Raw genomic sequence first — 82416 nt, 5'->3', positions numbered from 1 at the left:
ACATTCAGCAATCGCCAATGCTAAAGGATTTCTCCAGAACAAAGGACTTCGTCGCCAGCAGCGCCGCCGCCCTCGTCAGTGACACGGCTTATAGAGGGACACAGAAGAACAAGTCAACACATCAATTCTGGAATTTCCGAGAAAAACGACATGCATTTGATTTACAATGATAATTTCCGCATTTCCTCGGAAAACCTGCTTCCCCGATGATATCGGAACCCGTTTCAAGGCCGGAAAACAACAGGCTTCCGCGCCGTGCCTCAAAACTGCCCCGACAAATTCACAATCTCATGGTTAGCAAAGCTCAAATGGGGATTCGAAGGGCGGATTCAAGGTTGCACGCGTTTGCAACCATGCCGATTTGACTCTCCAGGCTGAAACGGGCACATGTTTGGCCCAAGGTTCCACGGGCAGATTGAACCCTGCCCGCGGTTACAACGAGTATCAGGGGAACTGGCTTAGACTGGCATGATGACGGCCCGCAGCACGATCCGCTCGCTCGGCAACGAACCGCCGATCCTCGCCGACGGCCGTCGCGCTCCCGATCGCCGTGAGATTTCCCTCCGTTGGCTTTCCGGCACCTTTCTGACCGGCATCACGTCCTCGATCCTGATGGGTGTTGCGCTGTTTGCGGCGTTGGACGGACGCCAGCAGCTCGCCATCCCGGCCGAAGCTTCCGCCTCCATCCCGAACGATGATTCAGACACCGCATCGCGCGGCAAACGCCTGCTCGGCGGCAACATCGTCGCCATGCCGACGGACCGGAAGATCATGGAGGTTTCCACCGTCGTCAATGAAGGCAACAAGGAAGTCGTCCGCCGCAAACCTTTTGCGCATGTGAAGATGAACCTTGCCGCAAATCACGTGGCGCAGGAGGATTATCCGGCCTTCGACCCGCTGACGATCTTTTCGTCCAGCGAGGCGCTGCCCCCGCCGGCCGCGCGTGCCGGCACCATCTACGGTTCCAACGTGGAGTCGGAAGTCAGCCTGCAGACGATCCCTTTCCCCAGTAGCGGCAGCACCTATGCCTATGCGCCTGCCATGACGCTGGAGGAAGTGGAGGAGAACGTCCGTTCCAACGGTTCGGTACTGACAGACGGCGACAGCCAGCTTTCGGCTCTCTACTACGTCGATCCTCAGCGCTTCTCATCCAAGGACGACAACAGCGACCTCGACATCACCGCCGGCCTCTCGGCGCGCATCGTCGAAGAGAATATCTCGGTTTCGGCGCCGGAGCCGATCACCTCGCACACGCGCGAATATGCCGATGACATCATCCCGATCCGCAAGGCGGAGACCGTCGCCCAGGCCATGATGGAAGTCGGCTACCCGGAGGGCAAGGCGCGGGAGATTTCCGGTTATCTTCAATCACAGACCGGAGAAGCAGATCTTGGTCCTGGCGATGTGCTGCGCATCGGCGTGATCCAGGAAGGTGACATGGTTCTTGTCGTCCGCGCGAGCATCTACCGACGCGGTAAGCATGAGGTTACGGTTGCCATCGACGATCATGGCCGTTTCGTCGCTGGCGAAGAGCCGCCGATGCTGGATGCCGTCGCCTCCGCCTTCAGCGAAGAGCCGCCACAGATCGTCACAAGCCGCGAACTGCCGCGTGTCTATGATGGTATCTATCGTGCCGCTCTCTCTTACGGCATGAGCAAGGAAATGACGAGCCTGCTTGTGAAACTGCTCGCAAGCAATGCCGACCTCCAGGCCCAGTTGAAGCCGTCGGACAACATCGAAGCGTTCTTCTCGGTCACCGATGAAAAGGGCCAGGCGGACAAGAATTCCGAATTGCTCTATGTGAGCGCTCACTTCGGCGACACCACGACCCGCTTCTATCGTTTTCAGAATCCCGACGACGGCTCGATCGACTATTTCGACGAAAACGGCAAGAGCATCCGGCAGTTCCTGCTGCGCAACCCGGTTCCGAACGGCCGCATGACGTCGGGCTTCGGCATGCGCGGCCACCCGATCCTCGGGCGAGCCCTTATGCATACCGGCACCGACTGGGCCGCGCCGCGCGGCACCCCGATCATCGCGACCGGCAACGGCACCGTCGAAAAGGCCGGCTGGGATTCCGGCGGCTACGGCAACCAAACGATCATCCGCCATGCCAACGGTTACGAATCCTCCTACAATCACCAGAGCGCGATCGCTTCGGGAGTTCGCGAAGGCGCAAAGATAACGCAGGGCCAGGTGATCGGTTATGTCGGCTCGACCGGCCAGTCCACCGGTTCCCACCTTCACTATGAACTGATCGTCAACGGCACGAAGGTCGACCCGATGAAGGTGCGGCTGCCGGGCGGCAGTTCGCTCAAGGACAAGGCACTCGCCCGTTTCGAGGAAGAGCGCAAGCGCATCGACGCGTTGCTCGACATCCAGCCATCCGATGAACTCGCCAGCCGGTAAATTTGCTCAATAATCGACAGTAAGCGTGCGGGCATCAGCGTCCAGGACCGCCATGCCACCGATAGGAGTGGTCAGCGCTCCTTTACCGTGGCCGAACGGAAGCCCCCCTAATACGGGAATGCCGAGCGCGCGGATATGTTCGTCGACGATGGCGATGATCGCCTCGCCCTTCTCGCGGTTCGCCAGCGTGAATTGCCCGGCGGCTATGCCCGCAATTCCATCCAGGGCTCCCGATTTCATCAGCAGGGTCAACATACGATCCGTAAGCCCGGGCATGCAATCCACTGCTTCGATCAGCAGGATCGCGCCGTCGAACGAAGGAAGTCCCCAGCCGATCATCGTCGCCAATGTCTCGAGATTGCCACCCATCAACCGGCCCTGCGCCCGGCCTGACGTCGTCGTCTTCGCGCTGACTTCATCGTCGCGGGCCGTGAAAACGATCGTGCCTGCCTCCATCAGGAAGCGCATCAGGATATCGGTATTGGAGGGACCCGGCCCGCCGTCATCGCCATAAAGCGCGCCGTGCAGACCGATAAGACCGCATCGCCGCATCAGCATCATGTGGATGGCCGTGATATCGCTGAACCCCAGAATGGGCTTCGGGTCGCGCCGGACCGCATCGAAATCGAGATCACCTGCTATTCTGTAGGAACCGCGACCGCCACGCGTCGCGAAAATCGCCCGTACCTGCGGATCGGACAGAGCCAGATTGAGATCGGATAGACGATGCTCATGCGTGCCGGCATAAAAACCGTATTCGGCAAAGGCATAGGTGCCGAAATCGACATCGAAGCCCATGTCCCTCAGACGCTCTGCCCGCCTCAGGATGAGGTCGCGATCCGGCGTACTTGCCGGCGATACGAACCTGATCTTGTCGCCCGGTTTGATTTTCGATGGAAAAAGCGGCTCGGCCACGTCGCATCCCCCTATCCCCAAATGAAAAAGGCCGCCCCGAAGAGCGGCCTTGAGAAAGCGGTTACGCCGCCTCGCTGACCTCCCGCTTGACGCGGAAGAGCAGCCGGTCGGATCCGGAGCTGACCGCGACAGTCGAGCCGTCCGGGACTGAGCCGCCCAGGATCTGCTCGGCGAGCGGATCCTGCACGTATTTCTGGATCACCCGCTTCAGCGGCCGGGCGCCATACACAGGGTCGTAACCCTTGTCGGCCAGCCATTCGCGGGCATCCTCGCCGAGCTCGATCGTGATCTTGCGCTCCGCCAGAAGCGCGACGAGCCGCTTCATCTGGATGTCGACGATCGCCCCCATCTCGCTGCGCGCCAGGCGATGGAACAGGATGATCTCGTCGACGCGGTTCAGGAATTCCGGACGGAACGAGGCCTTGACCACATCCATCACCTGGTCACGGACCTGGTCCACATCCTCGCCTTCGCGGAGATTGGTAAGGTATTCCGCGCCGAGGTTCGAGGTCATGATGATGATCGTGTTCTTGAAGTCGACCGTGCGGCCCTGCCCGTCCGTCAGGCGCCCGTCGTCAAGCACCTGCAGGAGGACGTTGAACACGTCCGGATGCGCCTTCTCGATCTCGTCGAACAGCACCACCTGATAGGGTTTGCGGCGGACGGCCTCCGTCAGCGCGCCGCCTTCGTCATAGCCGACATAACCAGGAGGCGCACCGATCAGCCGGGCGACCGAGTGCTTCTCCATGTATTCCGACATGTCCATGCGGATCATCGCCGTCTCGTCGTCGAACAGAAAGCGGGCGAGTGACTTCGTCAGCTCCGTCTTGCCGACACCGGTCGGGCCTAAGAAGATGAACGAGCCGATCGGCCGATTCGGGTCCTGCAGGCCGGCGCGCGAACGGCGAACCGCACGCGAGACCGCCTGCACGGCATCGCCCTGACCGACGACGGACTTCGCCAGTTCGTCTTCCATCCTGAGCAATTTCTCGCGCTCGCCTTCCAGCATCTTGTCGACCGGAATGCCCGTCCAGCGGGAAACCACATGGGCGATTGCGTCCGGGGTGACGACTTCCTGCACCATGGCATTGGTCGAGCCGTCCTTAGCTTCGGCGTCCACGAGACGCTTTTCCAGATCGGGGATCACGCCGTAGGTCAGCTCTCCCGCACGCTGGTATTCCCCCTTGCGCTGGGCAGTCGCCAGTTCGTTGCGGGCCTCGTCGAGCTGCTTCTTGAGGTCGGCGGCAAGGCCGAGCTTCTGCTTTTCAGCCTGCCAGCGGGCCGTCAGCGCATCCGCCTGCTCCTCGAGCGAGGTGACTTCGCTTTCGAGACGCGACAACCGGTCTGCCGAGGCGCTGTCGGTTTCCTTCTTCAGGGCCTCGCGCTCGATCTTCAGCTGCATGATGCGCCGGTCGAGCTCATCGAGCTCCTCGGGCTTCGAATCCACCTGCATGCGAAGCCGCGAAGCGGCTTCGTCCATCAGGTCGATCGCCTTGTCCGGCAGGAACCTGTCGGTAATATAGCGGTTGGAAAGCGTCGCAGCCGCCACCAGGGCCGAATCCGAGATGCGGACCTTGTGATGCTGTTCGTATTTCTCCTTGAGACCGCGCAGGATCGAGATGGTGTCCTCAACCGTCGGCTCGTCGACCATGACCGGCTGGAAGCGACGGGCAAGTGCGGCGTCCTTTTCCACATGCTTGCGGTATTCGTCGAGCGTGGTCGCCCCGACGCAATGCAGCTCGCCGCGGGCAAGTGCCGGCTTCAAAAGGTTGGAGGCATCCATCGCGCCTTCGGACTTGCCGGCGCCGACCAGCGTGTGCATCTCGTCGATGAACAGGATGATCTCGCCGTTTTCCGATTGGACTTCGTTCAGCACGCTCTTCAGGCGTTCCTCGAATTCGCCGCGATATTTCGCGCCGGCGATGAGCGCGCCCATGTCTAGCGCCATCAGCTTCTTGTCCTTGAGGCTCTCCGGAACGTCGCCGTTGACGATCCTGAGCGCAAGGCCCTCCGCAATCGCCGTCTTGCCGACGCCGGGCTCGCCGATCAGCACCGGATTGTTCTTGGTGCGGCGGGAAAGGACCTGGATCGTGCGGCGGATCTCGTCGTCGCGGCCAATCACCGGATCAAGCCTGCCGTCGCGGGCTTCCGCGGTGAGATCGCGCGCATATTTCTTCAGCGCCTCGAACCCCTGTTCCGCATTGGCGCTATCGGCTGTGCGGCCCTTGCGGATATCATTGATGACCTGGTTAAGGCCTTGCGCGGTAACGCCTGCCTTCTTCAGGGTCGCGGACGTCGAAGCCGAGCTCTCGATGGCAAGCGCGAGCAGCAGGCGTTCGACGGTGACAAAACTGTCGCCGGCTTTCTTGGCAGCGTCTTCAGCCGTTGCAAAAACCTTGGCAAGGGGCTGGGAAAGATAGATTTCACCGCCGCCGCCGGAAACTTTCGGAAGCTTTGCAAGCGCGGCATCATTGGCGATGCGGGCTTCCTTGGCGCTGCCGCCGGCTCGCTCGATGAGTGAAGACGCCATGCCCTGGTCGTCGTCAAGCAAAACCTTCAACACGTGTTCGGGCGCGAACTGCTGATTACCGGCAGCAAGCGCCTGCGTCTGCGCCGACTGCAGGAAGCCGCGGACTCGCTCGGAATATTTTTCGATGTTCATTCTCTGACCTCCAGTGATCGACCTGCCCTACTTTAAGGCACAAGCCGATGATTGAGATTGAGCTCCCTCAAAGGCGAGCCCGGCCGGCAACAACCGGCTTCGGATTGAGATATGGTAAGCGATTTTGCGGATTTAAAGGACCTGCCGGGAGCTTTTGATCCGGCCTGAAGGCAACCCTGGAATGGCCGACGGCAGGTCCGGGCCAAAATGGAAAGCCCCTCGGAACGATCCGGCATTCCCGCCATTGATCCAGAGCAGCAGAGAGATGGCATTAATGGCAAGCAAGCTCGCGTGGGGAATATTTGGCGGTGCGGTGCTCGGAGCGGCCTTCGGTCAAATCGGCGGAAATACCGGCATTGGAATCGCGATCTGCATCGCAGCCGGCGCTGTTACAGCCGGAGTTTGACACTATCTTGAGACACGGAAAGAACATCGCAACCTTTAGCCCGTTTCTCGGGTGGAAGTTCCCTTCGCAGTCTCGCGTCTAGGGGAACGGACCGCCCCCTGAATAGCGCGGGCTTCTGGCCAGAAGGAGGGAAGATCGATGACGATCAGGAGCGTCCAGTTTCTCGCGATTATCATTTCAGCACTGGCACTTATTCCGTCGGGCGCGCATTTGGCCGCCTTGCCGAACAAGATCGCGCTGGCTCGAGCCGAATATTTTTCCATCCAGGGCATCTACGACGGATGGGCGTTTCTCGGAACGCTTTGGCCGGCTGCCATGATTGCAAACGCAGTGCTGGCCTTCATGGTCCGCTCGCAGCGACGGCCATTCTGGTTTGCGGTACTTGCTGCACTTTGTTTCGTGGCCATGCTGGCAATTTTCCTTCTTTGGACATTGCCGGCCAATCAGGCGACCGAGAACTGGACAACAGCGCCGGAAAATTGGCAGGTGCTGAGGCTGCAATGGGAGTATTCCCATGCGGTCAATGCGTTGATCGTGTTCGTGGCCCTCTGTCTCTCGTCTCTTTCGGTGGTTTCGTGGCGGCCGGACGCTTCATGGGACGTGCGATAGCCACTCCGGACGGCGGTGAACTGACCGCTGAACATGGCAAGCACTCCTTCCCCTCGCCTACTGAGCCCTCCAAAACGCAAAAAACTCCGGCTTGCGGCCGGAGTTTTTTGATAATGCGCAATTCTGCAGTCGAAGCTTACTCGCCGGCAGCTTCTGCAAGTGCCGGCTGGGTGTCGTCGTTGGCGGTTTCACCATCCTCGGCGCTCTTGCGCGGCTGGCGACGCGGGCGGCTCGCTGCCCGGCGGCGCGGAGCCCGTTCCGCCGGGGCTGCGGCATCTACCTGTTCGGCCTGTTCGACCACGACTTCCGCGGGAGTGCCTTCGATGACGGGTTGCGGACCGGAACCGTCGACGACGGTCGGTTGCGGCTCGGCCACTGCGGGCTGCTGCTCCCGACGTTCCTGCCGATCCTGCCGGCGATCGCGGCGCTGATCGCGGTCGCGCCGGTTCTCACGCGGCTGCTGGTCCTGGGCTTGGTCGCGCTGTTCGCGGCGCGGCTGCTGTTGCTGCGGTGCCGGAGCTTCGTCGACGACCAGCTGCTGGCTGAAACCGAGTTCATCCGTATCGCCGGCTTCCAGATCATCCTGATCCAGCATGCTGCCGTCACGGTCCTGATCGGCTCGATCGTCGCGATGAAAGCGATCCTGCATCTGCGCCTGGGCGGCGGCTATGATGCGGTTATAATGTTCTGCGTGCTGCAGGTAGTTCTCGGCCATGACCCGGTCGCCGGCGCTCTGCGCATCGCGGGCAAGCGCTGAATATTTCTCGGCGATATGCTGGGCGGTGCCGCGGATTTTCACGTCCGGGCCGGAACTGTCATAGCTCCTGCTGAGAGGATTGCCGCCCTTGTTACGGTTGAAATTGCCGCCGCCATTGTTACTGCCGCGCCCTCGACCGCGTTTGTTCTGCTGTCCTGGCCTCATCTATCGTTCACCAATTCTCTGTCTTCGCTGATAAGGGGCCACGCGGCCATACCGGACCATGCCGGAACAAGACTTCGCGTGCCGCGCACAGGGCGAACAAAGCGTCCTGCCGCTTGTGAAAGTTAAATTAACTGAATCACGCACCGGGAATTGCTCAACCTTCGCAACTCTTCGAAAAGAGCAGGATCAAGGGTTGACCTATAACCCGAACGAATCGCTGTTCATTCCCAGCCGTCCCAGTGCGTAGCTCGCAAGCTATCCCGCTTCCTCCGGAAATCCAAGCCTTTTCTTCACTATGCAAATCAGGCCTCTTTCACGGTGAATACGAGAACACGATCATTGTCACCGTAGTCACGTTTTGCCTGTGCCAGCTCGAAGCCGTCCGAGCGAAAAATCGCGGCCACGGTTTCCTTCTGATCGAACCCGATTTCGACGCCGATAACGCCGTCCTTTTCGAGAAAATTCCCAGCATCCGCGGCAATCGCGCGATAGGCAGCGAGCCCGTCCGGCCCTCCGTCCAACGCCGCCGAAGGATCGAAATCCCTTACTTCCGGTTCCAGTGCGGGGATAACGTCACTCCGTATATAGGGCGGATTTGACACGATTATGTCGAAACGCCCGGAAATGTTCTCGAACCAGTCGCTTCGGATTGCCTCAAATCTCTCCGACAATCCCAGTCGCGCTGCGTTTTCAGCCGCCGTTTTCAACGCATCTTCCGAAATATCGCTGCCGATTCCCTGCGTCTCCGGACTTTCCTTCAACAGCGCCAGAATAATCGCGCCTGTGCCGGTGCCGAGATCCAGGAGGCGTGCCTCGCCCTTGACTGCGACAATCTGCCTCATATAGGGAAGCACCGAATCCACCAGGATCTCAGTGTCCGGGCGTGGTTCCAGCGTTTCTTTCGAAATCAGCAGATCCATCCCGTGGAATTCCCGTGAACCTAATATGCGATGCACGGGCTCCCGTTTCAAGCGCCGTTCGACTGCATTTGATATCCGGGCGAGCTCATCCTCCGTCAGCACCCGCTCGCCGCCGGTGAAGACCTCTGTGCTCGTGAGCTTGAGCAGGCCGCCGATGAGAAGCCTTGCCTCGATCGCCGCGTCCGACAGGCCCGCTTCCGAAAACCGGTTTCTCGCCTCCGTGACCGCCGCGGACAGCGTCGTCATCCCTGTTGTTCCCCGATCTGTGCGAGCTGGCCGGCCTGGTAATCGGCGATCAGCGCATCGACCACTTCGTCGATCTCGCCCTCCATCATCCGGTCGAGCTTGTAGAGCGTCAGGTTGATGCGGTGGTCCGTCACCCGGCCCTGCGGAAAATTATAGGTGCGGATGCGCTCCGAACGGTCGCCGGACCCCACTTGGCTCTTGCGGTCGGCGGAGCGTTCGCTGTCGGCCTTTTGCCGCTCCATGTCATAAAGCCGGGAACGCAGCACCTGCATCGCTTTGGCGCGGTTCTGGTGCTGCGATTTTTCCGAGCTGGTGACGACGATGCCCGTCGGCAGATGCGTGATGCGCACTGCCGAATCCGTCGTGTTGACATGCTGGCCGCCAGCGCCCGATGAGCGCATCGTGTCGATGCGGATATCTTCCGCGCGGATTTCGACATCGATATCCTCCGCCTCCGGCAGAACCGCCACCGTCGCCGCAGACGTGTGGATGCGGCCGCTTGCCTCGGTGTCGGGCACACGCTGCACCCGGTGCACGCCGGATTCGAACTTCAGCTTGGAAAACACGCCGCGGCCGGTGATCGTCGCGATGATTTCCTTGTAGCCGCCGGCTTCGCCTTCACTGGCCGAAAGCACCTCGACCTTCCAGCCATGCGTACTGGCATAGCGCTCGTACATGCGGAAGAGGTCGCCGGCGAAAAGCGCGGCCTCGTTGCCGCCGGTGCCGGCCCGGATTTCCAGTATGGCGCTCTTTTCGTCTGCTGCGTCCTTTGGCAGAAGCAGGATTTGCATATCCTTTTCAAGCGCCTCTATCCGGGCTTCAGCATCCGGCAGTTCGATTTCCGCCAGCTCGCGCATCTCCCGGTCGGTCGCCTTGTCGGCCAGCATGGTTCGAAGATCGGCAACTTCCGCGACCGTCTTTTCATATTCGCGGATCTTGCGCACGACCGGCTGCAGTTCGGAATATTCCGACGCCAGCTTCACATAGACATCGGCAGCCGGACCTTCCGACATGCGCGCCTCGATCTCGCCGAAACGGCGCTCCAGTTCGCGCATCTTTTCAACAGGAAGCTTCGCCAATTGTAAAACTCCAACTATGCCGTTCATTATCCTCGTCCTCGGGTTTTATCCGAGGAGGTCCCGAGTGTCTGCTAACCTGTCGGCATGGATAGATCCTCGGGACATCCCGGGACTTGATCCGTGGACCGAGGATGACGGTGAGAGCACATAGCTCGACTAATATCCGTCATTCAATCGTCAAACCGGAATATTGTGAGCCTCGGCGAACCGGACAAGCAGTTCGCGGATCGGCTCCGACGATCTGGTGTCATCGAGCGCAGCGTTCAGCTCGGCCGCCAACTGATCTGCGTCGAGTGCCAGGAGCATGGCTTTGACAGGACCAATCGAGGTCGCCGCCATCGAGACAGAACGGTAACCGAGCCCGACCAGTGCCATCGCGGAAAGCGGCTTGCCCGCCATTTCGCCACACAACGTCACAGACGTCTGGTTGCGCTCACCGGCCCGCGCAATATCGCGAAGGATGCGCAAGAACGGCTTTCCAAGCAGATCGAACCGATCGGAAACCCTTGCATTGCCGCGGTCGGCCGCCATCGCGAACTGAAAGAGGTCGTTCGAGCCGACCGAAACGAAATCCACTTCCGCCATCAGTTCGTCGAGCTGCCACATCAGCGCCGGCACTTCGAGCATGGCGCCGAACTGCAGCTTTCGCGGCAGGCTGTAGCCGAATTTCGAAAGGTGCTGCACTTCCTTCTGCAGCAGATCACGCACCGCATGGAGCTCCGAGACTTCGGTCACCATCGGCACCATCATCCTGAGTTCGCCGCCGGTGGAAGCCCTGAGGAGCGCACGAAGCTGGGTGCGCAAAAGCCCCGGCCGGTCCAGGGCAAGGCGGATCGCCCGCCAGCCGAGCGCCGGATTTTCCTCTTCATGGCTGCGGAAATAGGAAACGACCTTGTCGCCGCCGATATCGAGCGTGCGGAAGGTAACGGGACGCCCGCCCGCCTGCCGCATCACGTTGCGATAGAAGTTTTCCTGCTCTTCGAGCTTCGGCATGGTGGAGGCGATCATGAACTGCAGCTCGGTACGGAAGAGGCCGATGCCGTCCGCCCCCGATTCCGCCAGCTGCGGCAGATCGACCATCAGGCCGGCATTCATCTGCAGGCTGATCCGCTTGCCGTCTTTGGTGAGCGGTTCGACCGCGCGCAAAGCCTTGAATTGCTCCTGCCGGCGGGCTCTCAGCCGTACCTTTTCCTCGTACGCCTTCTGCAGGTCCGACATCGGCCTGAGATGAATCTGGCCGTCGTCGCCGTCGATGATGATCGGATCGCCGTTTTCGGCAAGCGCCACGACGCCCGCCGCCTGCCCCACGACCGGAATGCCCATGGCGCGCGCCACGATCACCACATGGCTCGTCACCGCCCCGTCTTCGAGCACGAGGCCGCGCATCCGCTCGCGCGGGTAGTCCAGAAGCTCCGCGGCCCCCATGGCACGCGCCAGGATGATCGCGTCGACCGGAAAGCCTTCTTCGGTGAGACGACCGGAAAAGCCCGTCAACTGCCTGAGCAACCGGTTGGCGAGGTCGTCGAAATCGTGCATCCGCTCGCGCAGATAGGGATCGGTGAGGCGCATCATGCGCGCCTTGGTATCACTCTGCACCTTCTCGACGGCCGCTTCCGCCGTCAGTCCGTTGTGGATCGCCTCTTCCATCCGGCGGACCCAGCCCTGGTCATGGGCGAACATACGATAGGTTTCGAGCACCTCGCGATGCTCGCCCTCCTGCGCCACCTCACGGCGGGACAGCATGTCGTCGATCGAGATGCGCAGCGAGCCGAGCGCTTCCGCAAGCCGCTGGATTTCCTTGTCTGCGTCCTCGTTCAAGAGGTTGGTCACGACGATGCGCGGCTCATGCAGCACCACGTGGCCGAGCCCGATGCCTTCGTTGTAGCCGTCGGCTTCGATCGTCACGGCGCGTGTGAGGTCGAGTTCGAGCCCCGGCCGGGTGATCTTCTTCAGTTCTCCCGTCGCGATCATCTCGGCAATCACCATGGCGGTGGTTTCCATCGCTTCGACTTCGTCTTCGCGATAGTTTCGACTTGCCTTGTTCTGGACGACGAGAACGCCCAAAGTGCGACCGGCGCGCAGGATCGGCACGCCGAGGAAGGAATGGTAGATCTCCTCGCCCGTCTCAGGCAGGTACCGGAAGGCCGGATGCGACTGGGCATCGGAGAGGTTGAGCGGTTGGGCGGAGGCGGCGATGGTGCCGACCAGGCCCTGGCCCATCTTCAATTGCGAAAGGTGGACGGCCTCTTTCTTCAGGCCTTCGGTCGCGTAGAGTTCGAGCACGCCGTCGGAGCGGAGCACATAGACCGAGCACACCTCGGCGACCATGTTGCTGGCGATCTGCCGGACGATGCGGTCAAGGCGCTCCTGTGGATCGAGCGGCTCCGCCATTAATTCGCGCAGCCGCTTCAGAAGAACGCGCGGACCCGCCGACAGGTCTCTCATCGCATCAGTGCTCCCGAACCCAGTCATTAAATCCGGAAGACGTCGCGCCGAATTCTGGTCGGCGCGCCGAACCGGCTCACCATCAACTCTTATCGAGACCGTAGGCGGAATGCAAAGTCCGAACTGCGAGTTCGGAATAAGCACCGTCGATCAGGATGGAAATCTTGATTTCGGAGGTCGTAATGGCCTTGATGTTGATGCCTTTTTCGGCAAGTGCCTTGAAAGCGAGCGCGGCCACGCCCGCATGACTGCGCATGCCGATGCCGATGACCGATACCTTGGCGAGACCTGATTCGCTTTGGGCGACATCGAAGCCGATCGTCGCCTTGTTTTCATCGAGCACCTTCAGCGCCTTCTGCACGTCGCCGGAGGGCACGGTAAAGGTCATGTCGGTCTTCGAACCGTCTTCCGACGTGTTCTGCACGATCATGTCGACATTGATATGCGCTTCGGCGAGCGGACCGAAGATCGCGGCCGAGACACCCGGCCGGTCGGCGAGCCGCCGGAGCGAAATCTGCGCTTCATCCTTGGCATAGGCGATGCCGGTGACGACTTCCTGTTCCACGATTTCTTCCTCGTCGCAAATCAACGTGCCGGGCGGGTTCAGAAGGTCGCCCATGCCCGGCGCATCGGGATCCTCGAAACTGGAGCGCACGAAGGTGCGGACCTTGAACACCATGGCGAGTTCGACCGAACGCACCTGCAGGACCTTCGAGCCGAGGGAGGCCATTTCCAGCATTTCCTCGAAGGAGACCTTCTTCATGCGGCGCGCCTTCGGCTCGATGCGCGGGTCCGTCGTGTAGACGCCGTCGACATCCGTATAGATGTCGCAGCGGTCGGCCTTGACGGCGGCGGCTATCGCAACCGCGCTCGTGTCGGAACCGCCGCGGCCGAGCGTGGCGATCCGGTTGTCGGGCCCGAGTCCCTGGAAACCGGCGACGACGGCGACCTGCCCCTCGCCCATGCGCTTGATGATCTCGGAACCGTCGATCTCCAGGATGCGCGCCGCGCCATGGGCGTTATCGGTGCGGATCGGGATCTGCCAGCCCTGCCAGGAGCGGGCGTTGATGCCCATGGACTGCAGCGCGATCGCCAGGAGCCCGGAAGTCACCTGCTCACCTGAGGCGACAACCGCGTCATATTCACGGGCGTCGTAGAAGGGCGAGTTGGCGCCGGTCACTTTCGGCGCGTCCTGCACCCAGCCGACCAGTTCGTTTGTCTTGCCGGACATGGCCGAGACGACGACCGCCACCTCGTGGCCGGCTTCGACCTCCCGTTTCACATGGCGCGCGACGTTGTGAATGCGTTCGAGATTGGCGACGGAGGTGCCGCCGAACTTCATGACGATGCGAGCCATACGACCAAAACCACTGTCTCACCCGGGCCTTCAAGCGCCAGGGCGTCTGCTTTCGAACCATGTTGAAATCCCGTCTTCCATGACAGGATTGTCAAGTTGGGCGGTCTATTATCGAAAAGGGGGGAAAGGCGCAATGGGCAGGATATATATGGCCGTCAGTCGGAACGGCCGCCCGCAAATCAAAACCGCGCGGCCGTCGGTCGCGCGGTTTTGATAGCATCGCGGATCGTCAAGGCCTCAATTGGCAGCCGATACCGGATTGGTCGCACTTGCTGTTGGAACGCTCTCGTCTGTCACGATCACGGTCGCGGCTGGAATCGCGCTCAAAGCGTTCTCTGTCGCGCACTCGCTCGACCTGCTCGCGCTTTCGTTCCTGCTGGCGTTCAATGCGGGCCCGTTCTCTATCGCGATCGCGGTCCCTGTCGCGCCACTCTTCGCGCGCTCTGTCGCGATCCCAACTGGGCGGACGGATATCGCTCCTGTCCCGCTCCCAGCGGGGCGGCCTTGGCGGCGAAGGCGGATCCCAACGGTCGCGGTCGCGTTCCCAACGCGGCGGCGGGGGCGGAGGCGGATTGCGGCTCGGCTCCCACGTATAGCGCCGCCAGCGGTCGCGGTCGCGGTAGAAGTCGCGGTCGCGATAATAGCGGCCCCAATAGGTGTTGATGTCGAAGGTGATGATCGGAATGCCGAGCGGGCGGTAGTATTGCGGCCCGACATAGACCCGGTCGGAGCGGTAGCTGGCCTGCACATAATTGCCCGACACCCAGCCGCGCCCGCCATAGAAGGAGACGTCGCACCAGTTGACGCTGCTCATGCAGCCGTTGATGGTGACGGGCGTGCCGACCGGGATGACGGTAACTGCGGGATAGCCGGTGCTCGGCCCCGACCGCATGTTGACATTGGCCGTCGCGAAACCACGCACGGCCGCTTCCGCCAGCGATGGCGCCACGAACAGAGCGCAAAAGGCCGCAACGGACATCAGAATCTTCTTCACGGGGCTTCCTCCTGAGAAACCGTAATTGTCCGAACTGACATTATCGATCTGCCGTGCGATTGCATTGCGGCTTATCAATGTTCGAGACGCGCCCATTGTTCCAGTACACCTCTGAACGGCGCATGAATGTCCCGTTGGGCTGGCGTTAAGGCTTCCTCGCGGGGCCTGTCGATTGCCGTTCGGCAATGTGGCAGGCGAGTTCTATCCGCCGCGTCGGCGTGGCAAAGCCAGACAGGGCGTCGCGGAGCAGGTCGAGCGCCACCGCGCCGAGCTCGCGCATCGGGATATGCATCGTCGTCAGCGGCGGGTTGAGGAAGGCCGCCTGCGGTAGGTCGTCCATGCCCATGACGGAGACATCTCCCGGAACGGTGTGGCCCATCTGCTGCACGCCCATCATCGCGCCGACGGCTAGACTGTCACCTGCTGCCAGTACCGCCGTGAAATCGAGCCCCTTCCTGCGCAACCTCTCGCCAATCGCCTGGGCCGCCAGTTCCGGCAGCCAGTCGTCCACCAGCAGGACCAGATCGGCCGGACACGGCAGACCATGGTGGAGAAACGCGTCCTGCCATCCTTCGCGCCGCCGGTCGATGGTGCTTCGCCCGGGACGCATGAGGAAGAGGATGCGCTGATGGCCGAGCCGGATCAGATAATCCGCCGCAAGCCGCGCCGCCGAGCGGTTGCAGGGCGTCACGCTCGAAAGCCGCATGTAAGGATCGTCGCCGTTGATGAGGACAACCGGCTTGCCGAAGCCGCGGGTGGCGGCCAGCATGCCTTCGTCGTCGACGGTCAGGAACAAAAGCCCTGCCACATCCGGGTCGGCGCGCGCCTCTTCCAGCACGAGCTTCTCTTCCGTCTCGTCCGCGACGGCGCGCGTGACGATTTCGAGCCCCAGCGCCTGCGCCCGGTCCCTCAGGCCTTCGAGCACGTAGAGCGTGAACTGGTTGCGCACGTAGTCGATCATGGCCGCACTCGAGGCGGCCAGCACCACCTTCTTGCCGGCAACGGGTGTCGGCACGGTGTAGTTGATATCCTTCGCAGCCTCCAGGATGCGCTGGCGGATATCAGCGCGCACCCCCTTCTCGCCGGCGAGCGCCCGCGAGACCGTGCTCAACGAAACGCCGACCTTTTCCGCGATGTCTTCCAGCCGCACCCGCCGGCTCTTCTTGCCGCGTTTGCCCGGAGTGATTGAGGTTGCCATGCCATCCTCCCCGTAAATCGGATACCAGACTGCAAAAAATTTTCATATTGCGCAATCAATTTTCAGATGTTTTCATGATGCTACCGTTCGGGAGAGACGGATCGACAATCCTGCGCCCACATGGCTGCAGCGAAGGGAGGAATTGCATAATGGGCCTTTCAGCCCGGGATATCCGTGAAAAGCTTGACCGCCTGGTGGCCGGTATGACCGGCCTGCGCCACGATGGCCGCTTCCACGAACCCAATCTCGACGGCACCGCCGGCGACTATATCTCCTTCGATAGCTGGGAATGGCCGCAAGGCGTCGGCCTCTATGGCCTGATCCGCCTCTGGCTGTTCACCGGTCGCGACGATTTGAAAGCCCTCATCGAAAATTGGTATGCGACCCGCATAGAGGCCGGCCTCCCCTCGCTCAACGTCAACACCACCGCTCCCATGCTGGGCTTGTCGGTGCTCTGGCGCGAGACGCGTGATCCGCGCTGGCAGCCGGTTCTCGATGCCTGGGCGACCCACGTCATGGCCGGAATGGGCCGCACCGAGGAAGGCGCCTTCGAGCACCACGTTTCCGACAAGGTCAACGACGACGAACTCTGGGACGACACGCTTTATATGGTCGCCCTCTTCCTCGCCTCCTACGGCCAGGCGAGCGGCCGCACCGAACTGGTCGACGAAGCCGCGAGGCAGTTCCTCGTCCACACCCGCTATCTCGCCGACAGGAAGACCGGGCTCTGGTTTCACGGGTGGACGTTCCGGGGCCGGCACAATTTCGCCGAGGCCCGCTGGGCGCGCGGCAACGCCTGGATCACCGCCGGCATGCTCGATCTCTTCGACCTCGCGGAAATGCCGAAGCCGGTGAAGGAATACCTCCTTGGCGTGCTGGTGGCGCAGGTGAACGCGCTCCTGCCGCTGCAGACGGCCTCCGGCGCCTGGCGCACCCTCATCGACGATCCCTCCTCCTATGAGGAGATCTCCGCCACCGCCGGCTTCGGCTACGGCCTGCTGAAGGGCTACCGCCTCGGCCTCGGCACACATGAATGGCGCGCCGCGGGCCTGAAGGCCGTCGAGGCGGTGCTTGCTAATATCGATGAAACCGGCACCGTGCTGAATGTCTCCTACGGCACTCGCATGGGCCACGACCTGCAATTCTATCGGGACATTCCGATCCAGCCGACCGGCTACGGACAGGCGCTTTCCATTCTCTGCCTGTCCGAAGCGCTTCGGCATGTGGACGCGGGAGAAAAAACGGCATGACGATGAAAGTGCTTTACGGGGCAGGCCCCGACGACATCAAGGCCTATGACACGGCCAGGCTGCGTGCCGAGTTCCTGATGGAAGACCTGTTCCAGGCCGACAGGGTGACCTTCACCTATACCCATGTCGATCGCCTGATCCTCGGCGGAGCCGTCCCGGTTTCCACCATGCTGACTTTCGGCTCAGGCGAGGAGATCGGCACCCCCTTCCTGCTTTCCGCCCGCGAAATGGGCATCGCCAACCTCGGCGGCGCCGGAACCATCACCGTCGACGGTAAGAGCTTTACGCTGGAAAACCGCGACGTGCTCTATGTCGGCCGCGGCGTGCAGGAAATCTCGGCCGCCAGCGCATCTGCTGAAAAGCCCGCCCGCTTCTACATGAATTCCGTGCCGGCCGGCGCCGATTTCCCGCACCGTCTCATCAAGCGGTCGGAATCCAAGATGTTGACCTTCGGCGATCCCAAACGCGCCAATCTCCGGAACCTCCGGATGTACATTCATCCGGAAGTGGCGCCATCCTGCCTGCTTCTGCTCGGCATTACCGATCTCGCGGAAGGCAGCATCTGGAACACCATGCCGCCACACCTGCATGAGCGCCGCATGGAAGCCTATTGCTATTTCGACCTGCCCGAAGAGGAGCGGGTCATCCACTTGATGGGTCGCCCGGAAGAGACGCGCCATCTCGTCGTGAAGAACCTCGACGCCGTGCTCTCGCCAGCCTGGTCGATCCATATGGGGGCCGGCACGGCGCAATACGCCTTCGTCTGGGGCATGACTGGCGAAAACCAGGAATATAACGACGTGGCCCCCGTGGCCCTCAGCGAACTGAAATAAGTGCGGACCTGACATGAATCCTGAAGCAAACTGGATGCGGAAGACCTTGAAGCCGGGCGAAGCGGTCCGGTACTGGCAGCTCGGCCGCACGGCGCAGGAACGGTTCGACGTGCCGGACGCGCCGATGAAAGGCGAAATGGACCCGTTCTTCTTCTTGACCAAGGTGAAGAACTTCATCCCGCACGAATATCCCTGCCGAACGATCTTTGCCGAGACCTATCGGGGAAAAAGGCCCGACGTGCGCGGCGAGTTCGAGGCCGCCCGCTGGTGGCTGCCCTTCGGTTCGCCGCGTCTCGATCTTTCCGGCTTCTGGTTCCGCCCGACGCGGCTCGCCACCTGGGCCCGCACCTATATCGAGGCCGAGACCGCCGGCACGGCGAAAATCCGCCTCGGCACCTGCGGCGGCGCCGTGCTCTGGCTGAACGGCACCGAAATCGGCTGGATGGCGCCCTACAGCCGCAATCTTGAAGCCAAGCAGGAATTCGACCTGCCGCTGACGGCGGGCCTCAACGAGATCGTCCTCTTCTTCGACGATCTGGCCGAGCGCGACGCCCGCTATTTCTACCAGTTCGACTATCTCTCCGGCCCGGCCGCGAGTGTCGCCCTCCCCGTCCCGGTCGCGGGCCACGTCGCCGAAAGCCTCGAAACGGCGCTCGACGGCATGCATCTCGACCGCCAGCATTATTTCGGCGGCGATATCACCCTCCTTCTTGCAGAACCGCTGCCGGTCGAGGTGAAAGTCAACGTTGCGATCGAAGGCGACTTCATGTCCCGCGAGCGTTTCGATTTCGACTTCACGTTGCCGGCCGGTGCCAGGAGCCTCAATGTCGGCCCGTCGGAAAAGGCACCCGCCGATTTCCGACACCTGCGTGTGACACTAGATGCCGGCGGCTTCGTCGCTTCCCGCTCGGTCGGCGTCGAAATCTGCCATGCCGCCCGCCAAGGCGAGGCCCCCGCCTCCCTGTCTGATCGCATCATCGAAACGCTGGATGAAGTGTCCGAATATTCCGAGCGCGATACCGTCCGTGCCTTCGCCCGTCTCGCCAGCGGCCGCGCCGGCGCCGATACGGACGCGATGATCGAGGAGATATTGCCGTCGATCGAGGACTGCCACGACTGCGCCGATTTCTCGCTCGTGCCGCTCATCTGGTCGCGCATCGTCTGGGGCAAGGATATCAACGAGAAGACCCGTGCCCGCATCGATGGCGCGATTCTCAACTACCGCTACTGGATGGACGAGCCGGGCAACGACGTTCAGTGGTATTTTTCGGAAAACCACGCGCTTCTCTTCCACACCTCGGCCTATCTGGCCGGCCACCTCCTCCCGGAAGCCACCTTCGTCCGTTCCGGCCGTAAAGGCTCGGAGCAGGCGAAGGTTGGCGCGGAGCGCGTTCGAGCCTGGCTCGACCATTTCGAGAAATGGGAAATGGCGGAGTTCAACTCCGCTCCCTATTTCCCGATCGACCTGAAGGGCCTCACCGCGCTCGCCGCCCTCTCGCCGGACAGGGATATCGCCGACCGCGCCAAAGCCGGTATCGTCCGTCTGTGCGAAATCATCGCCCGCTCCGCCCATCACGGCATGGTCACGGCAGCGCAAGGGCGTTCCTACGAGCACACGCTCTGCGCCGGCCGGTCGCTGGAGCTTTCTGCCGTCGCCCGTCTTCTCTGGGGCAAGGGTTTTTACGGCCGCCGCGTCCATTGCCTGCCGCAGATGGCGGTGTGCCTGCGCGACCATGGTCTCGAAATCCCCGCCTCCTTTGCGGCAATCGCCGATCATCGCAACGCAAAACATCAGGAATGGCGCTTCGCCCAGGGCGAGAACTCCTTCGCCGCGCTTTATCACTATAAAGGCGAGCATTTCGCCATGGGTTCGACCGTCCATTACCGTTGGGACGAATGGGGCTACCAGGAAACCGTCCTGCATCTGCGCCTCGGCGACAAGCCGGAAGCGGCGATCTGGATCAACCATCCGGGCGAGACCATCCAGTTCGGCTACGGCCGGCCCTCCTATTGGGGCGGCTGCGGCACCATTCCGCGCGCGCAGCAATATCGCGGCCTCGCGATCCTCGAATTCACCACCTACGAGGAACAGCCGGATTTCACCCATGCCTGGTTCCCGAAGGCGGAATTCGACGAAACCCGCGTCTCCGGCAGCCTCGCGCTTGCCCGCTCCGGCAACGGTAGCGTCCTGCTACGCGCCGGCTCTGACCTCGTCCCCGCCACCGAAGGCCCGTCGGCCGGTGCGGAACTGCGGCAATATGGCCAGAAGACCCGCTGGATCGTCCGCGTCTGCGAGGCCGGCGATCTCGCTTCCGTCGAAAACCGTTTCGGCGGCCTTGCCGCGCAGCAGGAAGCCGATGGCGCATTCGTTGTCGAAGACCCGGAATATGGTACCGTCCGCTTCAAGGCCGACGGCGCGATAGAAGCCGAAGGCCGCGTAATCGCACGGGCGGATTACACCGCCAAAGGCGAAGCAAGGATGCTGAGCGCTTCCTGATCTAAAAACCGGACGGGAGGAGGCCCCGTCCATAAAAGTGGAGGAACTGAACATGAAAGTGAAATCGATCCTGGCGGGCACCGCGCTCGCCCTTCTCACCTCGACGGCGGCATTCGCCGGCGATGTCCGCATCATGTGGTATTCGGACGGCGTCGAAGGCGAGGTCATGAAGGACCTCGTCGGCCGCTTCATGAAGGAAAATCCGGGCATCAACGTCATCCTCGATAACGTCGCCTACAGCGTCATCAAGGAACAGCTCCCCGTCCAGCTCGAAGCCGGCAACGGCCCGGATATCGCCCGCGTCACTGCGATCAAGGATCTCTCCAGGCACTGGCTCGACCTGCGCCCGCTGGTCAAGGACGCCAAATACTGGGACGACAATTTCGGCGCCCAGGCGGACTGGATGCGTCCGGACGGCTCCAACCAGATTTCCGGCTTCATGACCCAGATCACGCTGACCGGGGGGTATGCCAACAAGACCCTGTTCGAGCAGGCCGGCGTCGAAATTCCTGGACCGAAAGCCACCTGGGATGACTGGGCAACCGCGGCCAGGAAGGTCAAGGAGAGCCAGCAGATCCCGTTCGCCATGGCGATCGACCGCTCCGGCCACCGCATCACCGCGCCGATGCTCTCCTACGGCGCAAACTACATCGGCAAGGACGGCAAGCCCGCCCCGCTCGACAAGGGTGCGAAGGACTTCCTGACCAAGTTCGTCAACTGGGTTGGTGACGGCTCCTTCTCCAAAGATGTCTGGGTTTCGGCCGCGGGTTCCACCTATCGCGCCGCCGCCGACGACTTCATCAACGGCCAGCTCGCTTTCTATTATTCCGGTTCCTGGCAGGTGGCGAACCTCGCCACCAAGATCGGCAACAACTTCGATTGGGTCGCGGTCGGAAGCCCCTGCGGCTCGGCAGCCTGCACCGGCATGCCCGGCGGCGCGGCACTCGTGGCGGTCAAATACACCAAGAACCCGAAGGAAGTCGCGGTCGTCATGGACTGGTTCGCTCAGGAGAAGATCGTCAAGGAATTTTCCGAGCGCACCCTGTTCCTGCCCGGTCACAAGGGCGTGGTCGACAAGGGCGGTCTCGACTTCAAGACCGACAATGCCCAGGCCAAGGCTGCCTTGACCAAGTTCGTCGAGGCGACCAAGACGACATCCGAAACCGCTCTGAAGCTGCCCGGCTGGCGCTGGTCCGACACGGTCTACGCCGCCGTCGTCACCCGCATCGGCCAGACGCTCGCCGGCGAACTGAAGCTCGACGACGCCTTCCAGCGCATCGACGCCGACATCGCCCAGAAGGTCAAGGACGCCGGTCAGTGATGGCAACTGCCACCACCCTCTCGCAATTCGCTTTCCCCCCGAGAGGGGGAGAGCTTCTCCTGGGAAGTGCCGGGGGAACGCATGCCATCGGCCCCGCCCTCCCTCTTCTCCCCCACGGGGAGAAGAGCCGAGCAAGGCGAGGCGATGAGGGGGGCCGCACAAGGCGCTCTCCTCACCGTCAATTTGGTTGCGCCCCCCTCATCCGGTCCTTCGGACCACCTTCTCCTCGCTGGGGAGAAGAGGGAGCGTGCCTATGACGTCACCTTCGCCCACTTCATCCTCGTCTTCCCGCCTCGGCGCCCTCCTCATGGCGCCCGTCAACGCTCTGATGCGCCTCATCGACGTGCCTTTGCGCGGCCTGCAGAAGTCGACCGGCATCGGCGGCATGGCGGCCTTTTTCCTGGCGCCGAACATGCTGATCTTCGGCATTTTCGTGCTCTTGCCGCTCGTCATCAACTTCGTCTATTCGATGACCGGCGGCACCGCCTTCTTCCTTGCCGAGCGCAATTTCGTCGGCGGCGAGCAATATGCCCGCCTCTTCACCTGCCAGAACTATCTCGATCCGATGTCCTGCCAGGAGGACGCCTTCTGGACGGCCGTCGGCAACACGTTCTGGTTCGTGATCCTGCAGGTCGCTCTGATGATCCTGACGGCACTCATCACGGCGCTGATCCTCAATCGCGATCTTGCTGCCCGCTCCTTCTGGCGTGCCGTCTTCTTCTTCCCCGTCCTGTTGTCGCCCGTCGTCGTCGGGTTGATCTGGAAATGGATCCTGCAGCGCCAGGGACTGTTGAACTTCATCCTCTTCCAGTTCGGCGACACCGAGCCCTATACCTGGCTCACCGACCGCACCTGGACCTTCGCCGCCACGATCGGCGTGTCGATTTGGGCACATATGGGCTTCTATGCGCTGATCCTGCTCGCCGGCCTGCAGGCGATCCCCAAGGATCTCTATGAAGCGGCCGAGATGGATGGCACAAAGCCTGCGCGTGTCTTCTGGCGCATCACCCTGCCGCTGCTCGCCCCCAATCTCCTGGTCGTCGTGGTGCTGGCATTGATCCGCGCCGTGCAGATCTTCGACGAGGTCTATGTGCTGACCGGCGGCGGTCCGGGCACCAGCACGCTCTACCTCACGCAGTATATCTATGAAACCGGCTTCGCCTCGGCGCTCCGCAATCCGGGCCTCGCCGCCGCCGCCTCGATCCTGATGGGCAGCGTGCTCGTGGTCCTCACGTTGATCCAGCTCGGCATCGGTCGGAAGAACGAGAACAAGGGGAAACGCTGATGGGTGCGGCTGCGCGTTTCATTCTGCGTCGCAAGGGCGGCAAAGGCTGGCACTGGACGGACATCGTCACCTGGGTCTGGTTGACCGGCGGGCTGATCATCATGTTCGGCCCGGCCGTCTGGCTTGGCTTTTCCTCTTTCAAGACTCCGGCAGCACTTGCCGAATTCCCGCCGTCGATCCTGCCCTATGTCACCAGCCAGGCGACGGTCGAGGGCTACGACAAGCCGCTGCAACTCTTTAATGCGAAGATGCCGGACGGCTCGACCCGCGTGCTGGCGGAAGTGCGCCGCATCGGCATTATGTCCCAGATGGTCGATCCGAAGGCGCCTGGCGAAATCGTCCGCATCAATATCAACGACCGCCAGCCAGTGCGCACCCTCTCCTTCGCGACGTCGAATTACACCGAACCCTTCGTGCATTTCGATTTCCTGCGCTACCTCTGGAATTCCGTCTTCGTCACGGTCACGGCGACGCTGATCACCCTCGTCGTCAACTCCATGGCCGCCTTCGCGCTGTCGAAATACGAATTCCGCGGCCGCTCCGCCGCCATGCTGATCATCCTCGCAACGCTCATGGTGCCGCTCTCGGTCATCATGGTGCCGCTCTATTCGATCATCTCGTCGCTCGGCCTGTTCAACAGCCTCTGGGGCGTCATCCTGCCGACCGTCGCCACACCGACCGGCGTCTTCATCCTGCGTCAGTACATGCTGACCATCCCGGACGAACTGATCGACGCGGCGCGCATGGACAAGGCCTCCGAATGGCAGATCTACTGGCGCATCGTGCTGCCGCTGACGGCACCGGCGCTCGCCGTGCTCGCGATCTTCTCGGTCGTCTGGCGCTGGAACGACTTCCTCTGGCCGCTGATCGTCTTGTCCCGCCGCGAGCTCTATACCCTGCAGGTGGGGCTCAGCATCTATTCCGGCGAACTGAACGTCCAGTGGCACTTCATCCTGGCCATGACCGTCGTGACGATGATCCCGGTCGTGCTGGTCTTCATCTTTTTACAGCGTTTCATCACCACCGGCATTGCCGGCACCGGGCTTAAATAAGGAACACCGATGGGCGAAATCAAACTCACCGATGTCAAGAAATCCTACGGCGCCGTCGACGTCCTGAAAGACATCAACCTGCATATCAACGATGGCGAGTTCGTCGTCTTTGTCGGCCCGTCCGGCTGCGGCAAGTCCACGCTCCTGCGCACCATTGCCGGTCTTGAAAAGGTCACCGGCGGCGAGATCGAGATCGACGGCAAGCGCGTCAATGAGGTCACCGCCGCCGATCGCGGCCTTGCTATGGTCTTCCAGTCCTATGCGCTCTACCCGCATATGAGCGTGCGCCAGAACCTCGCCTTCGGGCTGGAAAACTCCAACATGCCGAAGCCGGAGATCGCCGAGCGCATCCAGGAAGCCGCCCGCATGCTGGAGATCGAGCCCTATCTCGAGCGCCGTCCCGGCCAGCTTTCCGGCGGCCAGCGCCAGCGCGTCGCGATCGGCCGCGCCATCGTCCGCCGCCCGACCGCCTTCCTGCTAGACGAACCGCTGTCGAACCTCGACGCCGAACTGCGCGTCTCGACCCGCGCCGAACTCGCCGCGCTGCACGCCCGCATCGGCTCGACGATGATCTACGTTACCCACGATCAGGTGGAGGCGATGACGCTCGCCCATCGTATCGTCGTCATGCGCGCCGGCCGGATCGAGCAGGTCGGCACGCCGCTCGAACTCTACAACACGCCCGCCAACCGCTTCGTCGCCGGCTTCATCGGCGCGCCGCACATGAACTTCCTCTCGGGCGAAGTCCAGGAGGTGGAAACCGGCTCGGTCACGCTTGTCATCGGCGGCGGTCATCGCCTCACCGTGCCGCTTGCCGACCACAAGCTTCGTGGCCACAAGCTGAAGGCCGGCGAAAAACTGACGGTCGGCATCCGCCCGCAGCATATCACGCTGGAGAACAATCCCGGCAGCCTGCCGGTCAAGGTGCGGTTGGTGGAGGCCCTTGGCTCGGAAACCGTCATCCATGCGGATCTGAACGGCGAAAAGCTGCTCGCGGTCGTCCAGGGCCAGAAGCAGATCGTCCCGGGCGACGAGGTCCATTTCTCCCTCGCCGGCGCGCCATTGCATCTGTTCGATCAGAATGGATTGCGGGTCAAAGGGGCGTAAGTCCCACCCTTGGCCTTTTGGCCTCCCTTACTCCGGATGGACAACTGGTGGCCCCGCCGGCCCGTCTATAGATTCCCCGGAAACGAGCGGAAGGGAGGCCAGAATGTATCGCATGTCCATGATTGCCTTGTCTGTCGCGGCTCTGCTGAAGCCGCTCGCAGCCACTCCGGCTTATGCCCAGAGCAGGACGGTGACCACCCAACCGACACTTCAGACTTTGCCACCCGGACGAGCCGTTCTTTTCGACAACAAGAAATGTCCTGCAGGACAGATCGCACGTTACGCCAGGTCGAAAATGAAGGATCAGATTTCCATCAGATGCGTTCACATCACCGGCCTTGGCAAGTAGGGTGATATCAGGCCTCACAAATACCTCTTGAAGAACGCCAGCACGGCTCGCCGCATCGCCGGCGTCTCCTTGTGCCCGACGCCCGCCTCCGGCAAGAACACCAGCGCCCCCAGGGCCTCCGCTTCAAGATAGGCGGCTTCCGTCTCGGCAAAGGCCTTCTCCACCGCTTCCGGCGGCGTCAGTGGATCATCCCAACCCACACAGATGAGCTGTGCCCGCGGCGCCACCAGCCCGGCGATCTCGCCGATGGACGTTTCCTTCAAAAGCCCCGGCACGGTCAAATAATGCCCATGCCGGTTATGTGCGCCGGTTTCGACAAGCGTCGCGAAATCCGCATAACAACAGAGATGTGCGGTCGCCTTCACCCGGTCATCGACCGCCGCGAGAAAATAGGCAAGCGTCGCCCCCATCGACAGTCCGGTGACCCCGATCCGCTCGGGATCGACGTCTGGCCGCGCCGCCAGCCACGTCAGTGCCGCCGACTGTTCCGAGACCATCTGCCCGAACAGCGTCTTCCCGTGCCAGAGCGCCGCCTTTGCGGCCACATCCTCAGTGACGCCTGCCCGCTCGCCGAAGGTCGGCATGTCGATGCACAGCGTCACATAGCCCTCCCGCGCCAGCACGGGACCCGGCGCATCGAGAAGCGAGGCGCGGCCCTCGATCAGTTCCGAAGCGCCGATCTCGTATCGGCCGCCATGCGCATGGGCATAAAGGATCGCCGGCCCGCGATTGGCGGAAGCTTCGCGCGGCCGGGTCAGAAAGCCGCGCACCTTGCCGCCGTCCGGCAGACGAAACCGCAGCCGCTCCAGAACATATCCATCCCGGATCTCCGCTTCGCTGCCGATCAGCGTCAGCGAAACCTCCTCGAAGGCCAGCAACTCTTTGAGCCGCGCCACGGTGATCGCCATCGTCTCTCCTCCCTCTCTCGCGCATCCTCGCCTGCCCAAGCCTTCCTGACAAGCACCGCATGTAAACATGGAGCGGGGATATTTCCCGACGGAAGATCGTGGCACCCTTACCTCTCCTTTGGCGGGAGAGGTTACAAAATCAAGATCTTAGCCGGAGGCTAAGTCTTAGATTTTGTTAGGGGGGGTTCTATTGTCGCAAAATCTTCCCCGCCCTCCAAACCCATGCCTACAATCTCCGCGTCCCGTTTCGGCTACACCGGTTCAGGCATCGCCGGCGAGATGGGACCGGTGCCCTTTCGGTCTGCCGTTGATGCAGGCGGGTCGTCAGGGGCTGCGCAGAAAATGGTCCCCCTCTCGTCTGAAAATATGGCGGGGCGTGCCTGTGCGGCACACATGATTGGACCGGCGACTGGTTCTTGCCGAAAGGCACGAACCTTTCGGAGCGTCCGGCGGTTTCCGCCGCGAGCGCTGCCCTGGCTAAGGTGCCGGTATCCGCGCAGAGGGATCGAAGTTGCGCAGCACAAGAACACCGAACGGGACACGTCGCGTGTCACTATAAAAATCTAATTCGAGGCACCCGACGTGTCCCGGCCGAAACAAGAAATACCGAGATCGCCAAGGGCGGATTCCGTCCATATGAAGGAGTCGGCTCATGTCATCGGATCAACCATCACGGCTCGAAGTTTTGCGCACCCGTCATCACGAGGAATGCGCCCGCGCTACCGCGTGGTTCCTCCATCCGGTACAATTCCATTGTGCCTTGAGAAAATGTCGTCGCGACCGTTTCTGCTCCGGCCCGATGGTCGTCAGTGATCCCCAGGACGATCGCGTCAAAGTGCAGAAAATGCTGGGCCAGAGCGGCAGGGCTTGCGAGAGGCTGCCGCTCTGTATCGCCAATCACGATAAAGATGAATTCCAGCGGTATCGGCTTGCATTCGACGGACTTATCAAGTGGCTTTCCGAGGATCCGGACAACAGGATGCCGAAGCGCATCCGCGCATTGAAGGGACGACAATGGCCCGACCCTGCGGCAACCAGCCTCTTGACTTCCGCTCCTCATCATCCGACTTCAACCGGTGAAACGAAGGGATGAAGACCATGACCGAAGCCGCCCGCAGCACCATCGATCAGAGCGAAGTCGACCGGTTCTCCGCCATGGCGGCCGAATGGTGGGACCCGATGGGAAAATTCAGGCCGCTCCACAAGTTCAATCCCGTCCGGCTAACCTATCTGCGCGACCGCATCTGCGAAAATTTCGGCCGTGACCCGAAAAGCCACTTGCCGCTTTCCGGCCTTCGCATTCTCGATATCGGCTGCGGCGGCGGCCTGCTATCGGAACCGATCGCCCGGATGGGTGCCACCGTCGTCGGCGCCGACCCGTCGGAGAAGAACATCGGCATCGCCTCCACCCATGCGGCCGAGACCGGCACGTCGGTCGATTACCGCGCCGTCACCGCCGAACAGCTCGCCGAAGCCGGCGAGACCTTCGACGTCGTCTTGAACATGGAAGTGGTGGAGCACGTGGCGGATGTGGATTTCTTCATCACCACCTGCGCAAAAATGGTCCGCCCCGGCGGGCTGATGTTCGTCGCCACCATCAACCGCACCTTCAAGGCGGGTGCGCTGGCGATCTTCGCGGCGGAAAACGTCCTGCGCTGGCTGCCGAGGGGCACGCACCAATACGAAAAGCTGGTACGCCCGGAAGAGCTCGAAAAGCCGCTCCACGCTGCCGGCATGGAAATCATCCACCGCACTGGCGTCTTCTTCAACCCGCTGCAGGACCGCTGGAACCTCTCCTCCGATATGGACGTCAACTACATGCTGCTGGCGAAAAGGGCGGCGTGACCCGGCTTCCACGGCCCGTCGGTTCTATGATAATCTTCGCATCGTTCCGTCCTGGGAGAGACCGATGGCTGAAGCCGTGAAAGTCACAGGTTCGCGCTGATACCTTTGTCACGGAGCTGGAGAATAAGTGCCTTCAATTGGCGGAAATGCCGTTCGCCTTTTCCAGAGTCTTTCCTAAAACTAGCGGTCATCTCCCGTCGACCGCATGGGCAGTATCTCATTTTCTATGAAGTTCTCGGCAACGAGATATCCATTCTGAGAATTCTCCACGGCGCACAGGACTACAGGAGCATCCTCTTTCCCGAAGACTGATCATCCCCGCCCCTCATTGCCCTGCTACACTTCATCCCAACGAATATACGAAAGACCGGACGGATTTCACTCCATCCAGCCCTTCCGGTTCTTTGGAATGAAGTTTTGCGGAAACGAGGTCAGTTCGTGTCCTCGGGCAGCACCGGCATCGGCGCCACCTCGATGCCCTCTTCGAGAAGATCGCGCACCTCGCTAAGGCTCGCCTGGCCGATGATGCCGCGGGCATCCGCTTCCCCATAGTGGATCTTGCGGGCCTCCTCGGGAAATTTTTCGCCCACGTCCTCCGCATTGGCCTTGATCTCGGCGATCGCCTGCTTGAGCTTGGCCATCGCCTCCTGCCGGGCAAGGTCCATGACCATCGCCTGTTTCTCTTCCTTTTTGCGCGCCGTCGAAACGGAGGGCGCCATCAGCGTCTTGGAGATCGACGAGGAATTGCAGGCCGGACAGGTGAGAAAGCCGCTTTCGACCTGACGATCGAAATCGGCACTTTCGGAGAACCAGCCCTCGAACGTATGAGCATTTTCACAGGTCAGCGTATACTTGATCAAGCGGCAACACCTCCCGCCACATTGGACACAGTGTCCAGCGCGAATTCGCGGGCGTTCTTGAGATTGGGGATTTTGACGCGCGCGGCCTTCACCGCGGCGATGTCGATCTCGGCCAATACGACGGCCTCGCCGGTGCCGCCGGCGGACGCCAGCACCTTGCCCCAGGGATCGACGATCATCGAATGGCCGAAGGTCTCGCGACCGTCTTCATGAACCCCTGCCTGGGCGGCGGCAATCACAAAGGCGCCGTTTTCGATGGCGCGGGCGCGCAGCAGCACTTCCCAATGGGCCTCGCCCGTCTGGCGGGTGAAGGCGGCGGGCACGGTCAGGATCTCTGCACCGACAAGCGCCTCGGCGCGGAAAAGCTGCGGGAAACGCACGTCGTAGCAGATCGCGAAGCCGAGCTTGCCGAACGGCAGGTCGGCGACCCGCGCTGCGACGCCCGGCTCGTAGGCCGAGCTTTCGCGCCAGCTCTCGCCATTGTCGAGATCGACGTCGAACATGTGGATCTTGTCATAGGTCGCAACCAGCCGGCCGCCGGGAGCGAAGAGGAAGGCCCGGTTGGCGATCTTGCCGTCGTCCCTTGCGATCGCCGTCGAGCCGACATGTAGATGGATACCGAGTTCGCCGGCGAGGTCGCGTGCGGTCGAAACGATGATGTCATTCGTCTCGTCGCGCAGGATGTCGCGCATCGCCTTGCGGTCCCGCTGAAGAGCCCCGGTCATTTCTGGTGTCTGGATATAGGTCGCGCCATGCGCTGCTGCTTCCCGCACCAGCCGGATCATGTCGGCGGCGTTCTTCTGCGGATCAACGCCGGAGCACATCTGGATCGCTGCTGCCTTGAACGTCATCGCCCTGTCCTCACGCTGCCAGCATCGGGTCCAGCTTGCCGGCCCGGTCGAGCGCATGAAGGTCGTCGCAGCCGCCGACATGCGTTCCGTTGATGAAGATCTGCGGGAAGGTCGAACGGCCGTTGGCCTTCTGGATCATTTCCTCACGCAGCTCCGTGGAATAGGTTGCATCATGCTCGGTATACTTGATGCCCTTGGACTCGAGCAAAGCCTTCGCGCGGGCGCAATAGCCGCAATATTCGCGGGTATAGATGGTCACATCTGCCATGAACGTCTCCGGGCGCAGCCAGGTGGGAAAGAAGCCGGGAAAAGGCTGCGAGCAACTGTCATCTTCCGTCATATAGGCCCGGAAACGGCCATTGCAAAGGTCAAAACCGTGACCTCCGCAGCGCCTGCCTTCTTCAGCGCGCGGGTGGCGGAAGAAACGGTCGCCCCGGTCGTGAAGACGTCGTCGACCAGCACGAGCCGCTTGCCGAAGACGTCCGCCTCATGGCCTGGCGCGACCCGGAAAGCGGCGCGCACATTGTCCTCGCGGGCTCGGGCCGAAAGCCCCACCTGCCGGCTGGTGCGCTTGACGCGGACAAGAGTCGACGGCAGGAACGGCCGGCCGGACTTCTGCGCCAGGTGCCGCCCAAGCTCTGCCGCCTGGTTGAACTTCCTTGAAGCGAACCGCGAACGGTGCAGCGGAACCGGCAAGATGCCGTCCGAGTTCGCCACATGGCCTTCGGCGGCGCGCAGCATCATGCCGGCCATCATTGGTGCGAGATCGGTGCGATCCCTATATTTCAGCGAATGGACGAGTTCGCGCGCCGGCCCCTCGAAGATCGCGGCGGACCGCAGCCGGTCGAAGACGGGCGGATTGGCGATCGCCTCGGCCGACAGCATGCCCTGTCCCGGATCGTAGGAGAACGGCAGGCCGAGCACGTCGCAATAGGGTCGTTCGATGAAGCGGATTTCCCGCCAGCAGGCAGGGCAGAACCCGCCATGCGCCCCGGTGCTGACCCCGCAGCCGGGACAAACCGGCGGATAGACAAGGTCGGCGAGCCATCTCGTCCACCTTGCGGCAAACGATGCTACAAATCGAAGGGCATTGGCATTCGGCTCGGCGGACATGGGTTGACTTTAGCGAATGAAGAGAGCCTTTGCGACAGCAGGATACGGGTTTGGTACGATGGAAATTCTTTTCGATGAACGGCTGATCGAGGCAAGGCGCAAACGGGCCCTCGCCGGTGGGGATCACAAGGCCGCCTTCCTCCTGGAAATCGCCGGCCGCGAGTTGGCGGACCGCCTTGCCGTCGTCGAACGCCGGTTCGAGACCGCCGTCGAACTGCATGGCGGCACCGGCATCGCCGCCCGTGATGCACTGGCGACCGGCAAGATCGGCACCATGCGCCGTATCGAAACCAGCCAGGCCTTCGCTGGAGATGACGAGACGGTGACACCCGCTCCCTGGGAGGACGTGCCGCTGGAACCGGAATCCGTCAACCTGGTGCTGTCGCCGCTGTCGCTGCACCTCGTCAACGATACGCCCGGCACGCTGATCCGCGTCCGCCGTGCGCTGAAGCCGGACGGGCTTTTCCTGGCCGCCATCCCCGGCGCGGGAACCCTTGCCGAATTACGCGACGTCCTGTTGTCGGCTGAAGCGGAATTGCTGGGCGGCGCCAGCCCGCGCGTCATCCCCTTCGCCGATGTCCGGGATGTCGGAGGGCTTCTGCAGCGCGCCGGCTTCACGCTGCCGGTAGTCGATATCGAGACCTATACGGTGCGCTACGACTCGCTCTTCCCGCTGATGCGGGACCTGCGTGCCATGGGCATGACGAACCCGCTTGCCGGACGCAGCCGCGTGCCGGTGCCAAGGCGCTTCTTCGTGAGGGCTGCGGAGCTCTATGCCGAGCGCTATTCCGATCCGGACGGCCGCATCCGCGCGACCTTCTCGATCATCTACGCCTCAGGCTGGTCGCCGCACGAAAGCCAGCAGCAGCCCTTGAAACCCGGGTCCGCCAGGATGCGGCTGGCAGACGCCCTGCGCGGAGGGACGGAGTAGCTCGCTCTAAGGCGTGGCGTCCTCGTAGGCATCGGCAATCCCGCCGAACATATTGTTCATCAACTCGTAGTAATCGCCCAATGCGACAAACAGGGTCAGTGCCAGGATCGAAATGAGCAGGCCGTATTCCACGGCCGTCGCGCCGCTGTTATTCTTAAAGAGAGAGCTGAAAAGACGCATGAATTATCCTTCGGCCTGAAATGGACGAACCCAGGCGCCTTAAAACGGCTACGGCTTCAGCAGTCGCTATCGGCTCCGTAGCCCTCGACGATGCAGACCGTGCCCGGTGTCTCCTGCAGGACACTACGGCGAATTGTATAATGTTTCGTGCTCTTTTCGGCCGGTTTGATGGCGCCCGTGGTGATCAGGTCGAAGTCATCCTGAATCTGCCCCAGCTGACGCTCGTGATTGCGGCCCGCCAGCATCGGCGTGATGATCAGCGAAAGAGCGATGGCAGCCGTGCCGAACAGGAGTGCGATGTTGAGCGCGCCGGTCCTGCCGAAACTGTGCCGCGCCTGTTGCCGGCCGCGCACGGTTTTCCAGAATTCCTCGTCCATGCCTTCATAGCCTCGTCAACGCGGTTACCAGATGATGAGGCCCAAAAATATCACACGCGGCTAAACGATCCCTTAACAACGAGTGAATTCGGTCATTCTAATTTGAACGATTGAGCCGCGGCAACGACCTGGAGCATCGGCCCGGAAATCAGAATCGATTTTCGGAAAGCACGATGCGTAGATTCAATAATTTAGAGCGTCCTTTGTGCGTCCGAGTGGACGCACGGCGCTCTATAGCAGGTCCTGAAGAATGGGTACCAGCGGCTCGTCGGCCGGCGGCATGGGGTAGTCGCGTAGCGCGTTCGGCCTGACCCATTTGATCGCCTGGCCTTCCCGACCGGTCGGGATGCCCTCGAAACGCCGGCAGATATAAAGCGGCATCAGAAGATGGAAGGTCTCGTAGGTGTGGCTGGCGAAGGTGAGCGGCGCAAGGCACGGGATTTTGGTGGTGATACCGAGCTCTTCCTCGAGTTCGCGCACCAGCGTTTCCTCCGGCGTTTCGCCCAGCTCGACCTTGCCGCCGGGAAATTCCCAGAGGCCGGCGAGCGTCTTGCCCTCGGGCCGCTGCGCCAGAAGGATGCGCCCGTCCGCATCGATCAGCGCGCAGGCCGCGACCAGTACCAGCTTGCGGGGTGTTTCGCTGCTCATCCTCACCCTTCCCGCCGCCAGTAATGGTATTCATAGGCCTTACGAAAGCCGAATTTCCGGTAAAGCGCCAGTGCCGTCGCGTTGGTGGAGACGACCTGTAGCCAGGCCTGCCGCGCACCGCTGATGCGGGCCCAACGCAATGCCGAAGACAGGATCTGCGTGCCGATGCCTTCCCGCCGGTGGGCCTCCGCCACGGCAAAGGACATGATGCCGGCCAGATCGTTGTCCTGCACGCAGAGCGCCACGGCGACCGCGCCATTCGCCGGGTCTTCCTTCATGAAGAAGCCCGACGGCGGCTTGATCGCTGAGAGGATTTCGGCAAGCGCCGGCTTCAGCGCGATGTTTTCGCCTTCAACAGCAAGGCTGGCGTCGATGAACCGGCCGATGTCGTGACTCGGCAGGTAGTCGAGCGTATCCGGCAGCGCCAGGGCCGTCAGGTCGACAGTCAGCACGTCGACCGTCTCGAACATCCGCCATCCGTTCGCCTTGAGATGGTCGATGAGGGCGGGAGGAGCGAGCGGCGTCTCGCGGACGATGAGCGGCCGGCCATAGGTCTCGAACCGCTTGCGTGCCCTTTCGAGCCGCTGCTCCATATCGCGATGATCGGAAGGATCGAGCGGGACGATGCAATTCAGCCGTTTGGACGGATGGCCGCCGGTGAGCCGTACCTGCCAGCTCCCGTCATAGACGACGGAAGCCGCCGGCCAGGCCCGGAAGCCCACGGCCTCCAGCCGGCGAACCAGAGGCAGTTTGCTCTGCGGAGATGATGCCTGCATCAAATGATCAGCTCCGGTAGTCGCCGTTGATGGCGACATATTCCTTGGTGAGGTCGCAAGTCCAGACGGTCGCCGTGCCGTTGCCAAGGCCGAGATCGACTTTCACAGGAATGTCCTGCTGCCTCATGACGGCGGTGGCGGCAGCTTCGGAATAGCTGGGATCGCGCTCGCCCTCGACCGCGACCCGCACGTCACCGAACCAGATCGCCAGCCGGTCGCGGTCGGCCATCTCACCGGACTTGCCGACGGCCATCACGACGCGGCCCCAGTTGGCGTCCTCGCCGGCGATCGCCGTCTTGACCAGCGGCGAATTGGCGATCGACAGCGCGATCACTTTCGCGGCCGCATCGCTCTCGGCGCCGGTCACCGTGATCTCGACCATCTTGCGGGCGCCTTCGCCATCCCGCACGACCTGCAGCGCCAGGTCCTTGAGCAGATCGTCGAGCGCGGCGCGGAAGCTTTGAAGACGAGGATCGTCCGCGCTCTCGACGCGGAGCTGGCCGTCGTCGGCCGCAGCACCCGTAGCGAACAGCATCAGCGTATCGGAAGTCGAAGTATCGCTGTCCACCGTGACGGAGTTGAAGCTCGGGCCGACGCCCGCGGCAAGCAGGGTCTGCAAGGCCGGCGAGGCGATGTCCGCATCGGTCACCACGAAGGAGAGCATCGTCGCCATGTCCGGCGCGATCATCCCGGCACCCTTGGCGATGCCGTTGATCGTCACCCTCACGCCGCCGATCTCCGCGGTGCGGGTCGCGACCTTCGGGTAGGTGTCGGTGGTCATGATCGCCTTGGCCGCTTCCTGCCAGAAGTCGCCGGCGGCGGTCCTGTTCATGTCGCCGAGCACGCCTGCGAATTTCGTCGCATCTAGCGGCTCGCCGATAACGCCGGTCGAAGCGAGGTAGACCTCGTTCTCCCCGCAGCCCACGGCTTGCGACGCGGATTTCGCGGTCAGTGCCGTCGCGGCCTTGCCCTTGATGCCGGTGAATGCATTGGCATTGCCGGAATTGACGACGACCGCGCGAGCGATCCCGTGCGGCAGGTTGGCGCGACAGAAATCCACCGGCGCGGAAGGGCATTTGGAGCGCGTGAAGACGCCCGCCACCGCGGCCGGCCGGTCGAAAACCATCAGCAGCACATCGGTACGGTTCTTGTACTTGATCCCGGCGGCGGCGGTCGCCATGCGCACGCCGCGCAATGCCGGCATGTCGGGATAGGATTTCGGGGCGAGCGGCGAAACGGAAGCGGACATCTTCAGGACCTGTGGAAATATAGAGAAGGCCCGGAAAATCCGGGCCTTTTTCAAAGTGATTACTGCTGGGCCGGAGCCGGGGCGTCGCCTGCACCCTGCATCTTGTTGACTTCGTCATAGCCCTTCTTGAGGGCCTCATCGACGATCTCGACCTTCTGCTCGCTCTTGGCCTTCTCGATCAGCGCCACATACTTGTCGCGCATCACGAGCTGCTTGACCTGGTCCTCGACCTGTTCGAGGGCCGGCGGGGGAGCGTCGCGCTTGTCTTCGACCTTGATGACATGGAAGCCGAACTGCGTCTTGACGGGCGTCTTCGTGTAGGCGCCCTTTTCGAGGGCGAAAGCGGCTTCCTCGAATTCCGGAACCATGCGGCCGGGGCCGAACCAGCCAAGATCACCCCCTTCATCCTTGTTGGAATCCTGCGACTTTTCCTTGGCGATCTCGGCAAAATCCTTGCCGGCGTCGAGATCGGCGATGACCGCCTTCGCCTCATCTTCCGTCTTCACCAGGATGTGACGGGCATGCACCTCTTCCTGCTTCGGAATCGAGGCGATTTCCTTGTCGTAACGGGCCTTCACCTCTTCCGGGGTGACAGCATCGATGACATGCTTGCGGAAATAGGCGTTATGAAGTTCACGGTCGGCGATATAGGCCATCCGCTTCTTGAAGTCGTCCGTATCCTTGACGCCTTCGGCGATCGCACCCGATGCGAGAAGCTTGACGTCGATGGCGCCGGAAAGGGCGGCGACTTTCTTCTGCTCGTCCGGAAGCTGGGCGAGCTGCGGGTCGAGGTTCTGGACGGCCAGGTCGAGTTCCGACTGGCGGATTTCCAGGCTGCCGACCTTCGCCACGACCGGATCTTCCGCCGCAAACACCGGAGCCTGGGAGAAAATTGCAGCAGCGAGCGCGGCCGTTACGAGAAATTTGTGGCGCAACATCAATTCACCTTTCAATAGGGCACCGGTTTCAGAATGCCTGATTCCGGCCGGAAAACCTTCACAAACACCGGAATGTGGCCATTCTGTATCGGCCGCCACCGTTGACATCATTCGACCCCCCTCTTATCTGTCACGCAACTTTGCGTCCAGAAGAGTTTCCGGACGTGGCGGGTCATTTTGTCGTCATCGGATGATGATGGGCCGCCCGGCCCGCGATCCCGATAGAACTGATTCAGAAAGGACCATTCGTATGGTCAGCCTTGGCGGCATCGCCCGCAAATTGTTCGGTTCGGCAAACGACCGCCGCCTGCGCGGATACACGCCGAGGATCGACGCGATCAACGCGATCGAGGAGAAGACCAAGGCTCTCTCCGATGAGCAGCTTGCCGCCCAGACGGCGGAATTCAGGAAGCTGCTGGCCGAAGGCAAGACGCTGGACGACCTCCTGATCCCCGCCTTTGCCGTGGTGCGTGAAGCCTCGCGCCGGGTGCTCGGCATGCGGCCCTTCGATGTGCAGTTGATGGGCGGCATGATCCTTCATGATGGCGCGATCGCCGAGATGAAGACCGGCGAAGGCAAGACGCTGGTGGCGACGCTGCCCGTCTATTTGAACGCGCTCGCCGGCAAGGGCGTCCACGTCGTGACTGTCAACGATTACCTCGCCCGTCGCGACGCGACGACGATGGGCCGGCTTTACGGCTTCCTCGGCCTGACGACCGGCGTCATCGTCCACGGTCTCGACGACGAGGAACGCCGCGCGGCCTATGCCTGCGACATCACCTACGCCACCAACAACGAACTCGGCTTCGATTATCTGCGCGACAACATGAAATACGAGCGCGCGCAGATGGTCCAGCGCGGCCACAACTATGCGATCGTCGACGAAGTGGACTCGATCCTGGTCGACGAGGCCCGCACGCCGCTGATCATCTCCGGCCCGCTCGACGACCGTTCCGACCTCTACAACACGATCGACGCCTTCATTCCGCAACTCACGCCGGAAGACTATGAGATCGACGAGAAGCAGCGTTCCGCCAACTTCTCGGAAGTCGGCACGGAAAAGCTGGAAAACCTGCTGCGCCAGGCCGGCCTCTTGAAGGGCGAATCCCTCTACGACGTCGAAAACGTCGCGATCGTCCATCACATCAACAACGCTCTGAAGGCCCACAAGCTCTTCACCCGCGACAAGGACTATATCGTCCGCAACGGCGAGATCGTCATCATCGATGAGTTCACGGGCCGCATGATGCCGGGCCGTCGTTATTCGGAAGGCCAGCACCAGGCGCTCGAAGCCAAGGAAAAGGTGCAGATCCAGCCGGAGAACCAGACGCTCTCCTCGATCACCTTCCAGAACTATTTCCGCATGTATTCAAAGCTCGCCGGGATGACCGGTACGGCTTCGACCGAAGCGGAGGAGTTCGGCAACATCTATAAGCTCGAAGTGGTCGAAGTCCCGACCAACCTGCCGATCGCCCGCATCGACGAGGACGACGAGGTCTACCGGACCTTCGAGGAGAAGTTCAAAGCGATCATCGACGAAATCAAGGCCGCCCACGAGCGCGGCCAGCCGGTGCTCGTCGGCACGACCTCGATCGAGAAATCCGAACTGCTCGCCAACCTGCTGCGCCAGTCGGGCTTCGATAAGTTCCAGGTGCTGAACGCCCGCTATCACGAGCAGGAAGCCTATATCGTGTCGCAGGCCGGCGTGCCGGGCGCGGTCACGATCGCTACCAACATGGCCGGCCGCGGCACCGACATCCAGCTCGGCGGCAATGTAGAGATGCGCCTCGAACGAGAGCTCGAAGGCATTGAGGATGAGACCGAGCGCAGGGCGAAGGAAGCGGCGATCCGCGAGGAGGTGAAGAGCCTCAAAGAAAAAGCATTGGCCGCCGGCGGTCTCTACGTCATCGCCACCGAGCGCCATGAAAGCCGCCGTATCGACAATCAGCTGCGCGGCCGTTCCGGCCGCCAGGGTGACCCGGGCCGCTCGAAATTCTACCTGTCCCTCCAGGACGACCTGATGCGCATCTTCGGTTCCGACCGTATGGACGGCATGCTGCAGAAGCTCGGCCTCAAGGAAGGCGAAGCGATCGTCCATCCCTGGATCAACAAGGCGCTCGAGCGCGCCCAGAAGAAGGTCGAAGCCCGCAACTTCGACATCCGTAAGAACCTTCTGAAATACGACGACGTCACCAATGACCAGCGCAAGGTGATTTTCGAACAGCGCATCGAAATGATGGATTCGGAAGACGTGTCCGAGATCGTCGAGGATATGCGCAACGAGGTGATCGAGGTCATCGTTGCCAAGCACATTCCCGAAAGGGCCTATGCCGAACAGTGGAATGCGGCAGGCCTGCGCGAGGATGCCGGACGCCTCCTGAACCTCGATCTGCCGATCGAGGACTGGGTCAAGGAAGAGGGCATCGGCGAGGACGATATCCGCGAGCGCATCACGCAAGCCGCCGACCAGGCCGCCGCTGATCGCCGCGAACGCTTCGGTGCGGATATCATGAACTATGTCGAGCGCTCCGTGCTGCTGCAGACGCTGGACCACCTCTGGCGCGAGCACATCGTCAATCTCGACCACCTGCGCTCGGTGATCGGCTTCCGCGGCTATGCCCAGCGCGACCCGCTGCAGGAATACAAGGCGGAGGCCTTCGAGCTTTTCCAGGCGCTGCTTGCCAATCTCCGCGAGGCGGTCACCGCACAGATGATGCGCGTCGAACTGGTGCAGAACCCGCAGCCACCGGAACCGCCGCCGGTTCTCGAAGCGCATCATCTCGACGCCACGACCGGCATGGACGAGGTGAGTGGCCTCGACGGCGAGAACTTCCTCGCGGCACCGCAGGACCGCCGGCCGGAAGACCCCTCCACCTGGGGCAAGATCGGCCGCAACGAGCCCTGCCCCTGCGGATCAGGCAAGAAATACAAGCACTGCCACGGCGCGTTCGAGCAGGTGTGAGGCTTTAAGCTTCGGCGCGGCCTTGCCCTGCCGAAGCGGCGCAAACGTCCCTCACACAGCCACGCAGCCAGCGATGCGCCGGATCGGCATCCATTCTCGGATGCCAGAAGAGGGATATCGTGATCTCCGGCACCGGTACCGGAAGGGCAAAGCTGAACATATCCGCCCGCAGGTCACGCGTATGGTATTCGGGAACCGTTGCGACCAGATCCGATGCCCGAGCAAGGGCCAGCGCCGCGGCAAAGCCGCCGACCATCGTCCCGATCTCTCGCCTGATCCCCTGAATTTCAAGGATATCGTCCAGATAGCCTTTCTCGGAACCGCGCCGAGAGACGAGCACATGCCTGGCTGCGGCATAGCGGGACGGCGTCATTTGACCGGCGCTCAGCGGATGGTCTGCACGAACGACGCCGACGAAGCGGTCGCTGAACAATGCCTGCACCCGAACCTCAGGACCGGTTGCCTTGCCGATTACGCCAGTCTCCATGTCGACGCTGCCGTCGCGCAAGGGACCGCTGTCCTTGTCCTGCTTCGGCACGAAGCGGAGCCGCACGCCGGGCGCTTCCCGGTTCACCCGAGCAATGAGATCCGGGCCGAAATTCTCCACGAAACCGTCGCTTGCGCGAAGCGTGAACGTCCGGGTCAGCTTTGAAAGATCGAGTGCCTCAGCCGGCCGCAGCACCGCTTCGACCTCTTCGAGAAGCAGGCCGACGCGCTCGCTGAGTTCGAGCGCCCTTGGCGTCGGCACGAGACCGCGCCCTGCCCTCACCAGCAGCGGATCGCCCGTCGCCTCCCGCAATCGCGCCAGCGCCCGGCTCATGGCCGAAGGGCTGAGTCTGAGCCGCCGGGCGGCACGGGCCACGCTGCCTTCCGCAAGCAGCGCATCAAGGGTGACAAGCAGGTTGAGGTCCGGATGTGACATGCGCCGAACAATAGCACGGACCTCGCCGAATGATATGGCGCCAGATGCACGAATAAAATGCAAATGATGCGCGTTCCGCCACGATAGGCCTGAGGCTAGATTTACCGCGCCGACCATGCAGGCGGCAGAACGGAGCCTCGGAGATGTCACCGATCACCATACCGACCCCCGCGACGGGCACGGCGGAAAGTATTCCTCCGAGCCGGAAGGCGCTTGTCGCCCTGTCGCTCTCGATCTTGTTGTCGTCGCTCGGCACGAGCAGCGCGAATGTCGCCCTGCCGACGCTCGCGCAGGCGTTCTCGGCCTCCTTCCAGGACGTGCAATGGGTGCTGCTGGCCTATCTCCTCGCCATCACGACGCTCATCGTCGGCGCCGGCAGGCTGGGTGACATGATTGGCAGACGCCGGCTTCTTCTCTCCGGAATCGCGCTGTTCACCATCGCCTCGATCCTCTGCGGCACCGCTCCCACACTCGGCATTCTGATCGCCGCCCGTGCGGCGCAGGGCGCTGGCGCCGCCATCATGATGGCGCTTGCCATGGCGTCTGTCGCGGATATCGTGCCGAAAGCCAAAACCGGCAGCGCGATGGGATTGCTCGGAACCATGTCGGCGGTCGGGACGGCTCTCGGGCCTTCTCTCGGCGGCATCCTCATCGCGACGGCAGGCTGGCCGGCGATCTTCCTCGTCAATGTGCCGGTCGGCGTCACAGCCATTCTTCTCATTCGTCGGCATCTCCCCGATGACCACAAGGAAAGATCCGAGCCGCATCCGGGTTTCGACGGCACGGGAACACTTCTGCTTGCCGCAACACTCGCGGCCTACGCCCTGGCGATGACCATGGGCAAAGGTCGCTTCGGTCCCCTCAATCTCGGGCTGCTCGCAGCAGCGTTGGCCGGGCTTGGCCTCTTCGTTCTCGCCGAAGCGAAAACCCGCTCACCGCTGCTGCGATTGTCGATGCTGCGTAATGCCGCTCTGAGCTCTGGCCTGGCGATGAGCGCGATTATTTCGGCGGTCATCATGACGACGCTGGTGGTCGGTCCCTTCTACCTGTCGCACGCGCTTGGCCTCGATGCGGCCGGAGTGGGGCTCGTACTTTCGGCCGGGCCGGTCGTTTCAGCGCTGACGGGCATCCCCGCTGGCCGCATCACCGATCGTTTCGGCGCACGCTCGGCGACGATCATCGGGCTGACCGGCATGGCTGCCGGGGCCTGCCTGCTCGCAACCCTGCCGGCAACGTACCGCATCCCAGGTTATCTTCTCCCCATCATCCTCACGACGATGGGCTATGCGCTCTTCCAGGCGGCCAACAACACGGGCATTATGGCCGATATCCACTCCGGGGAGAGGGGCGTGATTTCGGGGATGCTCAACCTGTCCCGCAATCTCGGCCTCACGACCGGCGCTTCGGTCATGGGGGCGGTATTTGCCGCCGCCACCGGCGCAGATATTGGCATCGCCTCTCCGGGGGCCGTAGCCACGGGCATGCGATCGGCCTTTGCCATCGCCACCGGGCTCGTTGTCGCAGCACTCGCCCTCGCAGTGATCGGCCACGGCACTGCGGCCGGCCGGGTCGAAAGCCGCGACCAGAGCGGAAGATCGTGAATACTTTGACGGCCCGGCGAACCCTTTCTTAACCCTGCTGTGGCAACACTTTCCGCCATTGTTCCCGTCGTCGTTACGAGTATTGCGTGCCCATCATGGCGGTTATCGAAACAGCGGAGAGATTGCTTCCGCCTGGCTTACGTGCCCGGCTCGCCCCGCTGATACGCAAGCTCGACGCGATCATCACTGATGACAACGAAACGAGCCGCGCCCAGCGGCAGGCGCTCACCGCCTTCGTCATCCGTGTCGCCAGTGCCGCCATCGCCTTCGTCTCGCAGATCGTTCTTGCCCGCCTGATGGGCGAATTCGAATACGGCATCTTCGCTTTCGTCTGGGTTCTGGTCGTGCTCGCCGGCAACCTGTCCTGCCTCGGCTTCCACACCTCCGTCATCCGTTTCCTGCACCAGCACAGAGCGCGGGGCGAGATGGCGACGGTGCGCGGACTTAATCTCGCCGTCCGCCTCGTGGCGCTTGCCTCGGCGAGCACGGTCGCGGGCCTCGGCTTTCTTTTCCTGTATGTCTTCGGTGACAGGATCGAACCCTATTACCTCATTCCGGTCGCACTCTCATTTTTCACCATACCGATGATTGCGCTGGGAGACGTGCTGGACGGAACCGCGCGCTCGAACGGCTGGACAGCGACGGCGCTGAGCCCCACCTATCTGATCCGGCCCACGCTGATCCTCGCCTTCATGCTTCTCGCTCTCTGGCTCGGCGCGCCGCTCACAGCCGTCACCGCCATGCAGGCGGCACTTGCCGCAACCTATGTCACGACGCTTTCGCAGCTCCTACGCCTGACATTGCGGCTGCGCCGGGAATACGGCACCGGCCCGACGACGTTCGAGACGGCCGCCTGGTTCCGCTATTCGCTGCCGCTTTTCCTGGTCGACGGCATCGGCTTCCTGCTGACCAATGCCGATGTCGTGGTTGTCGGCCTTTATCTCCCGCCGGATCAGGTCGGCATCTATTATGCGGCCGCCAAGACCATCGTGCTGGTCCAGTTCGTCTATTTCTCGATCAAGGCCGCCGCCGGCCCCCGCTTTTCCGCGATCATGGCTGAGGAGGACATGACCGCACTCGCCGCCTTTGCCGGTCAGACCACCCGCTGGAGCTTCTGGCCGTCTCTTGCGATCGGCCTTTGCGCCCTTGCCGCCGGCGAAATGCTGCTCTCGCTCTTCGGCCCCGGCTTCACGGCCGGATACCCGCTGATGGCGATCCTATTCGCCGGTATTCTGGCCAAATCGATGGTCGGTCCCGGCGAAGTGCTGCTTAGCATGGCCGGTCGCCAGAACCTCTGCGTGCTGCTTTACGCCGCAACCCTTGCCGTAAGCATCGGCCTCAACATAGTGTTGATCCCGCCGCTCGGGCTCACCGGGGCCGCCATGGCGACAGCCGCCGCTATGATGGTCGAAGCCATCCTGTTGCATGTTGCCGTCCGCCGGACGCTCGGCATTGTGCTCTTCGCCTTCGCCGGCCCCGTGCCCTCCGTTCCTTCAAAGGCTTCGTGATCATGGCCCAACCTCCGATCAGTGGCGAATTCGAAGACAATGGCGGCGGCGGGCTTTCCGTAATCCGGACTTTCCGCGCCGACCGTCCCGATGCCGATACCCGCCTGCGTGTCGGCCGCCCGGGGCGCGAGCTTTGCCTCTATCCCGCAGCGCTCGGCTACGACCTGCAGGAAGAGCTCGAATTCCTGTCGAACCGCGCCATGGAACCGAACATCTTCTTCTCGGCCCGGCTGCTGGCCCCCGCGATGCCGCGCGTCGACGACAAGCAGGTGCACCTGGCGCTGATCCGCGACGAGAGCAACAACCGCAGCCGGCTCCGGCTGCTGATGCCCTTTACGATCGAAAGACCGGGCTTCTCGATCGGCGCGTCGATCATCCGCACCTGGGCAAACCCGTTCGGCCCGCTCGGCACCCCGCTCGTCGATGCCGAAGATGCGGCCGAGACGATCGACAACCTTCTGGAAGCTCTGGCCCTGCGGGAGGCGCGGCTTCCTTCCGTGCTCGTGCTGCCGGACGTGCGGCTCAACGGCCGCTTCGCACAGCTTGCCAAGGCGGTTGCCATCAGCCGGAACCTGCCGGTCACCGTGACCGATCCGTTCCAGAGACCGATGCTGGAGAGCTTGGCTGACGGCGAGACCTACCTGAAGCACGCGATCTCCCCGCATCACGTTCGTGAGATGCGCCGCCTCTGGCGCAAACTGGAAACCAAGGGGACGCTCGCCTATTCCGTCGCGCGCCAGCCGGAAGAGGTCCGGGTACGCATGGAAGAGTTCCTTCTGCTCGAAGCCAAGGGCTGGAAGGGCCGGCGCCGCTCGGCGCTCATCAACGACCGATACCGTTCGGCCTTCGCCCGCGAGGCGATCACCAACCTTGCCGAGGTCGACGCGGTGCGTATCCATACCGTCGATTTCGACGGCCGCGCCATTGCCTCGCTCATCGTCTTCGTTATGGCCGGCGAGGCCTATACCTGGAAGACGGCCTATGACGAGGATTTTGCCTCCTACTCGCCAGGCAAGCTCCTGATGATCAAGCTCACCGAATGGCATCTGGAAGACGCCAACATCATGCGTACCGATAGCTGCGCCGTGCCGGATCATCCGATCATGAGCCGGTTCTGGGAAGAGCGCGAGGAAATGGGCACGCTGGTCATCGGGCTCAACCAGAACGGCGACCGCGACGTGCGTCAGGTGGCCGCCCAGCTTCACCGCTATCGCAACACCCGCAACATGGCCCGTATCCTGAGAGAGAAGATCCTGTCGATCGCCGGCCGCGGAGACTGAAATCTATTCCGCGGCCGCCTTCTCGCGCAGCAGCCGGCGGATGACCTTGCCGGTAGTCGTCAGCGGAATGTCGTCGACGAAAGCGATCTCGCGCGGATATTCGTGCATGGACAGCCGCGTCTTCACCCATTCGCGGATTTCCGCCGCAAGCGCGTCGCTTGGGCTGTACCCTGGCGCTACGACGACATAAGCCTTGATGATTTCGGTGCGGACCGGATCGGGCTTTCCGATGGCGGCCGCAAGCCTTACCGCCGGATGGCCCGTCAGACAGTCCTCGATCTCGCTCGGACCGATGCGGTAACCGGATGAAGTAATGACGTCGTCGTCACGGCCGACGAATTCCACATAGCCATCTTCATCCTGCCGGCCGAGATCGCCGGTCATCAGCCAGTCTCCGACGAACTTGACCTTCGTTGCGGCTTCGTCGTTCCAGTAGCCGAGGAACATCACCGGATCTGGCCGGCGGATGGCGATCTGGCCCATTTTGCCAACCGGCACCTCGATGCCCTTCTCATCAACGATGGCCACGTGGTGGCCGGGCACGGCGCGCCCGATCGCACCGCCGCGCGAGACGCCGAGATTGGACGCCGATCCCAGAACGAAATTGCACTCCGTCTGGCCGAACAGTTCGTTGACCGTCACTCCCAGCGCTGATTTCGCCCATTCATAGGTCTCGCGCCCGAGCGCCTCGCCCGCCGAGGCGATCGTGCGAAGTTTCAGATCGTATTTTTCGAGCGGCTTCTCCACCGATTTCATCAGCCGCAACGCCGTCGGCGGAATGAAGGCATTGCGTACCCTCATCTCCGCCATGATGCGGAAGGCCATGTCGGCGTCGAATTTCTGCGCCGGCGACGAGACTACCGGTATTCCGAGCATCAGCGCCGGCATCAGCACGTTGAGCAGTCCGCCTGCCCAGGCCCAGTCGGACGGCGTCCAGATCCTGTCGCCTTCCTGCGGCGCGAATTCATGGCCGAGCTGGAAGCCGGGAATATGGCCGGCGAGCACCCGGTGGCCGTGCAGCGCGGCTTTCGGTGGACCGGTCGTGCCGGACGTAAAGATCATCAGCGCCGGATCGTCAGGACCGGTCTCGGCCACTTCGAAAAGTGGCGGATGAGCGGAAATCAGCGTGTCGAACGAGATCAGGCCTGTGCCAAGCGGCGCATCCTCGGTGACGATCACATGCTTGAGGTCCGGCAGCTTGTTCCTGAGACCGGCAAGCCGCGTGAGGCCAAACGCGTTGGTCACGATGGCCGCGGCACCCGATGCCTTCAACCGGTATTCCAGCGCCTCCGCCCCGAAGAGCAAAGCAAGCGGCAGGGCGATACCGCCCATCTTGTAGATCGCCACATGGGCGATGACCGTCTCGAAACTCTGCGGCAGGAGAAGCGCGATCCGGTCGCCACGCTTCAAACCGAGCGACAGGAAGGCGTTGGCGAGCGACGCAGACCGCCCCGATAGCGCGCCATAGGTCAGTGCCAGATGCCGGCCGTCCGGGCTGAAATGCTCAAGACAGATGCGGTCGGGATGCTCCGCGGCCCAGGCGTCGCTGACCACTTCGCCCATATTGAACCTGGATGGAATATTCCAGGCGAAATCGCGGATGAGGTCCTCATAGGAGGCGCCGGCAGGCAGTTTCATGGGCAATGTTTCTCATTTTGCTGCACCAGCTAACATGTTCGAAACTTAAAGCACAAGAGGACCGCCGGGGGGACCTAGGTGTGCGGAAGCCCGTTAACGTAAGGAGCTATCGGGAACAGGCTGCAAGGCAGTATCGGACTTGTCACAGTCTTTCGAGATGGTAACCGGCACTTCATTCTTGCATCGGCTTGCAGCCCCGTGCTAGAGCGCTTGCCGTTACCAAAGTGCCCCGTTGGCGGAATTGGTAGACGCGCCTGACTCAAAATCAGGTTCCGAAAGGAGTGCTGGTTCGATTCCGGCACGGGGCACCATTTCAATTTCCGCGCTTTGATTTCATTTGCGAATGACCTGCCACTGAAGTTTCAAACGGCTCCGACTAGAGCCTTGGTGGTCGCACTGATCCCAAACATTGGACCGCCGGGAATTGGAGTTTTCCGGTCAGCTGGCCTCCCAGAAAGAGCTGGAGTCCCTGATGATCTTTTTGATCCCTTTTTCCTCTCTCCAGTTCCGGCCGATGTCCCTGATCACCGGTTTGTTCTCAGGGGAGAAAATATAGTTGTCGTATTTGCGGACATAGGCCTGAAGGGGCTGATTAACATCTGAATAGAATTGCTTTTCCGGATCTTTTGTTACGTCCATAAGCCCGGCACATGCACGGGCAAAGGGACCTCTCAGGATTGACGGCGAGGTCGTAAAGATCGGCCTGCGCGTAAATTTCGGAAGCTTCACGCCGGCAAGCCTGAAGTATTCGTTCTTCCGGTGAAGATGTCCGTTTTTCTTGACGTCCCAATTCTTCTCCTCGGTATGGAAGGAGATCTGAGCGACAGTAGGGTCGGAAAAGGGTTCGAAGGCCTCCTCACCGATATCAGTCAAGGCAACCCAATCGTCCTCGAAATGCATGACGAAATCGGCAGTTGTCGCCAGCCACAGTCTGTGGACTGCGTTGGCGAATCCGGGGGCCTCCGGCTCGAAAAGCACGCCCGTCGGAAAATGGCCCCGAAACAGCGAAACACAGGCCTCGTGATCCTTGGCGTCGCCGAAGATCGGGTCAAGGTTCATGTAGACGTCGACAAGATCGATGTTGCTGAAAATCCGTTGTGACAGGCTCGAAAGGGTTTCGGAGAGCAGATCCGGCCGTCGGGCTGAAACTATGCAGACATCCGTCTTGAACATGAATTGTATCTTTACCGAGTACATGGCTGCGGCTTGCAGCCGGGAACCGATCGCCGATCGTCGCGCTATTTCCGGATAGCCTTCTTTTGGAGAAATAACACCACAAATCCTCCGCAAACTCACGAAAAAGTGCCGGAATGGAGACGATGTGTCTCGCCCGCGATCATTTACAGCACTGCCTGATCTGCTCTAAGTGAGCCAAAAATGAAACAGGAGAAGAGCGCAATGGCGCTGACAGCTTCCACCCCTCGCTCCCGCGCCGGTATCGGCTACGCCGTTCTCGTCACGCTCGGCATGGCCGCGACCGTGGGCGGTGCGCTCGCCTTCCAGTATATCGGCGGCTATATTCCCTGTGCGCTCTGCCTGCTGCAGCGCGACCCCTACTATTACGGCATTCCGGTCGGCATTCTGGCCATTATCGCCGCCGCAATCGGTCTGCCCGCCTGGGTCACCCGTGCGCTGCTCGTCGTTATCGGCGTGATGATGCTCGTCGGCACCGGCATGGGCGTCTATCACTCGGGCGTCGAATGGGGCTTCTGGGAGGGTCCGGCGAGCTGCGGAGGCGGCGCCGGCGTGACCACCAATGCCGGCAACCTGCTCGCCGATCTCAACGCCGTGCATGGCCCCTCGTGCACGGAAGCGGCGCTCCGTGTGCTGGGCCTGTCCTTCGCGGGCTGGAACGTCATCGCCAGCGTCATCCTCGCAGCCATCGCATTCGTCGGTGCGAAAAAGGCCGCCTGAGGCGGCCTTCACATGATCGAACCCTTCTGATGGCCGGCCGCCTTACGGCTGCAGTTCCGTATCCCAGTAAAGATAGTCCATCCAGCTTTCATGCAGGTAGTTCGGCGGGAAGAGCCTGCCATTGTTGTGCAGATCCTGCACCGTCGGCTGGTAGGGCTTCTGATGCGGGAACATGCCGGCCTGCTTCGGCAGCTTGCTGCCCTTTCTGAGGTTGCAGGGCGAACAGGCCGCCACGACATTCTCCCAGGTCGTCTCGCCGCCATGGGCGCGGGGGATGACGTGATCGAAGGTGAGATCGTCATGCTCGCCGCAATACTGGCACTCGAACTTGTCGCGCAGGAAGACGTTGAACCGGGTAAAGGCCGGGTTTCGGGTCGGTTGGACGTAAGTCTTGAGGCTGACGACGCTCGGCAGTCTCATCGAAAAACTCGGCGAGCAGACCGACTGTTCGTATTCCGCGATGATGTTCACCCGGTCGAGGAAAACCGCCTTGATCGCGTCCTGCCAGGACCACAGCGACAAGGGATAATAACTCAGCGGCCGGTAGTCAGCGTTCAGCACGAGCGCCGGCAGGGCCTGCGGGGAGACTGCAATCGTCAAGTGACGCTCCTACCCGATTCGGCATCTGTACTTTCTATATTAGGTCTGTTGTTACAGGATTGTGAAGCCCAATAAATGCAGTGAGATAACTCGACCCCGCCTTCACACCAGGGGCGTGACGCTGCGACGCATTTTCGCCGCGTAGTAAGCCCAGAAAAGCCGCGCCGCGACTGATCGCCACGGGCTCCAGAGTTCCGCCATGGACGCCAGATTCTTGGCCAAGGGACGAGCCTCCAGGCCGAACGCATGCGCGACCGCCGCCTGCAACGCCACGTCCCCGGCGGGAAAGATATCCCGATGGCCGCTGCTGAACATCAGATAGACTTCCGCCGTCCACGGGCCGATGCCGGGAAGCGCGGTTATCCGCCGGATCGCTTCCGCCGTTTCGAATTCGCCGATGGTATCGAGATCGAAACGCCCTTCCGAAATAGCTGTGGAAAGATTGAGAAGCGTCGCCGCCTTTACCCGCGAGAGGCCGAATGTCGCAACAACATCCGGGGAAAGCGCCGCATAATCGGCGGCCGTTACAGGCCCCACCGCAGTGATTCGCCTCCAGATCGCTTCCGCGCTCGCTCTCGATACCATTTGGGATACGATGATCGAGGCAAGGCCTTCGAAACCGGGCCTGCTGAGGCGCAGCGGCACTGGGCCGGAGGCTTCGACGATCGCTTCAAGCCGCGGGTCAAGGCGGACAAGCGCATCGAGGCCTGCCTCGATATCCGAATGGTCGCGGATGATATCCATCAGGCCCTTCAGCCTTTCCCATGGCCGTTTGTCAAAAAGCATGGCAGAAGAAGCCATGCCCGCCCTGTCCCTTGATAAACCGGTCTATCGTTTTGCGCCAAGCCCGAACGGCCTGCTTCACCTTGGCCACGCGCTGTCGGCGGTCCTCAACCATGACATGGCAAAAAATGCGAACGGGCGCTTCCTGCTGCGCATCGAGGACATCGACCTCACCCGCTGCACGCCGGAATTCGAGGAGGCGATCTATCGCGATCTTTCCTGGCTTGGGCTGGACTGGGAAAAACCGGTATGGCGGCAATCGGAGCATTTCGACGACTATCGCGCCGCGCTGGACCGGCTGATGGAAATGGGCCTTGTCTATCCCGCCTTCCTGACCCGCGGAGAGGTGAAGGCCAGGGTCGCGGAGCATGAGGAGAGCGGGAAGAGCTGGCCTCGCGATCCCGACGGGTCGCCGCTCTATCCCGAGGATGACAGGCATCGCAGCGAGACGGAACGGCAGTTACTGATTGCAAAGGGCGTGCGGCACGCTTTCCGGCTCGATATGCACAAGGCGCTCCGGTTGACGGGCGATGCGTTGAAATGGACGGAGACGGGTGACGACGCACGCGGCGAAATCACTGCGCACCCCACGGCCTGGGGCGACGTGGTGCTTTCCCGCTCCGATGCGCCGTCGAGCTATCATCTTTCGGTAACGGTGGACGATGCGGCCCAGGGCATTACCCATGTGGTGCGCGGGCTGGACCTTTTCGAAGCGACCGCCGTGCATCGGTTATTGCAGGAATTGCTTGAGCTTCCGCAACCCGTCTATCACCACCACAGGCTGATCCTTGGGCCGGACGGCAAGAAACTCTCGAAAAGCGAGGGCTCAACGGGGCTCGCGGCGCTCCGCGACCAGGGGTTCGCTCCCCACGACATCCGCCGCCTCGTCGGTCTTTGAGAGCGCTTCCTCGCGCCGGCGACGCTCATTCCTCAACCGGGAGAATACCGAATAAACCCGGTACTTCATCAGGGCGGCGTTGAGTTCGGCCCCCAGCATGAAAATCACGCCGACCATGTAGAGAAAAATCAGCACGATCATGATCGACGCCAGACCCGCATAGGTCGCGGCGTAATTGGCGAAGGTCGAGAGATAGGCAGCAAAGCCGAGGCCGAAGCCGATCCACAAGGCGATCGTCATCAGCACGCCCGGCAGGATGTCGATGATCCGCCGATGCCCCGCCGGAAGCCATTTATGCGACAGCAGGAGACCGATCATCAAAAGCAGCCCCGTGCCGTAAAGGCCCCAGTTGGCGGCCCTTGCCAGATCGCTGATCAGCCAGGGAAAGCGCGTTTCAGCGAACCGCATTGCAACAGGCACGGCAAGCAGAAGGATACTGATCACGGCAAAGATCACGACCGCGATCACCACATAGCCGAGGCTGGCGAGGCGCGTCACATACCAGGGTCGGGTTTCGGTGACGCGGTAGGCTCGATTGAGTGAAATCCGCAGCGCCTCGACCCCATTCGAAGCGAAATAGGCTGCCGCCAGCACGGATACGGTCAGAAGGCCGCCGCGAGGCATGGTCAGGACGCGCTGGATTTCGGATGCGATAGGTGCCGCGATATCCGCCGGCCAGGTATCGAAAAGCAGATGTATCGCCGTTTCGGAAAAACCGCCCGCCCCGAGGAAACCGGCCAGCGCCGTGCCGAAGATCAGGAATGGAAAGAGAGCCAGCAGGCCCGAGAGTGCCACATGACTCGCCATCGCCCAACCATCGTCGTCGGAAAAGTGGCAATAGGCATCCCAAAGCACCTTGAAGGCGAGTTTGTACCACCTGTAGGGCCGGTTTTCTTCGGACAAGGGCAACTCCGTTGTGGCTTGGCGCAAAATATGTGAGGAACCCTTTCGATTGTGCAAGGGATGAGATCAAATGGATGACAGGAGAACGATCATCGTCACCGGCTGTTCCTCCGGCATCGGTGCCCATTGCGCCCGTGCCCTGAAGGCGGATGGCTGGCGGGTTTTCGCGACCGTGCGCAAGGAGAGCGATCTGGCTCCGCTCGAAGCCGACGGCATCGAGGCTCTGCTAATGGACTATACGAAGCCCGAAACGATTGCCGCACTTGTGGAAACCGTGAAGGAGCGCACCGGCGGCCGGATCGACGCCCTCTTCAACAATGGTGCCTATGGCCAGGCGGGCGCCGTGGAGGATTTGTCGACCGACGTGCTGCGCGAACAGTTCGAAACGAATGTCTTCGGCTGGCACGAGCTGACGCGGCGGGTGATCCCGATCATGCGCGCAAAGGGCCACGGCCGCATCGTCAACTGCTCGTCGATCCTCGGCCTGCTGCCCTATCGCTATCGCGGCGCCTATACGGCTTCGAAACATGCGCTCGAAGGGCTCACCATCACGATGCGCATGGAGCTGGAAGGAAGTGGCATCCATGTGAGCCTCATCGAACCGGGGCCGATCGCCTCCCGTTTTACTGCCAACGCGCTCGCCAAGATCAAAGAGAATATCGATCTCGAAGGCTCGGTGCATGCCCAGCAATACAAGCGGCAGCTCAAGCGCCTCGATGGGAGAGGTCCGATCAGCCGCCACAAACTCGGACCCGAAGCGGTCTATGATGTCTTGACGCACGCCTTGACCGCGCCTCGCCCGAGGCCACATTATCTGGTAACGAAGCCCGCCAGGCAGGGCGCCTTCCTGAAAAGAATACTTCCGGCCGACCTCTTCTACAAACTCATGCGCCGGCTCGACTGAACGAAAGCAATCCTAGAATGTCCACTTTCACCACCGTCCTTACCGTGATCGTCATGGGGCTTGTCGTGATCGTCCTGATCCGCGGGCTGTTCAACATGATGAAGGGTACGGATGCGAACAAATCCAACAAGCTGATGCAATTGCGTATCCTCTTGCAGGCAATCGCAATCGTCCTCATCATGCTCACACTGTGGATCACGGGCGGCGGTCGCCCGAGCTGATTCTGATGATGGCGGGATGGTAAAGCTCAACAAGATTTACACGCGCACGGGTGACAAGGGCACGACGTCGCTGGTTTCCGGCCCCCGGCGGGAGAAATACGATCTCCGGGTCGAGGCTTACGGCACTGTCGACGAAACGAATTCGGCTGTCGGTCTGGCCCGGCTCCATACCGCAGGCATGGCCGAGCTCGATGCCATGCTCTTCCGCATCCAGAACGACCTCTTCGATCTCGGCGCCGATCTTGCAGCACCCGATACGGGCGAAGCACTCGACTACGAGCCGCTGCGCATCATCGAAGCCCAGGCAACCCGCCTGGAGACTGAGATCGATGCCCTGAATGCCCACCTCGATCCGCTCACGTCCTTCGTGTTGCCGGGCGGATCCCCTGCTGCTGCCCATCTGCATCTCGCCCGCACGGTCGCGCGTCGGGCCGAAAGGCTGATGGTGGAGCTTTCACGCGGTGAAACCATCGGTGCGGCGGCGCTGAAATACATCAACCGGCTTTCCGACTTCCTGTTCGTGGCGGCGCGCTTCGCCAACGATCATGGCAAGGCCGATATCCTCTGGGTTCCGGGAAAAAACCGCTGAAAGAGAAAGCGGGAGGGATTAAAGGCAAATGTTCATCCCGCTGCACGACGCCGTCGAACTGAAATATATCCGCGTCCAGTACGTGACGATCAGCATCATCGCCATCAACGTGCTGGTCTGGCTGTTCACGACCGTCGCCAGCCCGGCAATCGTCGAACACGCCTCGCTGGGCCTTGGCTTCATTCCGGCGGTGATATTCGATTACGCCGTGCTCGACCCGTCGCTCATCATTGTGCCGGACGATGCGACCTTCATCACCTACGCCTTCCTGCATCTGGATTTCTGGCACCTTGCCTCCAACATGCTGTTCCTCTGGGTCTTCGGCGACAATGTCGAGGACGCGCTGGGGCATGTCAGGTTCCTGATCTTCTACCTGGTTTGCGCTGCAGCCGGTGCCGCCCTTCACGGCCTCGTCGTGCCCTCATCAGAGGGCCCGTTGATCGGTGCTTCTGGCGCGATCTCCGGTGTCGTCGCGGCCTATTTCCTGCTTCATCCACGCGTCAGGGTCTGGGTGCTGGTTCTTTTCCGTATCCCGCTGCCGCTGCCCGCCTTCATTCCGCTGGCGCTCTGGATCGTGCAGCAATTCGCCATGCTGGCCCTGGACCTTGATGGCGCCGTTTCCTGGGGCGCACATGTCGGCGGCATCATCGCCGGCGCAGTCCTCGTCCTCTTCATGCGCCGCAAAGGCGTGCCGCTTTTCGACCGCGCCATCGTGACGCCGAAAGCGGTCGAACGGAAGTCGGGCGTGCCGCAGGTAATGGCCGTTCGCGAATAGATGTATGAGAAAACGGCAAGCTTTGACTGCAAATCCGCGTTGCAGTCGCGCGAAAAATGCGTATCCATGTCGCCCACTGACAAATGAGGAAGCGGTGAATGTCGCAATTTGCCGCCGGTGAGAAGTCGAGGAAGGACCCCATGAAGATCCTGGTGCCTGTGAAGCGAGTTGTCGATTACAACGTGAAGATCCGAGTGAAGGCGGACGGCACGGGTGTCGAGCTTCAGAACGTGAAGATGTCGATGAACCCGTTCGACGAGATTTCCGTCGAAGAGGCTCTGCGACTGAAGGAAGCGGGCAAGGCGGAAGAAGTGGTGGTCGTGTCGATCGGCCCGGCCAAGGCGGAAGAGACTTTGCGCACCGCGCTCGCCATGGGCGCCGACCGGGCGATCCTGGTCGAAACCGACGACGTGGTCGAACCGCTCGCCGTCGCCAAGATCCTGAAGGGTGTCGTGGAAGCCGAACAGCCGGGCCTGATCATCGTCGGCAAGCAGGCGATCGACGACGATTCCAACCAGACCGGCCAGATGCTGGCGGCCCTCCTCGGTTCGGCGCAAGCGACGTTTGCCTCGAAGATCGAGCTTTCCGAAGGCTCCGCAAAGGTGACCCGCGAAGTCGACGGCGGACTCCAGACGATCGAGGTCAAGCTGCCGGCGGTCATCACCACCGACCTTCGCCTCAACGAACCGCGTTATGCCTCGCTGCCGAACATCATGAAGGCAAAGAAGAAGCCGCTCGACAAGAAGACTCCGGGCGATTTCGGCGTCGATACCGCGCCGCGGCTGAAGGTCCTGAAGACGGAAGAGCCGGGCGGCCGCAAGGCGGGCGTCAAGGTAAAGTCGGTCGAGGAACTGGTCGCCAGCCTCAAGACCGCCGGCGTGCTCTAAGGGACGGATAGGGAGTAAACATCATGGCCATTCTTCTTCTGGCAGAACACGACAATTCGAGCCTGTCCGACCAAACCGCCAAGGCGCTGAGCGCGGCCTCCAGGATCGGCGGCGACGTGCATGTGCTGGTCGCCGGCTCCGGTGCCAGTGCGGCAGCCGATGCGGCGGCCAAACTTGCCGGCGTTTCCAAGGTCCTGCTCGCCGACAGCGCCGATTACGCCAACAAGCTCGCCGAACCGCTGGCGGCACTGGTCGTCTCGCTGGCTGGTGCCTATGACACGATCATCGCTCCGGCAACCGCCTCGGCCAAGAACATCATGCCGCGCGTCGCAGCGCTGCTCGACGTCATGCAGGTCTCGGAAATCATCGAAGTGATCTCCGCCGATACGTTCAAACGGCCGATCTACGCCGGCAACGCGATCCAGACGGTGCAAACGACCGACGCCAAGAAGGTCATCACGGTGCGCACCGCCTCTTTCCAAGCGGCCGGCGAGGGCGGCTCCGCTCCGGTCGAAACCGTATCGGCAGCGGCGAACCCGGGCGTTTCAAGCTTCGTATCGGATGCGCTCTCGTCGTCGGAGCGTCCGGAACTCACCTCGGCGAAAATCATCATCTCAGGCGGTCGGGCTCTCGGTTCGGCGGAAAAGTTCAAGGAAGTCATCCTTCCCGTGGCCGACAAGCTGGGTGCCGCCGTCGGCGCCTCCCGTGCCGCCGTCGATGCGGGCTATGCCCCGAACGACTGGCAGGTCGGTCAGACCGGCAAGGTGGTCGCTCCCGACCTCTACATCGCAGCCGGTATCTCGGGCGCCATCCAGCATCTCGCCGGCATGAAGGATTCCAAGGTCATCGTCGCCATCAACAAGGACGAGGAAGCACCGATCTTCCAGGTCGCCGACTATGGCATTGTCGGTGACCTTTTCGAGATCCTGCCACAGCTTGAAAAGGCGCTGTGAGCGATTTGAAGGCCTGTTCATTTCGCAAGCGCGAAAAATGCTGGCAAAACCGCAAATAGCGGAATAACAATCTGCCGGACTGCATCCATGTAGTCCGGCATTTTCATAAGATCGGCGCACGCGAACGTTAGCGTCAGCGCCTCGGGAGCAGAAACCCAGGAACGGAACAATGAGTTCGGCCATGAAGAATATCGGCGTCATCGGAGCGGGCCAGATGGGCTGCGGCATTGCACATGTTTCGGCGCTTGCCGGCTACAAGGTGCAGATGTACGACCTTTCCAAGGACCGGATCGAAGCGGCACTTGCCACCATCAACGGCAATCTCGCCCGGCAGGTAAGCAGCGGAAAACTGAGTGACGAAGAGCGGAAGGCAGCGCTTTCCCTCATTTCCGGCTCCGCCGATCTGAACGACCTCGCCCCCATGGACATGGTAATCGAGGCCGCGACCGAAGATGAAAGCGTCAAGCGCAAGATCTACGCTCAGGTCTGTCCGGTCCTGAAACCGGATGCCCTGCTTGCCACAAACACCTCGTCGCTCTCCATCACGCGGCTCGCCTCCGCCACCGACCGCCCGGAACGGTTCATGGGTATCCATTTCATGAACCCGGTGCCGGTGATGAAGCTTGTGGAACTGGTGCGCGGCATCGCTACCGACGAGCCGACCTTCAAGGCCGCCAAGGACTACGTGGCGACGCTCGAAAAAACGGCAACGGTCGCGGAAGATTTTCCGGCCTTCATCGTCAACCGCATCCTGCTGCCGATGATCAACGAGGCGATCTATACGCTTTACGAGGGCGTAGGCTCGGTGGAAGCCATCGACACGGCGATGAAGCTCGGCGCCAACCATCCGATGGGTCCGCTCCAACTCGCCGACTTCATCGGTCTCGACACCTGCCTGTCGATCATGCAGGTGCTGCACGACGGCTTGGCTGATTCGAAATACCGCCCCTGCCCGCTCCTCGTAAAATATGTCGAGGCCGGCTGGCTCGGTCGCAAATCCGGCCGCGGCTTCTACGACTATCGCGGCGAGACGCCGGTGCCGACGCGCTGAAATGGGCATTGCCGGAGACAACCTGATGCCTCGCCAAATGCAGCCTTAGGATTTACTCGGTAAGTAGACACGCGATACGTGTGATCCCTACATTGTCGTCATCGACTCGGGGGATCATCAATGCACAAATGCTCAATTCTCGTCCTGGCCGCTGCCTTGATCTGCGGCTGCACTTCCGAAAACCCAAGGACCATTGTCAGAAAGGCGGGCTACCTGACGACGGTCCCGCCCAGCACCAATTATGGCCCGGGTAACATCGTCTGGAAACGGGCGAACGCCTACAACGACAAGCAGGACGTATCCCTTGGCTACATCTGCTCGCCGGAATTCGTGAAGTTTCCCGGAAACCCCGAAAAATCCGGTGCCGAGATCACCGACTTCGGCAGCGCGAAAAATTTCTCGTTCAGCGCGGACAATCTCAAGGCGCTGGGGCTCGGCGTCAGCGCCAGCTATGTCAGCAACCTGACGATGAAGTTCAGCAATATCGAATATCAGGAATACGGGTTGGATAAACTCGAGATGATCGAGAACAGTCTTGGACCCGAATGCAGGAATATACTGAGGAAGCAGCGCGAGAAAGCCAATGCCCATATCGTCCGTGCTGTCTTCAAAGCGGACCTCGACTACAAGCTGACCTACAAGGCCGGGGTGGACGCCAATATCAAAGCCGCAATCGTCAGGGAGATCGCAGCCGAATTCGGTATCTCGGTCGAACGGAGCGAAGGCCGGGTTGGCCGCGGCCTCTTCTACGGAGTGGATCTGGCGCCGCTTTACTGAGCGGTGTCCAAAGACAGGACTATTTCGCAGCCGTGATCAGCGCCTTGGCGTCCGGGCTGTCCCAGGCCGCCGGACCGTTCATGGCCGAGATCAGGCAGCCCTTTTTGTCCATGATCAGCGTCACCGGCAGGCCGAAGGCGAGGCCCTCTTTTTTCAAGCTATTGAAGACGCCCATCGAACTGTCGCGATAATAGCCAAGCTGATCGACACCGTATTCGACGAGGAACGCCTTCGGCTTTTCGTCACCGCCCGTGTCGATATTGACAGCCACGACCTCGAAATCCGCGTCGCCCATCTCCTTCTGAAGTGCGTTCAGCGCCGGCATTTCTTCGCGGCAGGGACCGCACCAGGTGGCCCACAGATTGAGAAGCACGGTCTTGCCGGCGAAATCGGCGGTCTTGAGGTCCCTTCCGTCAGGGCCTTTGAAAGCGAGATCGAGCGGCCGAGGCGGCTGCGCGGCGACCATGGCGGCAACCTGACCCCTGGAGAACTGCGAGACGGACTTCACCTTCTCGACCGCGCCCTCGCAGGCGCCGGATGATCCCGCCAACAGGGCATCCTCACCATTGCCAGACCCCATATTCCTCACGTATACCGCCACGGCGCCGGCGAGAATTCCGAGAACGGCGGCAATCACGATCAACCGGGCGGAAGGAAGGCCGAAAGGTCTTTTGGTCGTCATCAACTACTCCAGGACTTAGGCACCATGACCGAGGGCACGAAGGACGCGGCATCTTCCAACCAGATGTGGGGCGGGCGCTTCGCTTCGGGACCGGACGCGATCATGGAGGAGATAAATGCCTCGATCGGTTTCGACAAGAAGCTCTATGCCCAGGATATCCGCGGCTCTATAGCGCATGCGACCATGCTGGCGGAGAAAGGCATCATTTCTAGCGAAGATAAAGACAAGATCTTGTCCGGCCTGAACACGATCATGTCAGAGATCGAGAGCGGAAAGTTCGAATTCTCCAGAAAGCTCGAGGACATCCACATGAACATCGAGGCGCGGCTGGCCACCTTGATCGGTTCCGCCGCCGGCCGCCTGCATACCGCCCGCTCCCGCAACGACCAAGTGGCGCTCGATTTCCGCCTGTGGGTCAAGGAAGAGCTCGCCAAGACCGAGCGGATGCTGACTGACCTGATCGCCGCCTTTTTGGATCGCGCAGAAGAGCATGCCGAAACGGTCATGCCGGGCTTCACGCATCTGCAGACCGCCCAACCGGTGACCTTCGGCCATCACTGCATGGCCTATGTGGAAATGTTCGGCCGTGACCGCGCCCGCGTGCGCCACGCGATCGACCATCTCGACGAAAGCCCGATCGGCGCTGCCGCACTCGCAGGCACCGGATTCCCGATCGACCGCCACATGACGGCCAAGGCGCTCGGCTTCCGCGAGCCGACCCGCAACTCGATCGACACCGTTTCCGACCGCGATTTCGCGCTGGAATTCCTGTCCGTTGCCGCAATCTGCGCCGTGCACCTCTCCCGCCTTGCCGAAGAGATCGTCATCTGGTCGACGCCGCAATTCGGCTTCGTGCGTCTCTCGGACGCGTTTTCGACCGGCTCCTCGATCATGCCGCAGAAGAAGAACCCGGATGCGGCCGAACTGGTGCGCGCCAAGACCGGCCGCATCAACGGCTCGCTGGTGGCGCTTCTGACCGTCATGAAGGGCCTGCCGCTCGCCTATTCCAAGGACATGCAGGAAGACAAGGAACAGGTCTTCGACGCCGCCGAGAACCTCGAACTCGCGATCGCCGCCATGACCGGCATGATGCGCGATATGACGATCCGCGCCGACCGGATGCGCGCCGCTGCCGGTTCCGGTTATTCGACCGCGACCGACCTTGCCGACTGGCTGGTGCGTGAAGCCGGCCTGCCCTTCCGCGACGCCCATCATGTCACCGGCCGCGCGGTGGCTCTGGCCGAGCAAAAGGGCTGCGAACTGGCCGGGCTCTCGCTCGAGGAGCTCCAGTCGATCAACTCCGCGATCACGGAAAAAGTCTTCGATGTGCTATCGGTCGATGCCTCGGTCGCCAGCCGCACGAGCTTCGGCGGCACCGCGCCTTCGGAAGTGAGGAAGCAGATCGCCTGGTGGCGCGCCCGCAACTGAGATCAATTGATGCCGGAATGACACTGCACAAGCGAGTGGAACTTCGCTATGACAGTTCCCTCAAGCCGTGCCGAAGAAGGTCAAGAGAATGTCGAAACCCCTGGTGAATATTGCCCGCATAGCGTTTGTGCTGAGCCTTGCCGGCATCGTCGTCGCGGGCTGCGGCCGCAAGGGCGATCTCGACCGCCCGAGCACGCCGGTGGAACAGCAGAACATCCGCAAGGTCACCAGGCCGGGTGAGCAGAAGAAACCGGAGCCTGTCGCCGACAAGCCCTTCGTGCTCGACCCGCTTCTTTGATTTTTCGAGTTTTGACGTGAACCATTTCCACTATATCGACGGCGTCCTGCACGCCGAAAACGTGCCGATCCCGGAGATCGCAAAGGCTGTCGGCACGCCCTTCTACGTCTATTCCACCGCGACGCTGGAGCGCCATTACAAGGTCTTCGCCCAGGCTTTTGCCGACGTGGACACCATGATCTGCTATGCGATGAAGGCGAATTCCAACCAGGCGGTGCTCAAGACACTGGGACGTCTTGGCGCAGGTGTAGACGTGGTTTCCGGCGGCGAACTGCGCCGCGCGCTGGCGGCCGGCATTCCTGCGAGCCGTATCATGTTCTCCGGCGTCGGCAAGACGGTGCAGGAAATGGATCTCGCGCTGGAAGCCGGCATCTACTGCTTCAACGTCGAATCGGAGCCGGAACTGGAAGTGCTCAACCTGCGCGCCCGAAAGATGGGAAAGAAGGCGCATGTTTCCTTCCGCATCAATCCGGACGTCGACGCCCGCACCCACGCGAAGATTTCCACTGGCAAGAAGGAAAACAAGTTCGGCATTTCCTACGAACGCGCCCGTGACGTCTACGCCCATGCCGCGACCCTGCCCGGTATCGAGGTGACCGGCATCGACATGCACATAGGCAGCCAGATCACCGAGCTTGAGCCATTCGACGATGCCTTCCGGCTGCTCCGTGAGCTCGTCGACACGCTGCGGGCCGACGGTCATCGCATCGACCACGTGGATATCGGCGGAGGCCTGGGCATCCCCTATAAGGACGACAACAACCCGCCGCCGCTTCCCGACGCCTATGCCGATACGGTCAAGCGCCAGCTCCGCTCGCTGAACTGCAGGATCGTTACCGAGCCCGGCCGCCTGATTGTCGGCAATGCCGGCATTCTGGTGACCGAGGTCATCTATGTGAAGGATAGCGGCGAGAAGAGTTTCGTGATCGTCGACGGCGCGATGAACGACCTGATCCGCCCGACGCTTTACGACGCCTATCACATGATCCGCCCCGTCATCGTGCCCTCTGCCGATGCCCCCCGCATCAAGGCCGATGTTGTCGGTCCGGTCTGCGAGACCGGCGACTATCTGGCGCTCGACCGTGAAATGGCGGCGCCGAAGCCGGGCGACCTGATCGCCGTCGCGTCGGCCGGTGCCTATGGGGCCGTCCAGGCGGGAACCTATAACTCCCGCCTGCTGGTGCCGGAAGTCCTGGTGAAGGGCAGCGAATTCCACGTCGTGCGCCCGCGCGGCACCTATGAAGAGCTTATCGGTCTCGATTCTGTGCCCGCATGGCTGGCGTGACGGGTTAACATCCGTTCACTTTTCGGGGAAAGACCGGAAAATTTGGGGGGTGAAACGCCCCCTGCCCTCGTCTTCGCCACAAAGATCGTTATCGTTAAAGCTTGATTTGCGCCGCCACGACTGGAGACGGACCGCATGAGCTTCATCCGCAAAGGTGCCTTCGAATCGCATCCTGCGCTTGCGCGCCGTGTCGCGCTGAAGCGCTCCTTCGCGCGGATCGTTCTGTTTTTCGAGCGGATTTTGCCGCTGTTGCTGCCGCCCCTGGGGATAGCAGCGCTCTTCCTGTCAGTCGCCTGGTTCGGGATCTTTCGCATTGCGCCGGATTGGGTGCGCTGGGTTCTGCTCGGCGGCTTCTCCCTTGCCTTTCTTTACTCCATCCTTCCCTTCGGCCGGTTGCGCTGGCCGGCCTCGGAAGAGGCCGACCGTCTTCTCGAAGACCGCAACAACCTGCCTCACCAGCCGGTCGGCGTGCAGGAGGATGAGCCGGCCTTTGAGACGCCCATCTCCAGGGCGCTCTGGAAGGAACATCAGATCCGCATGGCTGAACGCATCGCCGCCCTCGATGCCGGCCTGCCGCAGCCCGATATCGCCAGGCATGACCGCTTCGCGCTGCGCGCCGTCCCGGCGCTCGTCTTTGCAATCGCGCTCGGTTACTCCTTCTCGAACGGCGGCGGCTCGCCGGCCGATGCGTTCCGCGCGGCTCCGCCTGCACCGAGCGTCAATCCCGACCTGCGCATCGACGCCTGGCTGACGCCGCCTTCCTATACCGGCCGCGCACCGGTGTTCCTGACCGGTCGCGAGGTGAACGCCGGGGTCAATACCGTATCCATCCCCCAGAACTCCGCACTCACCGTGCGCGTCACCGGCGGCGAAGGTGGCGAAGCGGTGATCTTCGCACCGAAGGCAGGCGGGGAGGAGGTTACGCTCATCACCGAGGAGGCCAAAAAGGCCGCCGAAGCTTCGGCCGGACAGCCGCGGCCGAATGGTGCACAAACAACGGAGCAGGCTCCGGCCCAACCGGCACAGCCGCAGATAAACCAGCAGATGCCGCCGCGTACCTATGCGCTCAACATCGCCGAGAGCGGCAGCCTGACCGTAAACGGCCAGAGCTGGGCCTTCGAAGTCATTCCCGACCGCCCGCCGGAGATCGCCTTCGACGGACAGCCACGACGCTCCGTCAACGGTGCTCTTGAAATCGGCTTCACCGGTAAGGACGATTATGGCATCCGCGAAGCGCATGCGCTGATCGAGCCGGTTGAACAACAGGATCCGGCGGCAACCCCGCTCTATCCTCCGCCGGATTACAGGCTGAACCTGCCACGCCAGAACAGCCGCGAGGTCAAGGGTCTGACGAGCCGGAACCTGACCGAGCATCCGCTCGCCGGCAAGCGTGTCAGGGTCACGCTCGTCGCCAAGGATGGCGCCGGCCAGACAGGTCGAAGCCCTCCCCATGAAATGGTGCTGCCGGCCCGCGGTTTCTCCGAACCGCTTGCAGCAGCCGTCGCGGAGGAACGCCAGGTCTTCGCACTCGACACACGTCAGATGCCGCGCGCCATCGCGCTCAATGAAGCGCTGGCGATCCGTCCTGACGAGACCATCCCGAATCTCGCCCATTTCCTGCTGATCCGTTCGGCGCAGGAACGCATGAAGCTTTCCCGCACCGAAGAACAGCTCAAAGACACCGCCGATTATCTCTGGGAAATAGCGATCGGCATCGAGGATGGCGATCTGTCGCTCGCTGAACGCCGGCTGCGCGATGCGCAGCGCAATCTTGCCGAAGCACTTGAGAACAAAGCCTCGGATGAGGAGATCGCCCGTCTGATGAAGGAACTGCGCGAAGCCATGCAGCAGTTCATGAATGAGCTTGCCCAGCGGATGCAGAACGCCCCGCAGGCGCCGAACAACATGCAGGCCCAGAACGTCATCCGCCAACGCGATCTGCAGAATATGATGGACCAGATCGAAAACCTCGCCCGGTCAGGCAATCGCGATGCCGCCCAGCAGCTCCTCTCCGAAATGCAGCGGATGATGAACAATCTGCAGGCCGGGCGCATGCAGCGCGGGCAGCAGAGCCAACAGCAGAACAGCCAGATGCGTCAGCAGATCGACAAGCTCGGCGAGATCATGCAGGAACAGCAGCGGCTGATGGACCAGACCTTCAAGCTGGACCAGGCGCTGCGCGACCGTATGCAGCGCGGCGATCCGAACCAGCAGCCCAACGAGCAGGGCCAACAGCAAGACCAGCAGCAGCAAGGCCAACAACAAGGTCAGCAGGGGCAACAGGGCCAGCAGAATACCGACCAGATGACGGCCGAACAGCTTCGCGAGGCGCTGAAAAACCTCCGGGCGCAACAGGATGGCCTCGGCAAAAAGCTGGAAGAGTTGCAAAAGGGCCTGAAGGACCTCGGCATGCAGCCTGGCGAAGGCTTTGGCGAAGCACAGCGCGAAATGGGCAATGCCGGCCGTGCGCTTGGCGAAGGCCAGGGCGAGCAGGCAGTCCAGGGTCAGGGCAACGCGCTTAGTGCGCTGCGTCAGGGCGCCCAGAATATGATGCAGCAGATGATGCAGGCCATGCAGCAGGGCCAGGGGCAAGGTCAGGACCGCGGCCCGGGTGAGAATATGTCGTCGCAAGGCGGCCAGAACGGCCGCGACCCGCTTGGCCGGCCACGCGCCACGTCAGGCCCGGATTTCGGCGATCAAGTGAAGGTGCCGGACGAGATCGACGTGCAGCGCGCCCGCGAGATCCTTGAAGCGATCCGCGAAAGACTCGGCAACGCGCTCTCGGGCGAGACCGAACGGCAATACCTGGAGCGGCTGCTGGATATAAGGTAGCGGAGAAGATTATCCCCTCACCAACAAAATCCACGGCTTAGCTTCCCAAGATCATGATTTGTGAACGCGGCAGCCTGCCTCTCCTCTTGCGGAGAGGTAGCAATTCAAGACCTTAGCTGAAAGCTAAGTGTTAGAAATTGCACGGTGAGAAGATCGAACAGATGATCGACTGCGTCACCTCATGCCGCCCTCAGGCCGCCAGCGCTGCGGCGACGGCCTTGCGGATGTCCGGAAGGGCGAACGGCTTTTGCACGACGTCGACGATCCTGGCAGTAAGATCATCGGCGCGCTCGCGCTGTTCGGCATACCCGGTCATCAGCAGGATCTTGAGGCCCGGGAACTTAACGGAAGCCTGATGCGCCAGCTCGATTCCGTCCATGACCGGCATGCGGATATCGGAAAGCAGCAAATCGAAAGGGCCCTGGCTCAGCTTTTCGAGACCCTCGGCGCCGTCACCTGCTTCATGTGTCTCATGACCGTCGAGACGAAGCGCTCGCGCGACGAAGCTGCGGAGCGTATCCTCGTCCTCGGTAATCAGGATCTTTGCCATAGCGATCATCGCTCCCTGTCGTGTTTCATATCGGGAGCAACTCACCAGAGTTTCCTTGTCGAGGAGTAAATATTGGCCTTTACTGGGCTGTGATGGTTAACACCTTGCCACCAGGTTCACGCATCACCGGTGACGACACCGACGAAAGGCAATTCACGGAAGGCATAGGCAACATCCATGCCGTAACCGACCACGAAATAATCCGGACATTCGAAGCCTACATAATCCGCCTCCAGCGCCTCCTTGCGCTTCACGCGCTTGTCGAGCAGCACGGCAATCGAGACGTGGCGGGCGCCACGCTCGTAGAGCATCTCCTTGGCGAAAAGCAATGTGCGGCCGGATTCAAGGATATCGTCGATCAGCAGCACGTCGCGATCCTTCACGTCGCTGTCGATGTCCTTCACGATACGCACGCCCTGTGAAACCGTGCCGGCGCCGTAGCTCGACAGGGTGATGAACTCCACCTCAGGCGCAAGGCCGACATCATGCAGCGCCCGCAGAAGATCGGCAGCGAAGATGAACGAGCCCTTGAGGATGGCGATGACAAGCAGATCCTTGGTCGGGCCGACAGCGATTTCGGCAGCCATGGCCCGGTTGCGTTCGGCGATCTGTTCGGCGGTATAAAGCGGCTCAATGGTCTTGCCGCGCACGACGGGCATGAGGTTCTCCGTGTCCGTTAAAGCGCTGCGATAGCACAAACGGCCGGAAAATAAAAAGGCTTACGCGCCCCGTTCGGCAAGCGAAAGCCGGAGGTCCGGCAGTTTTCCACCAGGATGCGGTACGCGCGCCGAAAAGCCCCGGCTCTGGCCGCCAGCAATCGCGGAGGCAGGAGGCGAGATCAATGTGCTCGCAACCAGCTCTTCGCCGGACACCAGATCCGCGCGGATCGACGGCATGACGCGGCTGTCGCCACTGCGGTTCTCCACAATTCCGTTGATCAGCAGCACGCGCATGCCGTTGGCGTCCTGTGGTGTCATGGTGACATGCGTGATGTCGAATGCCGGGCCTGCTGGAGCCGCTTCCGATCCGTTCAAAAGGAAAGAGAAGCCGCCTGCGAGGCTGAAAACCGTGACGAAGACGACCGCAACGACAGCCGAGAAGAAATCGGCGGATAGGCGCGACAAGGCGCGTTCGCCCGCCGCGACTATCCGCTGCAGGAATGGTTCGGCATTGACAGCAGATCCTAGGTGGTGACGGTTGTCGTTATGCGAGCGCGGCTTTGAAGCGCGATGGGAAACATCACGAACCGTGACGAACTGAGCGTCGATGACTTCGCCGCGACGTTGCCTTACCCGTCCCGCCCGGCCTGGATGATCCGGCGGCAGGATGTCCATGCGGATAACCGTCTTGCCCTGCTGGCTGTGGAACGTGCTCATGGGGCCTCTTCGGCCCGTTTTCCCCGATGTTCGGGGTTGCGGGCATTGAAACGAATCCCGCTCAGTCGTAAATTTAAATGGTTAATGCTTCGCAAACGCGACCCGAAATTAGCCCTTTTTACGCGCGTGATTTACCGTCCGTTTACCCGGGTCGTTAAGAGATAACGATCACCAGAAATCTGAAGGCGAGAGACTGGGTCACCCATTGATTCATTTCGAAAATGTCGGCCTGCGCTACGGGATGGGTCCGGAAATTCTCCGGGACATGACCTTTGACATCCCCAAGCGGTCGTTCCAGTTCCTGACGGGACCGTCCGGCGCGGGCAAGACTACGCTTCTGCGTCTGCTCTTCATGTCGCTGCACCCGACCCGCGGTATCATCCGTATGTTCGGGCGGGACCTGTCGCAGATTCCGCGTGCCGAACTCCCCATGTTGCGCCGGCGTGTCGGCATCGTCTTCCAGGATTTCCGTCTGCTCGACCATCTCACGACCTATGAAAACGTGGCGCTGCCGCTGCGCGTCCGCGGCAAAGAGGAAAACTCCTATCGCAATGATGTGATCGAACTCCTGAAATGGGTGGGACTTGGTGAGCGTATCAATGTGCTGCCGCCGGTGCTTTCCGGCGGAGAGAAACAGCGTGCCGCAATCGCCCGGGCGCTGATGGACCGGCCGGAAATCCTGCTGGCCGACGAGCCGACGGGCAATGTCGATCCGCCGATGGCGCGGCGGCTCCTCAGTCTCTTCCTGGAACTCAACCGGCTCGGCACCGCGGTGGTGATCGCCACCCACGATCTAGGTCTGATGGATCAGGTGGATGCGCGACGGATGATCCTGACGGAAGGGCGGCTCGACATCTATGAATGAGCTTGGCCAAAAAATCCTGAAGGCGGCGAAGGCGACCAGGGCCGGCAGGCAGCCGGAACCGGCGCCGCCCACCCAACAACAGCCACGCCGGGCGGAAATGCGGGTGAGACCCACCGCTCCGATCCTGCCGCCCTCCAATATCCAGGGCAATGCGCTGATGGTGGTGATCGCCATCATGGCGTTCCTCGCCTGTCTGACATTTGGCGCGGTCACCATGGTCAGGGCGACCGCCGCAGGCTGGCAGAGCCAGATCTCCCGTGAGATAACCATCCAGATCAAGCCCGAAGAAGGGCTCGATATGGACGCGGCGCTGAAGAAGGCCCGCGAGCTGGCGCTCACCTTCGTCGGCACCCGCGAAGGCACGATCATGGACGAGGATGCGACCGCCCGGCTGCTCGAACCCTGGCTTGGCACCGGATTGAACCTCGACGAACTGCCGGTGCCGCGCCTTGTCATCATCACCATCGACGAACAAAATCCTCCGGATTTCGCGGCCATGCGCGACCTCCTGAAGACGGAGGTACCGCAAGCCTTTCTGGATGATCACCGCACCTGGGTGGACCGCCTGGTCTCCATGGCCCAGACGACGGTACTGATCGGAACCGGGGTCCTGATACTGGTCTTCACGGCAATGATCCTCACGGTCGTCTTCGCAACGCGGGGAGCGTTGTCCGGCAACCGTCATATCGTCGAGGTGTTGCATTTCGTCGGTGCGGAGAGTTCCTTCGTGGCAGGCGAATTTCAGAAGCATTTCCTCAAGATCAGCATCAAGGGCTCGGCCGCCGGAGGCGTGCTGGCGGCGGCTTTGTTCGCTGCTGCCAACATGTGGCAGGCCAATTCGCTGGCGACACCGGAAAGCGATCAGGCAACCGCTCTCTTCGGCTCCTTCACAATCGGCATCACCGGCTATCTCGGCATTTTCGCGACGATGATCGTGATTGCGTTGCTGACAACGCTGACGGCCCGGTTCACCGTCATGCGCACGATCGACGAGATCGACCTCATACGGTCCGATCCGGCGCGCTCCGATGGAGCGCCATCTTCTTGAACCGGGCTTCCTCCCCTTATAGGCTGGTCCTGTTCTCGCCACGAATCTCCGGCTAAGCACGATCATGACACCGGCACAGATGACACCCGACAATGGAGCAGACGGCAAGCCGAACCGTCCGCCCGCCGGCTTGTTTTCCCGCAAGGGCCGGCTGCGCTGGGTTGCGCGCCGCGTCATCATGGCGGGCGTCCTGTTCGTGGCCGTGCTGTTCGGCGGTTTCCTGTGGTTTGCGAATTCCGTCACATCGCTCAAGGCACCGGATGGCGTGAAGGCAGACGCGATCGTTGTGTTGACCGGCGGCTACCTGCGCATCGAGCAGGCGCTCGGTCTCCTGAGGGATGGTGCCGGCCAACGGCTTCTGATCTCCGGCGCCCATCCCTCCACAACACCGAACCAGATCCGCAAGGTAACCCAGGCCTCGCTGGACCTCTTCGCCTGCTGCGTTGACATCGGCTATGACGCGATCGACACGATCGGCAATGCCAATGAGATCAACCGCTGGATCCATGACCACGGCTACAGGTCCGTGCTGGTCGTGACCAACAATTACCATATGCTGCGCAGCCTGCACGAGCTGCGCCGCGCCGATCCGGTGACCGAATTCATCCCCTATCCGGTGGTCAATTCCGACCTCACCCGCAAGGCATGGTTCGCCGAACCGGACGTGTTGCGCACCATGCTCGCAGAATATGGCAAGGTCGTCCTGGCGACCGTGCGCGATTGGATCGGCATCGAGCGGGGCACCGGGCTGCGCACGGAAGCGGCCACCAAGACGGCGGCCAAGCCGGAGCCCTGACAGTCATTCGCGTCCATGAAGCCGCCGACACAAGGTGCTTTTTTCGAAAGCCGATCTCGTGTAGGCAACGGCTGTCCAAAAGGAACTTCCATTCATGCTTCTGATACGCTCGGTTCTTTTCAACACGGCTTTTTATACGAATCTCATTATTCGCATGATCGTGCTGAGTCCGATCTATTTTCTGATGCCGCGCAAGGCCGCCTATCGGATTCCGAAAGCCTGGGCCGCTTCCTGCAACTGGCTGATGGCGAAGATCGTAGGAGCCACGTTCGAGATCGAGGGTTTGGAGAACGTACCGGAGGGCGGTTGCATCTTCGCGCCGAAGCATCAGTCCGCATGGGACACGGTAGCCCTTCTGCCCTATCAGAGGGACCCGGTCTACATCCTGAAGCGAGAGCTCATGTGGATTCCGCTGTTCGGCTGGTATGCGATGAAGCAGCGCATGATTCCGGTCAATCGCGGCGCCCGCGGCAAGATCATGATCGACGTGATGAAGCGCACCCGGGAGGAAATGGCAAACGGCCGCCAGCTTATCATCTACCCCGAAGGCACACGTCGCCCTCCGGGAGCCGAACCCCAATACCGATACGGCATCGCCCGCATCTATCGCGACGTGCAAGTCCCCGTGGTACCCGTCGTCGCCCATTGGGGCCTGTTCTGGGGCCGCCGCAAGCTGATCAAGCATCCCGGCCATTTCAAGGTGCGCATCCTGCCGCCGATCGCGCCCGGCATGGATCCGGATGCTTTCTACGCCCATCTCGTCGAGACGATGGAGCGCGAGAGCGACAAGCTGCTGATCGAGACTATCGAAGCCAATCCGCATCTGCCGCTACCGCCCACGGCGGTAAGACGCCTGGCGGAGCTGAAAGCTCAGACCGCGGCTTGAAGGCGTGCCGCCACGGAAGCTCCCACGCCTTCCAGCCAATGATCGCGGATGCGCATCTCCTTCAGGTGCGCGAGCGTGTTGAAGACGTAGGCATCGTTGGGTCCAGACTGGCCGACGGACGTACGGACGATTTCGGCCGCCTCCTCGACGCCGAGCGCACCGGCATATTGCACATGCTGACGATCGACCACATAGCCGACCGCCCTCGCCTGCCGCCCGTCGCCGAGCAACACGGGCAGCATTTTTTCCCTGTAAACATTGGTAACAAGCTCGCGACGTCGCAGGTAATCGAGGACATCCTCCCGATCGTCCCGGCTTATCCGGAAAGCGACGCCGCGGCACGAACCGCCACGATCAAGACCGAGCACCAGACCCGGCTTTTCCGGCGTACCGCGATGCACATACGACCATACACAGAGGGAACGGCGAAAGCCGAAGGCACGTGCGGTCAGTCTTTCCTCAAACGCAAAACCCGGATTCCACATCAGGGACCCGTAGCCAAACACCCAAAATTCGTCCATATCGCGCGCAACACCAATTCAATCAAACAGACTGGCCTTTCGTTTTCAGCACCATTGGAGAACATCATGGCAGCGTCAAGCCGAACTGGCGTCAGCGGAAAATTATGGCTACTCGCCTGCGGCATTGTGCTGGTGATCGCGCTCTACACCGCCGGCTGGTTCTATGCCGCATCGGCCCTGAGGGAACGGACCCTGACACTGCTCGGCAGCCAGGAGAAGAATGGCGTTTCCGCCGAATGTAGCGATGCGGAATATCGCGGCTATCCTTTCCGGATCGGCCTGTTCTGTTCGAAGGTCGCGATCGATGATCGGGTGAACGGCATCTCTGCCACCTTTGGCGCCCTGCGCTCCGCCGCTCAGGTCTACAATCCCGGCCATATCGTCTGGGAACTCAATTCGCCGGTGGAAGCCCGTACTGGCCACGGTCTTACGGTTTCGACTACCTGGGAGAATTTCCAGTCGAGCCTGATCACCAGACTTCGGGGCGTAGAGCGAACTTCGACGGTGATCGAGAATGCCAAGACCAGTGTCGTCTCATCTTCAACCGGCCAGGCTTTCGATATCAGCGCCACCCATACCGAAATCCATCTGCGCCAGAACGGCAGCGATCTCGATGCGGCCGTGACGCTCGAAGGCACGGATCTGATGATGAAGGACATGCCGCAGCTCCTGCCCCGGCTGACGGCCAATGTCGATCTGACGCTCAATGGTCGCGCCGGCATGATCGACGGCAGCGATCCGAACGGATTGGTTCTTTACGGCACGCAAGGTGAGATGCGCAGCCTGTCTGCCGATCTCGGCCAGGGCCGACTGATTACCGTTTCCGGACCCTTTTCCTTCGACGAACAAGGCTATCTCTCCGGGAAGCTGAGACTCAGGATCGAGCAGATTGATGCCTGGCGAAACAGTCTCGGAGAGGCCTTCCCAGAGATCGCTTCAACGCTCGAAACCGTCTCAAGGATGCTGTCGGCGCTGGGCGGCGGCAGGAACGCTTCGCTCGACCTCACCATCACCCGCGGCAAGGTCTTTGCTGGCGGCTTCATCCCGATCGGCGAAATCCCGCCGATCTGACCAGGACGTTCACTTCTTCTGATCCAGCGCGTGGCGGCCGAAATCCGGCGCATCGACATCCTGGCCGGCCTCGATGATCGAGCGACGGACGGCGCGGGTGCGGGTGAAAAGTTCGAACAGCTTGTCGCCCTCACCCCAGCGGATCGCCCGCTGCAACGAAGCAAGGTCTTCCGAGAAGCGCGCCAGCATTTCCAGGATCGCATCCTTGTTGTGCAAGCAGACGTCGCGCCACATGGTGGGGTCGGAAGCGGCAAGGCGGGTGAAATCGCGGAAGCCGGAAGCGGAATATTTGATGACTTCCGATTCCGTCACCGTTTCCAGATCGTCCGCCGTGCCGACGATGTTGTAGGCGATGATGTGCGGCAGATGCGAAACGATCGCCAGAACCTTGTCGTGATGTTGCGGATCCATCTCGTCGATGCGCGAGCCGAGCGCTGTCCAGAAGGCCTTGAGCCTGTCAAGCGCTGCCGGATCGGTGCCCGGCAGCGGCGTGAAGATGCACCAGCGGTCGCGGAACAGGCCTGGGAAGCCCGCGTCCGGACCGGACTTCTCCGTGCCCGCAAGCGGGTGACCGGGAATGAAATGCACGTTCTCAGGCACATGCGGCGCCATCTGGGCGATGACGGAAGCCTTGGTGGAGCCGACATCGGTGACAATGGCGCCAGGCTTCAAGCTATCGGCGATCTGCTTTGCGACCGCCTCCGACGCGCCGACCGGAACCGAGACGATCACCAGATCGGCATCCTTCACCGCTTCCGCAGCGGAGGCCAAATAACGGTTGCCGAGTTCCAGCTCCTCGGCGCGCTTGAGCGTTTCGGCGCTGCGGGTGGAGATCACCACCTCACGGGCAAGCCCGAGTTCCTTGACGTCACGCGCGATCGACGACCCGATGAGGCCAATCCCGATCAGCGCGATCCGGTCGAAATGCGGTTCCGTCATGCGCTCCTACCCATGAATTCGCCGAGCGCCTCGATGACGCCGTGATTGGCCTCTTCCGTGCCGATCGTCATGCGCAATGCGTTTGGGAAACCGTAACCCTTCACGGCCCGCAGGATATAACCACGGCTCGTCAGGAAGGCATCCGCCTCCGGCGCACGCTTGCCGTCCGCATCTGGGAAATGGATGAGGACGAAATTGGTGACGGACGGCGTTACCTTGAGGCCGATCGCCTCGAAAGCATGGGTGAGCTTGTCGAGCCACAGCGTGTTGTGTTCGACCGCCTTTTCAATGAAAGCCTGGTCGCGGATTGCAGCCGCACCCGCGGCAATCGCCGGCGCATTCATGTTGAACGGACCGCGGACGCGGTTCAACGCATCGAGGATACCGGCGGGACCGTACATCCAGCCGATGCGCAGCGCAGCAAGGCCGTAGACCTTCGAGAAGGTGCGGGTCATCACCACGTTGCGGTTGTTTGAAACCAGCTCAAGCCCCGCTTCGTAGTCGTTCTTGCGGACATATTCCGCGTAAGCGGCATCGAGAACGAGAATGACGTTCTTCGGCAGCCCCGCATGCAGGCGACGGATTTCCGCGACCGGGACATAAGTGCCGGTGGGGTTCCCGGGGTTGGCGATGAAGACCATCTTCGTCTTCTCGGTCACGGCGGCAAGGATCGCGTCGACATCGACCGTACAGTCCTTTTCCTTGACCTCGACCGGCCTGGCGCCTGCCCCCATGATCTGGATCTTGTAGACCAGGAAGCCGTGTTCGGTGATGATCGCTTCATCGCCCGATCCGAGATAGACATGGCAGAGCAGGCCGAGCAGTTCGTCGGACCCGTTGCCGCACATGATGTTCGCGACATTGAGGCCGTGCACGGAAGCAATCGCTTCGCGCAGCGCTAGCGCCTGGCCGTCCGGATAGAGTTCGAGATTGCCGGCGGCCTGTCTGAACGCCTCGACCGCTTTCGGGCTTGGCCCGAGCGGCGTTTCGTTGGAGGAGAGCTTGAAGACGCGCGCCACGCCCGGAGCATGTTCCTTGCCGGGCACATAGGCGGCAATATCCAGGATGCCTGGACGTGGAACGGGCTCACTCGTGACGATATTCATCGGATCAACCTTTTCGGAAATGCCTCAAGCGGCGATGATCTGAGTGGCATTAAAGCCGAAAACGGCCTTTGTCGAGGGGCGAGGAATGGTCGGTGCCGCCGACGAAATGCTCCGGTGGATCATTTCGAAAGACGAACGCCCTGATCCAAAGCGAAGTGCCGTCAGCGGGGGATGTCAGCGCATCCGCATCGTCTGTACGCCCTGCGGCGCCAGCACTGGCACAAACACGCGGCGGGAGGCACGCGCAGCGACCGGCAGACCCTGGTAGAGCCGCTTTTGCGCTTCAAGCACGATGACACCTGAAAAGACCGGCCAGAAGCGCCGCCCCATACGCTCGAAGACATGCCGGAGCTTCAAGACGATGCGGATCTTCGACGGTGGGAAAAACAACGCCTCGGCACTGGCCCCGGGCGTGAAATTCGTCTCGCGAAGCAGAGAGGTAAGCTGGCTGCGTGAATAGGGCCGGCCTGAACCGAATGGTGTATGTTCCATGCGCGCCCAGACGCCGCGCCGGTTCGGCACGACGATGACGAGGCGGCCGCCGGGCGCCAGCACCCGCCACAACTCCTTCAACGTCTCGTGCGGATTTTCCGCAAATTCCAGTGAATGCACCATGAGCACGCGATCGACGGAGGAGTCCGGCAGCGGCAATTCCTCATCGAAGACCAGCGCCGTTGAGGAGAGTTCTCCAACCGGCCAGTTTACCGCGCCCTGGCCTGCCGGCATGAAGGCGAAGGTACGCTCGGTATCGGCGCGGAACCGATCAAGATAGGGCACGGCGTAACCGAGCCCAACCAGCCGCTCTTCCGGCAGCCGCGCCCAAAGCGATGAAAGCGCCATCGCAATCGACTGCTCGGCGAGGTGGCCGAGCGGCGAGTGATAGAATTCGCGGAGATCAACGATATCGACGGACATCTGTCAGGCAAGTGGTTGGACTTCGAGGACGCAGCCCCTACATTGTCCCGCGAAGCGATTTGAGCAATAGGGGCGATGATATGAAACCACTGGAACTCGAAGTTTTTTCATGTCGAAGCGATAATTTCGGCGTCCTGGTCCACGATCCGGAAAGCGGGCTGACGGCTTCGATTGACGCGCCCGAAGAAAAGCCGATCCTCGACGCCGCCGAGCGCCGCGGCTGGAAAATCACCCATATCTTCACCACGCACCACCATACCGACCACGTCGAAGCCAATCTGGCGCTGAAGGAAAAATTCGGGCTCGACATAATCGGACCCTTCAACGAGGCGGTGGCGATCCCCGGGCTCGACAAGACCATGGCGGACGGCGACGAGTTCCAGTTCGGCGACCACTTCGTCCGCGTCATCGAGACGCCCGGCCATACCGCCGGCCACATCTGCTACCATTTCCCGGACGACAAGATCCTCTTTGCGGCCGACACGCTTTTCGCGCTCGGCTGCGGCCGCATCTTCGAACGCCCGGCGGCCGACATGTGGCATTCGCTGCAGAAACTCGCCGTCCTGCCGGACGAGACGGCGGTCTATTTCGGTCACGAATACACGCTGTCCAATGCCAGATTTGCGCTGACGATCGATGCGGACAATCCGCGCCTGCAGGCCCGAGCCAAGGAGATCGAGGAAATCCGCGCCGCAGGCAAGTTCACCATACCGACCACGATCGGGCTGGAGAAGGAAACCAATCCCTTCCTGCGTGCCGCCGATCCTGCCATCCGCCGCAATCTGCTGATGGAGGGCAAGTCCAATGAAGAGGTCTTTGCCGAAATCCGCAAGCGGAAGGATAATTTCTGAATGGATATCCAGGAGATAATCCGGGCACTGAACATGCAGCCTCATCCGGAAGGCGGCTGGTATGTCGAGACCTTCCGCGATGACAATGGCGGTGCCCGTGGTCATTCCACCGCGATCTACTACCTGCTTGAAGCCGGTCAGCGGTCCCACTGGCACCGGGTGCGCGACGCGGCGGAGGTCTGGCATTTCTACAACGGCGATCCACTGCTTCTTTCCATTTCCGATGGCACGACGACGGAAAAACTGACCCTCGGCGTCGATCTGGCGAAAGGCGAGCGGCCGCAGGCCGTGGTACCGGCGGATGCCTGGCAAGCGGCGGAACCGCTCGGCCGTTTCACGCTGGTCGGCTGCACGGTCGCGCCCGGGTTCGAGTTTTCAAGCTTCGAAATGGCCCAGCCCGGCTGGGAGCCGGGCTGACCTCCGCCTCAATAGGGGAGCCCGGCAATCGCCAGCGTAAAGACAAGCTGCGCGGCATAGTAGGTGCCCCATACGAAGGGCTTGAGCCTCTTCGTCATCGGATCTTTGGGCTTCACCAGAAATGTCTGGATGGCAAGCGCAGTATCCGACATCACGAACAGGATCGCACCCGCCGATGGCGGGACCGGCTTCAGCGCGACGGCCGACAACGCCATGGCGATAATCGCCACGGCATAAGCCGCGACCGGGATTGCGAGCGGTCCGGCCGGTCGCCAGAGCACGAGAAGCATCATCGCCATCAGTGTGACGAAGGTCCAGGCCGCGGTGTAACGCCAGGGGCTGGCAACGACCAATTCCGGCATGATCGACGGCCAGAAGCGCGCGATATAAGCGAGATGTGAAAGGAAAAAGGCCGAAAGACCGGCAAGGAAGGCACCTTCTCGATCATAGGCAAGAAAGGCATCCCCCAAGGCGCCGAGCGCAAGGGCCGCGACCAGGAGAAGCGGCGCCTGGATGAGCAGCGCGTAAATCGCAAGCAACAGGACGGGCGCAGTCTTCAGCGCAGCGCGCCAATGGCTTGAGCGCTTCTCAGGGCAACGGAAATAGAAAAGTGCAAGCGCAATCGACGCGGCAAGCACGACAGACAGAAGAACGGACATCTTTCCCCCCGACGCCTCCGATTGTTCGGAGACGCCTACTCAGCAACCGCCTCGCCGATCGGCTTCGGCCGGAACATGTCGCGCGCGGCAAGCACCGCGCCCCCCGTAATCAGCAGGCAGGCCACCGCGATACGCCAGTCAGGCTCGGCAAAATCCGTGGCGACCAGGATCAGCGTCGACAGCAGCGGCGCCGCATAACTCGCCGCACCAATGATCTGGATGTCGCCATTCTTGACACCGTAATCCCAGGCATAGAAGGCCGCCCCCACCGGCAGCAGGCCGAGCCCGACGACAGCCGCCCATTCTCCGCCATTTGCCGGCCAGATTGTCGTCTCCAGGGCCAGATGGCAGATCAGCGACAAGGCTGAAGTCGCAAGGCAGAAGCCGGTCACGACATCGGTCGAAACCCGATCGAAACGCCGCGTCAACAGTGAATAGCCGGACCAGGTGAAGGCACAAAGGAAAGCCGCACCATAGCCGACCAGATAGGCGTCGTCGAACGACAAACCGTTGCGCGATACGATGGTGATCGTGCCACAGAGGCCGGCGACAGCGCCGATCACATGATACCAGCGCAGTTTCTCGCCCGGCAGCAAGGCGGAGCCGACTACAATGAATAGGGGCCATAGGTAGGCGATAAGGCCTGCCTCCACTGCCGGTGCATTTCGGAGCGCTGTGAAATACAGGAAATGGTAGCCGAACAGCCCGCCGATGCCGGTGATCCAGACCTTCGGCGGCTGCTTCAGAAAGGCGATGCGCTGCGGTCTCAGAACGAAGAGGATGATGCCCGGCAAGCTGCCGATCGCGAATGTGACTGCTGAAAGCTGGAACGGCGGCATCTTGCCGGATGCAGCAGTCATCAATGCAAGCAGCGACCACATCAGGATCGCTGTGAAGCCGATCAGAGTTCCCCGGATTTTCACCCCTACCCCCTCGACGCCCTGCCGGACGTCACTTCAGCCGCCATACTTGACGGCGGTCACATATACCGGCCCCATCCTGGTCGGGATGCGGGCGTAGACGGGAGCATATACATTTGCCGACTGGGCCTTGGCAAACCAGATTTCCATCGGCGTTTTCCTGAGATACTCGATATCGCTGCGCCCACGGCGGAAACCGGATTTCGGCATATAGCGGATCGAGCAGACGATCGCCTCGCCCTTGAAGCCATCCGTGGAGAAGGGTCTTGTGCCCTTCAGCGTCAGCACGAGATCCATGCGGGACTCTCCGTCATAGATCGGCAGCCGGCTTGGGCAGACTTTGGCGGTGGCGGGGAAGATGAGGCCGCTCAGCGGATCGAGAACGGAATGCAGGTCATCCTCTGTTACCGGAATCCAGTTTTTCGGATTGCGCCTCGGCTCGGGTTTGACGGTCGTTTCGGTAACATCGCCGTTACGGTATTCGACATCGTAGATGCGCGTGCGCTTGCCGGCACTGTAGACGAGATTGTAGCGGTCGGCTTGCAGCTTGTCGGCCTGCATGCGCCCGATAACGCTGGTTTCAGCAGAAATACGGCTGATGATGTTGACGATGCCGGCGGATTTGAAGATGCCGGTGATCTTGTAGTCCGTGCTGTTAAATTCACTCGAAAAAGAGGCTGTGGCGATCGGCAGGATGCCGAGTGAAATGTCGTACTTGCTGACGTGCCGGATCTCCTCGGAACCGATCGGTACGGCCGTGAGCCCAAAGACGACCATGAATGCACTGACGAAACGGCCCCGAAGGATCATGATTCTGCCCTGAACGATGAGGACGCCAAAAGCGCCTTCCCGCGACATATAGACCGGCCATAATGGCAAGAAAATAGCGGCATAATCCCACCATGGGCGGAATCTCCGGGGTTTGGCCAAGGTTTGGCTTGACGCGGCGGACCTCACTGACTATAGAACCGCAACTTTCCAATCAGGACCAGTTGGATCGGGGTGCTGGGTATTGCCCGGAAAGACCATCCGATTGCAGAAGAACAAAGGTGTATCCATGTCTCGTGTGTGCGAACTGACCGGCAAGGGCGTTCAGACCGGCAACAATGTAAGCCACGCCAACAACAAGACCCGCCGCCGGTTCCTGCCGAACCTCTGCCAGGTCACGTTGATCTCCGACGCTCTCGGTCAGCGCTTCCGCCTGCGCGTTTCCGCGCATGCCCTGCGCTCCGTCGAGCATCGTGGCGGCCTCGACGCCTTCCTGCTGAAGTCCGACGAAAACGAACTGTCGATGCGCGCTCGCCTGCTGCGCCGCCAGATCGTCAAGAAGACTGCCGAAGCCGCTTAATCGCGCGGGCGACATATCATCCGGCTTTGAGGGAGGCTTGCACGGGTAACACCGGACAGGCCTTTTCTCTTGGAGCGCCGTGCGTCCGAATGGACGCACAAAGGACGCTCCGATTTATTTAGTTGCCGCATCGTGCTTTCCGAAAATCGAAAACGAATTTCGGGCTGATGCGGTCCTTCATACTCCTCCAACTGGTGGCATCACCCAGGATAAAAAAATGCAAGCGACGCGCTATACCCTCATCTACGCTCTGATCATGGCGGCCGTCGTCGTCGCCTCGAACTTCCTCGTTCAGTTCCCGGTCAAGGGAACGCTCTGGGGCATCGCGCTCGCGGACCTCCTGACCTGGGGCGCGTTCATCTATCCTGTCGCCTTCCTGGTCACCGACCTCGCCAATCGCCAGTTCGGTCCTGCGACTGCCCGCCGCATCGTATTCGTAGGCTTTGTCGTCGGCGTCACCCTTTCCTTCCTGGCGTCTGCGCCGCGGATCGCCGTCGCGTCGGGCACGGCCTATCTCATCGGCCAGCTTCTCGATATCTCGGTTTTCAACCAGCTTCGTCGCCAGACCTGGTGGCGTGCGCCGCTTGCCGGCTCCCTTCTCGGCTCCGCACTCGACACGCTGCTGTTCTTCTCGCTGGCCTTCGCCGCGATCTTTGTCTTCATCGGCCCGAACGAGGATTTCGCGATCGCGCAGGCCCCCATCCTCGGCGCCTTCGCCATCGAGGCTCCTCGCTGGATCTCCTGGGCGCTGGGTGACCTTGTCGTCAAGATCCTGGTCGGTATCGTGCTGCTGTTGCCCTATGGCGCGCTGATGAACGTGCTGAAGCCGATGCCGCAGGTGGCCAAGGCCGTCTGACCTCAAAATCGTCCGGCTCGATCGCCACTTGCAAGTCGAGCGATTGCGCTGCAGTCTGCGCTACGTCGCAATTTCTTTGGACGAGCCACGATGCAGATTCACGATGTCTTCGATGTTCTGGAAGCCACTCGTACAACTCTTTCAGGCTCGTCGTTCGACGATGTGAACCTGTCCGGCACGCGCTTCAACAATACGAATCTGTCAGGCGCGAGCTTCAATCAAATCAATTTTGCGGGCGCGACAATCAACGACAGCAATATGTCAGGCTGGTCCATTGATGATGTGAACCTGTCCGGCCTGCGCCTACACAACTCCAACCTTTCGGGCGCGGAATTCATCGGATGCAGAATGACGGGAGCCAAGATCGATGGCATACCCGTTCAGGCCCTGCTCGATGCGTATAACGCCGCGAAAAAGGACTGAAACCGGAAAATGCTAGTCGTCCAACCGGAATTCCAGCATCACATTGCTCTGGAGAATATTGCCGTTATCGTCCGACACCACGATGAGGTGCGGCTTGCCTTCCGGCCCGGTGACGACGTCCAGCCCTTCCATATTATCGATCGCATAGCCCATGTCGGCGTCGATGAGTACCTCGCCGTCCACGACGGCGCCGGGACGGATGCTGTCGCCCTTGATCCGCCGAATGCGCATGCCGAGCCCGCCTGTGAAGCTGAAGCGACGTTCCAGCAGCAGGAAATCGCCGCGCGGCAGGAAGGCGCCATCCGTTACATCGTAGGGATCGTGGCGCGCGACCTTGAACACACCCTTCAGCGGCCCCTCAAGGATTGCTGCGAACGAATTGCCGTCATCGTCGATGCTGTGCTCCGTCACGACGACAAGCGCTCCCATGAGCGGGCTTGAGGAAGGCGAGACCGCCACGGTCTCCATCCCGGCATTCATACGAAACTCATGGCGGGGGATGACGGGATCGTGCGTCTTCACTGGAGCGGAAGTCTCAAAGCCCGGATCGGGATAGACATCGACGCGGTGGCGCTGCTCGAAACTGACGATCGCCTGTCCGCTGCGCAGCGCCAGCCCTTCGGCATCCGTATAATATTTCGAACCGGCACGCCCACCTTGGATGAGGATAGGGCTGATCGAGATATCCGAGAGGCCGGAAAGCCGGCCGCCGGCATCCCGCTCGATCCTGCCCGTCAACCAGTTGCCAGTATCGAGGACGGATACGAAGCTCTGGCCATCGGAGCGAAAGCGTATGCTTGACAACGATTGCAGCCGGCTGTCGGATGACGAGAACTCGATGCCGCCGAGGAATTCCAGCGGGCCGAAACGCACCTCGGTGGAGCCACGCTTGAATTCGGTGATCGCCCGCGCCCTCACCAAGATGCTCTCCGTCGCCGGCGCCACCGGAAAAGCCAGCGCACTGAAAAGCGCGGAGCAGATGGCAAGACGGACAAACTTCAAGGGAGCAAGCCTCAACCGGCCCGGCGCATGCGGCCCGTCGAATGACTGTTGTTCTCTTCGAAGAGCGCCGCAAGCTGCTCGGTCATTGCGCCTGCAAGCTCGTCCGCATCGACGATCGTCACGGCCTTTCGGTAGTAACGCGTCACGTCATGGCCGATGCCGATCGCCAGAAGCTCGATCGGCGAACGCGTCTCGATCTGCTCGATCACCGCCCGCAGGTGCCGTTCCAGATAGTTGCCCGGATTGACCGACAGCGTCGAGTCGTCGACCGGAGCGCCGTCGGAGATCATCATCAGGATCTTGCGCTGTTCCGGCCGGCCGATGAGGCGCTGGTGCGCCCACATCAGCGCTTCCCCGTCGATATTTTCCTTGAGCAAACCCTCTCGCATCATCAGGCCGAGATTCCGGCGCGAGCGGCGCCAGGGTGCATCGGCCGATTTGTAGACGATATGGCGCAGGTCGTTAAGGCGGCCGGGGGTCGGAGGCTTGCCGCCAGCGAGCCACTTCTCACGCGCCTGCCCGCCCTTCCAGGCCTTGGTCGTGAAGCCGAGGATCTCGACCTTCACGCCGCAGCGTTCCAGCGTGCGGGCAAGGATGTCGGCACAGGTGGCCGCAACCGTAATCGGCCGGCCGCGCATCGAGCCTGAATTATCGATGACCAGCGAAACGACCGTATCGCGGAACTGTGTGTCGCGCTCCTTCTTGAAGGAAAGCGGCTGCATGGGGTCGATGATCAGACGCGATAGGCGTGCCGGATCCAGATAGCCTTCCTCCAGGTCGAAATCCCAGGAGCGGTTCTGCTGCGCCATCAGGCGACGCTGCAAACGGTTGGCGAGCCGGCCGACCGCGCCCTGGAGATGAGCAAGCTGCTTGTCAAGAAAGGCGCGCAACCGGTCCAGTTCGGCCTCGTCGCAGAGTTCCTCCGCTGTGACCTCCTCGTCGAATTCCTGCGTAAAGATCTTGTAGTCGACCTTTTCGTTGAAATCGTCGAACGGGCTGTTCGGACGGCGAGTTTCGCCCGGCGTCTCGGAATGTTCGTCGCTGTCGTCCGACATGTCCTCGTCAGACATCTCGGCACCGTCCATCTCGCCGTCTTCGAGTTCATCGTCGGAAGCCTCGCTCTGCTCGGCGGGCGCGGCGTCGGCACCGGCCTCTTCCTCGACCTCCTCGTTGTCGGTCTCATTGCTGCGTGGCTGGTCTTCTTCGCTCGGATTCTCCATTTCCTCCGGCTCGGAGTCCTCCTCCGCGAATTCCTCCGCCATCTGCATGGAGGACAGCATGTGCCGCACGAGCTTGCCGAAAGCCTGCTGGTCCTCGATCACACCCTTCAGGTTATCGAGATCGCCGGATGCCTTTTCCTCGATGAAAGGCCGCCACAGGTCGAGCACCTTGCCGGCACTGGCGGGCGGCCGCTCGCCGGTCAGTTTTTCACGCACCAGCATGGCGACGGCTTCCGCGACCGGCGCATCTTCCTGCCGTTCGATGCCGGAGAAATTCGCTTTGGCATATTTTTCGGCGTGCATTGAATTAAGGTTAGCCGCGACGCCGGCCATGCGCAGTGCCCCGATCGATTCCACACGGGCCTGCTCGACCGCGTCGAAGACAACGCGAGCGTCGGAGCCCTGTGGCGACATATTGGCATGG

81 protein-coding genes and 1 tRNA gene (1 of these 82 cut by a window edge) are annotated in these 82416 nt (G+C 61.7%); 42 read left to right on the top strand and 40 right to left on the bottom strand.

The features are described from left to right. Positions 1-468 precede the first annotated feature (468 nt). The gene (locus J2046_RS17545) at positions 469-2409 is read left to right on the top strand and encodes a M23 family metallopeptidase (RefSeq protein WP_210053971.1); all 1941 of its coding nucleotides are present in this window, start codon (positions 469-471) and stop codon (positions 2407-2409) included. A gap of 6 nt (positions 2410-2415) precedes the next feature. Here the strand turns inward: J2046_RS17545 and J2046_RS17540 are convergent, their stop codons facing one another. Continuing rightward, on the bottom strand, positions 2416-3324 hold the full coding sequence (locus tag J2046_RS17540; protein ID WP_325169764.1) for a S66 peptidase family protein: 909 nt from the start codon (positions 3322-3324) through the stop codon (positions 2416-2418). Between the two features lie 61 nt (positions 3325-3385). Further along, positions 3386-5986, bottom strand: a complete 2601-nt coding sequence (clpB, locus tag J2046_RS17535; RefSeq protein ID WP_210053967.1) for an ATP-dependent chaperone ClpB — start codon at positions 5984-5986, stop codon at positions 3386-3388. A 544-nt stretch (positions 5987-6530) separates the two neighbouring features. Between clpB and J2046_RS17530 the strand changes: the two genes are divergently transcribed. Continuing rightward, a complete protein-coding gene (locus tag J2046_RS17530) occupies positions 6531-7001 on the top strand; it encodes a DUF1772 domain-containing protein (protein ID WP_210053965.1) in 471 nt (156 codons plus the stop codon). Positions 7002-7137: 136 nt separating this feature from the next. Here the strand turns inward: J2046_RS17530 and J2046_RS17525 are convergent, their stop codons facing one another. The 7 genes from J2046_RS17525 to J2046_RS17495 all read right to left on the bottom strand — a co-directional run bounded on the left by J2046_RS17525 (position 7138) and on the right by J2046_RS17495 (position 16162). After that, a complete protein-coding gene (locus tag J2046_RS17525; RefSeq protein ID WP_210053962.1) occupies positions 7138-7923 on the bottom strand; it encodes a DUF4167 domain-containing protein in 786 nt (261 codons plus the stop codon). A 302-nt stretch (positions 7924-8225) separates the two neighbouring features. Beyond that, positions 8226-9089, bottom strand: a complete 864-nt coding sequence (gene prmC / locus J2046_RS17520) for a peptide chain release factor N(5)-glutamine methyltransferase (protein ID WP_210053959.1) — start codon at positions 9087-9089, stop codon at positions 8226-8228. Further along, a complete protein-coding gene (gene prfA / locus J2046_RS17515) occupies positions 9086-10168 on the bottom strand; it encodes a peptide chain release factor 1 (RefSeq protein WP_210053957.1) in 1083 nt (360 codons plus the stop codon). The genes prmC and prfA overlap by 4 nt, the downstream gene beginning before the upstream one ends. A gap of 177 nt (positions 10169-10345) precedes the next feature. After that, positions 10346-12613, bottom strand: a complete 2268-nt coding sequence (ptsP, locus tag J2046_RS17510) for a phosphoenolpyruvate--protein phosphotransferase (protein ID WP_210053955.1) — start codon at positions 12611-12613, stop codon at positions 10346-10348. 82 nt (positions 12614-12695) lie between these two features. Further along, complete coding sequence (locus J2046_RS17505) at positions 12696-13970, bottom strand: aspartate kinase (RefSeq protein ID WP_037157177.1); 1275 nt, start codon at positions 13968-13970, stop codon at positions 12696-12698. 229 nt (positions 13971-14199) lie between these two features. Continuing rightward, entirely contained in the window at positions 14200-14964 is a 765-nt protein-coding gene (locus J2046_RS17500; RefSeq protein ID WP_325169763.1) for an SH3 domain-containing protein, read from the bottom strand. Positions 14965-15109: 145 nt separating this feature from the next. Further along, positions 15110-16162, bottom strand: coding sequence for a LacI family DNA-binding transcriptional regulator (locus tag J2046_RS17495; protein ID WP_210053953.1), 1053 nt, complete (start codon positions 16160-16162; stop codon positions 15110-15112). A 149-nt stretch (positions 16163-16311) separates the two neighbouring features. Here J2046_RS17495 and bglB point away from each other — a divergent pair, with 149 nt between their 5' ends. From bglB to J2046_RS17455, 8 genes are all read left to right on the top strand, one after another. Next, a complete protein-coding gene (gene bglB, locus J2046_RS17490; RefSeq protein ID WP_210053951.1) occupies positions 16312-17412 on the top strand; it encodes a beta-galactosidase BglB in 1101 nt (366 codons plus the stop codon). Further along, positions 17409-18245: a 5-dehydro-4-deoxy-D-glucuronate isomerase gene (kduI, locus tag J2046_RS17485; protein WP_210053949.1), complete on the top strand. Its 837-nt coding sequence runs from the start codon at positions 17409-17411 to the stop codon at positions 18243-18245. Before bglB ends, kduI begins: the two co-directional genes overlap by 4 nt. A gap of 13 nt (positions 18246-18258) precedes the next feature. After that, positions 18259-20742, top strand: a complete 2484-nt coding sequence (locus J2046_RS17480; protein ID WP_210053947.1) for a hypothetical protein — start codon at positions 18259-18261, stop codon at positions 20740-20742. Between the two features lie 52 nt (positions 20743-20794). Next, entirely contained in the window at positions 20795-22063 is a 1269-nt protein-coding gene (locus J2046_RS17475) for an ABC transporter substrate-binding protein (RefSeq protein ID WP_210053945.1), read from the top strand. Between the two features lie 253 nt (positions 22064-22316). Then, the gene (locus J2046_RS17470) at positions 22317-23348 is read left to right on the top strand and encodes a carbohydrate ABC transporter permease (RefSeq protein WP_210053943.1); all 1032 of its coding nucleotides are present in this window, start codon (positions 22317-22319) and stop codon (positions 23346-23348) included. Beyond that, positions 23348-24400 carry a carbohydrate ABC transporter permease gene (locus J2046_RS17465; protein WP_210053941.1) on the top strand — a complete coding sequence of 351 codons (1053 nt, stop codon included), beginning with the start codon at positions 23348-23350 and terminating at the stop codon, positions 24398-24400. The genes J2046_RS17470 and J2046_RS17465 overlap by 1 nt, the downstream gene beginning before the upstream one ends. Positions 24401-24409: 9 nt before the next feature. After that, the gene (locus tag J2046_RS17460) at positions 24410-25507 is read left to right on the top strand and encodes an ABC transporter ATP-binding protein (RefSeq protein ID WP_210053939.1); all 1098 of its coding nucleotides are present in this window, start codon (positions 24410-24412) and stop codon (positions 25505-25507) included. 103 nt (positions 25508-25610) lie between these two features. Next, complete coding sequence (locus tag J2046_RS17455) at positions 25611-25856, top strand: DUF6719 family protein (protein WP_210053937.1); 246 nt, start codon at positions 25611-25613, stop codon at positions 25854-25856. Between the two features lie 14 nt (positions 25857-25870). Here the strand turns inward: J2046_RS17455 and J2046_RS17450 are convergent, their stop codons facing one another. Together J2046_RS17450 and J2046_RS17445 are read right to left on the bottom strand one after the other, a co-directional pair. Further along, positions 25871-26764 (bottom strand): alpha/beta hydrolase family protein, encoded by an 894-nt coding sequence (locus tag J2046_RS17450; RefSeq protein ID WP_210053936.1) that lies wholly within the window; start codon positions 26762-26764, stop codon positions 25871-25873. A gap of 670 nt (positions 26765-27434) precedes the next feature. Beyond that, positions 27435-27779: a hypothetical protein gene (locus tag J2046_RS17445; protein WP_210053934.1), complete on the bottom strand. Its 345-nt coding sequence runs from the start codon at positions 27777-27779 to the stop codon at positions 27435-27437. Positions 27780-27862: 83 nt separating this feature from the next. Between J2046_RS17445 and ubiG the strand changes: the two genes are divergently transcribed. Next, positions 27863-28609: a bifunctional 2-polyprenyl-6-hydroxyphenol methylase/3-demethylubiquinol 3-O-methyltransferase UbiG gene (ubiG, locus tag J2046_RS17440; RefSeq protein ID WP_210053932.1), complete on the top strand. Its 747-nt coding sequence runs from the start codon at positions 27863-27865 to the stop codon at positions 28607-28609. Positions 28610-28714: 105 nt separating this feature from the next. Then, positions 28715-28921, top strand: coding sequence for a type II toxin-antitoxin system RelE/ParE family toxin (locus tag J2046_RS17435; protein WP_233469865.1), 207 nt, complete (start codon positions 28715-28717; stop codon positions 28919-28921). A gap of 119 nt (positions 28922-29040) precedes the next feature. On the opposite strand, the gene J2046_RS17430 is transcribed toward J2046_RS17435, so the two are convergent. The 4 genes from J2046_RS17430 to J2046_RS17415 all read right to left on the bottom strand — a co-directional run bounded on the left by J2046_RS17430 (position 29041) and on the right by J2046_RS17415 (position 31433). Beyond that, positions 29041-29469: a DUF1178 family protein gene (locus J2046_RS17430; protein ID WP_210053929.1), complete on the bottom strand. Its 429-nt coding sequence runs from the start codon at positions 29467-29469 to the stop codon at positions 29041-29043. Beyond that, the gene (locus tag J2046_RS17425) at positions 29466-30320 is read right to left on the bottom strand and encodes a carbon-nitrogen hydrolase family protein (protein WP_210053928.1); all 855 of its coding nucleotides are present in this window, start codon (positions 30318-30320) and stop codon (positions 29466-29468) included. The genes J2046_RS17430 and J2046_RS17425 overlap by 4 nt, the downstream gene beginning before the upstream one ends. A 10-nt stretch (positions 30321-30330) precedes the next feature. Then, a complete protein-coding gene (gene grxC / locus J2046_RS17420) occupies positions 30331-30588 on the bottom strand; it encodes a glutaredoxin 3 (protein ID WP_210053926.1) in 258 nt (85 codons plus the stop codon). A 68-nt stretch (positions 30589-30656) separates the two neighbouring features. Further along, entirely contained in the window at positions 30657-31433 is a 777-nt protein-coding gene (locus J2046_RS17415) for a ComF family protein (protein ID WP_210053924.1), read from the bottom strand. 58 nt (positions 31434-31491) lie between these two features. Between J2046_RS17415 and J2046_RS17410 the strand changes: the two genes are divergently transcribed. Next, positions 31492-32364: a methyltransferase domain-containing protein gene (locus tag J2046_RS17410; protein WP_210053922.1), complete on the top strand. Its 873-nt coding sequence runs from the start codon at positions 31492-31494 to the stop codon at positions 32362-32364. Between the two features lie 6 nt (positions 32365-32370). Here the strand turns inward: J2046_RS17410 and J2046_RS17405 are convergent, their stop codons facing one another. The 6 genes from J2046_RS17405 to J2046_RS17380 form a co-directional block, all read right to left on the bottom strand. Further along, entirely contained in the window at positions 32371-32544 is a 174-nt protein-coding gene (locus J2046_RS17405; RefSeq protein ID WP_210053920.1) for a Flp family type IVb pilin, read from the bottom strand. Positions 32545-32600: 56 nt separating this feature from the next. Beyond that, complete coding sequence (locus tag J2046_RS17400) at positions 32601-32921, bottom strand: hypothetical protein (RefSeq protein ID WP_210053918.1); 321 nt, start codon at positions 32919-32921, stop codon at positions 32601-32603. Between the two features lie 231 nt (positions 32922-33152). Then, positions 33153-33569 (bottom strand): 8-oxo-dGTP diphosphatase MutT, encoded by a 417-nt coding sequence (gene mutT, locus J2046_RS17395; protein WP_210053916.1) that lies wholly within the window; start codon positions 33567-33569, stop codon positions 33153-33155. A gap of 2 nt (positions 33570-33571) precedes the next feature. Then, a complete protein-coding gene (locus J2046_RS17390; RefSeq protein ID WP_210053914.1) occupies positions 33572-34345 on the bottom strand; it encodes a GNAT family N-acetyltransferase in 774 nt (257 codons plus the stop codon). A 7-nt stretch (positions 34346-34352) separates the two neighbouring features. Beyond that, positions 34353-35594, bottom strand: coding sequence for a bifunctional glutamate N-acetyltransferase/amino-acid acetyltransferase ArgJ (argJ, locus tag J2046_RS17385; protein ID WP_210053912.1), 1242 nt, complete (start codon positions 35592-35594; stop codon positions 34353-34355). 59 nt (positions 35595-35653) lie between these two features. Continuing rightward, positions 35654-36532: a peptidylprolyl isomerase gene (locus J2046_RS17380; protein WP_210053910.1), complete on the bottom strand. Its 879-nt coding sequence runs from the start codon at positions 36530-36532 to the stop codon at positions 35654-35656. A 250-nt stretch (positions 36533-36782) separates the two neighbouring features. On the opposite strand from J2046_RS17380, the gene secA reads away from it, so the two are divergent. Beyond that, entirely contained in the window at positions 36783-39494 is a 2712-nt protein-coding gene (gene secA / locus J2046_RS17375) for a preprotein translocase subunit SecA (RefSeq protein ID WP_210053908.1), read from the top strand. Between the two features lie 4 nt (positions 39495-39498). Here the strand turns inward: secA and J2046_RS17370 are convergent, their stop codons facing one another. Further along, positions 39499-40416, bottom strand: coding sequence for a LysR family transcriptional regulator (locus J2046_RS17370; protein WP_210053906.1), 918 nt, complete (start codon positions 40414-40416; stop codon positions 39499-39501). A gap of 143 nt (positions 40417-40559) precedes the next feature. Between J2046_RS17370 and J2046_RS17365 the strand changes: the two genes are divergently transcribed. The 3 genes from J2046_RS17365 (at position 40560) to J2046_RS17355 (ending at position 44805) form a co-directional block, all read left to right on the top strand. After that, positions 40560-42017: an MFS transporter gene (locus J2046_RS17365; protein ID WP_210053904.1), complete on the top strand. Its 1458-nt coding sequence runs from the start codon at positions 40560-40562 to the stop codon at positions 42015-42017. Positions 42018-42112: 95 nt separating this feature from the next. Then, complete coding sequence (locus tag J2046_RS17360) at positions 42113-43525, top strand: lipopolysaccharide biosynthesis protein (RefSeq protein WP_210053901.1); 1413 nt, start codon at positions 42113-42115, stop codon at positions 43523-43525. A 2-nt stretch (positions 43526-43527) separates the two neighbouring features. Then, positions 43528-44805 carry a GNAT family N-acetyltransferase gene (locus tag J2046_RS17355; RefSeq protein ID WP_210053900.1) on the top strand — a complete coding sequence of 426 codons (1278 nt, stop codon included), beginning with the start codon at positions 43528-43530 and terminating at the stop codon, positions 44803-44805. Between the two features lie 3 nt (positions 44806-44808). On the opposite strand, the gene J2046_RS17350 is transcribed toward J2046_RS17355, so the two are convergent. Further along, complete coding sequence (locus J2046_RS17350; RefSeq protein ID WP_210053899.1) at positions 44809-46443, bottom strand: AMP-binding protein; 1635 nt, start codon at positions 46441-46443, stop codon at positions 44809-44811. 226 nt (positions 46444-46669) lie between these two features. On the opposite strand from J2046_RS17350, the gene J2046_RS17345 reads away from it, so the two are divergent. Beyond that, positions 46670-46754 (top strand) — tRNA-Leu (locus J2046_RS17345). Between the two features lie 127 nt (positions 46755-46881). On the opposite strand, the gene J2046_RS17340 is transcribed toward J2046_RS17345, so the two are convergent. Beyond that, positions 46882-47616, bottom strand: coding sequence for a hypothetical protein (locus tag J2046_RS17340; protein WP_210053897.1), 735 nt, complete (start codon positions 47614-47616; stop codon positions 46882-46884). Positions 47617-47847: 231 nt separating this feature from the next. Between J2046_RS17340 and J2046_RS17335 the strand changes: the two genes are divergently transcribed. Then, on the top strand, positions 47848-48357 hold the full coding sequence (locus J2046_RS17335) for a disulfide bond formation protein B (RefSeq protein ID WP_411828514.1): 510 nt from the start codon (positions 47848-47850) through the stop codon (positions 48355-48357). Positions 48358-48399: 42 nt separating this feature from the next. Here J2046_RS17335 and J2046_RS17330 read toward each other — a convergent pair whose 3' ends face one another. After that, entirely contained in the window at positions 48400-48957 is a 558-nt protein-coding gene (locus J2046_RS17330; RefSeq protein WP_037157127.1) for an HNH endonuclease, read from the bottom strand. Between the two features lie 102 nt (positions 48958-49059). Then, positions 49060-49758 carry a DNA-3-methyladenine glycosylase family protein gene (locus J2046_RS17325; protein WP_210053894.1) on the bottom strand — a complete coding sequence of 233 codons (699 nt, stop codon included), beginning with the start codon at positions 49756-49758 and terminating at the stop codon, positions 49060-49062. Here J2046_RS17325 and gluQRS point away from each other — a divergent pair. Beyond that, complete coding sequence (gene gluQRS / locus J2046_RS17320; protein WP_210053892.1) at positions 49742-50638, top strand: tRNA glutamyl-Q(34) synthetase GluQRS; 897 nt, start codon at positions 49742-49744, stop codon at positions 50636-50638. The two genes, J2046_RS17325 and gluQRS, sit on opposite strands and share 17 nt — an antisense overlap. Here gluQRS and J2046_RS17315 read toward each other — a convergent pair. Continuing rightward, entirely contained in the window at positions 50567-51541 is a 975-nt protein-coding gene (locus J2046_RS17315) for a YihY/virulence factor BrkB family protein (RefSeq protein WP_052183099.1), read from the bottom strand. The two genes, gluQRS and J2046_RS17315, sit on opposite strands and share 72 nt — an antisense overlap. A 70-nt stretch (positions 51542-51611) precedes the next feature. Here J2046_RS17315 and J2046_RS17310 point away from each other — a divergent pair, with 70 nt between their 5' ends. The 8 genes from J2046_RS17310 to J2046_RS17275 all read left to right on the top strand — a co-directional run bounded on the left by J2046_RS17310 (position 51612) and on the right by J2046_RS17275 (position 57698). Next, entirely contained in the window at positions 51612-52445 is an 834-nt protein-coding gene (locus J2046_RS17310; RefSeq protein ID WP_037157121.1) for an SDR family oxidoreductase, read from the top strand. Between the two features lie 17 nt (positions 52446-52462). Beyond that, positions 52463-52666: a twin transmembrane helix small protein gene (locus J2046_RS17305; protein ID WP_037157119.1), complete on the top strand. Its 204-nt coding sequence runs from the start codon at positions 52463-52465 to the stop codon at positions 52664-52666. Between the two features lie 16 nt (positions 52667-52682). Further along, a complete protein-coding gene (locus J2046_RS17300) occupies positions 52683-53255 on the top strand; it encodes a cob(I)yrinic acid a,c-diamide adenosyltransferase (RefSeq protein ID WP_210053889.1) in 573 nt (190 codons plus the stop codon). Between the two features lie 28 nt (positions 53256-53283). Next, the gene (locus J2046_RS17295) at positions 53284-54030 is read left to right on the top strand and encodes a rhomboid family intramembrane serine protease (RefSeq protein WP_037157115.1); all 747 of its coding nucleotides are present in this window, start codon (positions 53284-53286) and stop codon (positions 54028-54030) included. 140 nt (positions 54031-54170) lie between these two features. Continuing rightward, on the top strand, positions 54171-54917 hold the full coding sequence (locus tag J2046_RS17290) for an electron transfer flavoprotein subunit beta/FixA family protein (RefSeq protein WP_037157342.1): 747 nt from the start codon (positions 54171-54173) through the stop codon (positions 54915-54917). Positions 54918-54940: 23 nt separating this feature from the next. Further along, positions 54941-55870 (top strand): electron transfer flavoprotein subunit alpha/FixB family protein, encoded by a 930-nt coding sequence (locus J2046_RS17285; RefSeq protein ID WP_210053868.1) that lies wholly within the window; start codon positions 54941-54943, stop codon positions 55868-55870. A 169-nt stretch (positions 55871-56039) separates the two neighbouring features. Next, positions 56040-56921, top strand: a complete 882-nt coding sequence (locus J2046_RS17280) for a 3-hydroxybutyryl-CoA dehydrogenase (RefSeq protein ID WP_210053866.1) — start codon at positions 56040-56042, stop codon at positions 56919-56921. A gap of 120 nt (positions 56922-57041) precedes the next feature. Next, positions 57042-57698 (top strand): hypothetical protein, encoded by a 657-nt coding sequence (locus J2046_RS17275; RefSeq protein ID WP_210053865.1) that lies wholly within the window; start codon positions 57042-57044, stop codon positions 57696-57698. 19 nt (positions 57699-57717) lie between these two features. Here the strand turns inward: J2046_RS17275 and tlpA are convergent, their stop codons facing one another. Then, complete coding sequence (tlpA, locus tag J2046_RS17270; protein WP_210053863.1) at positions 57718-58380, bottom strand: thiol:disulfide interchange protein TlpA; 663 nt, start codon at positions 58378-58380, stop codon at positions 57718-57720. A gap of 24 nt (positions 58381-58404) precedes the next feature. Between tlpA and argH the strand changes: the two genes are divergently transcribed. From argH to J2046_RS17250, 4 genes are all read left to right on the top strand, one after another. Beyond that, the gene (gene argH, locus J2046_RS17265; RefSeq protein WP_210053862.1) at positions 58405-59808 is read left to right on the top strand and encodes an argininosuccinate lyase; all 1404 of its coding nucleotides are present in this window, start codon (positions 58405-58407) and stop codon (positions 59806-59808) included. A gap of 88 nt (positions 59809-59896) precedes the next feature. Beyond that, positions 59897-60106: an LPS translocon maturation chaperone LptM gene (gene lptM / locus J2046_RS17260; RefSeq protein ID WP_210053860.1), complete on the top strand. Its 210-nt coding sequence runs from the start codon at positions 59897-59899 to the stop codon at positions 60104-60106. Positions 60107-60122: 16 nt separating this feature from the next. Then, on the top strand, positions 60123-61391 hold the full coding sequence (gene lysA / locus J2046_RS17255; protein WP_210053858.1) for a diaminopimelate decarboxylase: 1269 nt from the start codon (positions 60123-60125) through the stop codon (positions 61389-61391). Between the two features lie 135 nt (positions 61392-61526). Continuing rightward, positions 61527-64223 carry a TIGR02302 family protein gene (locus J2046_RS17250; protein ID WP_210053856.1) on the top strand — a complete coding sequence of 899 codons (2697 nt, stop codon included), beginning with the start codon at positions 61527-61529 and terminating at the stop codon, positions 64221-64223. A gap of 190 nt (positions 64224-64413) precedes the next feature. Here J2046_RS17250 and J2046_RS17245 read toward each other — a convergent pair whose 3' ends face one another. The 3 genes from J2046_RS17245 to J2046_RS17235 form a co-directional block, all read right to left on the bottom strand. Continuing rightward, the gene (locus J2046_RS17245; RefSeq protein ID WP_210053854.1) at positions 64414-64773 is read right to left on the bottom strand and encodes a response regulator; all 360 of its coding nucleotides are present in this window, start codon (positions 64771-64773) and stop codon (positions 64414-64416) included. A 116-nt stretch (positions 64774-64889) separates the two neighbouring features. Then, positions 64890-65432, bottom strand: a complete 543-nt coding sequence (gene hpt, locus J2046_RS17240; RefSeq protein ID WP_037157097.1) for a hypoxanthine phosphoribosyltransferase — start codon at positions 65430-65432, stop codon at positions 64890-64892. A 60-nt stretch (positions 65433-65492) separates the two neighbouring features. Beyond that, positions 65493-66149 (bottom strand): hypothetical protein, encoded by a 657-nt coding sequence (locus J2046_RS17235; RefSeq protein WP_210053852.1) that lies wholly within the window; start codon positions 66147-66149, stop codon positions 65493-65495. A gap of 205 nt (positions 66150-66354) precedes the next feature. Here J2046_RS17235 and ftsE point away from each other — a divergent pair, with 205 nt between their 5' ends. The 4 genes from ftsE to J2046_RS17215 all read left to right on the top strand — a co-directional run bounded on the left by ftsE (position 66355) and on the right by J2046_RS17215 (position 69744). Continuing rightward, positions 66355-67014 carry a cell division ATP-binding protein FtsE gene (ftsE, locus tag J2046_RS17230; RefSeq protein ID WP_210053850.1) on the top strand — a complete coding sequence of 220 codons (660 nt, stop codon included), beginning with the start codon at positions 66355-66357 and terminating at the stop codon, positions 67012-67014. Further along, positions 67007-68062 carry a cell division protein FtsX gene (locus J2046_RS17225; RefSeq protein WP_037157093.1) on the top strand — a complete coding sequence of 352 codons (1056 nt, stop codon included), beginning with the start codon at positions 67007-67009 and terminating at the stop codon, positions 68060-68062. Before ftsE ends, J2046_RS17225 begins: the two co-directional genes overlap by 8 nt. Before the next feature lie 64 nt (positions 68063-68126). Then, complete coding sequence (locus J2046_RS17220; protein ID WP_210053848.1) at positions 68127-68858, top strand: YdcF family protein; 732 nt, start codon at positions 68127-68129, stop codon at positions 68856-68858. Positions 68859-68952: 94 nt separating this feature from the next. Further along, entirely contained in the window at positions 68953-69744 is a 792-nt protein-coding gene (locus tag J2046_RS17215) for a lysophospholipid acyltransferase family protein (protein WP_210053846.1), read from the top strand. Here J2046_RS17215 and J2046_RS17210 read toward each other — a convergent pair. Continuing rightward, positions 69729-70265, bottom strand: a complete 537-nt coding sequence (locus J2046_RS17210; protein ID WP_210053844.1) for a gamma-glutamylcyclotransferase — start codon at positions 70263-70265, stop codon at positions 69729-69731. The two genes, J2046_RS17215 and J2046_RS17210, sit on opposite strands and share 16 nt — an antisense overlap. 66 nt (positions 70266-70331) lie before the next feature. Here J2046_RS17210 and J2046_RS17205 point away from each other — a divergent pair, with 66 nt between their 5' ends. Then, the gene (locus tag J2046_RS17205; RefSeq protein ID WP_210053842.1) at positions 70332-71336 is read left to right on the top strand and encodes a DUF2125 domain-containing protein; all 1005 of its coding nucleotides are present in this window, start codon (positions 70332-70334) and stop codon (positions 71334-71336) included. 9 nt (positions 71337-71345) lie between these two features. Here J2046_RS17205 and J2046_RS17200 read toward each other — a convergent pair whose 3' ends face one another. The 3 genes from J2046_RS17200 to J2046_RS17190 all read right to left on the bottom strand — a co-directional run bounded on the left by J2046_RS17200 (position 71346) and on the right by J2046_RS17190 (position 74296). Next, on the bottom strand, positions 71346-72275 hold the full coding sequence (locus J2046_RS17200; protein WP_210053840.1) for a prephenate/arogenate dehydrogenase family protein: 930 nt from the start codon (positions 72273-72275) through the stop codon (positions 71346-71348). Next, positions 72272-73381: a histidinol-phosphate transaminase gene (hisC, locus tag J2046_RS17195; RefSeq protein WP_210053838.1), complete on the bottom strand. Its 1110-nt coding sequence runs from the start codon at positions 73379-73381 to the stop codon at positions 72272-72274. Before hisC ends, J2046_RS17200 begins: the two co-directional genes overlap by 4 nt. 174 nt (positions 73382-73555) lie before the next feature. Next, complete coding sequence (locus J2046_RS17190; protein ID WP_210053836.1) at positions 73556-74296, bottom strand: class I SAM-dependent methyltransferase; 741 nt, start codon at positions 74294-74296, stop codon at positions 73556-73558. An 80-nt stretch (positions 74297-74376) separates the two neighbouring features. Here J2046_RS17190 and gloB point away from each other — a divergent pair, with 80 nt between their 5' ends. Further along, the gene (gene gloB, locus J2046_RS17185; RefSeq protein WP_210053834.1) at positions 74377-75147 is read left to right on the top strand and encodes a hydroxyacylglutathione hydrolase; all 771 of its coding nucleotides are present in this window, start codon (positions 74377-74379) and stop codon (positions 75145-75147) included. Next, entirely contained in the window at positions 75148-75564 is a 417-nt protein-coding gene (locus J2046_RS17180; protein ID WP_210053832.1) for a cupin domain-containing protein, read from the top strand. It begins immediately after the preceding gene. 8 nt (positions 75565-75572) lie between these two features. On the opposite strand, the gene J2046_RS17175 is transcribed toward J2046_RS17180, so the two are convergent. The 3 genes from J2046_RS17175 to J2046_RS17165 are packed head-to-tail and all read right to left on the bottom strand — an operon-like array spanning position 75573 to position 77953. Further along, on the bottom strand, positions 75573-76223 hold the full coding sequence (locus J2046_RS17175; protein WP_210053830.1) for a lysoplasmalogenase family protein: 651 nt from the start codon (positions 76221-76223) through the stop codon (positions 75573-75575). A 35-nt stretch (positions 76224-76258) separates the two neighbouring features. Then, entirely contained in the window at positions 76259-77146 is an 888-nt protein-coding gene (gene yddG / locus J2046_RS17170) for an aromatic amino acid exporter YddG (RefSeq protein ID WP_210053828.1), read from the bottom strand. 33 nt (positions 77147-77179) lie between these two features. Beyond that, complete coding sequence (locus tag J2046_RS17165) at positions 77180-77953, bottom strand: DUF3108 domain-containing protein (protein WP_210053826.1); 774 nt, start codon at positions 77951-77953, stop codon at positions 77180-77182. Positions 77954-78200: 247 nt separating this feature from the next. On the opposite strand from J2046_RS17165, the gene rpmB reads away from it, so the two are divergent. The 3 genes from rpmB (at position 78201) to J2046_RS17150 (ending at position 79770) form a co-directional block, all read left to right on the top strand. Then, positions 78201-78491, top strand: coding sequence for a 50S ribosomal protein L28 (gene rpmB / locus J2046_RS17160; protein ID WP_037157063.1), 291 nt, complete (start codon positions 78201-78203; stop codon positions 78489-78491). A 217-nt stretch (positions 78492-78708) separates the two neighbouring features. Further along, complete coding sequence (locus J2046_RS17155; RefSeq protein WP_210053824.1) at positions 78709-79347, top strand: queuosine precursor transporter; 639 nt, start codon at positions 78709-78711, stop codon at positions 79345-79347. 90 nt (positions 79348-79437) lie between these two features. Beyond that, positions 79438-79770, top strand: coding sequence for a pentapeptide repeat-containing protein (locus J2046_RS17150; RefSeq protein WP_210053822.1), 333 nt, complete (start codon positions 79438-79440; stop codon positions 79768-79770). 12 nt (positions 79771-79782) lie between these two features. Here the strand turns inward: J2046_RS17150 and J2046_RS17145 are convergent, their stop codons facing one another. Next, positions 79783-80772 carry an esterase-like activity of phytase family protein gene (locus J2046_RS17145; protein WP_233469862.1) on the bottom strand — a complete coding sequence of 330 codons (990 nt, stop codon included), beginning with the start codon at positions 80770-80772 and terminating at the stop codon, positions 79783-79785. A gap of 11 nt (positions 80773-80783) precedes the next feature. Continuing rightward, positions 80784-82416, bottom strand: partial view of a cobaltochelatase subunit CobT gene (gene cobT / locus J2046_RS17140; RefSeq protein WP_210053820.1) — the 3' portion only. Its footprint extends 266 nt past the window's final position; the window shows 1633 of its 1899 coding nt (coding positions 267-1899); the start codon falls outside the window, past its right edge; it ends in the stop codon at positions 80784-80786.

Source organism: Neorhizobium petrolearium, assembly GCF_017873175.1.
Classification (GTDB): domain Bacteria; phylum Pseudomonadota; class Alphaproteobacteria; order Rhizobiales; family Rhizobiaceae; genus Neorhizobium; species Neorhizobium petrolearium.
This window is presented reverse-complemented; position numbering and strand designations above follow the sequence as displayed.

Excerpts from the sequence above, each read along its gene's own strand:
- J2046_RS17545 (WP_210053971.1), top strand. The coding sequence starts at position 469 with ATGATGACGGCCCGCAGCACGATCCGCTCGCTCGGCAACGAACCGCCG.
- clpB (WP_210053967.1), bottom strand. The coding sequence starts at position 5,986 with ATGAACATCGAAAAATATTCCGAGCGAGTCCGCGGCTTCCTGCAGTCG.
- J2046_RS17530 (WP_210053965.1), top strand. The coding sequence starts at position 6,531 with ATGACGATCAGGAGCGTCCAGTTTCTCGCGATTATCATTTCAGCACTG.
- J2046_RS17525 (WP_210053962.1), bottom strand. The coding sequence starts at position 7,923 with ATGAGGCCAGGACAGCAGAACAAACGCGGTCGAGGGCGCGGCAGTAAC.
- prmC (WP_210053959.1), bottom strand. The coding sequence starts at position 9,089 with ATGACGACGCTGTCCGCGGCGGTCACGGAGGCGAGAAACCGGTTTTCG.
- ptsP (WP_210053955.1), bottom strand. The coding sequence starts at position 12,613 with ATGAGAGACCTGTCGGCGGGTCCGCGCGTTCTTCTGAAGCGGCTGCGC.
- J2046_RS17505 (WP_037157177.1), bottom strand. The coding sequence starts at position 13,970 with ATGGCTCGCATCGTCATGAAGTTCGGCGGCACCTCCGTCGCCAATCTC.
- J2046_RS17495 (WP_210053953.1), bottom strand. The coding sequence starts at position 16,162 with ATGGCAACCTCAATCACTCCGGGCAAACGCGGCAAGAAGAGCCGGCGG.
- bglB (WP_210053951.1), top strand. The coding sequence starts at position 16,312 with ATGGGCCTTTCAGCCCGGGATATCCGTGAAAAGCTTGACCGCCTGGTG.
- kduI (WP_210053949.1), top strand. The coding sequence starts at position 17,409 with ATGACGATGAAAGTGCTTTACGGGGCAGGCCCCGACGACATCAAGGCC.
- J2046_RS17480 (WP_210053947.1), top strand. The coding sequence starts at position 18,259 with ATGAATCCTGAAGCAAACTGGATGCGGAAGACCTTGAAGCCGGGCGAA.
- J2046_RS17475 (WP_210053945.1), top strand. The coding sequence starts at position 20,795 with ATGAAAGTGAAATCGATCCTGGCGGGCACCGCGCTCGCCCTTCTCACC.
- J2046_RS17470 (WP_210053943.1), top strand. The coding sequence starts at position 22,317 with ATGACGTCACCTTCGCCCACTTCATCCTCGTCTTCCCGCCTCGGCGCC.
- J2046_RS17465 (WP_210053941.1), top strand. The coding sequence starts at position 23,348 with ATGGGTGCGGCTGCGCGTTTCATTCTGCGTCGCAAGGGCGGCAAAGGC.
- J2046_RS17460 (WP_210053939.1), top strand. The coding sequence starts at position 24,410 with ATGGGCGAAATCAAACTCACCGATGTCAAGAAATCCTACGGCGCCGTC.
- J2046_RS17455 (WP_210053937.1), top strand. The coding sequence starts at position 25,611 with ATGTATCGCATGTCCATGATTGCCTTGTCTGTCGCGGCTCTGCTGAAG.
- J2046_RS17450 (WP_210053936.1), bottom strand. The coding sequence starts at position 26,764 with ATGGCGATCACCGTGGCGCGGCTCAAAGAGTTGCTGGCCTTCGAGGAG.
- ubiG (WP_210053932.1), top strand. The coding sequence starts at position 27,863 with ATGACCGAAGCCGCCCGCAGCACCATCGATCAGAGCGAAGTCGACCGG.
- J2046_RS17425 (WP_210053928.1), bottom strand. The coding sequence starts at position 30,320 with ATGACGTTCAAGGCAGCAGCGATCCAGATGTGCTCCGGCGTTGATCCG.
- grxC (WP_210053926.1), bottom strand. The coding sequence starts at position 30,588 with ATGGCAGATGTGACCATCTATACCCGCGAATATTGCGGCTATTGCGCC.
- J2046_RS17415 (WP_210053924.1), bottom strand. The coding sequence starts at position 31,433 with ATGTCCGCCGAGCCGAATGCCAATGCCCTTCGATTTGTAGCATCGTTT.
- J2046_RS17410 (WP_210053922.1), top strand. The coding sequence starts at position 31,492 with ATGGAAATTCTTTTCGATGAACGGCTGATCGAGGCAAGGCGCAAACGG.
- J2046_RS17405 (WP_210053920.1), bottom strand. The coding sequence starts at position 32,544 with ATGCGTCTTTTCAGCTCTCTCTTTAAGAATAACAGCGGCGCGACGGCC.
- J2046_RS17400 (WP_210053918.1), bottom strand. The coding sequence starts at position 32,921 with ATGGACGAGGAATTCTGGAAAACCGTGCGCGGCCGGCAACAGGCGCGG.
- mutT (WP_210053916.1), bottom strand. The coding sequence starts at position 33,569 with ATGAGCAGCGAAACACCCCGCAAGCTGGTACTGGTCGCGGCCTGCGCG.
- J2046_RS17390 (WP_210053914.1), bottom strand. The coding sequence starts at position 34,345 with ATGCAGGCATCATCTCCGCAGAGCAAACTGCCTCTGGTTCGCCGGCTG.
- argJ (WP_210053912.1), bottom strand. The coding sequence starts at position 35,594 with ATGTCCGCTTCCGTTTCGCCGCTCGCCCCGAAATCCTATCCCGACATG.
- J2046_RS17380 (WP_210053910.1), bottom strand. The coding sequence starts at position 36,532 with ATGTTGCGCCACAAATTTCTCGTAACGGCCGCGCTCGCTGCTGCAATT.
- secA (WP_210053908.1), top strand. The coding sequence starts at position 36,783 with ATGGTCAGCCTTGGCGGCATCGCCCGCAAATTGTTCGGTTCGGCAAAC.
- J2046_RS17370 (WP_210053906.1), bottom strand. The coding sequence starts at position 40,416 with ATGTCACATCCGGACCTCAACCTGCTTGTCACCCTTGATGCGCTGCTT.
- J2046_RS17365 (WP_210053904.1), top strand. The coding sequence starts at position 40,560 with ATGTCACCGATCACCATACCGACCCCCGCGACGGGCACGGCGGAAAGT.
- J2046_RS17360 (WP_210053901.1), top strand. The coding sequence starts at position 42,113 with ATGGCGGTTATCGAAACAGCGGAGAGATTGCTTCCGCCTGGCTTACGT.
- J2046_RS17355 (WP_210053900.1), top strand. The coding sequence starts at position 43,528 with ATGGCCCAACCTCCGATCAGTGGCGAATTCGAAGACAATGGCGGCGGC.
- J2046_RS17350 (WP_210053899.1), bottom strand. The coding sequence starts at position 46,443 with ATGAAACTGCCTGCCGGCGCCTCCTATGAGGACCTCATCCGCGATTTC.
- J2046_RS17340 (WP_210053897.1), bottom strand. The coding sequence starts at position 47,616 with ATGTTCAAGACGGATGTCTGCATAGTTTCAGCCCGACGGCCGGATCTG.
- gluQRS (WP_210053892.1), top strand. The coding sequence starts at position 49,742 with ATGGCAGAAGAAGCCATGCCCGCCCTGTCCCTTGATAAACCGGTCTAT.
- J2046_RS17325 (WP_210053894.1), bottom strand. The coding sequence starts at position 49,758 with ATGGCTTCTTCTGCCATGCTTTTTGACAAACGGCCATGGGAAAGGCTG.
- J2046_RS17310 (WP_037157121.1), top strand. The coding sequence starts at position 51,612 with ATGGATGACAGGAGAACGATCATCGTCACCGGCTGTTCCTCCGGCATC.
- J2046_RS17305 (WP_037157119.1), top strand. The coding sequence starts at position 52,463 with ATGTCCACTTTCACCACCGTCCTTACCGTGATCGTCATGGGGCTTGTC.
- J2046_RS17300 (WP_210053889.1), top strand. The coding sequence starts at position 52,683 with ATGGTAAAGCTCAACAAGATTTACACGCGCACGGGTGACAAGGGCACG.
- J2046_RS17295 (WP_037157115.1), top strand. The coding sequence starts at position 53,284 with ATGTTCATCCCGCTGCACGACGCCGTCGAACTGAAATATATCCGCGTC.
- J2046_RS17290 (WP_037157342.1), top strand. The coding sequence starts at position 54,171 with ATGAAGATCCTGGTGCCTGTGAAGCGAGTTGTCGATTACAACGTGAAG.
- J2046_RS17285 (WP_210053868.1), top strand. The coding sequence starts at position 54,941 with ATGGCCATTCTTCTTCTGGCAGAACACGACAATTCGAGCCTGTCCGAC.
- J2046_RS17280 (WP_210053866.1), top strand. The coding sequence starts at position 56,040 with ATGAGTTCGGCCATGAAGAATATCGGCGTCATCGGAGCGGGCCAGATG.
- J2046_RS17275 (WP_210053865.1), top strand. The coding sequence starts at position 57,042 with ATGCACAAATGCTCAATTCTCGTCCTGGCCGCTGCCTTGATCTGCGGC.
- tlpA (WP_210053863.1), bottom strand. The coding sequence starts at position 58,380 with ATGACGACCAAAAGACCTTTCGGCCTTCCTTCCGCCCGGTTGATCGTG.
- argH (WP_210053862.1), top strand. The coding sequence starts at position 58,405 with ATGACCGAGGGCACGAAGGACGCGGCATCTTCCAACCAGATGTGGGGC.
- lptM (WP_210053860.1), top strand. The coding sequence starts at position 59,897 with ATGTCGAAACCCCTGGTGAATATTGCCCGCATAGCGTTTGTGCTGAGC.
- J2046_RS17250 (WP_210053856.1), top strand. The coding sequence starts at position 61,527 with ATGAGCTTCATCCGCAAAGGTGCCTTCGAATCGCATCCTGCGCTTGCG.
- J2046_RS17245 (WP_210053854.1), bottom strand. The coding sequence starts at position 64,773 with ATGGCAAAGATCCTGATTACCGAGGACGAGGATACGCTCCGCAGCTTC.
- hpt (WP_037157097.1), bottom strand. The coding sequence starts at position 65,432 with ATGCCCGTCGTGCGCGGCAAGACCATTGAGCCGCTTTATACCGCCGAA.
- J2046_RS17235 (WP_210053852.1), bottom strand. The coding sequence starts at position 66,149 with ATGAGCACGTTCCACAGCCAGCAGGGCAAGACGGTTATCCGCATGGAC.
- J2046_RS17225 (WP_037157093.1), top strand. The coding sequence starts at position 67,007 with ATGAATGAGCTTGGCCAAAAAATCCTGAAGGCGGCGAAGGCGACCAGG.
- J2046_RS17220 (WP_210053848.1), top strand. The coding sequence starts at position 68,127 with ATGACACCGGCACAGATGACACCCGACAATGGAGCAGACGGCAAGCCG.
- J2046_RS17215 (WP_210053846.1), top strand. The coding sequence starts at position 68,953 with ATGCTTCTGATACGCTCGGTTCTTTTCAACACGGCTTTTTATACGAAT.
- J2046_RS17210 (WP_210053844.1), bottom strand. The coding sequence starts at position 70,265 with ATGGACGAATTTTGGGTGTTTGGCTACGGGTCCCTGATGTGGAATCCG.
- J2046_RS17205 (WP_210053842.1), top strand. The coding sequence starts at position 70,332 with ATGGCAGCGTCAAGCCGAACTGGCGTCAGCGGAAAATTATGGCTACTC.
- J2046_RS17200 (WP_210053840.1), bottom strand. The coding sequence starts at position 72,275 with ATGACGGAACCGCATTTCGACCGGATCGCGCTGATCGGGATTGGCCTC.
- hisC (WP_210053838.1), bottom strand. The coding sequence starts at position 73,381 with ATGAATATCGTCACGAGTGAGCCCGTTCCACGTCCAGGCATCCTGGAT.
- J2046_RS17190 (WP_210053836.1), bottom strand. The coding sequence starts at position 74,296 with ATGTCCGTCGATATCGTTGATCTCCGCGAATTCTATCACTCGCCGCTC.
- gloB (WP_210053834.1), top strand. The coding sequence starts at position 74,377 with ATGAAACCACTGGAACTCGAAGTTTTTTCATGTCGAAGCGATAATTTC.
- J2046_RS17180 (WP_210053832.1), top strand. The coding sequence starts at position 75,148 with ATGGATATCCAGGAGATAATCCGGGCACTGAACATGCAGCCTCATCCG.
- J2046_RS17175 (WP_210053830.1), bottom strand. The coding sequence starts at position 76,223 with ATGTCCGTTCTTCTGTCTGTCGTGCTTGCCGCGTCGATTGCGCTTGCA.
- J2046_RS17165 (WP_210053826.1), bottom strand. The coding sequence starts at position 77,953 with ATGATCCTTCGGGGCCGTTTCGTCAGTGCATTCATGGTCGTCTTTGGG.
- rpmB (WP_037157063.1), top strand. The coding sequence starts at position 78,201 with ATGTCTCGTGTGTGCGAACTGACCGGCAAGGGCGTTCAGACCGGCAAC.
- J2046_RS17155 (WP_210053824.1), top strand. The coding sequence starts at position 78,709 with ATGCAAGCGACGCGCTATACCCTCATCTACGCTCTGATCATGGCGGCC.
- J2046_RS17150 (WP_210053822.1), top strand. The coding sequence starts at position 79,438 with ATGCAGATTCACGATGTCTTCGATGTTCTGGAAGCCACTCGTACAACT.